The organism is Vibrio sp. MACH09 (assembly GCF_033238805.1).
Lineage (GTDB): Bacteria > Pseudomonadota > Gammaproteobacteria > Enterobacterales > Vibrionaceae > Vibrio.
The window spans coordinates 690,845-806,187 of the sequence record NZ_BSFZ01000002.1; the positions used below are offsets into that span (position 1 = coordinate 690,845).

97 protein-coding genes (1 of these 97 cut by a window edge) are annotated in these 115,343 nt (G+C 42.0%); 44 read left to right on the forward strand and 53 right to left on the reverse strand.

Annotated features, from left to right (window positions below; all coding sequences use genetic code 11):
- The 4 genes in view from tssK to CHJ_RS18420 are tightly spaced (at most 14 nt apart) and all read left to right on the forward strand, a layout consistent with a single transcriptional unit that may run on beyond the window.
- A protein-coding gene (gene tssK, locus CHJ_RS18405) for a type VI secretion system baseplate subunit TssK (protein WP_171751217.1) crosses the window boundary here: on the forward strand, positions 1 to 507 show its final stretch. The gene continues 810 nt to the left of window position 1, outside the view; only the last 507 of its 1,317 coding nucleotides appear in the window; its start codon lies off the left edge, out of view; the stop codon is at positions 505 to 507.
- A gap of 7 nt (positions 508 to 514) precedes the next feature.
- On the forward strand, positions 515 to 1,675 hold the full coding sequence (gene icmH, locus CHJ_RS18410) for a type IVB secretion system protein IcmH/DotU (protein WP_171751216.1): 1,161 nt from the start codon (positions 515 to 517) through the stop codon (positions 1,673 to 1,675).
- 1 nt (position 1,676) lies between these two features.
- Entirely contained in the window at positions 1,677 to 5,138 is a 3,462-nt protein-coding gene (gene tssM / locus CHJ_RS18415; RefSeq protein ID WP_317918561.1) for a type VI secretion system membrane subunit TssM, read from the forward strand.
- A 14-nt stretch (positions 5,139 to 5,152) separates the two neighbouring features.
- Positions 5,153 to 5,737: a protein kinase domain-containing protein gene (locus CHJ_RS18420; RefSeq protein WP_317918562.1), complete on the forward strand. Its 585-nt coding sequence runs from the start codon at positions 5,153 to 5,155 to the stop codon at positions 5,735 to 5,737.
- Between the two features lie 95 nt (positions 5,738 to 5,832).
- Here CHJ_RS18420 and CHJ_RS18425 read toward each other — a convergent pair whose 3' ends face one another.
- The 3 genes from CHJ_RS18425 to CHJ_RS18435 form a co-directional block, all read right to left on the reverse strand.
- Complete coding sequence (locus CHJ_RS18425) at positions 5,833 to 7,602, reverse strand: methyl-accepting chemotaxis protein (RefSeq protein ID WP_317918563.1); 1,770 nt, start codon at positions 7,600 to 7,602, stop codon at positions 5,833 to 5,835.
- Positions 7,603 to 7,992: 390 nt separating this feature from the next.
- Positions 7,993 to 9,090 carry a YdcF family protein gene (locus CHJ_RS18430; RefSeq protein WP_317918564.1) on the reverse strand — a complete coding sequence of 366 codons (1,098 nt, stop codon included), beginning with the start codon at positions 9,088 to 9,090 and terminating at the stop codon, positions 7,993 to 7,995.
- A gap of 411 nt (positions 9,091 to 9,501) precedes the next feature.
- Entirely contained in the window at positions 9,502 to 9,906 is a 405-nt protein-coding gene (locus CHJ_RS18435; protein WP_171751205.1) for a copper resistance protein NlpE, read from the reverse strand.
- 182 nt (positions 9,907 to 10,088) lie between these two features.
- Here CHJ_RS18435 and CHJ_RS18440 point away from each other — a divergent pair, with 182 nt between their 5' ends.
- The 3 genes from CHJ_RS18440 (at position 10,089) to CHJ_RS18450 (ending at position 11,416) form a co-directional block, all read left to right on the forward strand.
- Positions 10,089 to 10,499: a hypothetical protein gene (locus CHJ_RS18440; protein ID WP_317918565.1), complete on the forward strand. Its 411-nt coding sequence runs from the start codon at positions 10,089 to 10,091 to the stop codon at positions 10,497 to 10,499.
- Between the two features lie 121 nt (positions 10,500 to 10,620).
- Entirely contained in the window at positions 10,621 to 10,752 is a 132-nt protein-coding gene (locus CHJ_RS18445; RefSeq protein ID WP_317918566.1) for a hypothetical protein, read from the forward strand.
- Complete coding sequence (locus CHJ_RS18450; RefSeq protein WP_317918567.1) at positions 10,730 to 11,416, forward strand: hypothetical protein; 687 nt, start codon at positions 10,730 to 10,732, stop codon at positions 11,414 to 11,416. Before CHJ_RS18445 ends, CHJ_RS18450 begins: the two co-directional genes overlap by 23 nt.
- A 157-nt stretch (positions 11,417 to 11,573) precedes the next feature.
- Here the strand turns inward: CHJ_RS18450 and CHJ_RS18455 are convergent, their stop codons facing one another.
- From CHJ_RS18455 to CHJ_RS18485, 7 genes are all read right to left on the reverse strand, one after another.
- Complete coding sequence (locus CHJ_RS18455; protein WP_317919211.1) at positions 11,574 to 12,878, reverse strand: 6-phospho-beta-glucosidase; 1,305 nt, start codon at positions 12,876 to 12,878, stop codon at positions 11,574 to 11,576.
- The gene (locus CHJ_RS18460) at positions 12,871 to 13,224 is read right to left on the reverse strand and encodes a PTS lactose/cellobiose transporter subunit IIA (protein ID WP_317918568.1); all 354 of its coding nucleotides are present in this window, start codon (positions 13,222 to 13,224) and stop codon (positions 12,871 to 12,873) included. Before CHJ_RS18460 ends, CHJ_RS18455 begins: the two co-directional genes overlap by 8 nt.
- A gap of 67 nt (positions 13,225 to 13,291) precedes the next feature.
- Positions 13,292 to 14,611, reverse strand: a complete 1,320-nt coding sequence (locus CHJ_RS18465) for a PTS sugar transporter subunit IIC (RefSeq protein WP_317918569.1) — start codon at positions 14,609 to 14,611, stop codon at positions 13,292 to 13,294.
- Between the two features lie 18 nt (positions 14,612 to 14,629).
- On the reverse strand, positions 14,630 to 14,941 hold the full coding sequence (locus CHJ_RS18470) for a PTS sugar transporter subunit IIB (protein WP_317918570.1): 312 nt from the start codon (positions 14,939 to 14,941) through the stop codon (positions 14,630 to 14,632).
- 198 nt (positions 14,942 to 15,139) lie between these two features.
- The gene (locus CHJ_RS18475) at positions 15,140 to 15,850 is read right to left on the reverse strand and encodes a GntR family transcriptional regulator (RefSeq protein WP_317918571.1); all 711 of its coding nucleotides are present in this window, start codon (positions 15,848 to 15,850) and stop codon (positions 15,140 to 15,142) included.
- A 298-nt stretch (positions 15,851 to 16,148) separates the two neighbouring features.
- Entirely contained in the window at positions 16,149 to 17,393 is a 1,245-nt protein-coding gene (locus tag CHJ_RS18480) for an MDR family MFS transporter (protein WP_171751203.1), read from the reverse strand.
- Positions 17,394 to 17,862: 469 nt separating this feature from the next.
- A complete protein-coding gene (locus CHJ_RS18485) occupies positions 17,863 to 18,687 on the reverse strand; it encodes a DUF2797 domain-containing protein (RefSeq protein WP_171751202.1) in 825 nt (274 codons plus the stop codon).
- Positions 18,688 to 19,166: 479 nt separating this feature from the next.
- On the opposite strand from CHJ_RS18485, the gene CHJ_RS18490 reads away from it, so the two are divergent.
- The gene (locus tag CHJ_RS18490; protein ID WP_317918572.1) at positions 19,167 to 19,334 is read left to right on the forward strand and encodes a hypothetical protein; all 168 of its coding nucleotides are present in this window, start codon (positions 19,167 to 19,169) and stop codon (positions 19,332 to 19,334) included.
- 134 nt (positions 19,335 to 19,468) lie between these two features.
- Here the strand turns inward: CHJ_RS18490 and CHJ_RS18495 are convergent, their stop codons facing one another.
- Both CHJ_RS18495 and CHJ_RS18500 read right to left on the reverse strand, forming a co-directional pair.
- Positions 19,469 to 19,681, reverse strand: a complete 213-nt coding sequence (locus CHJ_RS18495; RefSeq protein WP_411861589.1) for a type II toxin-antitoxin system RelE family toxin — start codon at positions 19,679 to 19,681, stop codon at positions 19,469 to 19,471.
- Positions 19,682 to 19,744: 63 nt separating this feature from the next.
- Entirely contained in the window at positions 19,745 to 19,984 is a 240-nt protein-coding gene (locus CHJ_RS18500) for a type II toxin-antitoxin system RelB/DinJ family antitoxin (protein WP_171751199.1), read from the reverse strand.
- 767 nt (positions 19,985 to 20,751) lie between these two features.
- On the opposite strand from CHJ_RS18500, the gene betB reads away from it, so the two are divergent.
- The 4 genes from betB to CHJ_RS18520 all read left to right on the forward strand — a co-directional run bounded on the left by betB (position 20,752) and on the right by CHJ_RS18520 (position 25,725).
- Positions 20,752 to 22,218 (forward strand): betaine-aldehyde dehydrogenase, encoded by a 1,467-nt coding sequence (betB, locus tag CHJ_RS18505; RefSeq protein ID WP_317918573.1) that lies wholly within the window; start codon positions 20,752 to 20,754, stop codon positions 22,216 to 22,218.
- Positions 22,219 to 22,227: 9 nt separating this feature from the next.
- Positions 22,228 to 23,916, forward strand: a complete 1,689-nt coding sequence (gene betA, locus CHJ_RS18510) for a choline dehydrogenase (RefSeq protein ID WP_317918574.1) — start codon at positions 22,228 to 22,230, stop codon at positions 23,914 to 23,916.
- A gap of 221 nt (positions 23,917 to 24,137) precedes the next feature.
- Positions 24,138 to 25,355, forward strand: a complete 1,218-nt coding sequence (locus CHJ_RS18515; RefSeq protein ID WP_171751196.1) for a BCCT family transporter — start codon at positions 24,138 to 24,140, stop codon at positions 25,353 to 25,355.
- Positions 25,356 to 25,476: 121 nt separating this feature from the next.
- A complete protein-coding gene (locus CHJ_RS18520) occupies positions 25,477 to 25,725 on the forward strand; it encodes a cysteine-rich CWC family protein (protein ID WP_317918576.1) in 249 nt (82 codons plus the stop codon).
- Between the two features lie 64 nt (positions 25,726 to 25,789).
- Here the strand turns inward: CHJ_RS18520 and CHJ_RS18525 are convergent, their stop codons facing one another.
- Positions 25,790 to 26,788: a Gfo/Idh/MocA family protein gene (locus tag CHJ_RS18525; protein ID WP_317918578.1), complete on the reverse strand. Its 999-nt coding sequence runs from the start codon at positions 26,786 to 26,788 to the stop codon at positions 25,790 to 25,792.
- 41 nt (positions 26,789 to 26,829) lie between these two features.
- Positions 26,830 to 27,120 (reverse strand): putative quinol monooxygenase, encoded by a 291-nt coding sequence (locus tag CHJ_RS18530; RefSeq protein WP_317918579.1) that lies wholly within the window; start codon positions 27,118 to 27,120, stop codon positions 26,830 to 26,832.
- A gap of 205 nt (positions 27,121 to 27,325) precedes the next feature.
- Between CHJ_RS18530 and CHJ_RS18535 the strand changes: the two genes are divergently transcribed.
- Positions 27,326 to 28,192: a LysR family transcriptional regulator gene (locus CHJ_RS18535; protein WP_317918581.1), complete on the forward strand. Its 867-nt coding sequence runs from the start codon at positions 27,326 to 27,328 to the stop codon at positions 28,190 to 28,192.
- 75 nt (positions 28,193 to 28,267) lie between these two features.
- A complete protein-coding gene (locus CHJ_RS18540) occupies positions 28,268 to 28,867 on the forward strand; it encodes an HAD family hydrolase (protein WP_171751191.1) in 600 nt (199 codons plus the stop codon).
- Here CHJ_RS18540 and CHJ_RS18545 read toward each other — a convergent pair.
- From CHJ_RS18545 to CHJ_RS18560, 4 genes are all read right to left on the reverse strand, one after another.
- A complete protein-coding gene (locus CHJ_RS18545; protein ID WP_171751190.1) occupies positions 28,850 to 29,476 on the reverse strand; it encodes a LysE family translocator in 627 nt (208 codons plus the stop codon). The two genes, CHJ_RS18540 and CHJ_RS18545, sit on opposite strands and share 18 nt — an antisense overlap.
- Before the next feature lie 95 nt (positions 29,477 to 29,571).
- Positions 29,572 to 30,870, reverse strand: a complete 1,299-nt coding sequence (locus tag CHJ_RS18550; protein ID WP_317918582.1) for a sensor histidine kinase — start codon at positions 30,868 to 30,870, stop codon at positions 29,572 to 29,574.
- Positions 30,871 to 30,875: 5 nt separating this feature from the next.
- The gene (locus CHJ_RS18555) at positions 30,876 to 31,544 is read right to left on the reverse strand and encodes a response regulator transcription factor (RefSeq protein WP_171751188.1); all 669 of its coding nucleotides are present in this window, start codon (positions 31,542 to 31,544) and stop codon (positions 30,876 to 30,878) included.
- Positions 31,545 to 31,620: 76 nt separating this feature from the next.
- Entirely contained in the window at positions 31,621 to 32,517 is an 897-nt protein-coding gene (locus tag CHJ_RS18560) for an ABC transporter six-transmembrane domain-containing protein (protein ID WP_317918583.1), read from the reverse strand.
- 237 nt (positions 32,518 to 32,754) lie between these two features.
- On the opposite strand from CHJ_RS18560, the gene CHJ_RS18565 reads away from it, so the two are divergent.
- Both CHJ_RS18565 and CHJ_RS18570 read left to right on the forward strand, forming a co-directional pair.
- The gene (locus CHJ_RS18565; protein WP_317918584.1) at positions 32,755 to 34,011 is read left to right on the forward strand and encodes an anaerobic sulfatase maturase; all 1,257 of its coding nucleotides are present in this window, start codon (positions 32,755 to 32,757) and stop codon (positions 34,009 to 34,011) included.
- Positions 34,012 to 34,048: 37 nt separating this feature from the next.
- Positions 34,049 to 35,527, forward strand: a complete 1,479-nt coding sequence (locus tag CHJ_RS18570) for a sulfatase (RefSeq protein ID WP_317918585.1) — start codon at positions 34,049 to 34,051, stop codon at positions 35,525 to 35,527.
- 44 nt (positions 35,528 to 35,571) lie between these two features.
- Here CHJ_RS18570 and CHJ_RS18575 read toward each other — a convergent pair whose 3' ends face one another.
- The 6 genes from CHJ_RS18575 to CHJ_RS18600 form a co-directional block, all read right to left on the reverse strand.
- Positions 35,572 to 36,243: a Crp/Fnr family transcriptional regulator gene (locus tag CHJ_RS18575; protein ID WP_317918586.1), complete on the reverse strand. Its 672-nt coding sequence runs from the start codon at positions 36,241 to 36,243 to the stop codon at positions 35,572 to 35,574.
- 3 nt (positions 36,244 to 36,246) lie between these two features.
- Positions 36,247 to 36,990 (reverse strand): GntR family transcriptional regulator, encoded by a 744-nt coding sequence (locus CHJ_RS18580; RefSeq protein WP_171751267.1) that lies wholly within the window; start codon positions 36,988 to 36,990, stop codon positions 36,247 to 36,249.
- 173 nt (positions 36,991 to 37,163) lie between these two features.
- Positions 37,164 to 38,399: an OFA family MFS transporter gene (locus CHJ_RS18585; protein WP_317918587.1), complete on the reverse strand. Its 1,236-nt coding sequence runs from the start codon at positions 38,397 to 38,399 to the stop codon at positions 37,164 to 37,166.
- Between the two features lie 83 nt (positions 38,400 to 38,482).
- Positions 38,483 to 39,436 carry a PfkB family carbohydrate kinase gene (locus tag CHJ_RS18590; RefSeq protein ID WP_317918588.1) on the reverse strand — a complete coding sequence of 318 codons (954 nt, stop codon included), beginning with the start codon at positions 39,434 to 39,436 and terminating at the stop codon, positions 38,483 to 38,485.
- The gene (locus CHJ_RS18595; protein WP_317918589.1) at positions 39,429 to 40,448 is read right to left on the reverse strand and encodes an ADP-ribosylglycohydrolase family protein; all 1,020 of its coding nucleotides are present in this window, start codon (positions 40,446 to 40,448) and stop codon (positions 39,429 to 39,431) included. Before CHJ_RS18595 ends, CHJ_RS18590 begins: the two co-directional genes overlap by 8 nt.
- A gap of 78 nt (positions 40,449 to 40,526) precedes the next feature.
- The gene (locus CHJ_RS18600) at positions 40,527 to 41,810 is read right to left on the reverse strand and encodes a nucleoside permease (protein WP_171751180.1); all 1,284 of its coding nucleotides are present in this window, start codon (positions 41,808 to 41,810) and stop codon (positions 40,527 to 40,529) included.
- 470 nt (positions 41,811 to 42,280) lie between these two features.
- Here CHJ_RS18600 and CHJ_RS18605 point away from each other — a divergent pair, with 470 nt between their 5' ends.
- On the forward strand, positions 42,281 to 42,439 hold the full coding sequence (locus CHJ_RS18605) for a hypothetical protein (protein WP_171751179.1): 159 nt from the start codon (positions 42,281 to 42,283) through the stop codon (positions 42,437 to 42,439).
- 316 nt (positions 42,440 to 42,755) lie between these two features.
- Here the strand turns inward: CHJ_RS18605 and CHJ_RS18610 are convergent, their stop codons facing one another.
- Together CHJ_RS18610 and CHJ_RS18615 are read right to left on the reverse strand one after the other, a co-directional pair.
- Positions 42,756 to 44,447: an NAD-dependent malic enzyme gene (locus tag CHJ_RS18610; RefSeq protein WP_171751178.1), complete on the reverse strand. Its 1,692-nt coding sequence runs from the start codon at positions 44,445 to 44,447 to the stop codon at positions 42,756 to 42,758.
- Positions 44,448 to 44,618: 171 nt separating this feature from the next.
- Entirely contained in the window at positions 44,619 to 45,983 is a 1,365-nt protein-coding gene (locus CHJ_RS18615; RefSeq protein ID WP_317918590.1) for an MATE family efflux transporter, read from the reverse strand.
- A 199-nt stretch (positions 45,984 to 46,182) separates the two neighbouring features.
- On the opposite strand from CHJ_RS18615, the gene CHJ_RS18620 reads away from it, so the two are divergent.
- Positions 46,183 to 47,139 carry a LysR family transcriptional regulator gene (locus tag CHJ_RS18620; RefSeq protein WP_317918591.1) on the forward strand — a complete coding sequence of 319 codons (957 nt, stop codon included), beginning with the start codon at positions 46,183 to 46,185 and terminating at the stop codon, positions 47,137 to 47,139.
- 42 nt (positions 47,140 to 47,181) lie between these two features.
- On the opposite strand, the gene CHJ_RS18625 is transcribed toward CHJ_RS18620, so the two are convergent.
- Positions 47,182 to 48,027, reverse strand: a complete 846-nt coding sequence (locus CHJ_RS18625; protein WP_317918592.1) for a histidinol-phosphatase — start codon at positions 48,025 to 48,027, stop codon at positions 47,182 to 47,184.
- Positions 48,028 to 48,238: 211 nt separating this feature from the next.
- Between CHJ_RS18625 and CHJ_RS18630 the strand changes: the two genes are divergently transcribed.
- Positions 48,239 to 49,687 carry a protein adenylyltransferase SelO gene (locus CHJ_RS18630; protein ID WP_317918593.1) on the forward strand — a complete coding sequence of 483 codons (1,449 nt, stop codon included), beginning with the start codon at positions 48,239 to 48,241 and terminating at the stop codon, positions 49,685 to 49,687.
- A 255-nt stretch (positions 49,688 to 49,942) separates the two neighbouring features.
- The gene (gene trpB, locus CHJ_RS18635) at positions 49,943 to 51,166 is read left to right on the forward strand and encodes a tryptophan synthase subunit beta (protein ID WP_171751173.1); all 1,224 of its coding nucleotides are present in this window, start codon (positions 49,943 to 49,945) and stop codon (positions 51,164 to 51,166) included.
- A 68-nt stretch (positions 51,167 to 51,234) separates the two neighbouring features.
- On the opposite strand, the gene CHJ_RS18640 is transcribed toward trpB, so the two are convergent.
- Positions 51,235 to 52,578, reverse strand: coding sequence for an ATP-binding protein (locus tag CHJ_RS18640; RefSeq protein WP_317918594.1), 1,344 nt, complete (start codon positions 52,576 to 52,578; stop codon positions 51,235 to 51,237).
- Positions 52,571 to 53,263: a response regulator transcription factor gene (locus tag CHJ_RS18645; RefSeq protein WP_171751171.1), complete on the reverse strand. Its 693-nt coding sequence runs from the start codon at positions 53,261 to 53,263 to the stop codon at positions 52,571 to 52,573. The genes CHJ_RS18640 and CHJ_RS18645 overlap by 8 nt, the downstream gene beginning before the upstream one ends.
- A gap of 168 nt (positions 53,264 to 53,431) precedes the next feature.
- On the opposite strand from CHJ_RS18645, the gene CHJ_RS18650 reads away from it, so the two are divergent.
- The 3 genes from CHJ_RS18650 to CHJ_RS18660 all read left to right on the forward strand — a co-directional run bounded on the left by CHJ_RS18650 (position 53,432) and on the right by CHJ_RS18660 (position 56,422).
- On the forward strand, positions 53,432 to 54,649 hold the full coding sequence (locus tag CHJ_RS18650; protein WP_317918595.1) for a hypothetical protein: 1,218 nt from the start codon (positions 53,432 to 53,434) through the stop codon (positions 54,647 to 54,649).
- 72 nt (positions 54,650 to 54,721) lie between these two features.
- Positions 54,722 to 55,399, forward strand: coding sequence for a response regulator transcription factor (locus CHJ_RS18655; protein WP_171751169.1), 678 nt, complete (start codon positions 54,722 to 54,724; stop codon positions 55,397 to 55,399).
- A 147-nt stretch (positions 55,400 to 55,546) separates the two neighbouring features.
- Positions 55,547 to 56,422 carry a LysR substrate-binding domain-containing protein gene (locus CHJ_RS18660; protein WP_171751168.1) on the forward strand — a complete coding sequence of 292 codons (876 nt, stop codon included), beginning with the start codon at positions 55,547 to 55,549 and terminating at the stop codon, positions 56,420 to 56,422.
- 100 nt (positions 56,423 to 56,522) lie between these two features.
- Here CHJ_RS18660 and CHJ_RS18665 read toward each other — a convergent pair whose 3' ends face one another.
- The 4 genes from CHJ_RS18665 to CHJ_RS18680 form a co-directional block, all read right to left on the reverse strand.
- On the reverse strand, positions 56,523 to 57,644 hold the full coding sequence (locus tag CHJ_RS18665) for an ABC transporter ATP-binding protein (protein WP_171751167.1): 1,122 nt from the start codon (positions 57,642 to 57,644) through the stop codon (positions 56,523 to 56,525).
- Positions 57,645 to 57,740: 96 nt separating this feature from the next.
- Positions 57,741 to 58,220 (reverse strand): glycosidase, encoded by a 480-nt coding sequence (locus CHJ_RS18670; protein ID WP_171751166.1) that lies wholly within the window; start codon positions 58,218 to 58,220, stop codon positions 57,741 to 57,743.
- Between the two features lie 22 nt (positions 58,221 to 58,242).
- Positions 58,243 to 59,184 (reverse strand): UDP-3-O-(3-hydroxymyristoyl)glucosamine N-acyltransferase, encoded by a 942-nt coding sequence (lpxD, locus tag CHJ_RS18675; RefSeq protein WP_171751165.1) that lies wholly within the window; start codon positions 59,182 to 59,184, stop codon positions 58,243 to 58,245.
- Between the two features lie 24 nt (positions 59,185 to 59,208).
- Positions 59,209 to 60,240 (reverse strand): porin, encoded by a 1,032-nt coding sequence (locus CHJ_RS18680; protein WP_317918596.1) that lies wholly within the window; start codon positions 60,238 to 60,240, stop codon positions 59,209 to 59,211.
- A 429-nt stretch (positions 60,241 to 60,669) separates the two neighbouring features.
- On the opposite strand from CHJ_RS18680, the gene CHJ_RS18685 reads away from it, so the two are divergent.
- The 6 genes from CHJ_RS18685 (at position 60,670) to CHJ_RS18710 (ending at position 67,576) form a co-directional block, all read left to right on the forward strand.
- Positions 60,670 to 61,896 (forward strand): maltose ABC transporter substrate-binding protein, encoded by a 1,227-nt coding sequence (locus CHJ_RS18685; protein WP_317918597.1) that lies wholly within the window; start codon positions 60,670 to 60,672, stop codon positions 61,894 to 61,896.
- Positions 61,897 to 61,905: 9 nt separating this feature from the next.
- The gene (locus tag CHJ_RS18690; protein WP_317918598.1) at positions 61,906 to 63,186 is read left to right on the forward strand and encodes a sugar ABC transporter permease; all 1,281 of its coding nucleotides are present in this window, start codon (positions 61,906 to 61,908) and stop codon (positions 63,184 to 63,186) included.
- A 1-nt stretch (position 63,187) separates the two neighbouring features.
- A complete protein-coding gene (locus CHJ_RS18695) occupies positions 63,188 to 64,021 on the forward strand; it encodes a sugar ABC transporter permease (RefSeq protein ID WP_171751161.1) in 834 nt (277 codons plus the stop codon).
- A 16-nt stretch (positions 64,022 to 64,037) separates the two neighbouring features.
- Entirely contained in the window at positions 64,038 to 65,816 is a 1,779-nt protein-coding gene (locus CHJ_RS18700) for a glycoside hydrolase family 13 protein (protein WP_171751160.1), read from the forward strand.
- A gap of 4 nt (positions 65,817 to 65,820) precedes the next feature.
- A complete protein-coding gene (locus CHJ_RS18705; protein ID WP_317918599.1) occupies positions 65,821 to 66,708 on the forward strand; it encodes an ROK family protein in 888 nt (295 codons plus the stop codon).
- Positions 66,709 to 66,778: 70 nt separating this feature from the next.
- On the forward strand, positions 66,779 to 67,576 hold the full coding sequence (locus CHJ_RS18710) for a TrmB family transcriptional regulator (protein ID WP_171751266.1): 798 nt from the start codon (positions 66,779 to 66,781) through the stop codon (positions 67,574 to 67,576).
- A 153-nt stretch (positions 67,577 to 67,729) separates the two neighbouring features.
- On the opposite strand, the gene CHJ_RS18715 is transcribed toward CHJ_RS18710, so the two are convergent.
- The 3 genes from CHJ_RS18715 to CHJ_RS18725 form a co-directional block, all read right to left on the reverse strand.
- A complete protein-coding gene (locus tag CHJ_RS18715; protein WP_317918600.1) occupies positions 67,730 to 70,174 on the reverse strand; it encodes a molybdopterin guanine dinucleotide-containing S/N-oxide reductase in 2,445 nt (814 codons plus the stop codon).
- A gap of 31 nt (positions 70,175 to 70,205) precedes the next feature.
- Entirely contained in the window at positions 70,206 to 71,294 is a 1,089-nt protein-coding gene (locus CHJ_RS18720) for a NapC/NirT family cytochrome c (RefSeq protein WP_171751157.1), read from the reverse strand.
- A gap of 165 nt (positions 71,295 to 71,459) precedes the next feature.
- Positions 71,460 to 72,584: a hypothetical protein gene (locus tag CHJ_RS18725; protein WP_317918601.1), complete on the reverse strand. Its 1,125-nt coding sequence runs from the start codon at positions 72,582 to 72,584 to the stop codon at positions 71,460 to 71,462.
- A gap of 216 nt (positions 72,585 to 72,800) precedes the next feature.
- On the opposite strand from CHJ_RS18725, the gene CHJ_RS18730 reads away from it, so the two are divergent.
- Together CHJ_RS18730 and CHJ_RS18735 are read left to right on the forward strand one after the other, a co-directional pair.
- A complete protein-coding gene (locus CHJ_RS18730; protein WP_171751155.1) occupies positions 72,801 to 73,352 on the forward strand; it encodes a helix-turn-helix domain-containing protein in 552 nt (183 codons plus the stop codon).
- 179 nt (positions 73,353 to 73,531) lie between these two features.
- Entirely contained in the window at positions 73,532 to 74,158 is a 627-nt protein-coding gene (locus tag CHJ_RS18735) for a PolC-type DNA polymerase III (protein WP_411861590.1), read from the forward strand.
- A 35-nt stretch (positions 74,159 to 74,193) separates the two neighbouring features.
- Here CHJ_RS18735 and CHJ_RS18740 read toward each other — a convergent pair whose 3' ends face one another.
- Complete coding sequence (locus tag CHJ_RS18740; RefSeq protein WP_171751153.1) at positions 74,194 to 74,568, reverse strand: nuclear transport factor 2 family protein; 375 nt, start codon at positions 74,566 to 74,568, stop codon at positions 74,194 to 74,196.
- Between the two features lie 107 nt (positions 74,569 to 74,675).
- On the opposite strand from CHJ_RS18740, the gene CHJ_RS18745 reads away from it, so the two are divergent.
- Positions 74,676 to 75,551: a LysR family transcriptional regulator gene (locus tag CHJ_RS18745; protein ID WP_317918603.1), complete on the forward strand. Its 876-nt coding sequence runs from the start codon at positions 74,676 to 74,678 to the stop codon at positions 75,549 to 75,551.
- A 54-nt stretch (positions 75,552 to 75,605) separates the two neighbouring features.
- Here the strand turns inward: CHJ_RS18745 and CHJ_RS18750 are convergent, their stop codons facing one another.
- Together CHJ_RS18750 and CHJ_RS18755 are read right to left on the reverse strand one after the other, a co-directional pair.
- A complete protein-coding gene (locus CHJ_RS18750) occupies positions 75,606 to 76,559 on the reverse strand; it encodes a LysR family transcriptional regulator (protein WP_317919212.1) in 954 nt (317 codons plus the stop codon).
- Between the two features lie 214 nt (positions 76,560 to 76,773).
- The gene (locus tag CHJ_RS18755) at positions 76,774 to 77,208 is read right to left on the reverse strand and encodes an HPP family protein (RefSeq protein ID WP_317918604.1); all 435 of its coding nucleotides are present in this window, start codon (positions 77,206 to 77,208) and stop codon (positions 76,774 to 76,776) included.
- 95 nt (positions 77,209 to 77,303) lie between these two features.
- On the opposite strand from CHJ_RS18755, the gene CHJ_RS18760 reads away from it, so the two are divergent.
- On the forward strand, positions 77,304 to 77,858 hold the full coding sequence (locus CHJ_RS18760; RefSeq protein ID WP_317918605.1) for a TetR/AcrR family transcriptional regulator: 555 nt from the start codon (positions 77,304 to 77,306) through the stop codon (positions 77,856 to 77,858).
- Positions 77,859 to 77,902: 44 nt separating this feature from the next.
- Here the strand turns inward: CHJ_RS18760 and CHJ_RS18765 are convergent, their stop codons facing one another.
- Positions 77,903 to 79,315, reverse strand: coding sequence for a PLP-dependent aminotransferase family protein (locus CHJ_RS18765; RefSeq protein ID WP_317918606.1), 1,413 nt, complete (start codon positions 79,313 to 79,315; stop codon positions 77,903 to 77,905).
- Positions 79,316 to 79,900: 585 nt separating this feature from the next.
- Here CHJ_RS18765 and deoC point away from each other — a divergent pair.
- Together deoC and CHJ_RS18775 are read left to right on the forward strand one after the other, a co-directional pair.
- Positions 79,901 to 80,677, forward strand: coding sequence for a deoxyribose-phosphate aldolase (gene deoC / locus CHJ_RS18770; RefSeq protein ID WP_317918607.1), 777 nt, complete (start codon positions 79,901 to 79,903; stop codon positions 80,675 to 80,677).
- Between the two features lie 478 nt (positions 80,678 to 81,155).
- Complete coding sequence (locus tag CHJ_RS18775) at positions 81,156 to 84,311, forward strand: HD domain-containing phosphohydrolase (RefSeq protein ID WP_317918608.1); 3,156 nt, start codon at positions 81,156 to 81,158, stop codon at positions 84,309 to 84,311.
- Positions 84,312 to 84,415: 104 nt separating this feature from the next.
- Here CHJ_RS18775 and glgX read toward each other — a convergent pair whose 3' ends face one another.
- Positions 84,416 to 86,377 (reverse strand): glycogen debranching protein GlgX, encoded by a 1,962-nt coding sequence (glgX, locus tag CHJ_RS18780; protein WP_317918609.1) that lies wholly within the window; start codon positions 86,375 to 86,377, stop codon positions 84,416 to 84,418.
- Positions 86,378 to 86,812: 435 nt separating this feature from the next.
- On the opposite strand from glgX, the gene CHJ_RS18785 reads away from it, so the two are divergent.
- The 6 genes from CHJ_RS18785 (at position 86,813) to CHJ_RS18810 (ending at position 94,062) form a co-directional block, all read left to right on the forward strand.
- Positions 86,813 to 88,165 (forward strand): carbohydrate porin, encoded by a 1,353-nt coding sequence (locus CHJ_RS18785; RefSeq protein ID WP_171751147.1) that lies wholly within the window; start codon positions 86,813 to 86,815, stop codon positions 88,163 to 88,165.
- A gap of 90 nt (positions 88,166 to 88,255) precedes the next feature.
- Positions 88,256 to 89,107 carry a MalM family protein gene (locus CHJ_RS18790; protein ID WP_317918610.1) on the forward strand — a complete coding sequence of 284 codons (852 nt, stop codon included), beginning with the start codon at positions 88,256 to 88,258 and terminating at the stop codon, positions 89,105 to 89,107.
- 54 nt (positions 89,108 to 89,161) lie between these two features.
- Positions 89,162 to 90,805 carry a glycoside hydrolase family 13 protein gene (locus tag CHJ_RS18795; protein WP_317918611.1) on the forward strand — a complete coding sequence of 548 codons (1,644 nt, stop codon included), beginning with the start codon at positions 89,162 to 89,164 and terminating at the stop codon, positions 90,803 to 90,805.
- 364 nt (positions 90,806 to 91,169) lie between these two features.
- A complete protein-coding gene (locus CHJ_RS18800; RefSeq protein WP_216613285.1) occupies positions 91,170 to 92,291 on the forward strand; it encodes a tetratricopeptide repeat protein in 1,122 nt (373 codons plus the stop codon).
- 203 nt (positions 92,292 to 92,494) lie between these two features.
- Positions 92,495 to 93,016 carry a TetR/AcrR family transcriptional regulator gene (locus tag CHJ_RS18805; RefSeq protein WP_317918612.1) on the forward strand — a complete coding sequence of 174 codons (522 nt, stop codon included), beginning with the start codon at positions 92,495 to 92,497 and terminating at the stop codon, positions 93,014 to 93,016.
- Positions 93,013 to 94,062: an alcohol dehydrogenase family protein gene (locus CHJ_RS18810; RefSeq protein ID WP_317918613.1), complete on the forward strand. Its 1,050-nt coding sequence runs from the start codon at positions 93,013 to 93,015 to the stop codon at positions 94,060 to 94,062. Before CHJ_RS18805 ends, CHJ_RS18810 begins: the two co-directional genes overlap by 4 nt.
- Positions 94,063 to 94,131: 69 nt before the next feature.
- On the opposite strand, the gene CHJ_RS18815 is transcribed toward CHJ_RS18810, so the two are convergent.
- The 12 genes from CHJ_RS18815 to malT all read right to left on the reverse strand — a co-directional run bounded on the left by CHJ_RS18815 (position 94,132) and on the right by malT (position 107,522).
- Positions 94,132 to 95,463, reverse strand: a complete 1,332-nt coding sequence (locus CHJ_RS18815) for an IS4 family transposase (protein ID WP_317918271.1) — start codon at positions 95,461 to 95,463, stop codon at positions 94,132 to 94,134.
- Between the two features lie 134 nt (positions 95,464 to 95,597).
- Positions 95,598 to 96,812, reverse strand: a complete 1,215-nt coding sequence (sstT, locus tag CHJ_RS18820) for a serine/threonine transporter SstT (protein ID WP_171751142.1) — start codon at positions 96,810 to 96,812, stop codon at positions 95,598 to 95,600.
- A gap of 242 nt (positions 96,813 to 97,054) precedes the next feature.
- On the reverse strand, positions 97,055 to 98,101 hold the full coding sequence (rsgA, locus tag CHJ_RS18825; RefSeq protein WP_317918614.1) for a ribosome small subunit-dependent GTPase A: 1,047 nt from the start codon (positions 98,099 to 98,101) through the stop codon (positions 97,055 to 97,057).
- Positions 98,102 to 98,453: 352 nt separating this feature from the next.
- The gene (locus CHJ_RS18830; RefSeq protein WP_317918615.1) at positions 98,454 to 99,344 is read right to left on the reverse strand and encodes a dihydrodipicolinate synthase; all 891 of its coding nucleotides are present in this window, start codon (positions 99,342 to 99,344) and stop codon (positions 98,454 to 98,456) included.
- On the reverse strand, positions 99,344 to 99,685 hold the full coding sequence (locus tag CHJ_RS18835) for a PTS lactose/cellobiose transporter subunit IIA (RefSeq protein WP_317918616.1): 342 nt from the start codon (positions 99,683 to 99,685) through the stop codon (positions 99,344 to 99,346). Before CHJ_RS18835 ends, CHJ_RS18830 begins: the two co-directional genes overlap by 1 nt.
- 8 nt (positions 99,686 to 99,693) lie before the next feature.
- Positions 99,694 to 101,025, reverse strand: coding sequence for a PTS sugar transporter subunit IIC (locus CHJ_RS18840; RefSeq protein ID WP_317918617.1), 1,332 nt, complete (start codon positions 101,023 to 101,025; stop codon positions 99,694 to 99,696).
- Positions 101,022 to 101,351 (reverse strand): PTS sugar transporter subunit IIB, encoded by a 330-nt coding sequence (locus tag CHJ_RS18845; RefSeq protein WP_317918618.1) that lies wholly within the window; start codon positions 101,349 to 101,351, stop codon positions 101,022 to 101,024. The genes CHJ_RS18840 and CHJ_RS18845 overlap by 4 nt, the downstream gene beginning before the upstream one ends.
- Before the next feature lie 392 nt (positions 101,352 to 101,743).
- Complete coding sequence (locus tag CHJ_RS18850) at positions 101,744 to 102,190, reverse strand: copper chaperone PCu(A)C (RefSeq protein WP_317918619.1); 447 nt, start codon at positions 102,188 to 102,190, stop codon at positions 101,744 to 101,746.
- 82 nt (positions 102,191 to 102,272) lie between these two features.
- Positions 102,273 to 102,881 (reverse strand): SCO family protein, encoded by a 609-nt coding sequence (locus tag CHJ_RS18855; protein ID WP_171751139.1) that lies wholly within the window; start codon positions 102,879 to 102,881, stop codon positions 102,273 to 102,275.
- On the reverse strand, positions 102,878 to 103,303 hold the full coding sequence (locus tag CHJ_RS18860; RefSeq protein ID WP_317918620.1) for a hypothetical protein: 426 nt from the start codon (positions 103,301 to 103,303) through the stop codon (positions 102,878 to 102,880). The genes CHJ_RS18855 and CHJ_RS18860 overlap by 4 nt, the downstream gene beginning before the upstream one ends.
- Positions 103,304 to 103,490: 187 nt before the next feature.
- Positions 103,491 to 104,414, reverse strand: coding sequence for a DUF368 domain-containing protein (locus tag CHJ_RS18865; protein ID WP_317918621.1), 924 nt, complete (start codon positions 104,412 to 104,414; stop codon positions 103,491 to 103,493).
- A gap of 399 nt (positions 104,415 to 104,813) precedes the next feature.
- On the reverse strand, positions 104,814 to 107,522 hold the full coding sequence (gene malT, locus CHJ_RS18870) for an HTH-type transcriptional regulator MalT (RefSeq protein WP_317918622.1): 2,709 nt from the start codon (positions 107,520 to 107,522) through the stop codon (positions 104,814 to 104,816).
- Between the two features lie 551 nt (positions 107,523 to 108,073).
- On the opposite strand from malT, the gene CHJ_RS18875 reads away from it, so the two are divergent.
- The 3 genes from CHJ_RS18875 to glgB all read left to right on the forward strand — a co-directional run bounded on the left by CHJ_RS18875 (position 108,074) and on the right by glgB (position 115,296).
- Positions 108,074 to 110,527, forward strand: coding sequence for a glycogen/starch/alpha-glucan phosphorylase (locus tag CHJ_RS18875; RefSeq protein WP_171751135.1), 2,454 nt, complete (start codon positions 108,074 to 108,076; stop codon positions 110,525 to 110,527).
- Positions 110,528 to 110,712: 185 nt separating this feature from the next.
- The gene (gene malQ / locus CHJ_RS18880; protein WP_171751134.1) at positions 110,713 to 112,890 is read left to right on the forward strand and encodes a 4-alpha-glucanotransferase; all 2,178 of its coding nucleotides are present in this window, start codon (positions 110,713 to 110,715) and stop codon (positions 112,888 to 112,890) included.
- Between the two features lie 225 nt (positions 112,891 to 113,115).
- A complete protein-coding gene (gene glgB / locus CHJ_RS18885; RefSeq protein ID WP_317918623.1) occupies positions 113,116 to 115,296 on the forward strand; it encodes a 1,4-alpha-glucan branching protein GlgB in 2,181 nt (726 codons plus the stop codon).
- The last annotated feature ends 47 nt before the right edge of the window (positions 115,297 to 115,343 follow it).

Here is a 115,343-nt window from a genome sequence, read left to right on the forward strand (position 1 = left end):
GGAAAAATGCCCAAAGAAGTGCTGGCATGGAACCCTAACGAGCTGTACAAAATTTTCTCTCATGTCTTTTCTGAAATGATGCTGCAATTACGAGAAGTGCAGTTAGATAACGTCACCAATCTAAAATGGGACACCAATCTATTTGCCACAAGACGACTGCTTAGAACGCTGATTAAAGAGCGTAGCCTATTTAACAATGGCCGCTTTGTGCTGGTGGTGACCTCGTCGTTAGGTTCGGCAAAACTGGGAGAGCAGTTCCCATTTGCCGCTAAGCTTGCAGGTAATAGCGCAATTGCTGAACTTGTACGTAATGCGCTGTCTGGTGTGCCGTTATTGCCACTGCCATATGCGCCTTCCGAGCTAAAATCCCGTCATGATGCTGCCTATTTTGAGCTTGATACTCAATCTGAGCTTTGGAAAGCATTAGTTAAGAAAGATGAACCCATTGCCCTCCATATTGATGACCGTATTGGGGATGTGCAAGTTGAGTTCTACGTAATTAGGTAGGTAGTAGGTGAGCGGATTATTTAACGAAGAACCCACCGTTGTTGTCAGGCGAGATCGCCAGCAAGCTCAACCCTCTGCGAGTAAACCCGCAGAGAAGGTGTATCTGGACTTAAATGGTGCAGACAAATTGCTGGAGAACTTGGAGCTTCATGACAGCCCATTGCTAAATGCAGCGTCTGAGTTATTAAGTGTTTTGGTGACCATTGCTAGACAAGGTTCCCCTAAAAATATAGAGCGTTTTCGACAACAGATCTTAGATGGAATCAGTACTTTTCGTCGCCGTGGTTTATATCTGGACTACCATCCAAGTGTTATAGATAAGAGCTGTTTTGTGCTGTGTGCCGCTTTTGATGAAGCGGTGTTGTACACCAAGTGGGGACAAGAAGGGCGTTGGGAAAATTATTCGTTGCTGAGTAAGGTTTTTTCTCAGCGAAACGGAGGGGAAGCCTTTTTCGTCTTATTGGATAAAGCGCGGGAACAACCCAGTAAATTGGTGGATTTTTTAGAGCTGCAATATGTGCTTATGATGATCGGTTTTAAAGGCCGATATCGCCATGCTGATGAAAATGAACTCAATGAAATTAAAGCGGAAACATACAGTGCTATCCGTCATTTCCGCAATGAAAAGCCGCTGCTGTTGCCTACCACACCAGAGTTACATGAATCCAAATCACCAAGCCGGCCGTTAAGTTTAACCAAGCTATTTTTGTTGATGGGCTTCATCTTATCGAGTGCTTATGCCGCTTCAGAGTATTGGTATTTTAATCGTAGCGAACCATTTGTTGCTCAGTTAACCATGCTCAACGAAGTGAATATGGATCTCACCAATAGTAATCGAGATCTTGTCTATGTCAGTACCGACGATGATCTGGGATTACAGTCGTCAGATGCGTCATCATCGGACGCCTCACAAACCGAAGCGACAACAACAAATACAGTATTAAAAGAGTGGGAACTGCTATTAGCGTCGTTTGTTAAGTTGGCAGATGCACAATCTCTGGCCACCACACTTAAGCGGTCTGGCTATGATGCATTTGTTAAATCGACAGATGAAAGGGTAGATGTACTGTTAATGGCGGGCAATGATTTGTCTGAGGCGAAAAAGCTAAAGAACGAGATAAATGTTCGCTTTAGTTTAAGTGCCACTCTAAGAAGGGCGCAGAAATAAAATGATTAAAAAAATAGTGGTGTTATTGCTGACCTCTGTTCTGTTTATTGCAGGCTTAATGCCTTGGTGGTTCAACTACTTTGTTGATGAGCAAACTTGGCTAAACTATCTATGTATTGTGGTAGGAAGCCTAATACTGTTACTTGGACTGTTTTGGCTATTTAAACCAAAGAAAAAAGACCGAGAAGCAGAGGCTGCACATGAACAACAGATACTGTTAAAAAAAGATAGCCAATACATCAGTGATATTTTTGCTATGTCGGTAAAGAAAGTTCGTGGTAGCGGCAGTAGCAAGTTACAAACCCTTTATGACTTGCCATGGTACTTGTTGATTGGCGGAGAAGGTGACGCGAAAAGCTCTGTTCTTCAGCAGAATAACCTTGAGAAGGTATTAAGCCATCAGCTTCAGCCGGAAGAAGAAGAGCAATACCTTACTTTTTGGAGTAATGATCGTGCCGTGGTTATCGAAGTCGGTCATCGTCTGTTTGATAACGAAGGTATTGATGAAGCGCTATGGGAAGTTCTTAGCCAACAGCTAATGAAGCATCGTCCAAGACAGGCGGTGAATGGCATTATTTCAGTGATAGGTTGTGACCGAATACTAAAAGGTGACAGCAAAGATCAGCAGCGCTTGAGCTCAATTTTGCAAGAAGCCATTTTGACTCTAAGTGATAAAACTGGCATTCGTATCCCTGTTTATACTCTGTTCTCTAAAGCCGATACCATCGCGGATTTTGTCGACTTTTTTGAGTCTTTTCCTGCTAGCACGCTGGATAATCCGTTTGGCATGACCTTTGAAGATACACCCGCTAAACAGTTTGACTCATACCGTTTTGATGAGCAGTTAAAAGCGTTAATTTCATCGCTGGGGGATCAACAATTTGAGTTGCTGAAGAATATCAGTAGCGATAAGTCCAGCGCGGTTGTGGCGTTCCCTTACCAGCTACGCATCTTTATGGAGCGAGTGAAAAAGCTGCTCAAAGAGATTGGCCGAGAAAACCGAGTGAGAGAGTCTGTCTGGATTCGAGGCGCGTACTTTCTTTCATCAGGACAAAAGGGAGCCAGTTTTGATCTTCTTACTCAAGCGATAGCGGATCAGTCTGAATTTGTAAGTGCCGGCGTCAAAGGCCAAACGAGTCATCGCCGGAGTTTCTTTGTTTCTGGGTTGTTTAGTAAGGTGATCTTGCCAGAAAGTCGTCTGGTTGGGGTAAATAAAACCCGACAGAACAGCTATTACCTGTTAAGAGCGGTCGTGTTGTTGACCATGGTATCAGTGCTGGTTGTGGTTGGGCTGGGATTAAAAGATAACTGGAATGCTGATGAAGCATGGCGTGCGAGAACAACTACTCAGCTGAGTGTTTATAGTTCTAATATAGAACGACTCAACTCAGAGAGCAGCTCGCTCACTGACGTTATTGCCGTGTTGTATGAGCTGCGAGAAGTGGTTGCCGAAGGTGTTAGTCACAAGCCGTGGTATGAAAAAGTAAGCATTAAACAAGAGGAGACTGCTCAGCTTGTTAACTTGGCTTACGAGAATCAGCTTAATTTGATTCTGTTACCTAAAATTGAAGAACTTATCAGCAATGAGTTGTATGTTTACATCAGCTTGGGCAATCCAAGCCGTATTTTTGAGATATTGCGTTTTTACCAAATGCTGTTTAATGAACAGCGACTGGACATAGCCGATATGCAAGAGTACTTGCTGGAGAACCTTAAAGACCAAGGTGATGTGTCAGAGGACGATATCAATAAGCTCTCTTACTTGATTCAAGATCTGTTTTCTAGCCAGTATGATAAAACCTTAACTCCAAACAAAGAGCTGATAGCGGTCGCGGTGAATAACCTAGAAGGGCTCTCTCCAGAACGACTTATTTATTCTCGTATTAAGAGTTTGCCTAAGTACAACGCACAGGTTGATATCCGTCGACAACTGGGTGAAAAGTTTGGGCAGATTTTTGTTTTCTCAGACGCCTATCACGGCTTTTTGATGCCAGAGATCTATACCAAGCAAGGCTTTAGTAATTTGGATCTTTCTGCTAAATCCGCCATTCTTAGGTTGCAGCTAAAAGAGTTTAAAATGCTGCAAGGGGATTTTTCTGCTGTTTCCATCACTGAGCTTACCGAGCTAAGCAAACAGATTCAGCGGCTTTACTTTGCTGATTATATTTACCGATGGAAGGACTTAATAAAGAACATCCATGTTAAGTCATTTGGCTCTACTCAAGAGTTTGCGTTGGCATTAAAACTTGCCCGTGAGCCTGCTTCTAGCCCGTTCTTGGACGTTCTTGAAGCCATTGTTGTCAACACTACTCTTGCGGTAGAAGAGCAGCCAGACACCAAACAACAGAAGCAAATTGCTGCCCAACTGGGTATTAAGCAGGTCGCTAAAGTTGCTAAGAAAGCGGATAAAATAAACCGTTTAGCCGGTGATAAGATATTGCGGTTACAACCATCGTTTGTGGTAAATGAAGCATTTAAGAGCTACTCGAGTTACATCAGTGTCGATGGCAATGCGTCAGGAACCGCGCCATTGGACTCACTTTTGGCGCAATTTGATCAGCTCAATGGCTATTTTGATGCTGCGTTAACCAGCGCAAACCCAAGTAAAGCGATTTATGACTATGCGGCGGCTCATGCTCAAGGTAGCCAAGACGCCATTGTCATGTTTGCCAGAGAGTCGAGCAGTGCACCAGGGTATGTTGGCAAATGGGTACAATCCATCGCTAAGCAGTCGTGGGGACATGTGATTGATTCGTCGATGGACTATGTCAATGTTGAGTGGCAAAACAAGGTGTATGAGTTTTACTCTCAAGCCATTTTTGGCCGCTTCCCATTTGTGCCGACAAGTCGCAGTGAAATTGCCCTAAGTGATTTTAGTTCATTCTTTAAAGCGCAAGGGCAGTTAGAGAGTTTTGTTGAGCAAGTACTGAGCCCATTTGTTGAGTGGGATAATGGCCGGCTGGTCGCGAAGAGCGTGAATGGTAGAAGCTTACCCATTAGCCGTGACGGTCTGGCTCAAATCTCTTTTAGTAAACAGATTCAAAATCTGTTCTTTAATGCCGCGGGACAAGAGCTGTCGGTCAAATTTAGAATTAAGCCTAGCTCAATGAGCACTGACGTAACTGAGTTTAGAATGGTAGAAGTGGAATCCATTTTTGACTATCGACATGGGCCAAGAGTGTGGCGTGAGATTAACTGGCCATCGAACAGCGATGAGTCAGAACTTACCAGCAGTTTTTACCGTGCTGAAGATCGAGTGGCAACACAAACTTACAACGGAAAGTGGGGCTTTATACGAGTTATCTTTGACAGCAAGATATCGGCAACGAGTGATAGGCAGGTAAATAAAGTGCTGTATGAGATAGATGGCAAACATATCGTGGTAGATATGACCGTGGGAGACAGCAGCGTTAAGTTTAATAAGTTGTTTTTCTCTGGTTATAAATTGCCCCGTAAGCTGTAGTTTTTGTTGTTTTAATGAATAGCCGATATGAAGCACAGCGAGCTGTGCTAATTAAAACCAGAGAGGATGTTAGCGCATTTAACTTTGAGTGGCAGGCATTACAAGCGTGTGCCTGTCCGGCTGTTCAACCCTTACTGAGCAAAAACAGTGAGGAACGAACGTTAACGTTGCACTACTATGCCGACGCTAAAGATATGCTGAGTTTTTCTTATCAGCATATTGACCGTTTTCTTGAACTTGTTCCACAGTTGATCCGCGTAATCCATCACTGCCATCAACAGGGGTGGGTGCATGGTGATATCAAACCATCCAATGTTTTGTACCTAGAAAAGAGCCAACGTATCGTGTTGATAGACTTCGCTGCCGCACTGCCCCTTGATTGCGATAGGAATGCGTTATCACAGTGGGAAATGACCCCTACCTTTGCGACTTCCACCAGCCGTAATGGGGTTGGTAGAGTGTCTGCCGGTGATGATTGGAATGCGGTTGATGTCTGGCTGAGGCAGTTAATGCAGCATACATTGACGGTAAGACAACATGGAAAAATTAGCCGCATACTGCAATGGTTAAAGACACGTTTGGAGACACATTCCGACTAGCAGTAACAAAAATCCACTGTCTTCGATCTTTGTTACTGCATGGCAATTTTCTTGCGTTATGGCAAGCATCAACATAGTGAGCTGCGTGGAGCGGTTTACCCTTTATTGGTTTGAAACTCGGCGACGGCCGCATCCATCTCCTGAGCTTGGCTTGAAACCATATCGACCTCGACCAAACACTGCTCCGCAGAGTGCATGTTATTGTCTGAGATACTGTTTAACTCGGTAATGGATTCACCGACATGATTCATCACAATGCCTTGCTCCTCAATGGCAGAGGCAATTCTCTCTGAGTTGGATTGAATATTGTCCATATCTCCAATAATCTGACTTAAACTCTCATCCAGTGTTTGTGAAGCAGAAAGGGTTTGTTGTCCTTGTTCATTACATTGATCTATGTTGGTTACCACCGTTGACATCTGATTTTGAATAGATGAAACCACGTTTGTGATCTCTTCAGTCGACTGGTGGGTGCGGCTTGCTAAGGCTCTTACTTCATCGGCCACCACGGCAAACCCTCGACCTTGTTCACCTGCTCGTGCGGCCTCTATTGCCGCGTTTAACGCGAGTAAATTAGTCTGCTCAGCAATCTCTTGTATGATGTTTACAGCCCCACCAATTTTATCGACGTTCTCGTTTAACGAAGAGATGGAATGCTGACTTTTACCCAATATGTTAGAGAGTTCATCGACGTTTTGTACCGTCGACTGCACAACTTGGCGCCCATGCTTTGCATTGACAGAAGCTTGCTGAACCCCTTCTACCGCGACCGCGGTACTTTCTGAAATTTCATTGATGGTGGCAACCATCTCTTGTACTGATGTGGCCATTGTCGAGGTGTGTTCCACTTGAACATTAAACTGTTCGATCACATCTTGAAGTTCATTATGCATATTACTGGTGTTATGAAACAGCTGAGCTGATTTGCCCTGCGTGCTGGAGATAAGTGTTTCTAACTTATCTAGCAGTCGATCAAAATACATGCCGATCGACGCCAACTCATCATTTCCAGTCAGCTGAGTTCTCATACTTACATTATTGGTTCTGGCGATATTTTGAATGACCGACAGCAGTTTCGCGACTTGTGAATTTATTGAACGGGATATTTGATAAACTAAAGCGATAATTAAAATAATAACGCCTGCGGTTATTGCCTGCTCAATAACCAAAAGTTGCGACTCTTCAGATTTAATTTCACCATCTAATGCTGCTGAGAAAGTTTTAAACTGTTCTTCTACGGTGTGGGAGAGTTTTCGAGTGTCACCTAATGCTCCCTCGTTATATTTAAGCCCAATCGCAACCTTTTGAGCAACCAGTGTTTCTGCCGCAGTGAGCAGTGGCGTTGACCCCGATGTGGTCAGTAACGAACGGTCAAAGATGCCTTGATGAATCTGTTTGTCAAAAGCAAAGACTGAAAGTAGCTGATCGCCCGTCAGACGAGATTGATACGCTTCTAGAGCAGAGTTGTACGCTCCCAGTAAGCTTTGATCGTCTTTCAGTCCGTGCTCTTGAAATGTAAGTACCAGAGCTTGAAAGCCTTTCTGGTAGCGTAAAGCGTCAGCTTTTAATTGGTCACTGGAAAGAAGCTTAGCGCTAGTCAAAATGCCAGAGAGCTCTTCCTCTAACGATAAAAAAATCTCCATATTATTATTAAACTTATCTAAGTACTTCATATCCTTACGAAGCAAGAAATCTTTTTCGTTGCGTCTTAAGTTTAATAAGCGGATCTCTAATTGTGCGACTAAATTGGTTGCTGTATTAAGTTGCTCGGTATTTTTGGAAAACTGGGAAGTGGTGACGACTAACGTGATGACTCCCAACGTGGCAATAAAGCCTAACATATATAATTTTTGCTTAATGCTCATTCCGTATACCTTTAGCATCTGATTATTGACATTAACATTAACCATATGAACGAAATTGCAATTAATCAAATGGAAGCTGTAGGTATTATTAAAATAGTCAGTAGTGACTTAAATAGTTAATCATAAATTAATAAATAATTAATAAATATGTCATAAAAACATCATGTTTCATATATTTGCTATTTTTGCGTGTAAATTATGCTTGGAATACCGGCTTTGTTTTTAAGGTTAATTCTGGTTTCTACTCGCAGGTGATAACAGAAATAATAACGGTATTTATTGAGGAGATGCTTTTTCAGCGAATTACATGCTCGATCTGAACACGATATAAGTGACAAGCATCTTGAGATTACTTGAGTATAAAGCCCTTTCAGAAAGGGCTTCAATAGTTTAACGTGACTCTAGTGGATATGAACGATAACTCCACATACCGTACGTGCGCAATGCATCACGGTAGATACCAAGCAGTTCACTGCTGCTGGCCTTAATAAGTGTTTTTAGCGGTTTATCAGGGTAGCTAACAGTGTCAAAGGTGATCTCTTTTGGACCTGTTTGCCAACTGGCGATTTCAAATAGTGTTTGGCCGCGACGAACGTGGCTTGCCGAACTGATGATCGTTGCGTGTTTTATATTATGGCGAGCTAAAATATAGCTGCTAAATAGTGCGTTGCCTACCGTGCTGGTGGCGTAATTTTCGTCAATGATACGCTCTTTTTTGACGCCATTTTTTATCAGCCAGTCAGCCATTAACTTGCCTTCGGTTTTATGGTTTTTTGGTACGCCGCCTGTTAGCACGATAAGCGCATCAGGGTTGGCATTGGCCATTTTTAATGTTGTCTGCAAGCGCTCTTCTAAGATTGGGTGCATGGAGCCATCAGGGTTTAATGCGTAACCTAAAGTGACAATAGCGCCTTTGCTGTCTAATTTACCTTTATCTGCATTTTCTTTCAGGGGCGTGACTAGAATGCGTTCAACGGTTTGGAAGATGCGTTTGATATCGGCTGCTTTGCCCGCATCTAGTTTAGTTAACGCTGCCATGTGTTTGTTTGACTCGGTTTGATGGCCTTTAAATCGTTGCCATACAGCAAGGTAGGCATGTAAATCCACATCGTCAGGAGCTACATTCAAAGCTTGCTTAAACAGATCGATGGCTCCATCTACATTTTTGTTATAGATCTGAGCATTAGCCGCGGAAATCAATAAATCGGTGCGATAAGGCTCTAGCTGATAGGCTTCGAGAAGTCGATTGGTCACGATTTCCATATTGCTTGGCATTTTTGCAGTAAAGCCCGCGTGAGAAATACGTGTAGGGGACTTGAATGCCTTTAGGGCATCATTTAACAACTGATCGACTACTTGGCGTTTGGTTACTACTTGCGAATAGTCGGTGGAAGACTGGATTGCAGAGTCATTGGCAGCAAAAGTAATGGGTGCTGAAGTTAGCGCGATAATACTACTAAGAGTTAGAGCGATAATATTTTTTCTCATGGAGTTAACCTTCTTTTTTATACTACATAATTTTCAGTGTAAATTTTCCATTCGAAATAAATTGAGTAGAGATTCACAGTTGTATTTATTTATGAGTAGGTCAGGTTAAAATAAGAATATTCCTACAAATTGATGTCTATTATTGCTGCATTTAATGGTCATTTCTTTGCGGTTTTAATAAGAAAATTCGCATTGATTAAAATGATTTTAGATTGTTTTTTATGAGCTAATAATAATTGATTTTATTGTGTTTGTTGATGCGGAGTTGTTGGTATGTTGAATTACTTAATTAGAGTGTTATTTTATACTTATTAGCTAATTGCTAATAACGATAACTAATAGATGAAGGGAATAAAACCATCTCAAAAGTTTTAGAGATGGCAGTCTTCTTTTTTTGTCATTCTACTCATACTACTCTTTACGTAATAGGTAGCTATTACCATCTTGGTTTACGGATTTTTGACCATTTTGATCCAGCAAGATTAGTTGGTTTTCACCCACTTGATAATGCATTTCACCAACGGTAATACGGTTGCCATTTTTTCCCCAAACAACCGCGCCTTGTTCCATGCTCATAATGCCCATTTTCCCAATATAACTGCGCCCTAGCATGTAACTTCCGTCTGTATTTAGCTCTAGTAAAATATTCGTACCATCACAATCGTCACACGGAACCATTCCTTTATACATACCGGGCCAGTCAAGAGAAGTTCGCGAGTTATCTGCGGTGGAACTCGCATCAGTAGAGTCGCTGTTCGCTTGACATCCAACCAACGCCGAACAGCCAATCAACAGTGCGACCAAAAAGTGGTTCATATAAAAGTCTCTATAGGTAATGGAGGTTTTGAGATGCCTCCTAGTTGTATTGTCCATATGCCGATGTGGCATTTGTTTAGTTAGTATATGACACCACGGTTGTTTATCTACTGCTGTTTTGAAATTAAAAGCTGGCGTTTCTGTTCTGATATAATACTTCTCTTTTTTCTGGTTAATTTTCTATGCAGCTTTATAGGCAAGCGCAAAAGCAGATCATCAAAAGGCGGATCATCAATTTTGTTGTCTCGCTGGTGGTCATTTCAGAGCTGGCTGCTGTGGGGTATCGGCTTTTTGAGCTGGGTAAGGTATATCAACAAGCTGGCAATATCTGTGAGAAGAGTGCCAGTCAAATAATAGAAGGACAGCGATCTGGCCTTTTACCTATTACTCATGGTAATTGGTTTGACGCCTATGACGCTTGTATGTCGGAGAACCTGTCAGATTTCACCTCTTATGTCATCGATCTTTCAAAATGGAAGCTGGATGAGATTCACCCCAAGGTTGTGGTTTTGCTTAAGAGAAGCTTGATGGTCGACCGAAAGTTTTACTTAAGGAAGAAAGAGGACTATATCGAGATTGAAGAGATACAGTAGGTTAGACCAAGAGTGTAATCTATTACTCGTCCATACATTTTCTTACAGTAACATGTGTTGCGTGAATGTATAATTGAAACTCGCATTGACAGTTCTCTCATAGATAAATATGTGATTAGGCATGAAACGTCGTGACTCCAATGCTTGTCTGTTTGCTTTCTTTTTATCTTTGCCAGAAATTCCAGCAGAAGATTTTAAAGATACATACGCTTTTTTAGGTTCGGTTATTAATGTTACTCAAATTAAACAGTAAACAACTCTATTTGGTTATTGGTGTGCTTTTCTTGCTACAGGTTACTCATGTTCATTCTGTAGAGCTTGCATTGGGTATTCAGATGCAAAACGATTCTGTTGTGATTAAGGATGCTTACTCAGGAGAGAACAGTATCGCGGAGTTTGATGGAGGGGACAGCATTTATCCTCTGATTTCGCTGATCACTGAACCAAACTATTTATTTAATGACAGTTCATGGGGATATCAATTTAAGTTTTCGGGTACCTATTTTGATATAGAGAAGCAAAAAGTCCCGGGTATCAACAAAGAGAAAGATATTGGTACGTCGATTTATGGCTATACCTTATCGGCTGTTCCGGTGGGTTTTTATCATTTCAACAAAAACAGTAAGAATGAGTGGAACTACAAAACGGGTATTGGGCTTGGAACTGGCTACATGAGGTTGAAAGGTAATTACAAAGTTACAGATTCATCACACCCAGACTTTAATATGGTTAAGAAACTGAGTACAGAGAGCATGACTTTAGTACTGGCTCTGTATTTGGAAGCGAACTTAGATAAGCATACGATTATTTTACAGAATATTAGCCCTCTAGTTTACAGTGGTTATTTTGAGTATCAGCAAAGTAGCATTACCTTATCTTATTCGTATGCTTTTGATTTATCTGCGCTGACGCTTTAAGGCAACTTAACTCATTTCTCATGTAGTAGAATTTACTGTTGGATCAAGTAAATACCTAAAAATTAAATCAATATTAACCACTCGAAATAAATGATATAAAACTTAGTTCCCCCGTGATTAGGAGGAACTATAATTAGATTAAAGTATGACCTGTGTCTTACAAAACTGGTTTACTAAATTGAGGCAAATATTTGGTATTTACCTCTAGCATTTCATCTAAGATCTGCTTTGTGACCGTACCTTTTCTTACTAAAGGATTTATAGTCAGTGCTTGTAGTGCCGTGGCGTAGTCACCAGTAACACCAGCCTGTACAGTAAGTTCTTCAAAAGCTTTCTGAAGTTGTAAAGTTCCTCTAATTGCAGGATTAGATATAGGTTCTATATTTAAAGGTTTTGCACCACAAGAAGTGATGATTGAAGTAGCTTCAATTGCACAGTCATTTGGTAACTCTGATATTGTTCCATCGTTTCGTACATTGACGTGCATTAAAGTACGCTTGTCATTGTAGATGGCGCTAATCAGCTCACAAGCAGCATCGGAGTAATATGTACCACCACGATCTTCTAATTGCTTTGGCTTAACATCTAGTTCAGGATTCTCGTACAATTTAAACAACTCTTTTTCAATTGCTTGAACCTCTTCACCACGAGTTACATAGCCTTCACTCTTTACTTCTTTTAGTTCGGCATCGTCTTGTTTGTAATAGTATTGATGATAGCCACAAGGCAAAGCCCCCAATTGCATTAATTGCTCAGGTAACCACTCTACTTGGCCCAGATTTTTAGGTAACTCAAAATCTTCGCCTTGGCACATTCTTTCAAGCAGCTCATTGATACGATCTTTGCCATTATCCCAAACATGAAAAGCATGGATGAAATGATTTAAACCAGCAAATTGAACTTGTACACTTTCTCCTAGAACCTCCTGAATACCGTATTGAGTAATTACTGGAACATTGCATAGGCCTACAACTTTTACCTTAGTGTGTTTTAGTACTGTTTCAGTAACAATGCCTGATGGATTGGTAAAATTAATCAACCAAGCATCAGGGCAGATAGCTTCAATATCTCGACATAAATCTAGGGTTACAGGAATGGTTCGCATGGCTTTAGCAAAGCCACCAATACCATTAGTTTCTTGTCCGATCATTCCATATCGGTTTCCAAGGCGTTCATCTTCAATACGAGCAGGTATCATACCTACTCGCATTTGAGAGCAAATAAAAGACGCGTTTTCTAATGATTTTTTTCGATCAAAAGTTATATTCAATTCAATATCCAAGCCTGATTTTTCAATCATTCTCTTAGCTAAAGCGCCGACAGTCTGAACTTTATATTTACCTTCTTCTATATCAAATAAATCAATATGTGTAATAGGTAGTTCATCATAACGGTTAATGAATCCTTCAATTATTTCAGGAGTGTAGCTTGAACCCCCTCCTATTATCGTTATTTTAAGCATCATTTTTCGCCTTGTTTATTCTGTAAAGTTCAATTATTTCATTTGCAATATCACGGCATAGCATACCCGTCATAATATGATCTTGAATATGAGTTAGAATTAGAGTCATTGTTATCTTTCCCTCTCCCTCATCTAATCCAATCAAATATGTCTGGTCGCTATGAACTTTATTTAGCATTTTGTCTGCTTCATCTAGAAGTATTAATGAATCGTTAATGTTTCCAGATCGTGCTAGTTTCATGGCTTCCATTGTTGCTGATCTTGCACTACCAGCAGAGCACAATAACCCCATCAAATACTCTTCGCTTAATACTGGGTCATCGTTATTTGTGTTTATATCTGACATCTTATTACCTTTGAAAGTAAGGAATATATTTAAAATGATTAGATATATTCCTTGTAAGTTATATTATTTAGGCTATGGACTCTTGTAGCTTATTAGGATTATCGTTGTTAGCTTTACTTTTTTCCTCATCAAGAAGTTGTTTCTCATACATTTTGAAGAATGGATAATAAATAACGCCTGCAACTATTAAGTTAATAAACACGACAATAGCGGCTTGAACTGACCAGTTTGTAGCCCACATAGCTCCTATAGGTGCAGGTGCTGTCCATGGTGGAATAGCTACGATTCGGTGCAGTATTTCAAACTTGAATGAGAACCAAGTTATTGCGCCACAGATTTGAGGTGCTAATACCCAAGGTATGAAGAAGGTGGGATTCATTACTATTGGTGTGCCAAATGAAACTGGTTCATTAATATTGAATATCCCAGGAATTAAAGACATTTTTCCAATGGCTTTTAGGTGCTGAGCCTTAGAGCGTATAAAGAGGAGTACAAGTGCCATTGTCGCTCCAGAACCACCGAATTGAATGAAAAAGTCAATTAGTGGCTGGGCGAAAATGGTAGGTAGTTCCGTTCCAGGAACACCGTTTTCAAGAGCTTTCTGGTTTACAGTAAGATTTGACAATACAAATGGAGCAATAATGCCACCCGTAATAGCAGCACCGTGAACGCCTGCCCACCACAGAATTTGCGCAATTAGCGTAACAAGTAAAACTGCACCTAATGAATCAGACGCCGATACCAGTGGTTTAAATATTTCCATTATAGCTTCTGGTATAATTAACCCTGTTTCACTATATATGTATAGATTTAAAGGATAGATAGTTAGTATGACTACTAGAACAGGAATTAATAAGTCAAAGGACTGTCGAATCTTTTCGGGTACTTGTGGCGGTAGTTTTAAGCCAATATTTTTCTTATGCAGAAAGTTCATCATTTCCGGAATATAGATACCGATAAGCATTGCGGTAAAGATGCCTTTCCCACCCATATTTGCTGTCGATATTCCACCGTCTCCCATAGGAGCAGCTACTAATAAGAAAGTAGAGAGGGACAACAGTCCGGCTAAATGAGGGTTTAGAGTTTTATAGTTTCTCGCTAGGCTGTACCCTAGACCTGATACTATCCACAGTGTCATGATTCCCATTGTGTAATGGAATGGGGCCATAATTTGCTCTTTATAATTGTTAGCAAAAACTGACCATAGATTTGTGGAATCTTTATCAAAAGGCGGGTATGCAATTACAAGCAAAAAAGAGCCAACAATAATAAATGGAATTGCTCCAATAAATGCATCTCGAATGGCCATTACATGTCGCTGAGCACCAACTTTTCCTGCTAATGGAGCGAGTGTATTTTCGAGAAAATTAAATATCGTATTCTTCATTCTCAATATCTCCTATATTTAGTTATTAGTTAGTTCTAACGCTTGGCTTAGTATTTCTTCGCCATTTAAAGTGCCATAGAGCATCATGTCTATTTTTGCGCATTTCTTACCCTCTTCTTTACATCTTGTATTGAAGTCATTAAATTTGTAGCTTACTTGTGGTGCAACAAGGCAAATATCATATGAGTTTATTACATCCTCAAACTCTGATATTGAATAAGCCTTAATTTCGACATTTATGTTTCTTTCACTTGCAGATTTCAGCATTTTATCTACAACCATAGATGTAGACATTCCTGCCGCACAACACAGAAATATTTTAGTAGTCATATTTTTCTCTTTATATAAGGTTGGTGGTGGTTATTTAAATTTTACTCAAACTTCTCCTTCATAATAATATTTGTACTTAATTTGGCTGTTAGAAATCCCTATAACATTTAGTTATAGTAATATTAATATTTTTAGGCTGTCTAGTTAGATGACAAACGGCTAATGTTTATCATCTAATTCAATAATATGTGAGTGATTTTATTTGTTGTTGTAAGCGTAAAATTCAAAACTGTAATCATTTAATTTGAAATAATTAACACTGTATTCAAATATTGTTCCGTCATCAAATTCACCGATAGATATAACCTTCAATAAAGGATAATGCTCATCTACAGACAGCAATTCCCCCAGCCTTTTGCCTGCAACTTCTGGAAGAACTATTTGTTTGCTTCTAGATATTTTTAATCCTTTAGCTTTAATATACTCATATTTCGATTCTCTCATGACATCAACAGTTAGATCCGAGAAAAGAGATAAAGGCATATATGTTCTTTCAACCATTTCTGGCTCGCCATTAATGAACCTTATACGTTCTATATGATAGGTCATCTCATTTTCTTCCAGATTAAGCTTGGAGCTTACAACTATGTCTGGTTCCAAAATTTCAAATGATATTACTTTTGTTGTTAGTTCTTTCCCTTGAGATTTTACTTCTTTATAAAATCCAAGTAGTTCCGAAGCTCCATGAATAGCTGATTTGTTTTTCTTTACAAATGTACCCGTACCTTTTATTCGATAAAGAAAGTCCTGCTCAACCATCAATGCTAGAGATTTTCTAAGTGTCATTCTGCTAACATCATAAATCTCACATAAGGTATTTTCTGAAGGCAGCATATCTCCTTCGGCATAATCCCCTGATTTTATTTTCTCAACTAGGTTATCAACTATTTGTAAATAGACTGGCTTCATAGATCAGTATTCCTCATTTTTAGCAAGTATACATGATGTATACATGTTGTCTATGGGTAAAATTGCGGAATGTATACAACATGTATAGTTTTTTTGCAGGAGAGAGAAGATTTTTACTATTAAAATTAAAATATAGTTAATAAAATTAAAGGGTTACTCTCGATAGAGACCTTGTTCACATTTTTGTAAATACGCCTATATGTGCTTTATATGTACTTGAGGCTAAATACCCCGTAGTTATTTGTAGCTAGATTAAAGCACCTCATTTGTCTAGAAGGTGCTTGATTGTTTCCGGGGATTACGCCTGTGATACCGGCTCTCTTTCTACGGTATCTTCACTGTTTTCTGCAAGCTGATACAACCACGCCATAACTACACAGAATATGATGCAAATACCGAACAGCCAATTGGCGTTGAGGTTTTCAATCACAACGCCACCAAGCAGAGGAGCGACGGCGAACCCCAGAGAGTAAAGCGCCGCAGCACCAAAGTAAGATCCTCTAAGGTGAGCGGGAGCCATTCTGTCTATTTGTACATTTAGGGTAGGGAAGGCGATCACCTCGCCCATACTCAGTACAAAACAGGCAATTCCCCAGCCTATAGGCCAATCTACGGGCGTCAGCATAAATCCAAACTGTGCTAACCCCATTAAGGCCATACCAATGCGAGTTCGGGTAAATAACGGCACTTTTTCTAGCCACTTCAACATAGGGAACTGGAAGATAATAATGGTTAAGGTATTAATCAATACCAACCCTGCGATTATGGAAGCCGCTTCGTCGCTTGTTGCTCTTACAATAACTTGAGGTATGGATGACTCTAACTGCGCATAAACAAACATCATTAAGAAGTTAGCAATCAGCAACAACATAAAGATTCGATCTTTTCTAATGACATTAAGAGTGGATCTAAAATTAGGCAGTTGTGATGGGTCCGGCTTTGTGAAACGGCTACCCCTTTCGATACCAAATAGCAACCAAAACCCATAAAACACATAGGTAGCGCCTGTGATATAAAAAAGGCTTTGAGGTGAGCTCAATGCTAATGTCACCCCAAGTAGCGGCCCTATTGCGCCACCTAAATTAATTAAGAAATAACGGATATTTAACGCTAACTCTCTGTCTGCCAAATTATCGAGATTGTCGCCGATCACCGCTTTTGATGGCGCTTCGATCATAGGTCGCATTAACCCACTCATAATTATCAGAACATAGAAGTGCCAAACCTGTTGTGCCATAGCAATGCCGGTGTAGGCGATGGCTGCAATGACTGCGCCAGCGATCATGACCCACTTTCGACCAAACCTATCTGAAAGATAGCCAGAGTATAGGCCAACAATAGATCCAATTAGAGCGGATGAAGCAAGCATAGCGCCCACATCTATCGCAGAGACACCGTAATCTTGGTACAAGAAGACAATAAGAAAAGGCCACGCCATAAAATAGCTGGTACGAGCAAGTAATACACCACCAAGGACAGTCCAGACAGAAAAGTTAAACCGTTGAATTCGCTGCCATTGAAATAAGCTGTTTGTCTCTTCCATGTGAACCTCTCCTTACTGACTGTAATTATGAGTCTGAAATCACAGGGGATGTGATGCAGCTCATGTTTTGTTGGTTTTTTAGGCAGTATACGAAACTGATTTAGAAAAGATAGCCCCTTTATTCCTTGCAATAACAAGCAGATCACTTTTAAGTGCTTAAATAGAGTAATTGCCTAATTTAATTGCAGTTTTAGTTTCTTCTTTTCACGTTACTACGCCGTAAAAGTTAGCTTATTATCTTGAGTTTTTGAGAAAAATATTATGTTAATCTCGTTTTTACTCTCTAATGCCGTGAAAGGTATAAAATGTCTGAGCTGGCATGAAAAACGGCTTACTCAGATCGCTTTATGAAGGGGAGATGATGCGAATAGAACCGCTAATCACATCATTATTTGATTTGATTAATATGAGACTTGCCTGTCACCTTATGACTTACATCGGGTCATTGATTCGAACTCTATAACTCCAGTTAATCGCTCACTTTAATCTCGTAAGAAGTAAATTTGCGAATGTTAATCACACCAGTATCAAGAATTAAATATTGTCCTTTAATGCCCTGCAAAATACCCGTCACTTCAGGGTTTTTATCGAAATTATGTGAACTAATTTTGGTTGGATGAGCAGTCACTGGATAATGTATCTCGGTTGTTGGCTCGGTCAATACTTGTATCGCATCTGCTCCAAATTGCTCTTTAATTTCCTCTATCTTTTTGGAAACCAAAGGAAGAAGCTCAGCAAATTTTTCTGATAAATCCATGGCATCACCGTCTTGCTTTAATAAGGTACGCCAGTTGGTTTTATCTGAGATGTGTTTTGCTAGTTCAATCTCAATCAATCCAGAGATATAACGAGTTTTTACTTTGAAAATAGGTAAACCTTGGGTGGCACCCTGATCAATCCATCTTGTCGGAATTTGGTTATGACGAGTGATACCGACCTTTAAGCTAGAGGTATTAGACAGATACACATAATGGTCAATCATGCAGTTCTCTTGACCCCACTGCGGCTCACGACATGTTCCTTGGTCGTAATGGCACATTTCAGGTTTCATAATGCACATATCGCAACTCGCCAATTTCCTCATGCAGACGAAACAGTGACCTTGAGAGTAGCTCTTTTTGGTTTTTTTACCGCATGAACTGCAGAAGATATTACCTGTGTGCGTAAGTGTAATCGATTGACCTATATATGGATTAAGATCAATCTCTGAGTCTCCAACAGGTAGACGATAAAATACCGCTTCTCCTAAATTGGCACGCATTTTACTCAAGGTTCCTTTTGCTAAAATGGACATGTTCTACCTATTATTTTTGTCATTATAAATATTCATTGATTGGATTGTAGCAAAGAAGTGTCGCTGATAGAGTTATCCAACCATATTATTCTACTGTTTTGGCTCAGAAGAATATACGACTCACAGCCTTCATCGCATTCCATAATTAACACATTAACACATTGACACTTCAAGCAAATAAATCATATGCTTACCCCGCACTGGCAAAATCCAGTGTCGGGATTCGAACCTCGTAATCTTAACTCACGGCATATAATCGCCAGCTAAATGCTGGTTTTGTTATATGTTGCTTTGGCTCATCTGTACATAGTGAAATTGCTTAATATATCGGCAATAAACTGAATTATGGTGAGCTGGGCAGGGCAACCTTCGGGTTGGCCGTCTCGTGAGTACGGTAGTTCGAACCCTGTTCAGTTCACCACCCAAAGATTCGAACCTTTGCGTGATGATTATGATAAAAATTACTCACGGAGGTCTCCATGACCCAGTCAACGAAATCCCAATCAGAACCTAATTTTTACCTGCAAGTCGAAGACTTTATCTTAAATGCCAGCACCAACAGTAACTTGGATAACACCACAGAAAACGAAATCCGCTTGTTTTTGTTGACGTTATTGAACCACTACAAGCAGCAAGATCTAGAGTAGGTTTGCATGGATAAAGCACCGAAGGGTGATTTTTGGTGCTTTATGGGATTGTGATTTTATATAAGTGGTTGTGACGAACTTTTTGTGTGGGACTTGTTTCTGACAGTATTCAAAGGCAATAAATAGAATGAATGTTACTTTATTCTAGTCACTGCTTTTTTATAAGCGCTACCCTTATCTCGCTTACCAATGGCAACAACTAGAACAGTGATCATTTCATCATTTACCTGATAAATCATTCGATAACCAGAACTACGAAGCTTTATCTTGTAACAGTGGGGGAGTTCTCTCAGTTGGTTAGCGGCTATCTTGGGGAGAATCAGTATCTCTTTAAGCTTTTTTTGAATTGTTGACGAATAGTATTATCAAGTTTTTTAAACTCTTTTAATGCTCTTGCATCAAATTCAAGCTCATAGGTCATCCAACGTTACCTTGACTCTTTGAGGGGATATTAATCGCTGCTTCGCCGTTTCAAGCAGTTCCATATCTTCCTCATTGACTAAAATGGTTTGAAAAGGAAGTCTGTTATTTTGAGCTACATATTCTAAAGTTTGACGCAACACTTCGCTGGGTGTCACTCCTAGCTCTTCAAGAGCGGCATAAGACTTCGCTTTTAGCTTATCATCGATACGAATATTAATTGTTGCCATAACTAACCTACATATAAATCCACATTTTGTAATTACAATAGTCATTACAAGGCAAGTGGTCAATTTTTATTTTTCCTCTGTACCCGTTGGTTTAAAAAGCAAGCCAATACTGATGACGATAGCCTTCAGCGCTCATTCTGTTTATTGGTGATTGATTGAGTAAAAAAATAGTCTGTTTTGGGGAAGAATCATCAGTAAAAATCAATCATTACGAGGAACATCAGAGTTATTTGTAACAAGCCGAATTACTTTTCCTAAATACCCTATGCCGTAGTCACTTTGTGGCGGCATCACCTATTCGTTGTTGACCAAAAAAACCTTTGGTTTCAGGCTGCAATAACCTAGCAGTACGTTTACTAATTTACTCAAATTTCTTACCGATTTCGTAAAAAATAATTACTGTTCGAACTGTTTTTTACGCAACAAAATCAAAACAAACCGCTAAAAAATGCAACATTGCGCTATTTATTTGATTAAAAGCAAGGTATTATCCTCGGCATTATAAATGTGCCTAATGAAAAATAAGAATTCATTTTTGATATATTTAGTGTTCGAATGATTCGAAAAAGAATCAATTTAGGCGTTCATTTACTCAAGGAATGTAAGATAAAGGATTTGTCTATGTCGCGTCAGTGGTTTGTTACTACCTAATCGGTAGTGGTTTCTATGCCTCCATATTGTCTCGCTCTATCTCATCCTATTTCATTACTGCTGGCCGATTTTCCAGCGATTATCAACACTGTGATCGCGCAGTCTGGGAGAAACCAATGTCATCGTTAACCGTTTATCAAAATTATATCCACGGAAAGTTCATCGCTAACAAAAGCGGAGAAACGTTCGAGGTAGTGAACCCTGCTACAGGGAAGGTAAGTTACGCTGTTGAAGTTGCTGATGAGCACATTCAACAAGCTGTAATTGAGAGTGCCCGAAGTGGTTTTCTTACTTGGTCAGCTATGACGGCTACAGAGCGTAGCCGTATTTTACTTAAAGCTGTTGCACTGTTGCGCGAGCATAATGATGAGCTTGCTCAAGTAGAAGTATTAGATACCGGAAAGCCGTGGCAAGAAGCCTCGGTTGTCGACGTAGTAACCGGTGCGGATTCCATAGAATTTTTTGCCGGTTTGGTGCCGGGCCTAGAGGGTAACCAACAAAGTATTGGTGACGACTTTTATTACACGCGAAGAGAGCCACTCGGTATTTGTGCTGGTATAGGCGCATGGAATTACCCATTACAAATTGCGTGTTGGAAAGCAGCACCGGCATTAGCGTGCGGTAACGCAATGATCTTTAAACCATCAGAAGAGACTCCACTTGGCGCATTACGCTTGGCAGAAATCTTCTCTCTAGCAGGTGTTCCTGATGGGGTATTCAATGTTGTGCAAGGTGATGGTCGCGTTGGCCAGTGGTTAACCCATCACGAAGAGATTGCCAAAGTATCGTTTACCGGAGAAGTATCAACCGGTAAAAAAGTGATGGCTTCTGCTGCCAGCACGCTTAAAGAAGTCACCATGGAGCTTGGTGGTAAATCCCCACTTATCATTTTCAACGACGCCGACGTAGAAAACGCGGTGTCAGCCGCCATGCTTGGAAACTTCTACACTCAAGGCGAAATCTGCACCAATGGTACGCGTGTATTTGTGCAAAAAGAGATTTATCCACGATTTATTGAACGACTGGTTCAACGTACCGAGCAAAATATTGTGTGTGGTGACCCAATGGATGCAGAAACTAACTTCGGCGCCTTGATTTCCCATGATCATCAGCAAAAAGTGCTGAGTTGTATAGAAAAGGGTAAAGCAGAGGGAGCAACTCTATTGACGGGTGGTCACGCACTAAAGCCTGACAATGCCCCAGACGGATTCTTTGTGGCGCCTACCATTTTTACCGATTGCAACGATGAGATGACGTTAACGCAAGAAGAGATCTTCGGGCCTGTAATGTCTGTTTTAACGTTCGAACAAGAAGAGGAAGTGGTTCGTCGTGCCAATAACACCACCTTAGGTTTGGCTGCGGGAGTGTTTACTCAAGATATTACTCGTGCTCACCGAGTTATTCACCAGTTACAAGCCGGTATCTGCTGGATAAACGCCTATGGCGCGTCACCGGCAGAGATGCCAGTAGGTGGCTATAAAATGTCTGGCATTGGCCGAGAAAATGGCCGAGAGACTCTGAATGCCTATACCCAAGTTAAAGCGGTATATGTTGGTATGCAATCTCTAGAAAGCCCATTTTAAGGAGTCACTATGACTGAAGTCCAATACGATTATATTGTTGTCGGCGCGGGTAGTGCAGGGTGTGTGCTGGCGAACCGTCTCTCTGCGGAGAAGAACAACAAAGTGCTGCTGCTGGAAACCGGCGGCAGTGACAAAAGCATTTTCATACAGATGCCAACCGCTCTTTCTATTCCGATGAACACCAGTAAATACGCATGGCAGTTTGAAACGGAAGCAGAACCCTTTTTAGACCAACGCCGCATGCACTGCCCAAGAGGTAAAGTGCTAGGTGGTTCGTCATCCATCAATGGCATGGTGTACGTTCGTGGGCATGCTCGTGATTTTGATGAGTGGCAGCAAGAAGGAGCTCAAAATTGGGATTATGCACATTGCTTACCTTATTTTAAAAAAGCGGAACAGTGGGCGTTTGGCGCGTCAGACTATCGTGGCGATAGTGGCCCATTAGCGGTAAACAACGGCAATAATATGAAGAACCCATTGTATAAGGCATTTGTAGAGGCGGGCAGCGACGCCGGTTATCTACAAACGGACGACTACAATGCCGCTCAACAAGAGGGCTTCGGCCCGATGCACATGACGGTAAAAAATGGTGTGCGTTGGTCGACAGCAAATGCCTATTTAAAACCCGCGAGGCAGCGTGAAAACTTAACGGTTATCACGCACGCTCTAGTGCACAAAGTACTGTTTGAAGGTAAGAAAGCCGTCGGCGTTCGCTATGAGCGCAAGGGAAAAATGGTGGATCTATTGTGTGGCAAAGAAGTGATTTTGTCCGCTGGGTCGATCGGCTCCCCTCATATATTGCAGCTTTCAGGTATTGGTAACGCAGCTACTTTGGCTGATGCCGGAATTGACTTGGTGCATGAACTGCCAGGTGTGGGTGAAAATTTACAAGATCACCTAGAGTTCTACTTCCAATTTAAGTGTTTAAAGCCTATCTCGCTAAATGGCAAGTTAGACCCGCTCAACAAGCTATGGATCGGTACTCGCTGGATTTTGGATAAGTCGGGTTTAGGGGCAACGAACCATTTTGAATCGTGCGGTTTTATTCGTTCAAAGGCAAATTTGGAGTGGCCGGATCTTCAGTATCATTTCTTGCCCGCGGCTATGCGTTATGACGGAAAAGAAGCATTTTCAGGCCACGGTTTTCAAGTTCATATTGGACACAATAAACCGAAGAGCCGTGGCTCTGTAAAAGTGGTATCTAACGATGCCCGCGTGGCGCCTCAAATTCAGTTTAACTACTTACAGCATCAAGACGATATCGAAGGGTTTAGAGCTTGTGTGCGGCTTACTCGTGAGATCATCAATCAACCCGCTTTAGATGAGTATCGTGGTGAAGAGATTCAGCCGGGGTTAGCGGTACAAACGGACGAAGAGATTGATCAGTTTGTGCGCAGTTCTGTAGAGAGCGCTTATCACCCTTCTTGTTCATGCAGAATGGGTGAAGATGAGATGGCAGTAGTGAACTCTGAAACCAAGGTTCATGGCGTTGAAGGGTTAAGAGTCGTCGACTCGTCAATATTCCCAACCATTCCTAATGGCAACTTAAACGCGCCAACCATTATGGTTGCAGAGCGCGCAGCAGACTTAATTTTAGGAAACGACATGCTGGCAGCAAGTGATGCTGAAGTGATTGTGGCAGATGACTGGCGCGAGAATCAGCGAGAGCAAGCACCAAAAAGAATGATGAGTTACTAATCGAATTTTTGTTAACCCATTAAGGTGAGGGGCCTACCTACGCGATACTCGCAAACGGCCCATTACATTGCTATGTCCAATTTATCAGGCTTTACCTATCGTCAGCACGATAGTTAAAACCTGATGGCAGGAGCCAGTTGTAACAATTGCGGCTTAGCAAATAAAACATAACGTAAGGAATGAATTATGTTTTCTTGTTATATCAACATGGAGGTTAAGTAATGACCACTTGGTTATCCATCGGCATATTGTTTGTATTTGCCGCCATTGCATTTGTTATCTATCGTTGGGGTAATATTAAGTGTATTGGTGTGACACCAGTACGTAACTTTACCTTTATTGCTATTCTGTTCACATCTGGTCTGGATGTGGGTTTGATTATGTTTCCATTGACCGAGTTTGCTGGTTACGCTGACGTGGCAACCAGTCCGGAATATGCGTTCAGTAATCCACTGGCTATTGAGTTTGGTTTTTGGGCATTCTTTATCTGGGCATTCTACTTTTTGACCTGTTTCTACTTTTGCGTAATAGAGCCTAGAGTTAAGTTTTTCGATATACCGCTAATCAAGTTTATTAATAACCTCATAATCATCGGAACCTGTGCGTTTACGGCTTATTTGCTACTGGTTAACCTACCATGGTATATGCCTGCCCTCGGCGATGGCGAAACCATTATTGGCAGTTTCTATCTAGTGGTCTTTGCTGTTATTGCGGCGTCGGTTTACTCAAGTACCAGTATTCGCTATGTACGAATTTTGAGCCTAGGAAGTAGCTGGCTGTTCCTTGGTTTGATCGTAATGATGTGGGCTGGAGCATTCTTGTCTGACGGCTCTGGCGTTGGCGAGTTCTTTACTACCTTTGGCTTGCTAGGGGACTACTTTGCTAACCTGCATAACTTTGTTCTACCGATCAATGACTACCATGAGTTTTATCTTTACTGGTGGTTTGCGTGGAGCATTATGATAGGCCAGTTCACGGCCCGTTTTGTTGGTGGCATGAAAACCTATCAAGTATTAGCTTCAATGATGATTTTCCCATCTGTGCCTATCGGTATCTGGTTTACGGTACTGTATTACTACAGCGCTAATGACATTCCGGTGGCGGGTATTAGCAATATGGCGATGGTGTTTGTTGGCGTAACGTTTGTAATCAACTCATTAGATTCATTGGTTCGTCTGTATACTGACAACCTAAATTTAACGGTGCAACGTTTTGGTAAAACCAAGTACATCATAGGTAATGTGGTATTACTGAGCGGATTAACCTTGCTGTTTAAGTTGGATTTCTTACAAATTCAATGGGTCGGCGCGTTAGCGATTGGACTAATCTTAGGCTGCTTCGGTTATATTCTGGTTAGCCACTATCGTAAAGTGGTTGAGATTAAAACTTCACCAGCAGAGAACAAAATCGACTTTGGCAAAATTGAGCTGGCAAACTAGCTAACTCTAATCGATTAAAACGACAAAGCAGAATATCGTTATACGGTATTCTGCTTTCTTTTTGTCTTATGCTAAGCTGCTATTCGTTGTTGGCCAAAAGAGTATCTAATAGGAATGGATTTTGAATAAAAAGCCGATATCAATCGAGCCGCATGTCTGCCCTTTATGTGGCGGCGATAACGCCTGCGGAAATCTGTCTCAAGGTGGGGATAGTGCCGCTTGCTGGTGCACGGATCCCACTATTGAATTTCCTCAACAGATTTTGCAGACACTGCCAAAAGAGGCGCAAGGAAAAGCCTGTATCTGCAAAAACTGTATTCGATCTTTTATTGCTATGAACGCGTCAAAAGAATCAGAATCATTGAGCTAATAACGCATAGATAGGCTATTGAGCGTACTATTCGTCTGCTTACCTTTTACCTACTTATTATTACCTAGTTACCTGTAAAACTCGCTGAATGTTCTAAGGTTGTTAGCAATTTCATTATCTGGTAAGAGTCGTCGATATTGGCCGCCGGTTGAGCAAGAGATAATGCCCCTTGTTGAATGGCAGAGACAATGTTCTTCACCTGATAGTAGAAAGCGTCACCCTCGGCATTTATTGTTATCTGTTCGCCCGTTTTCTCATACTCGGTTATTGTCATGGTGTTGGTTGTTGTCGGTAGCCATGGATTACTGTTGATGGTTAAACTTCCTTTGCTACCAAGTAGGGTGAACTCAGGATGAAGGCCATAATCTTCTGCGCTATGAACTCGTACCACCAGATCGTCGGAATAACGTATCAACCCTGAAATTTCACAGATATTTCCATCCGCTCCTCGTCGACCATAAGCAGACACATCATATTGCTGCTGTTGTTGTGGGTTAAGCTGAGACTGTAACACTCTATAAATTAGAGAGACTGGATAACAGGCTAAATTGTATAAAGTGCCTTTGCTGTCAGGGTTTACAAATTGCGAGATCGCTGCGCTATAACTGGCATTGATTGAGCGTAATTTACCAATTTTACCTTCGGCAACGGCGTGCTGAATAGCTGCACTAAAAGGGTGATTTAAGTACATCAAACCCTCTGCAAAGAAGACCTTGTGTTTTTTTACGGCGTTCAGCGCTAATTCGGTTTTCTCCATATCAACAGAGAGCGATTTTTCGCACAGTATCGCTTTGCCTGCTTCTGCGGCCTTTACAATAAAAGGATGATGCAGGTGGTTGGGTAAGGCGATATAGACAATATCTACATGTTCATCTTGGATAAGCGCATCATAGTCGGTAAAGGTGCTGCTTATGGCGTGTTGTTTGGCGAACGCCGCTAACGTATCTTGATTGCGGCCAGCAACAGCATAAATTTCACTCTCTTCATTGGCGTTTATCGCCTCGGCCATCACTGCCGAAATAAAGCTGGTTCCTAGAATTCCCCAGCGTAACGGTTCTTTCATTGTTGTTACCCTATTTAAGTTAAATTGCAGTGGATCTTTAGCTAAACCATTTTTGAGTCGAATGCTTGGACTAGCTCTGTGATTTCTGAGGCAATAAAATCTTGAGTGTGTTGAGCGCTAAAGTGTGCTTCAAATGCAGCTTGGTCTCGATATTTTTCCCACAGAACAAATTGACGAGGGTTCTCTTTACCCTGATGCGGATCCGCCATTAGGCAACCGGGTTCTGAACGCATTGCGGAACAGAACTGAATAATGGCCTCTTTACCCGTTGCAATATCAATATTGTCGCGGATTTTTAGCTCTGCAGTGATAACTATAGTAGGGTCTGACAAGTGTGTGTCCTCAATAAGGGGTCGTGTTCATAACAAAGTAGTGTCTATTTTATCTAATCGTTAAAATTGATAAACTTGGTTAAAATTGATTCTTTGTAAACTTATAGTTGTTAATGTACCGGTTTTAATGGCTGTGACTGTACCGTTGAGAGAAGCATTGCTAATGCTTTTTGTGAATCATGAATCTGGCTATCAATGAGGGGATATGGATAAGTTACGCAGTATGGCGATCTTTGTACACGTGGTAAACCATGGTAGTTTTCGTAGTGCATCGGGTCATTTTGATATCTCTGCCACCATGGTTGGTAAACACATTCAGTATCTTGAATCTAGCTTGGGTTCTCGGTTGTTAAATCGCACCACTCGACGCCAGTCGTTGACGGAATCTGGTCGTATTTATTATCACGAATGCCAAAGAATTTTGGATGATATTAATAATGCAGAAAATCAGATTCAGACGTTAGAAAACAGACCTCAAGGCACGGTGAGAGTTAACTCTCCGGTGACATACGGTAACCAAATATTGGCACCCATTGTGGTTGAATTTTTATCTCAATATCCGAGCATTAACGTCGATCTTATACTGGAAAATCGACTCATTGACCCTCTTCATGAGCAGTATGATGTGATTGTTCGTATTGGGGAATTGGCTGACTCGTCAATGATCGCCAGACAAGTTGGTGTGTATGAGATGATCTATGCTGCTTCCCCCGATTATTTACAGCAACATTCTGTTATTGAAACGGTATCGGATCTTCGACATCACACCTGTCTCGGTTTTAATTATGATGATGCTGTTACGACGTCAAACCCCTTGCAGTTCAATCATTCAAGGACGCGTTTAAAATCAAATAACGGGCAAGTATTAACTCATGCCGCAGTACAGGGAATTGGGGTGATACTCCAGCCTAAAATATTGATAGCGCAGCAGTTGGCAGATGGTACGTTGCAGCCTGTTTTGCCGCAGAGTTTACCGGAACCTTCACCAATAAATTTATTGTATAAAGACAAGCAGTTATCATTAAAAAACCGTACGTTTGTTGACTTTGTTTTGGCTTCACTGCGCAAATAATAAAACCAACGGTGTTTGTTAAAAATAGAATGTGATAATAAATGGTTCTTATACTCAAGTAACAGGGACGGTTAAATGCTTATTTTTGATTTTGATGGTGTGTTAGCAGATACGTTGGAGATCTATGCCAAAGTGTGTCGTGATGTAGCAAAAAATCTGGGCCATAAACAACCATTGCCAGCCAATCCATTTGCTGATCTTGACCCTGTTACCTTTGAAGAGATGGGTAAAAAGCTGGGGCTTAATGAAGAACAGTTTGCGATAGAAGTAGCAAGAGCGGTGAAAGGGCAAACCTTAATGCCACGCCTTTTTGACGATATTCCTGAAGTGATTGCAACCCTATCCCAAAAAATGCCATTAGCGGTACTGTCCGCAGGGAATAGCACGATTGTTAAGGCAATACTTACTCATCACCAAATAGCACATTATTTTAGTTTTATTCTTGGTGGTGACAGTGATGGAAGTAAAACGGATAAGCTTAAGGCATTGAAACAGCAGTATGGCGAAGAGCTCGTAATGATAGGGGATAGCGCGAGCGATATTGATGCCGCTAATCAAGCAGGGCTGAGTTCAATTGCGGTAACTTGGGGGTGGCAAACTGAGTCGCTGCTTGCCACAAGAAACCCGACCTATGTTGTTCATACACCAAAGCAGTTGTTAGCGGCTTACTGCTAAGTAGGTTCCCGCTAGGATCATGATACTGCCAGCACCACGGTTAAGTCGTTTATGAGCTAGTGGTGTTTTTAACAAGCGAGCCATTCTGGCCGCACCAAATGCGATAAGCATCAGTCCTGCCATTAATCCAATGAACGCCAGTACAGAGACGAGCATGATGTCATTGGCTTCTAGTAGAGTTAAGTCGATAAATGTCGGCAAAAAGGCGATATAGAAAAGGATCACTTTTGGGTTTGAGGCCGAGATAAGAAAACCTTGAATAAAGCTCGCTAAGTGGGAGTCATTGGTACCGTGACTTTCAGACTGTATGGCGTCTTTCGCTTGCGGCAATGTTTTGATCATTTTGTAACCGAGATATATCAAGTAAGCAGCACCGATATAGCGGATAGCAACAAAAACTTCGGTCCAGTTTTCCGCTATCGTGGCCAAACCGAAGCAGGCAAGAATCAAATAAACAAGATCACTGATGGCCATGCCCATCGCTAAAAAGGTGCACTTTTTGGCGCCGTATACTAAGGCTCTTGCCAGTATGGCAAATACGCCCGGACCGGGGGTTACGCTAAAGATAAAGATAGCGATAAAAAAAGTGATGGCTCCTTCAAAAGACATTTTTACACCTGATTCCATTCCTGAGATTCATTGAGACACAATATCGATTAAAAAATCGACGTCAACATATTTTATCCCTGTACGCAAAGAGCCATCTAATCTGTTGGTCGCTGTCTGTTGAACCGGATAGAAGCAATAAAGTGTTCATTATCTTGTTGATGGGTTAATTGCCAGCCTTGTTTGATGCAAATTTTTTCCACCAGAAACAGCCCAATGCCAAAACTCATGGTATTGATGTTTGAGCCCGATTGAACAGAACTGGGTGGCTCGAATGGATTGGTCACCTCAATCTGTGAACAACTCAGATTAATATTGACGTTGCCCTGCTCCGTATGTTGGATGGAGTTTCTAATCAGGTTAACCAACACAATTTTTATCAGTTCAGGCACTTCTCGTGGTAACTGAACGGGAGTGGGTTCATTGATTGATAGTGTAATATCTTTATCCAAAATAAGGTGTTGATGCTGGTGAATTACCTCTTCTACAACCGCTTTAAGCGCGACAGTATCGGTGGCTAACCCTTGTGTGTTTTCCCTAGATAACCACAATAGGGCGGTGACCATATCTTGCATATTTGCCACTGAACGAGAAATACGATTAATGGCGCGTGTGGCGCTTTTAGGGCTATCTGCCGCAACGCGGTTAAGCATTTCGACACTTGCTGAGATAATGGTTAACGGTGTGCGCATTTCGTGGCTGGCGGCACGAAGGAAAAACTCTTCACGCTCTACCGCTTCTCGCTGTTTTTTGACGCTGATAGAGAGCTGGTTTGCTAAACGATTAAGTTCTGAATAGCGTAAATTGCTTGGAGGAGGGATATCATTTTCTGATAACTGTTTTGCCCAATCTGATAGCTGAAACACAGGCTTGGTGATACGGTGAATTAAGATCCTAACCATTAAAAAGACAATCAGAACCAGTGCGCCAGCCGCCATACCTATTATTTTGTTTTGATCATACTCTGGTGGATTGTCATAAAAAATCTGCTCTAGTTGTTTGCCACTGTATTGGGAAACAAAATAGAGAGTAATGTCACTAGCCACGAGAGTGTATTTGAAACCATAAAGGTAAAGAACATCCTGATCAGTAGTGAGGTAATTTTCATAAATCTCATTATGCACCATAGCCGGCCAGTCGAAACTGCTTAGGTATTGAGCTGGGATATCATCGATAGTTAAGTAGGTTTGTAATGTTTCACCCTTGGGAAGCTGCGGCAGTGATCCGGTGGCTTGGTACTGTTTCTCGATGGAGGCTATCTCGTACCTGAATCCATAAGCTTCGGTCTCTTTTATACCGATCTCGTAGCTTTGGCTCATCAATAAGCTGTAGACCGCGGTTAACCCAAATGCCAGTCCAAATAGAAAGATATAAATATCACGTTTTATACTTAGCATTTTCATCACTCTTTTAGTGCAATACCGACACCGTGGATGGTGTGAATGAGTGGCGTTTCAAAAGGTTTATCAATGGCTTGTCGAAGTTTAAATAGATGGACTTTTAAGCTGTCGCTATTGGGCAGTTCTTCTCCCCATACGCTGGTAACCAACTCTTGTTTAGAGACAACATTAGGAGAGTGCTGCATTAAGCAGACCAGCATTTTCCAGCATGCTGGTGGTAAGGTAACGGTTTGATTATTCCGAACGGCGGTGTGTTTATCCAAATCGACACAAAGATCACCAACCGTAAGCTTTTGCACCGTACCTAATGAACGTCGAACAAGTGCCTGTAACCGTACTTGCAGTTCTTCCATTGCGAATGGTTTAACTAAGTAATCATCAGTGCCGACAGAAAAACCTTTCACCTTATCATCTAGAGTATCGCGAGCCGTGAGCATTAAGATGGGGGTACTAATGCCTTTCTCTCGCAATGTTTGACATACCGTTAATCCATCCATTTTCGGCATGTTAATATCGAGAAGAATGACAGAATAACTGTTTTCACTGGCGAGATTGAGTCCAGCTACACCGTTATAGGCAAAGTCGAACTCGAACCCGTCTAACTCCATAAAATCACTGATGGCTTCGGCCAAATCTCGGTCATCTTCGATGATCAATGCTTCTATTGTCATTTTGTTGTCCTACTCTACTGGGTACCTATTTATCAGTATTTTAGTATAGCCGTCAGTAAAATAGGATCCCTTGTGGCTACAAGTTTGAACTGGCTGCAACATCGATGGATTTTTCTACGGGCTTAGGCTGACTATTGAGCCGTTCACTAATTTCCCAAAGACGGCTCATATTCTGTAGGGCAACAGGCAGAGCAAGTCCAGCTTCAGAGAACCCCCATGAATAACTGATGATGGTAAAAATAACCCCCGGCTTAGGGTCAGCAATAGAGGCACTTTCTAATAAGTTATAGCCCATAAAAAGAGCGATAAGGACAAAGATAACACCGTAAACGATCGCTTCTGTATCAGAGATTTTAATCTCCCATAATTTGAGTTTATTAAGATGGCGAATTAGCTGGTAGTTGGTTTTTCTATTGAGGATATTGACTTGTTTTTCCGCTTGATTGTTCCAATTGGCGTTGAGCTTATAGAAGATGCCGTGAGCAAAACTGTAGCAAATCATCATGCCAATGATCAGTGCCAATGAAGCTATGCCTAGCTCAACTTTAAAACTGATCAGAATGACAAAACCCACCACCAGCTGAATGATTGCGGTAAACAGTTCGGGAAGTTCGTTCTCAAGAAAATCCACCAGTTCTCGCGACAGTTCGATTCTAGCGTTCTGTACGGAGATCGATAAAGAGTGGAATCTCTTTTCGACTTCGCTTCCGAGATCCACTCGAATCTTGCCAAAGGCGCGAGTGTCGTACATGCGTCTACCCGCGGAGATCACAATCAATAACAGCATGATGAAGGCGAAGTAGCCAATGGTTTCGGTATTACCTTCAATAAGTTGATCAATCGCGATGCCTATTACCAAGGGGATAGAGGCAATTAAGATGTTCTCAATAACAATCATTGCCCAAGTGATGATGATCTTGCTTCGATTAGCTTTGATAATAGGTAGAAGGCCAAACTTGCGGTATCGCGCCATTTTATTCTCAGTAGTTTATTGACAATGTTATGGCTTAGTTTAGTGAGAGAGTGGTTAATTTAGAGTTAACACGGCTCGTGACCAAATAGGGCTAACTACTCCACATTAAGTTGTGATGTATCACTCAGTAAAATGATTTCTCGACAAAAGATAAACTCTTTTGGACATTTGTCCTATTCGGTCTCTCTTCTCCTTTATAGGATTTGCCTATCTTTTTAATTGACATGGCAACAACCTATGACCTCATCAACTAATACGCCCAATGCTTGTCATGTTATGGCAAAACCGAGTAGTTCTAAGTGCAATATTGACTGCAGCTACTGTTTTTATCTGGAAAAACAGTCCCTTTATCCTCAGGAGGGTGACAGCTGGAAAATGGATTTGTTTACTCTGGAGTGTTACGTAAAGCAACAGATAGAAGCTCAAGCAGGTAATGACGTTATATTTGCTTGGCAAGGAGGAGAGCCTACTTTAATGGGGCTGGATTTCTATCGCGCTGCAATCTCATTTCAACTGCGTTACAACAAAAACAAAAAAATCATCAATACGTTTCAAACCAACGGGTTACTTATCAACGAGGAGTGGTGTCTTTTTTTCAAAGAGCACCAGTTTTTAATTGGTATATCGATTGATGGGCCTGCTGAACTACATAATCGCTATCGAAAAACACGCTCAGGAAAGAGCACCCATCATAAGGTTGTCGATGCGATTACATTACTGAAGAAGCATCATGTGCAATTTAATACGCTTACCGTTGTCAGTGAGGCCAATGCTAAGCAACCGCTCGACGTCTATCACTACTTAAAAGAACTTGGCAGTGAGCATATGCAGTTCATTCCATTGATTGAGAGAGAGGCTCAACAGCAGAGTAGTGATGGATTAGCACTCTTGCATCCTGACAGAATGGATGAGATGCGTATATGTGACTGGAGCGTAGAACCAGAGCAATATGGCCTGTTTATGTCTGCTATTTTTCGAGAATGGGTGCGAGAAGATGTAGGCAAAGTATATATACAACTTTTTGAAAACACTTTTGCATTAACCTGCAAGCAAGCTGCTCAAATCTGCGTATTTGCACCAACGTGCGGAAGCGCATTCGCATTAGAGAGTAATGGGGATATTTACGCTTGTGATCATTATGTTTACCCAGAGTTTAAGCTAGGAAATATTCATAAAATATCAATCAAAGAGATAAACCAAGGTAAAGAAAATCGTCATTTTGCTTTGAATAAACAGACATCCCTTTCTCAAGATTGCCTTAACTGTGAGTTTCTCTCTTTATGTAATGGCGGTTGCCCTAAACATCGTTTCGCGCTTTCGTCTCGCGGTATACCTGAACAAAACTACCTTTGTCATGGCTATAAAACGTTCTTCTCTTATAGCAAACCTTATATGAATTTAATGAAAGAACTGCATGAGGCTGGTTATGCACCTGCTGCAATTATGCAGATCATTAAACAAAAAGAGTCGCAAATAGCGCTAAACGTTATTTGACGACGTATTTTCTAATAAGCTTAATTTGGAGAAACCAATGAAAAAATTTTCGCATAATGCGGTGGCCAAGGCGTGTGCGTTAGCTGCGATAACATGCAGCCAGCCAATACTGGCGGCGACAGCTGAAAAGCCTAATATCATTGTGATTATGGCGGATGATCTAGGGCAGTGGGCAAACAGTTTTCACAATCAAGGCATTATAGAAACCCCTAATCTAGAATATTTAGCTGAAACGGGGGTTAGATTTGAAAATGCGATGACTCCTGCACCTGTTAGCTCTGCGGCAAGGGCTTCTTTTCATACGGGTAAAATGCCATCTCAGCATGGTGTGTATGATTTTCTGGCAGAAAACCCAGAATTTGATGCAAATTGGCTAGAGGGTGAAAAACTATTGTCAGAGAGGATGAAATCTCAAGGTTACCGTACAGCACTGCTAGGAAAATGGCACGCGACTACTGACAGTAAGGAACCTATTCGTGGATTTGATCGTTGGCTTAGCTATGACGCACTGAAAGCTGGATGGAAAAATCAATATTTGCACTCTGGTACGGTCTTGTTTTCTGATGAAGGTGAGAACCTTGAATATACGGGTGTTCAAGCGCAGTTCTTGACCGATGAAACAATCAAGTTTGTTGATGAAAAAAGTGATAAGCCATTTTTCATTAGCCTAAATTATGTAGAACCTCACTTTCCTTTTGAAGGCTTGCCTGAACGCCTAGTGGAGAAGTATCGAGATGTTGCACATAAGGTTGTGGCGTTTGGTGGCAATTCCGTTTTGGACAACAGCAGTAAATTTACTTTAGTACCGAAAGATCATGAAGAAAAGCTGGCGCAATATCTTGCCGCGGTAACGCTATTGGATGACCAGTTAGGCCGACTGCTTGATAGTTTAGAAGGGAGAGGCATTCTGGATAATACCGTTGTTGCCTTTGTGTCAGATCACGGCTTACTAATGGGACAATACGGTCTATATGGAAAGGTAAATGCGAGTTTTCCGTATAATTATTATGAAGAAACCGTTCGAATACCGTTTGTTATTAAAGGACCCAAAGCGCTTGTTCGTTCGAAACAGGTTCGAGGTGAGTTCGTCGATCTGATGGATTTGCATGCCACTATCTTAGATATAGCCGCAGGGGACAAACAGTATGATAGCAGTTATGGTCCTGGTAAAACGTTGTTACCAATGCTGAGAGGAGAACGAGTTCGGGATTGGCGTCAATACCAAATCGCTGAACGTGGTAATTCTCGTATGATTACCGATGGAAAGTGGAAGCTGGTTCGCTATTACGACAAAAAGCAGCAACCTCAAGATGATTGGTATGATTTAAGCCATCCACTGGGTGAAGGAAGCGTGTCTATTCCACCACGTAAAGCGGTTCAAGAGAAAATGATTAATGCGCTAGATGAGTTCTTTGCAGTTTATTCTACCGATGAGTATTCAGGTTTGAACATGTGGAATATGAGTTACCCTAACTTTACAACTGAAAAGTTACTAAAAGCAGAGCGTTGGAATTGATAATCAAATTGATCTGATAGTTAATGGTAGCAACTCCGCTACCATTACTTTTCCAACTCAATGTCTCTCTCAGCTAGCAACAGAGAGACATCTAAAATATCAATGTGCTGCCTAGATACTTTTATTGCACCAATCTCGCTGAGATGCTTCAGAATTCGGTTATAGACTCTTAAGCTGGTTCCTAACCTTTCGCATTCTAAACTTTTGTTAATTATGAACTTCTCTTCTGGACACTGTTGTGAGAAAAGGATCAAGTCATCAATAATGCAGTATGAAATGGTATGAAGAATATTGCGTGTCATTCGTTCAACAGATAAATACCATTTAGAAGTGAGGTGCTTGAATGTATATGCGGCTAATTTAGGGGTATTGCAAACCAGATTTGAAAATGCTTTTCCATTTATTATATAAGCATCACAATCCGATTCTGCGCTAACGGTGTAAAAGCACGATTTGTCAGAAAACAGTTCCATCAACCCAAGAAAACCATTGTGAGTAAATGTGCCGAGCTGGTAACGTCTTCCCTGAACTGCGCTACGTGATAGAGAAATCTGACCTTGAGTAATAAAAAAGATGTTTTCAACCGATTGGCCTTGATTCAAAATCAAATCGCCTTTTTGTATTCGGTGATGTCTGAACGCTAAAATTTGTTGATTCTGTTTAATGAAATCGAGAATTTTTTCCGTATGGTAAATATCTTCTTTAGTTATCAGCATAAATCAATCTTCACTTATAAATACGTACATATCTCCACGGCAGCGGTTAATACTGTATTCAATGGGTGAGCCGCTTTTGTCGAAGGCGGTTTGTTCAATTAACAGCACTGGAATGGTCTCTTCTATTTGCAGCTTTTCCAAAAACTCTTCAGTCGGCATCTTGGCGGATACCCGACTTTGCGTTTTGCTTGGAACAATATCTTGGCTGCGGAAATAGTCGTACAACGACAGCTGAATTTCTTCAGGATCATGAATAAGATGCGAGGGGACATATGACTCTTCAATGGATACCGCTTGTTCATCAATATAACGAACGCGCTTGAGTAGAAAAACATCATCATTGGTGGATATTTTTAGCTGTTTGGCGATCTCTTCAGAGCAGGGAATAATATTTTTCTTTATCCATAATGTGTCAGGCTTTTTGCCTTTTAAAACCACTTGCTGAGAAAAACCAGTGGCCTCTTTACTTGAGTACTCTAGCGTTTCGCTGATCATGGTGCCTAGACCACGGGAACGAACAATGACCCCTTCTTTTTCCAATATATCCAGTGCTTTGCGCACGGTAATTCTGGATACCCCAAGACGCTCGCTAAATTCACGTTCTGTAGGAATAAAGTCACCACCTTTCAGTATCTGTTGTTCCGTTGCTAACTTGACTGAGTCAGCGACTTTAAGATACAGAGGGGACTTGTCTTTTTTTTGTAGACGAGCCTGAATAAGATCGATTAGAGATTGATAGGGTTTCATATTAATTAAAGTGTCACCAGTCATACGCAAGATGTTGGCCCAAACGACGATCTATCTAAAAATAGTTTCCGTTGTTTGGGCTGATTAAGTATACATTATCTGGTTGATTAGAATTAATAATAAAATCAGTTTTGCGCGAATTAACCGCTTACATAGTTAATCTTAGCCGCTGATTAAGCCGACGTTTGCGGAGACAGCGGTGAAGCATCGGCTTCTATGGGTTTTACTCTGCATGTCAGCGCAGCGGCAATGCTCACCAAAACCGCACAGATGATATAGGCATAAAGGTAACTTCCAAACATATCCATGGATATGGCCGCCAGCATAGGGCCAATAAATCCGCCAACCCCCCATGAAGTGTAAAGGACGCCATAGTTTGCTCCGTAGTGTTTTAAGCCGTATAGATCCGCCATAATGGAAGGAAACACCGCTAACAGAGTGCCATAACCTATTCCCGCAAGTGCTGCGCCAATCAATAGTGTGTTGCTGGTGACAAACTGGCTAAACAGCGCCATGTTGAACGCCTGAATCACCAAAGCAATAGCTAATGTGGGTAATGGGCCAATTTTATCGCTTAGCAAGCCTGATGCGAGTCGCCCAGACGAGTTAAATATGGATAGAGTGATGACAAGATAAGCGCCATCGAGAATATTGGCTTGAGTAGCTGCGATGGAGGTGATATTAGCGATGACCATTAACCCAGCTGATGCGCCAAACGCATACATTAGCCAGAGAATATAGAACTGTTTGGTCTTTACCATTTCATGCCACTGATAGCTCTTTTGTTCTGTTTGAGGTGCCGCATTAACCTCGCGTTTAGCCACCGTTGCTTGATAATCTTTGGCTGGATTTTTAATGGTGATTGAAAGAGGTAATGCGACTAAAAGTAGCATGGCGGCCATAACTTGAAAGCTGCTGCTTAAACCGTAGTTGGCAATAAGATAACTTGTTAGTGGCGCAAGATAGATGGCGGCAATCCCGAATGCGGTGGCGAGTATGCCGTTTACTAACCCTTTTTGCGAAGCGTGGAACCACTTCATTGCCGTTGGATTCAAGCAAGCATAAGCGAAACCAATTCCCATTCCGGTTAATACGCCAAAACTGATGTTCATATTAAGTGGGGTAATGGATAGGCTCGCCAGTATCATCCCTAAGCCAGCGAGTAGTGAGCCTATCATGAGGACTTTTTGAGGGCCGATTTTATCTTGAATTTTGCCTGCCACTAATAACGACAATGACAGTACTACGATGGTAATGGTGTAGGGCATAGAGGCTTGTCCGTTGCTCCAGCCTATGTTGACTAGGGCATTTTTAAATACACTCCATGTGTATAGCACTCCAATGCAAAGGTTAACGCCACAACTGGCAATAAGAATTTGATGAGATCGGATATTGAAAAAATTAGTCATTATTGGTGATCGCGACAGATAAGGTCAGTGCTCTTCCGCGAAAGAGGAACAGCACTGAAGAGATGAATTTAGTATTGATGAGTTTAGTATTGATGAAGGTAGCGAGTGATCTCTGGAAGGTTTGGCGCACAATCGCCACCTACATGGCTCACAACATAAGAAGCGATGGCATTACCAAGCAAAATAGCATCGACCAGATCCCAGCCAGAAGCTAATCCAGCTAAAACACCTCCTGCATGACTGTCGCCTGCGCCAATGGTATCCACAACATCGGTTTTGAATGGTTCAACATTGCCGGTAGCGTCCTTGTCGGCAAAGAGTGCTCCGTCACTATCGATACGTAAAATTAGCGGACATGCATGCTGTTTATACCATTGCTTAACAAACTGCGATGGTTCCACCATGCCAAGCACTTCAGCCTCTTGCCGGTTTAGTGACACAATGGGTTTAAGCGCCATAATGCGAGCAAAGAGCTCGCTAGATATGTCGGCAATTCTAGGGCCAAAGTCGATAAACTTGTCGACCGTATCTGGTAACGATTCTAACCACGCGACTAGGGTGTCCCCGCAGGAAGAGGAGAGTTGGTATCCTGATAGATAGATGATGGCGTCTTTCTCTATGGGAAGTTGTGATAGCGTCTTTAGCGACCAGTCATTTTCCACGCCGCTGACTGATAAAAATGTTCGTTCACCATCGGGTTCAACGAGCGCCATACACCAGCCGTTATCACCACTATGATTATAGAGACTGCTGCTTAACTCTTTTTCCAGCATGGCGGTTTCTATTACGTCTGCCCATTTTCCTTTGCCAATGGGCAGTGCGTTAACGGAGTCTAAGCCGAGTTTTTTTAGTGCGATAGCGATATTCAATGCGCAACCGCCTACATGAACGCCTTTTTCGACCAGTTCAACATCGGTGCCGCGTTTTGGTAATTCGGCCACGTCAGCAACAATATCAACCACAGCCGCTCCAACAAGGCAGAGCTGTCTATTGTTGGTTAATGAGGGAATAAGCTGAATAAGCGCATTACTAGGCATAGGCTTGCTCCTTAAGTTGTCTCAGTTGAACAAATTTATCGCTATAACCTTCAAAGTCGAGTTGGTTCTCATCATCCAACTGTTTTTTAAGATTTTGGTCAATGGAATCAATGCCATTGAGAGCACCACATATTGCTGTCGCCATAGCACCAATGGTGTCAGTGTCTCCTCCTAAGTTAGCACATAAAACAGCGCAACGATTAGGGTTAGTTAAGGAGAGTTCGACCATGGCAATTGCCGCAGGGACAGACTCAATAGTGCTCACTCCAGCGCCTACAAGGTTGTAGATTTTCTCCATACGGGTTTCTAAACCAGTCGGTTCTTGAGCGATAGTAAGTGCTAACTCAATACGAGCGGCCATTGAGGCGCTAAATGTGGTGATGTTTCGGGTTTGTGCCGAGAGTGCAACGGCTGGTAACTGATCTTTAATTGTTTGCCAATCTTCCCCTTCAATGGCTTTGGATACAGCCCAAGCGATCACCACCGCACCAGCAATCGCCACGTCGGATTTATGTGTTGGACTGGATGCTAGGGCAACTTGTTCAACAAAGTTGTCGAGGCTATGGGTAGGAAGAAGGCAGCCCATTGGTGATACGCGCATGGCTGCACCGTTAGTGACGCCATTGTTTTCCAGTTCGTTAATCGGTGTACCTTGCTTGATGGCTTTCATGGCCGCTTTTGATGATGGGCCAAATATGTTTTTGTTAAAAGCATCAAAACCTTCTGCCCAAGTAAGGACATTTCGAGCGATGATATCTGGATTAATATCACCGTCACATTCGATGATGGCGTCGGCTAATGCTAAGGCCATAGAAGTGTCATCGGTAAATTGGCAAGCATCAAAGTAGCAGGCCGCGTTATTCTCTTCTGGGCCGGGTAAAAATCGGTCAATCCAACCGAAATGGGCTTTGACTCGGCTTCTTGGCCAAAGCTCAGAAGGCATTCCCATCGAATCACCTAACGCTTGACCATAAAAGGTACCTAGAATTCGTTGTTTTTTACTTATATTCATCTTACTACACCAAAAATCGGTTAAAAAATCCTGCTCAGTATTGACGTTAATACTGATACTGAGCAGGACCATCAAGGGTTATGCTTGAGCTTTCTCTGTATGCGTTTCAGAGTTTGAATCGGGAATCTCTATCTCAGCGATCTCTCCATCAGGCTCTCTAAAGAAGAACATGAAGATAACGAGGATGACGGCAATCATTAGCGCTCCAAAGCCCCACATTCCTGCCCAGTCGAAAGTCAGTCCATTTTGTGGTGTCTCATAGGCGAACATGCTTTCCATCAGAACACCACCTAAACGGTATCCTAATAAGCTACCGATACCTTGACAGCCAAGTGTGATAAGGCCTTGTGCAGCAGTACGCATGTGAGCGGGTGCTTTCTTATCCACATAAATATAGGCGGTAACAAAGTAGAAGTCGTAGCTAACCCCATGTAGCAGAATACCTGCAAACAGAAGTGAGTATAGGTACCACGTTTCGGCACTACCGTAGACAAAGAAACCGTATCGAATTGCTGCGGTAAACAGACCAAGTAATAATACCTTTTTAATACCAAATCGTTTAGTGAAGAAAGGCAGTGCGAGCATAAAGAAGATTTCGGAGAACTGACCTAACGTCATCCAGCCAGTTGCATTGCTCATGCCTACTTCTGTAAGGAAGCCGTTGGCAAAGATGTAGTAGAACGCCAGTGGCATACTAAACATAAATGAACAGACAAAAAATGCGAGGAAGTTGCGATCTTTCAATAATACCAATGCATCTAAACCAAGCATTACTTTTAAGCTAAGTTTACCTGTGCTCTTTGGCGGTGTATTCGGTAATAGCAGTGCAAACAGACCTAAAACAGCAGAACTTAACGCGGTAATAATTAGTGGGATATTGCTTGAGGAGATGTCGCCATACCCCAACCATCCAGGAAGAAAACCAATGGCAATTCCCGATGCAATCCAACCAATAGTGCCGAGTACACGTATACGTGGAAAGTCTCTTTCGACGTCTTCAACATTGGAAAACGCAATGCTGTTGGTGAGTGCGATAGTTGGCATATAAGTGAGCGCATATAGCAACAGTAAAGGGAAGAAGCTTGAAAATTCAGTCTGTTGACCTGCAAGGTACATAAGTGCTGCGCCAGCAAGCAACATTACAGAAAGAACCTTCTGCGCAGGAAAGAAACGGTCGGTAATTGAGCCAACGAGGATCGGAGATAAAATGGCCGCAATGGCGGTAGATGCATAGCACCATGCTATTTCCGTTGGCGTAAAGCCATTGGTATTGAGTATTTGCCAGAGAGGAACAAACCATGCTCCCCAGATAAACCATTCAATAAACATCATGAATGATAGTTTTGCATTTGTAGATTTCATTATTAATTTCCTTTGGTACTGTGGGGTACGGTCCAATAATATACTCTGATAATACCAAAGCAATACCAAGGTGGTCGGATTGTGATCAGGGATCGACTTTTAACATCATATAAAAAGTATATATGCAATAGGAGATTTCGTCGTAATTTATTTATTTTGTTGATATTAAAGAAGTATTTTGGGTTAAACGAGAAAAAATCTAACTGAGTCGCATTGGTCTTAATTGGTTCTATACTCAAGTGACCTCAATATGCTGGATTCAGAGCAGCATCTACACATTCAGTTCAAGAAAGATAATTGAAGGAATGGCATTCCCTTTCTAGATTATGAAATTATGATTGCTAATAAATTCAGGGATTATTCTTTCAATTTTAGGATGGTAATTTAGTTACATATAAAACTTGATCTAGTTCTCAAAATGAGTAGAATTCACGCTCTAAATTGAAATGTAATTACATAAGAGAGGAAGCATGAACTCAGCACTACTATCCTTGTTGAATACTGAAGAGACAAACGAAATAATCCCAACAGTATCTGCATCAGTACTTGGTGGAGTGGCGACAATTGCATTAATGCTTATGGAAGTTTCAGCAGTGGCTCTATTTGTTGGCGTAAACTTGATTGCCTAACTACTGTTTTTCAAGGATTTGAAATTAAACGATACTCTTGATTAGCAATAATAAGAGTATCGTTAAAAGTGACTTTACACCGCGATACTTCACAACGTTTTACCTCACAAAGCCGTACTTCATAAAATCATACCTCATAAAGCCGTACCTCATAAAGCCGTGCATCTTAAAACAACACGCCATAAAACAATACGTCATAAATCAACACGTCATAAAGTGCACTGTTTCAATTGTTTTTTTGAACTGAACCTGTTGATTCAAAACTGAACCTGTTGATTCAGTTCTGAATCCTGCACCTTGAGGTTATTCGGGTATATCAGAACGCTGAACGGCGATATTGACGGTACTCCGGTGCCCAGAAGTTCTCTTCAATTTTTTCTTTCAATCGCTCATCGGAAGATGTTGACGCTTTGCCTTGCTCCATCGCTTTTTTAGCCACGGCAAATGCGATTTTCTTCGATACTTGTTGAATCTCTTCAAGAGGTGGGAGCAGCGAACCGGTACCATTAATGGCTAATGGTGAGCATTCTGCTAATGCCCGACTTGATGCCATCAACATTTCGTCAGTCACTCGTTTAGCACGAGAAGCAAGTACACCTAATCCAATCCCCGGGAATATATAGCTGTTATTACACTGAGCGATTGGGTAAGTTTCGCCATTTAAAATTACAGGGTCAAATGGGCTGCCTGTGGCAACAAGTGCTTCACCATTCGTCCAGCGAAGAATGTCTTCTGGTAAGGCTTCAACACGGCTTGTTGGGTTAGACAGCGGGAATATGATTGGTCGCTGGCAGTGCTTATGCATTTCGGTAATGATCTGCTCGCTAAACAACCCTGGGGCTCCAGAGACGCCTATGAGTACAGTTGGGTGGCCGTTTTTCATCACTTCAAGCAGTGAGACATCACTGCCTTCTTTATCCCATGCATCAATGGTTGAACGCTTTTGTACCAGTTTCTTCTGGAAGTCGAGTAGGTTTGGCATATCGTCGGCAAGTAATCCCCAGCGATCCACCATAAATACTTGAGAGCGCGCTTGTGCATCGTCGATACCTTCCGACACCATCTGGGCGATGATCGCTTCTGCAATACCACACCCTGCAGAACCGGCACCTAGAAAGGCGATACGTTGGTCGCTCAACTTACTTTTGGCCGCTTTACATGCTGCCAATAATGACCCTACCGTAACGGCAGCAGTACCTTGTATATCATCGTTAAAGCAGCACACTTTATCTTTATACCTTTCCAAAAGAGGCATGGCATTTTTCTGTGCAAAATCTTCAAACTGAATCAGGGCACCTGACCAACGATTTTTCACCGCTTGGATAAACTCGTCTACAAATTCATCGTACTCTTGTTTGCTGATCCTTGGGTGTCGCCATCCCATATACATAGGGTCAGAGAGTCGTTGTGGGTTGTTTGTGCCAACATCCAATACGATAGGCAGAGTATAAGCGGGACTGATGCCCCCACATGCAGTATAGAGAGACAGTTTACCAATTGGAATGCCCATTCCTCCGATACCTTGATCACCTAGACCAAGAATACGTTCACCATCGGTGACAACAATAATCTTAATGTTATGACGCGAGGCATTATTTAGAATTTCGTCAATTTTGTGACGATTTGGATAGGAGATAATCAGCCCGCGAGCACGACGGTAGATACTAGAGAAGTTTTCACACGCAGCACCAACAGTTGGCGTATAAATGATGGGCATCATCTCGCTAATGTGATTTTGTACTAATCGATAGAACAGCGTTTCGTTGGTATCTTGAATATTACGTAGATAGATATGTTTATCCATATCGGATTCAAAATTTTCGTACTGGTGATAGGCACGGTCGACCTGCTCTTCAATACTTTCGATCGCTTCAGGTAATAAACCATCTAGATTAAATTGTGACCGTTCTTCTTGAGAAAATGCACCACCTTTATTTAATAGGGGAGATTCAAGTAGTACGGGACCGGCGTAAGGGATATATAAAGGGCGCTGACTTTTACTGTTCATTCTATACTCATTGCTGTGCGAAGACGCTTGGGGTTGGTGAGGAAAGCCGCAATAGTATAGTACAAATGTTAATGAAAAGTAATGATGCGACCGTGTCGATCATTACTTTATTTACATTTAAATCATTTAAAGTATTTGCACCATTTAAACCAAACCAAGGCGTGGTTTTAGTTAGCTCACGCTTTGTTGAAGTGTCGTGGAGGCAAACTTCTTATTAATCGCCTGTCTGAGTTGTAAAAGCAATAGAATTCCGGTGATTCCCAGCCCTACACCTATACCCGCCCAGATTCCGGCTAACTGGTAGCGATCCAATAACCACCACGCGGCAGGTAAGCCAAAGAGCCAATAACCAATTGCGGTGTTGATGGTGGGAGAGAGAACAATTTTCATTCCTCTCAGTAGGTTTATCGCCAGAAGTTGCCATGCATCTACGACAAAGCAGAGCGCGACAACCCACAACACGCTAGAAAGAATCTGACTCATGTTATTTTGATTTTGGCCGTTGTCTGCACTGTCTAGCTGGAACAGATCGGCGATGACATTTGGCCACAAAAGAAAGACTCCAGCGAGTAATAGGCTGACCAGAGTCACCAAGATAAAGCTTTGGATTGAAGTGTGTTTGATACCTTGTAAATCGTTCGCACCAAAGTCACGCCCCACCAAAATAGCCGCCGCTTGAGACAGACCAAAATTAAAGTTCCAAGTAAAACTTAAGCATTGCAACAGTATCTGATGAAGAGCCAGCGCACTGACACTAATAACGCCCGCCATTAATGTCCCACCATAGATGAGTCCATGTTCAAGCAGGGCTGCGATTGCTATGGGGAGCCCCATTGATAACAGTGGGATCAGCAGTTTAAATGAGTACTCTTCTTTCTGTTTCCATGGTGCGTAACTGCTATAGCTGGGGTGGGTAAATGTCCAATAGCTGTAACCAATAAGCACCAGAATAGTAGCAATGGCGGTTCCTGCCCCTAAGCCAGAAATACCCCAGTCAAGGGTAAAGGCCAAAAAGTAGCTAAGAGGAATATTGAGCAGCACAGTGATAATGGACATCACCATGACAGAACGAGTGTTTCCTAGCGCACTGGTTAAGCCTCGTAACACCAGCAACAGCAACATTGGCAACATCGCCCACTTTAAGGTGTCCAGATAACGAATAGCGATGTCGATAACATCGCTGGATTGCTGTGCTTTCTCTAATACATAGGGCGCATATTGAAAGCTGATGGTGAGCAAAACCGTCAAAATAACAGAGAGCAATACCGCTCCTTTTACCGCAAATCGTATCTGCTGCTCTCCATATTCAGGGCGGGATAAGCTCTGCCCATAAGCGATAGCAATTAAGTTGGCGCAGCAGCCTACTGTGCTGGAGGCGATGATAAAAACAAAGGAGTAGATGGAGGCGCCTAACCCACCTGCCGCAAGGTCGGTAATACTCAAGCGAGACATCATCCACACATCAGTAAGAACTAATGCCATGGCGATTAATTGAGAGATGATTAATGGGAATGCTAAATTGATGATTTTTTTCATTGCGACCTCTGTTAAATATCCAAGTAACCTCAAGGAACGTGCTCATCGAGAATCTATGGGCTTCTAATCAAAGCGCAGTTTTGAAAGCATAGTCATCTTAAGGTCACTTGGGTATAGAGGTTAAACATAAGGTTTAATTCACTGGTCTTCAATTGATTTTTGTGTGATTCTGGCATTACATAAACTCATGTGAAAAACGATGACTCCATTTAAAACGATTCCCAACTCCCATAATGGCTTTAAAGTCTTTGAATCGGTAGCCCGGTTATTGAGCTTTACTGATGCAGCACAAGAACTTCATGTGACGCAAAGCGCTGTTAGTCGGCAAGTTAAGCAACTTGAAACAGAGTTAGCCACCAAGCTCATTTTGCGTAAGCATCGCTCTATAGAGTTGACGGTTAAAGGGCAGGAGCTGTTCGCTCTGCTTAATAAAAATTACCACTCAATTGAGTTGCTATTGTCGTCTTGGAAAAAACCTGAAAAGAAAAAAATGGTGATTAAGGCGGCATTGAGTTACGCCATTAGAACGTTAATACCTAAGATGCAGTTGTTGAATGCTTGGTTGCCAGATTATGAGATTGTCATTATTCCTACTATGGAAGAGGAGATGGCGGTGAACAACGATGAGTATGATCTGCTAATTTTTAATTCTCGTGCTGGCCGAAAGTATAAAAATAATCCAGATGTGTTTTTGCTAAGAGAAGAGTACATGGCACCTGTGTACTCAGAGAGCCTAGCTGAAGGAGATCTAACCATAGATCAAATTATTACCATGCCTCGGCTGCATCCCACTCTTGATCACCATGACTGGAAAACTTGGATAGCAAAGATGGGTTGTCGTGACACATCGACGACCAACGACACCACATTCTATTCTCTCGATATGGCTTTAAGTGCTTGTACGTCAGGCCAAGGCGTTACCGTAACGGATATGCTGCTGATACTAAGAGAGCTACAACGTGGTTTTTTAATTTGTCCGCGAGCGATCCCTATTCATCACAGCGCATGGCAATATTTTTGTCATCAGAAAACGCACTCAGCAGAAGTGGACAAAATAGTTGCATGGTTGTGTCAGGACTCGAGGCAGGAGATTGCCCAATTGCTGGAATTAGCGCAACAGTATGGTTGGACGGGCGTAGTGGATAATCATCATTAACGGTGATGATTACCCCCTATCCGGCTTGTTTATGAACTGAGGTTATTGAGTAAGAGAGATATCTTGCCACTTTTTATCGAGCAGTACGCGCTGCGTTTGATAACCCGCTTGAAGCAAAAGGTCTCGGCAGTACTCTTGATGAACGCCTAGATGATGTGGTGCATGAGCATCTGCGTTTATTTGTACGGGAATGTGGCGCTGAAACGCTTCTTTTAGTAACCATAGTGGTGGATAGACATCATCTGTTGCTCCACGCAGCATGCCACCAAAATTAACTTCCATGATAACGCCGGATTTGGCGACTGAATCCAATGAAGAAATCGCCACATCGCGATACCAACTGGCGGATTCATCGAAGAAGTTGAGGCGGCGATTATGTTTTTTTACTAAGTCATAATGGCCCAAGATATCGAAGCCGCCAGAACGACACAGATCGGTGACTTTCTGGTAATAGTCTTTAACTAGCTTACGGCTATTATTTTGATAAACATCGTACAGTAAATAGTCCACATCATCGTCAAGCCCATCGACGCTTAACATGTCATTTTTCTCCGCTGAAAACAGCAGCGCATGAACTGAGCCAATAACATAATCGAGTCCTAACTCTCTCCATTTGCTATCCGCAGGCTGAATATAATCTTGTAGATAATCAATTTCTAGCCCCAAATACACCTCAATCTGTTGCTGATTTTTTAAGGCGTTGATGGTCTCGATATAGCGGGTTAAATCCTGTTGTTGCATCGAGTAGTCATTGGCAAATGGGAGTGGGGCATGAGAACTAAATCCAAGTGCTTGGTAACCTAACTGTTTGGCTTTTTCTAGCACTTCTTCAGCGCTGCCTTTACCATCACAAAAGTGACAGTGAGTGTGGTAATTGGTCAGTTTCATCTATGCTGCTCTCCTCATGCCTTGCTCAAATCGCTCTCAGATTAAATAAAATCTGTTCTCGAAAGATCAACAGACCCTAGGGTTTTCATCATATTCTTTTTCATTTTTCGATTCATTAGATATTTGTCAAACTTCGCTTTCTATGCTTGAGTAACACGAAGAGCCTCTATACTCAGAGCGCAACCACATAACGCTAAAGGGAGTTTAGCCATTGATCATCACAAATTCTTATCATGATTTAGGAGCACCGTTTTATCAGCAGATTCGGCCTGTAGCAGTAGATAGCCCTGAGCTGGTGTTATGGAATGATGAGCTTGCAGAACAGTTAGCGGTATCACAGCTGGTGATTGATAACGCCGCGAGTTACTTTTCTGGTAATCGACTGTTACAAGGTTCTATTCCATTGGCGCAAGCCTATGCAGGGCATCAATTTGGGGGCTTTAATCCTCAGCTTGGCGACGGGAGAGCGCACCTGCTTGGTGATATTCAGGCCAGAGACGGAGCCATAAAGGATTTGCAGTTAAAGGGATCGGGTGTGACGCGGTTTTCTCGCCGGGGAGATGGACGATGTGCACTCAAGCCTGCGGTTCGTGAGTTTATCATGAGCGAAGCCATGCACTCGCTGGGTATTGCCACGACACGTAGTTTATCTGTTGTGACGACGGGAGAAACGTTATATCGCGGTACTGCTGCACCGGGAGCGGTTGTCAGCCGCGTAGCCAGTAGCCATATCCGGGTTGGAACATTCCAGTATTTTGCTGCGAAAGGGGATATGGCGTCACTCGAACGCTTGCTGGGATACGCGATAAGTCGACACTATCCGGATATTGATACCATCACCGATTTATCCGTGGATGAGAAAGTATTGCGCTTTATTGAGTCTGTTATTGATCGTCAAATTAACACCGTGGTGAACTGGATGCGAGTCGGCTTTATTCACGGCGTAATGAACACCGACAACATGACGATATCAGGTGAGACCATAGATTATGGCCCTTGCGCCATGATGGGAATCTATCATCCTGAGACGGTTTACAGCTCGATAGATGAACAAGGGCGGTACTGTTATGGCAACCAACCGGCTATTTTGCAATGGAATATGGCCAGATTGGCAGAAACTCTTTTACCGTTGATGAAGGGAAGTTCAGAGCAGGCTGTTGCGAGAATCGAGCCCGTTATTCTAGGAATCACAGAGAAGTATCAAGATGCCTACTATGCCATGATGGCCAACAAGTTTGGTGTGAAAGAGTTAGAGACCACGGAGCGAGGGTTTATTGATGATATGTTGCAGCGGATGCAAGAAAATAAAATGGATTACAACCAAACATTTGCTCGTTTAACTACGATTGCTCAAGGTCAGAAAGATGAAGGGTTAGCACGTCAATTTGATGGATTATTTTCTCAATGGCAACAGCAAGGAGCACAATTAGGTCTTCAGTGCGCGACTACACTTATGCGCCAAAACAATCCGGTGGTTATTGCTCGAAACCATCACATGGAAGAGGTGCTTACAGCTTGTGAGGAGGATAACAATTATGAACCTGCCTTGCGTTTTTTAACCGTACTTCGTTCTCCTTATAATGCAGTCACTCAAACCTCTGACTATCAAGACCTACCGCGTGATGGAGATGTATGTTACCGAACGTACTGCGGTACTTAACATAGATAGACGATGTTGCTCTACTTATGTTTTGTTCAAACCGCTTTCAGGTTGCACAAAATCTGTACTCGAAAGATCAACAGACCCTATTTATGTGCAACAAGATCTCATTGACACTACCTTAAATAGAGCTTAAACTCGGCAAAATACTAGCGTACTAGTTCGCTAGATCGTTACAAATAGTGACAGCTCGATGGCTGTTTTGATTAAAAAGATAGTGATTGCTCTGTCAGTGAATAAATTAAGGTGCCCAGAATGAAAAACAGCTTTGAACATGCAATGCCTAACAGCGATGGTTATTTTGGTGAATATGGTGGTAGTTTTATTCCGCCAGAACTAGAGACCATTATGAAAGAGATTGGTCAGGCATACGATGAGTGCCGTCAAGACCCTGAGTTTTTGACTGAGCTTGCAAGGTTGTATAAACATTTTGTTGGTCGTCCTAGCCCTATTTTTCATGCACAAAATTTGTCGGAAAAATATGGTATTGATATTTATCTAAAGCGAGAAGATCTTAACCATACTGGTGCTCATAAAATTAACCACTGCTTAGGTGAAGCCCTATTAGGCAAGAAAATGGGCAAGAAGAAACTGATCGCGGAAACCGGTGCTGGTCAACATGGGGTTGCTTTGGCAACTGCGGCCGCTTTAGTCGGTTTAGAGTGCGATATTTATATGGGCGAAGTGGACATTGCTAAGGAGCATCCAAACGTCGTTCGTATGCGCATTTTAGGCGCTAACGTAATTCCTGTTTCTCACGGCAGAAAAACCTTAAAAGAAGCGGTAGATGCGGCATTTGAAGCCTACCTTAAAGATCCAATTACCCAGTTGTATGCTATCGGTTCTGTTGTTGGTCCTCATCCATTCCCAATGATGGTTCGTGATTTCCAATCTATTATTGGCAACGAAGCTCGCGTCCAGTTTCAGGAAATGACGGGTAAGCTACCGGATAACTTAATCGCTTGTGTTGGTGGTGGCTCTAATGCAATGGGACTGTTTAGTGCCTTCTTAGAGGATAAAGCGGTGGATATTCACGGTGTTGAGCCTGCGGGACACACACTGGAAGAAGAAGGCGAGCATGCGGCGACATTGACACTAGGTGAACCAGGTGTGATGCATGGCTTTAAGTCTTATATGTTAAAAGACAGCCAAGGAGAACCTCAAGAGGTGTACTCAGTGGCGAGTGGTTTGGATTACCCGTCAGTTGGACCGCAGCATAGCTACTTGAAAGACTTAGGCAGAGTTAATTACGGTACCGCGAATGATCAAGAAGCGATTGATGCCTTTTTTGAGCTGTCTCGATTAGAGGGGATTATCCCTGCGATAGAGTCTTCTCATGCCGTCGCTTATGCATTTAAGTTAGCCCAAAAAGGCTTAAAAGGTAACGTGCTCATCAACTTATCAGGTCGTGGGGATAAAGATATTGATTTTGTCGTAGAGAATTACGGCAAGCAATATGGGATAGAATCACTACTGTAAGTTGTTAGTTAAGATAGAAAACAGAACACCCTAGCCATGGCAATCGCTAGGGTGTTTTTTTATTGTCGTTACTGCTTAAAGATAAATTTGGCGCCACCTAAATCGGCTTTTCCGATGGATAATGTGCCATCTAATTTATGAGCCGCTGTTTTCGCTATCGCTAGACCAAGACCTAACCCGCCGGTTTTTTGGTTGCGGCTTTTATCTAGCCGAGAGAACGGAATAAAGAGTAATTGGTGCTGCTCTTCCGGAATACCTGCGCCGTCATCTTCAACAGCAATGTATAACTTTGGTTGGTTAGCGACGGTTATCTTAATATGGCTATCAGCATAACTGAGCGCATTTTTTATGAGGTTATCCATAAGTAGCCTAAGATGCATGCTGTAACATTGAAGCGTGCTCTCTGACTCTATCTCTAACGTAACGGTTTTACTGCTATTGGCGCTATAGATTGCCACGCGAGAAGAGATAAATTCCGACAGTAAAATATCTTCTTTTTGGCTATCCATTTCCTCACTTTTACTTGAGTTAAGCTTTGAGTAGGTGACGACTTGAGAGGTGAGTGAATCCAAGTCATCAATGTAGCTATCAATATTATTTAGCAACTCTACTTGCATGGGAGCGTCACAGCTTTTTCTTAGAATCCCGGTTGCTAGTTGTATACGGCTTAGTGGTGTGCGCATTTCATGAGGAACGGCTTGAGCAAATATTTGGCTCTCTTTCACCGTTTCAGAAATATCGTCGGCCATGTTATTAAAGTTGATGGCTAATTTTTTTATCGGTTGTGGAACGTTTTCCTCTGCTCTTACCGACAAGTCCCCTTTACCAAAAGCACTCTGAGAACGGTTAAGTGTCTCGATCTGTTTTTGTAATTTGACGGCGGGATAATACAAAACGCAGCCGATAACCACCACGATCACCAGCATGAGTAAAAACACTCCCGTGACTTCAGGATCTTCTGGCCAGAATGAATTGTATTCTTGGTAGTACTCAACAGGTACATAGGGTTGTACCAAGCGAACCCGGAGTTTTCCTGAGTTGTCGGGAAGTTGGTAAGAGGCGAGTAATGAGTCTTCGGGGTATTCCCAATACAGCTCGACCCCTTTAATGGTAGAAATATAGTTACAATCTACACAAAGTTGGCCATCTTCGGTCTCTGGAATCCACTCCAGTTCATAACCGTATCTATAGAGGATCTCCTCATTAAAGTACTCATCTGCAGAGTTATTCTGCCCATCAAGTTCAACGGTGAACTTATTATAGATATAGTTTGTATCTTGCAGAAAACGGGCGATCTCTTCTTTTTCTAAGTAGTAGCTCACCATTAATATCGTCACGAGCACCGCGCTAAATAGCGCGATAAGCATACTGAGATAAATGCGTAAAAAAGCGGGGGGGATCAATCTAGCCATTAACAAGCATATATCCTTTGTTACGTACGGTTAATATCACTTTATAGGGGGGTTGAGCATCATTTAGCTTTTTACGCAATCCGGAGATTCTCATGTCCACAGAGCGATCATTAAAATCGTAGTTGATGCCTCTGAGTGCTTGGCAACAATCTTCTCGACTTACTGCTTGTCCGGCATGTTGGGCAAGAATAGACAACATATCAAATTCAGCAGTAGCTAAGTTAAGAGCTTCTCCTTGATAGTAGGCTTGGCGGGTAGCCGTGTCTATGGTGACTTCACCGATGCTGATGCTACTGGTTTGAACAGGGGGATTTATTGTTGCTGTTCGTCTTAGCAACGCTTCAATGCGGGCAATCATAATGTGTGGGCGGATAGGTTTGGTTAGGTAATCATCGGCCCCTAGTTTCAGTAAGCTAACTTCGCTCAAGTCGTCATCGCGAGCCGTCATGACCAGTATGGGACCCTGATAAAAGGTTCGGGCGTGTTTGCAAACCTCAATACCGTCCATTTCAGGTAGCATGAGATCTAAAATCACTAAGTCTGGTGAGTGCAATTTGATTTGATCTAGCGCTTGTAATCCGTCAGCGGCGGTAATGGTATCGTAACCTTCCGCTTGAAGGTACATATCGGTAAGCCGAGAGATCTCGGCATCATCTTCTACAATCAAAATTTGTTTAGTATTCATTTGCACCTCGTCGGTTGACCATCAGTTTATCCTCCATCTGACGGTAATTAAAGTGAGCTTACATATGCTTACATGATAACGGTTTGTGCTTACATGGCCTTACCCACAAGAAAAATGGTTCTGACACAATAGTAGCGAACTTCAATATTGTCAGAAAAAGGTCGCTCGATGAAAACTTCAGTTCTTTTATTAGCCATAACCTCTGTCGCGGTTGTTGGATGCCAAGCTAGTAATGCTGGCTCGTCTACTGCTTCTTCAAAAAATAATCGTCAATCACTCTCTGCTGAAACTCGAGCATTAGGGATCACTGCGGTTCCAACGGCTTTGGCAACAAAGTATTCCGCGATTCTTGGCTTTGACCGCTATAGCAAAGTGACCACGCCTGATGGCGGTGCAATACATATTATTGTTCAAAACCAATTGTCTGATAACCAAATTGTTCGAGCACGTTCGGTATTGCAGCACTATCTTACTGATTTCCCCGGTTCTACCTATGGTGCTGATAAAAGTGCTGTAGCCAATAAGATGGTAGAGAATAACGCAACCTTATTGTTACTGAATGGCAGTGATGATGGCAGGAATCCCGCTAGGGACTTAGACGGTCAATCTTTATATCAAAATGAGATACAAGTAGAAGGGGGAACGTGGTATCAATCTCAAGACTTCTCTCATCGTGATGCGACATTCGAAGAGATTTTGCATCTAGTACATGATTACGGAATTGGTGTTGATCAAAATGCTCGTTTTATAGGAGCTTTACCCGCATATCAGGCCAACATTCGAAATGCTCAAGTTCATGCTCAAACCAATAAATTATGGGCCTTTAGTGCCGATTTTCAGGAATGGGTAACAGAGATTACGGCTGAGAATAGCTTATCGCAAGAGTATTTGGCATCTGTGATCGACTCTTATTATGGCCTATGGGGAAGTTGGAATGGCAGTACTAAATATGGCATGTGGGGGGGATATATTGCAAAAACTCGCGATGAAATAGCGGTGGAAGATCCGGTCGGAAATGCCGTTGTTAAAGAGTTCTTTCATCCTTACCTGACTTACAACGCCAGAATAGATAGCGGTTTTAGTGGTGACTTTTCTTTAAAATTTGATGCCGCTAAAGCATACAGCCATCACTCTCAGTATTTGAAGGATGTGACGTTAACCGGTTTAAATCCATCGAATGTGATAGTGAATCAAATGGATAATCAGATCACAGGTAACCAAGCCGAAAATCAGGTCATTTTCTCAGGAAACTCTTCTCAGTATCAGATAACTAAACAGCCTGACGGTAGCACGACAGTTAAGGATTTAGTGAACAGCCGTGATGGAGTTAATTATTTGAAAAATATTGAAAAAGCTCGTTTTACCGACACGGTAGTTTCACTGTAAGTGCGCAGTTTTATTCACGCTATTCATCTGTAACAGCAAGATTATCTGCGATGATTTGAAGAGGTCATGATTATGAAATGGAATGCTATTAATATTCTGCTGGTTAATGCTAACAGCGATCAGGCGATATCTACCGAACACTATTTGGCTCAAGCAGATATCGTTTGTGACTATGCTTGCCGAAGCACTTCTGTGGTTAATTTGCTTAAGTGCTCTTATTATGCCGCCATTGTGATTGATTTAGATTGCAAAAGTTTTGATGGTATTCGTTTGTGTCGCACCTTGAGAAGTGAGGGCATTGATGTTCCTGTTTTGATGACTTCTAACAATAAAGAGCTTACCAATAAAGAACGAGCCTTTGATGCCGGAACCGATGATTATCTCGTCAAACCTTTTGCAATGAAGGAGCTGGAACTTCGTATTAAAGCGCTATCTTCCCGACGCAGTGGTCAGCTGCGTAAACTTAAGGTGGATGACCTAGAACTATGTGTTGAAACTAAGCAGGTGGTGCGTGGTGGCAAGTCGGTAAAACTGACTCCGACCAACCTTAAATTGTTAGAGCTCTTAATGCGCAAGAGTCCGAAAGTGATCAGCCGCAACGAGATACTTGATGAGATTTGGCCGGAGGGGTCCCCTGATAGTGATAATCTTAAGGTGCAACTTTATCAGTTACGCACTCGTATTGATAAAGCCTTTGGCTCTCAGTTAATTCAGACTGTAACAGGATGTGGCGTCCGAATCGTTGCTTAGGGTCGGCTGATCTTTCGCGACTATTTTGCAGCTGAGAAAGACTAACAGACCCTCGTTTCGACGCCAATAAATGGTTGTTGAACAAGCATCTTGACGGTACTTGGGTATATAATCGGCATTATTACATTCCGGTTAGATAGAGCAGCAATGTTTATTTGGGAAGGCGTCAGTGAGTTTGTCGCAGTGGCAGAGTTAGAGAGTTTCACTGCGGCGTCAAAGAAATTGGATATATCCACGGCACAAGTGAGCCGACAGATCACTGCTCTGGAAAAAAGACTTTCCTGCAAGTTGTTTTACCGAACAACTCGAAGAGTGTCTGTTACAGATATAGGTCGGGTGTATTATCAACATTGCCGTCAGGTGTTGGATGGTTTGGACGAAGCGGAACGTGCCATCAGCGATTTACAGACAACACCTAAAGGGTCATTAAAAATGACCGCCCCCGGTACTTATGGAGAAGAAACTGTCGCTCCATTGGTTAATGAATTCTTGTCTCTTTATCCAGAACTGGATATTCAGCTAAACCTCTCCAATCAAAAGCAAGATTTGGTTGCCGAAGGCTATGATGTCGCGATTCGTCTTGGGCAGTTGGAAGATTCAAGTATGATGGCGCAGCGGTTAAGTTCTCGCACACAATATGTTTGTGCATCTCCTCTTTATATTAAAAAATATGGTGTTCCTCACTCATTATCAGAGCTAGATAAGCACAACTGCCTTATCGGTACGCTCAACTTTTGGCGTTTTCGCGAAAACAATAAAGAGAAACATATTAAGGTAAAAGGCAATTTGAGTTGCAACAGCGGCAGAGCTTTGTGTGATGCGGCGGTTAAGGGAATTGGTATCGTACAACTGCCGGATTATTATGTTAGTGAGTACATTGATAGTGGAGAGCTAGTAACGCTTTTAGAAGGTTATCGTGAAGAAGATGATCATATTTGGGCGTTATATCCACATAACCGTCATTTATCTTCCAAAGTACAAATGCTGGTGGATTTTCTTAAAGAGAAATTACAGCAACCGTAAGTAGAGGTGGTTGATAAGCGTTGCTCTGCAAGGTAAAAGGATCTCATAACGCGCACTTAATGTGCGCGCTTTGTTGATGAGAATTTGGTTTATTGAGAGATTACAGTGTTAGGTTCTCTTCTGTATCTGCATCAAAAATATGGCAAAACTCTGAGTTTAAGTTGAAGTTCAAATCGGAGCCTATGTCTGATGTCGTAATATGCTGACCACTCACTCTAGAGATGATCTCATTGTCTCCAATTTTGAAGTAAAGGTATTTTTCATTACCTAAGTTTTCAATCACCGTGAGTTTGCCTGTATATACATTTATCTCTTCGTTTGGCTGAGCTAAGCTAATATGCTCAGGGCGTATACCTAAAAATACCGACTTATCAATATGTTGCTGTAGTTTTTCTTGTTTGCATTCAGGCAGTAAAAGGTGTACCTGGCTGGCTAACTCGGCGTAAATATGGTCACCTTGTTTTCGTATAATGGCTTTTATTAAGTTCATCGATGGTGAACCAATAAATGTGGCTACAAATTTATTGGTTGGATAGTTATATAAATTTTCGGGGGTGTCGACTTGCATGATTTCCCCTTGATTGAGCACGCATATACGGTCACCTAGCGTTAAGGCCTCTGTCTGGTCATGGGTGACATATACCATGGTAGCAGGATTGCCCTCTTCTTTGAGCGACTGATGTAATTGAGCAATCTTAACTCGCATTGATACGCGAAGCTTAGCGTCAAGGTTCGATAAAGGTTCATCAAATAAGAACACGTCAGGTTTACGCACGATTGCTCGGCCAACGGCAACTCGTTGACGTTGACCTCCTGACATCTCTTTTGGTTTTCTATCTAATAGATCGGTTATCTCGAGTTTTTCGGCCGCTTCTTCTACCCGCTGCTTTATCTCTTCTTTTGGTCTCTTTTGCATCTTTAGTCCAAAAGCCATATTGTCATAAACGGTTTTATGCGGATATAAGGCGTAGTTCTGAAATACCATGGCAATGCCGCGATCTTTAGGGGCAAGTTCATTGACCCGTTTGCCATTTATGCATATTTCGCCACCCGAGATGGTTTCTAAACCGGCTATCATACGTAGAGTCGTGGATTTAGCGCAGCCTGACGGGCCGACAAAAACCATAAACTCACCCTCTTTAATATCAAGGTTGATGCCATGAACAGCTTTAAAGCCATTGTCGTACTGTTTTTCTAAATTGCGTAGGCTTACTGTAGCCATTCGACTCTCCACATATGAACACGATAACGAGTAGTGACGATTAACGTCGTTGTATCAAGGTTATTTTCTCTGAAAAGATCACTTACACCGAGAGGTCTATTTGCACACAGAGATTAATGCTGAGATGGGTTTTTTATCTTCAGCAAGTTTGATGCTCCAAAGGTATTTTCCGGCATGAGGAATGTTTACAACGGTATTTTTTGCAAAACCGCCTCGTTTTAATGCCTTTTCATACCCTACCTTCATCGATAATCCAGCTGCGGTATATTGAGGGTTCCACCCCATAGTGGCAAATTGTAAGCTGACATTACCTTGCTTCTCATCACTCACGATTTGATATATTCCGTCGCCTTTGTAACCCATTTTACGGTTTTCCATGTGGATCCATTGTCCGTCATCAAACGTACCAACAACGTATAATGAAGGTCTGACAGGTCCTCTTTCGTCCAGTGTCGGTAGGTCACAATTTGCCATTGGGCCTGTCGCGAGTTCCATATTTGCAGGGGAATCAGATGTACTTGCACAACCGAACATAACAAGTGACGCTAATGCAGAAAATAACAATTTAGATTTCATAATAATTTGCCTTTTAAATGGGTTATTTATTGTTTGTTAATCGGTTCAGCACCGCTAAATTTTTGTAGTAGGATCTGGCGTCTTTGGCTGGGTATCCAAATAGATCGCTATTTTCAGGAAATGAGTGACTCACACCAGATTTTGCTTTAATAACTGAGTTGCTGCCGATTGATAGGTTACCGGCAGTACCTGCCTGACCATGCACAATAACGTGATCCCCTAGTGTTGTATGACCAGCAAATCCAGTTTGAGAAACTAATAGACAGTGCTGGCCAATGATGCAGTCGTGACCTATTTGTACGAGGTTGTCTATTTTTGTGCCCTTGCCGATAACGGTGTTACCTAGCGTGCCTCTATCTATGGTGTTGTTAGAACCTATTTCAACATCATCTTCAATGACAACTCGGCCAACGCTTTCAATGCGCTGATACCCTTGCCCTTCGCCTGCCATATATTCAAAACTGTAGTTGCCTATTGAGTTATTGGAATCGATGGTAACGTTATTGCCAATGATGGTGCCTTCTTTGATAACGGTATTGGCATGGATTGCGACGTTATCGCCAATGGTGACACCATTCATGATTTTGACTCCGGGCATAAAGTAACACCCTTGCCCGATGGTACAGTGCTTGCCTATATAAACATCTGGGTTATCAGAACTATTTCCTTGATCAAATAACTGATACTTGTGAACCTTATAATGACGAAGCAGTTGGTTAATTTTGTCTGCTTTTAAGCTGTCGATAACAATTTTTGTTTTTACGTTACACTCTAATATTTCTGGCGGGCCAATAATAATATCTGCAAAAGCTTCAGAAATATGGCTAAGATCTTTCTTCGCAAAAACAATGGCTAATCCACCTTTCTCCTTGCTTTTTATCGGTCGAATGTGAGAGATGCTTTGCTGCTCATCCCCGACGATAGAACCTGAAATAATCTGTGCAATTTCCAAAGCTTTTATCATGATATTTTCTCGGCAAATAGTAATTTAAAAACGGTATAAAGCCTGAACAAATACAGTGTGCTGTTTTAGCTCACTCTCGTTTTTCGCTTCCCAGCCAGCCAGTTTACTCTTTTTCTCTGTTTCGTTGGCGTATTCGTATTCTGCTTTCATTAACCAGTTTTCACCAACGGCCTGCTCGTAGCCTACTGTTGCTTTACGAATATCTTTGAAATAGTCAACATTGGCGTTACCGCTGCTTTTAGCACTATGTTTTGTTTCATTTTCGCCAACGCGCACACGTACATAAGCTGTGCCAGCATCGTCAAAGCTATACTGTACGATAGGTTCGAAATACTTTTCAGTGAAGTCACTTTCTTCGCTTAGCGTACCTGTAGACGTTTTACCTTCGTTCTCTTTGATCTGATAGAAGAACTCAATACCCATCAACCAGTTGCCAAATCGAGTATAGGGTTTAAACAGAACGCTATAACCTTTTTCGTCTCGTTCACCCCAAGCACTCTTATCTTCACTATTAAATAAATACTCTAAGTTAGAATAGAAGCCCCAACTGTTGTCATTATCCCAGTAGGTGAGGTAAGGACGAATACTGTTTTCTGCTTTGGTTTTGTTTAATCCTTTTACGTTAGGAGAATAGACTTTACTCTTAGTGTATTCTAATTCGTAGATTAACCCTGTTCCCCAACCATTAGATAAATCGTAACCTTTGTTTAATGAAAATAGCTGCTTAATGCCATCTTCATTTTCATGATAACTTGGTTCTCTCTGTTCTCGATTTTCAAGTTTTAGGGCATATAAGGCAGTAAAGTTCCACGTTGGATTGTTGTAATAAAGACCTACAACCTCGTGAGTGGTGGTTTTCTCTTTTTTCTTATTGCCGTTAAAGCCGTTTGTTACTTTATCTTCGAGTTCAAAAGAGGTGCCGACATGACCACCAAATTCTAGCGCTTCATCGTAGACACTTTTCTCGATAGAGAATCCGCGATCATCTGCTGCGTGAGCAGTGAAGGGAATGGCAAGTGCATTCGCGACTAATACTGATATGAGTGTTTTTTTCACTGTAAATCCTTAGTTAGCAATTAAATAGAATGAAGTTATTGCTATGGCCAATTAGCTTTTGTAGTCGTCCATAGTGAACGCCTATTTGCATTGTTCTTTATTTCCCTGTTTTTTTCTTGTGCATGAAAGTCTAAATGTGATTTTGATCACTTTGTTGTGGTGATTTTATTGACCGAAATCACAATAAACTAGGCATATTGATAAAGATAAATATATTCTTCAGAAAAATAGATAAAAAGTTCTATCGTGCTAGAGCAGTTGTTATTGCTTGGGTTGGAGAGGTTTTAATGTGCGTCACAAATAATTACTTGATGTCCATCACAATAAATATAGCGCCGAAATTGATTATGTTGACTTATTCAAGCGAGATAATATTCTATTTAGTAGTTCTTGATGTACTACTAAAATCACAAGTGGGTTGGTGTGTAAATGAAAAACAAATTATTTAAAGTAACATTACTTTCGTCTTTGCTAATGTCATCGGTTATCGCGGCAGAAGAGATTAAACCTGAAGCGGGAGCAGAGCTATTAATATGGACTGACAAAACGACGCTCAATTATATGGAATATGCCGCGGACGAATTTAATAAAGACTACAACTACGCTATTGATTTTACATTTAGAGGGATCGCCCCTATAGATGCAGCTTCTCGCCTTATTCAAGACGGAGGTTCAGCGAGAGTGGCAGACGTTGCTGAAATTGAACATGACTTATTGGGTAAGTTGGTTGTTGCAGGGGGAGTAATGGAAAACCTTGTTTCTGCTGACAAAGTAGACAAGCTCTTTATGCAGAATGCGGCGACAGCGGCGAAAGCGGAGAACAGCAGTTACGGATTCCCTGTTAGCTTTGCTACCACTGTACTGTTTTACAATAAAGATCTGCTCACTTCTGCTCCTAACACTTTTGAAGAGATCGTTGAATTTGCTAAGGCATTCAATAATAAAAAAGAGAATAAGTACGCACTGCTGTGGGATATACAAAATTATTACGAGTCGCGAATGTTTTTGACGCAGTTTGGTGCATATGAGTTTGGTAATAACGGTACAGATGCGAATGATATTGGTATTGCATCCGTAGAAGCTCAAATGGGGCTTACTGTTATGAAGAAACTGCGTGTGGCGAACAACTCAAACCCTATGGACATGCGTAATCCACAGGTGAGACGAGGGTTATTCAGTGAAGGAAAAGTCGCCGCGATTATTGATGGTCCATGGGCAATTCAAGGGTATCAAGAGTCGGGAATCAATTTTGGCGTTGTACCTATGCCCACTTTAGGTGGTCAAAAGTTACGAACCTTTTCTACCGTTCGCCTGGCTGTCGTTTCGTCTTATACTGAGTACCCGAGAGCCGCACAGTTGTTTTCAGATTATCTCTCATCCAGCAAGATGCTTAAAAAACGTTATGAGATGACCAATGCGATTCCTCCTATGACTTCTGTTTTAGAAGAGATAACCAGTAATGTAAGTGAGGCCACTCAAGCCATCATCGCTCAAGGGTATTACTCTGATGCTATGCCATCCATTCCAGAGATGGGGTATATCTGGTCACCGATGGCCAGTGCTATTACGGACTTATGGGTAAATGATAAGCCTTCTAAAGTCGTGCTTGAACGTGCGTTGTCTATTATTGAAGAACAAATTGAGTTGCAGGAATAACTAGTGACTATGCAAGCGACTAATAGAACATTCGCAAAATTGCCCCTATCTATGCTGTTTATGGGGGCAACACAGATAAAGCGTGGTTATCAAGTAAAGGGACTGCTATTTTTTACTTTACAGATCCTAGCGCTATTAATGTTGCCCGACATTATCATTGCCATTCAAGGGTTGATTTCACTAGGAGATGTCGCACAGAGCCGCAAAGGTTTTGAGATTATTCAGGGTGACAACTCAGTATTTATGCTTGTTGAAGGTGTGATTGCGCTTATTGCTGTCGTGTTGATTACGTTGGTGTATCTGTTAAACGTTAATGATGCAAAATCTCTGGCTTATTGTCGTTTATCGATGACTGAACAGTTGGCGGACATTTATAATCGTAGATTTGCCTTTATTGTGCTCTCTCCGGCATTTATAGCTTGTATCGCGTTTATCATTTTGCCAATCGTGATTACCGTTTTAGTCTCATTTACCAACTATTCAGCGCCAAATCATATTCCTCCGAGAAACCTTGTGGACTGGGTTGGGTTTAAAAACTTTTTTGCCTTATTTGAGTTGCGTATCTGGTCCAATACTTTCTTTGGTGTTGCATGCTGGACAGTGCTGTGGGCGATATTTGCGACCATTTGTACCTGTGGATTTGGTTTTATTCTTGCGTTAGCCCTGTCTAACAAAAAGATTAAAGCCAAAAAAATGTGGCGATTTATTTTCATCTTGCCTTACGCCATTCCTGCATTCGTTACTTTGCTTATGTTTAGGCTGCTGTTAAACGGTGTTGGCCCGGTCAACAATGTTCTTAACTTATGGGGATTTGATTCAGTCGCGTTTCTTTCTGATCCTATTAACGCAAAGATCTCTGTGATCGCGATAAGTGTTTGGGTGGGGGCACCGTATTTCATGTTATTGATTTCTGGTGCGTTAACCAATATTCCATCAGACATCTATGAAGCGAGTGAAGTGGATGGTGCTAACAAGTTTCAGCAGTTCTGGGAAATTACTCTGCCTATGGTGATGCATCAAGTAGCGCCTTCTCTTGTGATGACATTTGCGCATAATTTCAATAATTTTGGTGCGATTTTCTTGTTAACGGGTGGGGGACCGATTAATCCAGAATATCGTTTCGCTGGTCATACCGATATTTTAATTACTTGGATATACAAATTGACGCTCGACTTCCAGCAATATCAAATTGCATCGGTAGTTTCTATTGTCATATTCCTGTTCTTGTCAGCGGTTGCGATCTGGCAGTTCCGTCGGATGAAATCGTTTAAAGATGATGTAGGTATGTAAGATGGAAAAGCTTATAGGAAAATTAGGAACAGCGGTTGTTTACCTGTTTCTTACACTCAATGCGTTGTTGGTGCTTGGCCCTGTTATTTGGACTGTACTGGCGTCATTTAAGCCTGGTAACAACTTGTTCAGTTCTTCATTTGGACAAATGGAGTTTACTTTAGACCATTACAAAGCCCTTTTTACGGATACCCCGTATTTGGAGTGGTATAAGAATACATTTGTATTAGCTACATCAAATATGTTGATTTCGTTAGTAGTGGTAACCATTACGGCATTTGTCTTTTCCCGCTATAGATTTAAAGGCAAGAAAAACACCATGATGACGATATTGGTGTTACAGATGTTTCCCGCATTTTTGTCAATGACGGCCATCTACATCCTTTTGTCTAAGTTGGGATTGATTGACACATATGTTGGATTGCTTGCGGTATATGTCACCGGATCATTGCCATTTATGACTTGGTTGGTTAAAGGTTATTTCGACGCCATTCCTACCTCATTGGATGAGGCTGCCAAAATAGATGGTGCGGGTCATATGACGATATTTTTGGAGATAATTCTGCCGCTTGCCAGACCGATATTAGTGTTTGTTGGGCTAGTCTCTTTTACGGCTCCGTGGATGGATTTTATTCTTCCCACCTTAATTCTTCGAAGCGAAGAGAAAATGACTCTCGCTATCGGCATTTTCAGTTGGATATCGTCTAATTCAGCAGAAAACTTCACCTTATTTGCAGCGGGCTCTTTGTTAGTCGCTGTTCCCATTACTTTATTGTTTGTGGCTACACAAAAACACATTACAACCGGCCTTGTCAGTGGCGCAGTAAAAGAATAATAACTAGGAAATAACCATGATTACGAAGAGTTCTCTAACACACTCGGCAAAGAGTGCGGACAGTTACGCCTATGATAAAGAGACACTACATATTCGATTGCGTAGTGCTAAAGGAGAAATTGAGCGTGTTGCCTTGTGGATCGGTGACCCTTATATCTGGTCTGAAGGAGGACTCGATGGGGGGAATCTTGGTGGCAGTGACGCCCATGGCTGGATTGGTGGCAATGAAGTTGCCATGGAGCTAGAAGGCACAACTGAACACCATGATCACTGGTTTGCGGAATTTAAACCACCTAAACGCCGAAGCCGCTATGGTTTCATTTTATATGGAAAAGATGGTGAGAAAATACTGTTTGGTGAGAGACGTTGCGTAGACTTATTGGATAAGAGCGTTGCAGAAGCAGAACTGTCGAATATTAGTAACTTTTACTGTTTTCCTTATATTAACCCCCGGGATGTACTGGAGACACCTAATTGGGTGCAAAAAACGGTTTGGTATCAGATCTTCCCTGAACGTTTTGCTAATGGTCGGCCAGACATTTCGCCGGATAATGTTCAGCCGTGGGGAAGTGTTCCTACTGCCGATAATTTTATGGGCGGGGATTTATGGGGGGTAATTGATAAACTGGATTATCTGCAAGATTTAGGGGTAAACGGACTCTATTTTTGTCCAATATTTACCGCTAATGCGAATCATAAATACGATACTGTCGATTATTTTAATGTTGATCCTCACTTTGGTGGAAATAAGGCGTTTCATGCGCTTATCAAAGCGGCGCATCAGCGTGGAATGAAGGTGATGCTGGATGCGGTGTTTAATCATATCGGTAATAAGTCGCCACTATGGCTAGACGTGGTGGAAAAGGGAGAGAAATCCAAGTATGCCGATTGGTTTTGGATCAAAGAGTTCCCTGTCTACCCTGATTTACCTAAGTCTGAGTGGGATCACTGGAACTTAAATTTTGAAACATTCGCCAATGTGAGTGAAATGCCAAAGCTCAACACTGAAAATGAACAGTGCCGACAATATTTATTGGATGTCGCTCGCCACTGGGTGACAGAATTTGACATTGATGGTTGGCGTTTGGATGTTGCTAATGAAGTTGATCATGAGTTTTGGCGTGACTTTCGTCGCGTCGTAAAAGGTATCAAACCAGACTGTTACATTCTTGGTGAAATCTGGCATGAGGGAATGCCATGGTTAAGAGGTGAGCAGTACGACTCGCTAATGAACTATCCACTTACCCAAGCTATGACTGATTACTTTGCACTAAACACCTGCAATAAAGAAGAGTTTATGGACTCGGTGAGCCGATGTTATATGGACTATCCACGAAACGTTAATGAAGCGATGTTTAATCTTCTTGATAGCCATGATACCACCAGAATTCTAAGTTTATGTGGTGACAATAAGAGCAGAGTAAAGCTGGCTTACTTGTTTATGTTTACTCAGGTTGGCTCCCCATGCATTTACTACGGTGGAGAGATAGGTTTGGATGGCAGAAGAGCAATGGGATCCGAAAACAATCGTAAATGTATGAACTGGGATACTGAGTCTCAAGACCTAGAATTGCGAGCGTTCATCCAATCCCTTATCGAACTTAGAAAACAACATGACTGCTTAAATCTACCTTATGTTAAATGGTTACCGATCGATAATTCTAGCTGCATTGCTTATCAACGAGGCCCATTGACGTTTGTTATAAACAATTCTGAACAGTCAACGCAAGTCACTATTGGGGAGCAAAAGGTTGAGCTTGCAGCTTATGGTTATCAAATAATGGGTCTTAGTTAGTTTCATGAACATCGGCATCTCAATCGATCATAACAAGCTGCACTGTTACGTCGGTAAAACGGTGCATAAAGAGCTGTATCGAACGAGTGGATTGCTTCCTGAAGGCTACTATTCTCAACTTCAAGCGATTGATAATCTGATTAATACCATTCAGAGGCGTTTTGGAAAAGCCAAGTTTCTTGGTGTGAGTGTGTCTGAGAATTGTCTTAACTACGATGCTGATGATCAACAGTTAATGGCTCGATGGCATGATGATATTGAACAGAGAACAAGGCTTCAATGTCACATGGTTAAGCACAGCCAATCTGCTGTTCTGGCAGAATCTATTCGGGTGAAACCCTACCAAAAAGACAAGGTTATGGGCGTGTTTCTCGATCATAGCTGTGGGGTAGAAGTGGTTGATAAATGTCGACAACAAGATATAGCAAAACAATGCGTTCAGCCGTGGGCGCACTCTTTGCTACCAGAATTTGATAGCTTTACTGATGGATTAACGCCTGTTTGCCGATGCGGAAATGAGATGTGTATTGAACAGTTTATTACCGTAGAAGGTATTGAGCGCCAGTATCATCAAGTGGTTCTTAAAGACAAATCATTATCTGAAATATATACAGAAATAGGCCAGTGCCATAGCCATGCGGTGAGGATATACCGTGCGTTTCTTGATCAGTTGGCACGTTCACTGTCAATGCTAGTCGATAGGTATCGGCCTGCTCATATGGTTCTATTTGGATCGGTGGCTAGCTATCACTCGCTCGCGAGCGATTTGAAGTTGGCGTTAGCTCGATATTGTGACTGTTCATTATTACCGCACATTGCTTTATCGCAGCTTGACGAGTTCGTTTACGCTCAAGGCGCCTCCATGCTGAAGATGCAAAAAATAAAACAATAATTTACAAACACTTCCCAAGGAGTGGTAACCTATATAAGAGTTTAATATGAAACAAATTAGAGGAATACTTGTGTCTGAACTTGTCGTGAAGTTAATGGATTTTGGATTCACTAAAACAGATGCCCTTGTGTATATTAACCTGCTAAAAAATGGTCGCTCTAGTGGTTACAAGATTGCTAAAGAAATTGCCCTCTCACGTTCTTCTGTCTACTCATCTATCGATAATTTGTATAAAAATGGCTACATTTTTATGTCTGATGGAGAGACTAAAGAGTACGAAGCAAAATCACCGGAACTGATTTTTAGCCAAATAGAAAAAAAGACGGTTGATAACATTCATATCCTCAAAAAAGAGCTGTCAAAAATGATGCTCCATGAGGAAAAAGAGTTTGTTTACAATGTCTCTGGCTTTGACAACCTTATTCAAAAAGCCAAAGAGATGATCAATCAAGCTGGCTTAGAGATCTACCTGAATACTGACTTTCATCTGTCCCTTTTGGACAAAGAGATATGTGAAGCGATAGAGCGTGGTGTCCGTGTTATTGGATTCTCATTTAATAAGGTGGCCTTGCCTCATCCACAAATGGAGTTATATTCTCGTTCAGATACTGAAGAGCAAGACTATCCGTCTCACCGCTTTATGCTGGTTGCTGATATGAAGCTGGCGTTAATGTTCTCAAACCGAGAAGAATCTATTGGTTTATTCTCCAATAATCGCTTAATTGTTAAAATGATTGCTGAGCATATCCACAGTGATATTTACCTCACCGAATATGAACGACTTGAACCAAATAAACGTTTTCGGGTAAATACCATACACGAACAGTCCAACGCTATGGTTCAGGACGATTTAAACAAGCTAGATTAATTCCGTTATTGTTTGAAAAGGTGGCGAAGGTAAACTCTGTTGATTAAGTTGGTAAGTTAAAACTAGAGTCAGTGGTTGTTTGTTGGTTCAAGCTAAACCGTCATAATAAAAGGGAGCTTTCGCTCCCTTTATACATTTTGCTCTGTTACTTTGTTAGGCATTTTTAGGTGGTGTAAATGCCATTAGTTCAGGCGCCGAGTTTTTGTATTTTTCTATACGAACTAATGATGAGTTTGCCGCACAGCCGTTAGATAGGCGAGATGCAGGAATATCACGAGTCAGTACGTTTGGTCCACCATTGCGACATAAACCATTCTTATCTTGATCTGGCCACGCTCCTTCGTGTACACAAACGGTACCAGGTTTAATGCCATCTGTTACTAACGCACCAACTAAAATTTCCCCACGGTCATTATACGCACGGACGAGATCGCCGTTTTTGATTCCGCGAGCTTTAGCATCTTCACTGTTTATCGTTATAGGTTCGCGGTTGGCTACTGCGTACTTATCGCGTAACTTAGCGTAGTTAAACTGACTGTGAAGACGGTGGGCTGAGTGAGAAGTGATCAGCGTAAGTTCTCCTTCTTTCGCGTTACCTGCCCATTCGCCGGGGACCATCCAAGTAGGATGTGCTGGGCAATCTTCAAGAGCAAAACTCTCTATGGTTTTAGAGTAGATCTCAATCTTACCGGACGGTGTCCCTAGAGGATTCATTACCGGATCGCTACGGAATTTCTCATGACGAACAAACTTAGCATTCTTCTTGTTAGGCTTCATCTCGATGAGTTCGTTTTTCTCCCAGAATTGCTGGAATTTCGGCATACGAACACGAGCACGTTTTGCTCCTTTAGCGGCTTCGTCATAGAAATATTTCAACCAATCCATCTCTTCTTTGCCTTCAGTAAAGATGGCTCGACCCTCTCCGGGCATCAGTAATTCAGACATACGCGCAAATACTTCAAAATCGCTTAAGGACTCAAATTGAGGGTCGATGACTTTCGGCATAGGAACTATGTGTTGTTTAGAGTAGTCACCGGTCATTGTCATATCATTACGTTCAAATGATGTTGTAATCGGTAATACAACGTCGGCGTGTTTGGCTGCCGCTGTCCAGTAGATTTCTGACACAACAGATAACTCAAGGCTTTGCCATGCTTTTATTAGTCGGTTTGTGTCTTGATGATGAGTGAAGTTACCCCCGCCAGTCCACCACACTAACTTAAGATTCGGGAAGGTAAGTTGATGACCGTTATGCATGTACTTCATGCCCGGATTTTCAATCGCTTCAATAATACGGGCCGCCGGTACAGCATTGACCGCCTCTTTGGATGCTGAGCGTGCACCGGATTTTCCTGCTTTTCCTACAGTGGCTCCCATGGCCGGTAGAACGCCGCCATCGCGAGTTGGGTTTCCTCCGTTAGAGTAATGGTAAGAGAGACCAAATCCACCACCTGGCAGGCCAATCTGTCCGAGCATAGCCGCTAGAGTAGCAAGCATCCAGTGGCGTTGTTCGCCATTTTGTTGGCGTTGCATAGACCAACCTGACATAAGCATGGTTCGATTTGAACTGAATATATCCGCCAAAACTTCCATCTGTTTGGCTGGTACACCACAGATCTCTTCTGCCCACTGAGGTGTTTTTGGAGTGCCGTCAGTTTTGCCTAAAAGATAGTCTTGGAACTTGTCATACCCTACGGTGTATTTGTCTAGGAACTCTTTATCATGCTTGTTTTTATTTACAAGAGAGTAGGCAATACCCATCATCATTGCAGTATCAGTGTATGGATGAGGTGCAATCCATTGTGCTGCATCGCCAAAAAAGTCGATTGTTTCAGAGCGCATTGGATCGATACAAATGAGTGTTTTACCTGACTTTTTAAGTTGATGAAAAAACTCAATCCCTGAGTTTTCTGTAGATGTCCATGCGATACGCAGAGTGTTCATTGGGTTCATTCCCCAAAGTACAACCACGTCAGAGTTTTCCATCACAACAGGGTGTGTCGTTTGCTGTTCATAAACTTCAATCGAGCCCATTACGTGCGGCATAATGATCTGAGATGCCCCTGTTGAATAGTCACCTAAGTGGCTTGTATAACCTCCAGCTAGGCTCATATAACGACGTAGCAGCTCACGTCCTTTATGAAGGACGCCAGACGAACGCCACCCATAGGAACCTGCGAATACAGATTCATCACCAAATTCCCCTCTAATGCGGATATGTTGATCGTGAATTAGCTTAAGTGCTTTGTCCCATGAGACGCGAACATATTCGTCTTGACCACGCGGTAATGCAGGGTTTTCTGGATTTTCTAAATAACTTTTACGTACCATTGGATACTTGATACGTGCTTTTGTATGCACCTGATCCGGCCCGGTCAACTGTAGGCTATTTGGTACCGTTTTTGGCAGAGCACCTTCAGTTGAGACTAATTGGCCGTCTTTGACTACCGCATATAATGGTCCCATACGAGATGCGGTTAAAACACCTTTACCTTTTGTTTCTGCATTTACGCTCATCGGTACGAGCGACGAAATAGCTACTGCACCGGCAGTGGCACCTGTACCTTTCAAAAAACTACGGCGGGTAAGATTGTCCATCGTATTGTTCCTTTTGTTTTAGTATTCAGAGTTAATGGCTCGACCCTGCGATATCTTTCGCATGGTTTTGGAAGTATTTTGTTAGAATTTCAAGATCCAGTTCAGAAATATCCGTGCGATCTCCCATGCCTTTGGCGACAGGACCCCAAGCATTGACTGTGAAATGAGACGCTGGAATTTTTGCATGGCATGCAGAGCAGTAGACGTTATCTAACTCTTCAGCATACGCCCAAATAGGATCAGAGGACTGCAGTACAGGAGCTTCTATTGTGGCGATCAGTTCGGCGGTGCGCCATTTATTACCGTAATCGTCTTCTTTGTAATTACCAACTTTTAGTTGGCCTTGTCCTGATTCGGTTAACGAGGCAATAATCGAGCGTTGTCCTTCTCCCATATAGAGTACTTTTTCCGCTCCTAGCATTTGGTAGCCTTGCAGTAAAACCTGTCGTTTACCGTCTTGCCCACCTATCACATCTAGAGATACTGCTGGGTTAATCGTTCCAAGCTCTCCCATTTCAGATGAACTGACGGTATATATATGTTTGGCGGAATCGGGTGTGGATTGTGCTTCAGCTAATAGATTCTCATACGCTTCTGAGTCCATTTCGGCTGTTGGAGGGAAGTGTGCGACCCCTTTATGACACTCTATGCACGTAAGGCCGTTCTCTTTACCGTAATCATGCATTTTGACTGCGTCTTCCGACTGCTCGTAGGTATCCATTGCGACAAAGTCGTGACATGAACGGCAAGTTGCGGAGTCATTGGCTTTCATTTGATCCCAGACCATTTGTGCCATGCCCATACGGTGCTCTTCATACTTATCTTCGCTATCAATTTTCCCAGTGACAAACTCATGATAAATGTCTTTAGATGCACGTATTTTTGTCCAAACGTAGTCAAGAGGTTCAGAGGGAATATGGCAGTCAGAACACTCTGCACGTATGCCTTTGGCATTGGAGAAGTGTATCGACCCTTGGTATTCTTCATACGGAATTTGCATGCTGTGGCAAGAAAGACAGAATTCAGTATCAGAAGTGGCATGCATTATGGCCTGCGTACCTCCGAGCGTAACCCAACCAATTGCTAACCCAATCAATAGAATTACTATTGTTTTTTTCATGTTTTTCACCGTATTAGTTAATTTTTGTTTCTAAATATCAGAAGTTGGAATTGTTCGTATTAATCCTTTATTACGTACAATAGACCTATATAATGAACGCATTGTACGTTATAAAGGACAAATTAATCAATATAGAGGATTAGATCTCTGTCAATGAAATGGCTTTTAAAGAGAGTGTGAGTGGCCGTTGTTATCTTTTGCTTTCACTATTAAGTAGCGAGATACAATGACTATGCAGACCAGTGCGCCTGCAGAGCCGCAGTAGGTCATAACGTAGTGCAACAATATTTGGTAGGGGATGAAGAGAGTAATAAAATAGACACCAATACCAGAAAAGATGCAGGTTAGCTTATAGCGAGTGCATTTTTCGTTAGGAATGTGCATTGATACACAAGTCCAAATAATAGGACACAGTGTGCTGTATATTGCGACCAATATGATAATGGCATAAAAATCACCAATAGCACCAAAGATATGGTTAGCTAACAACAGGTTAGGTATTTGAGCATGGCTAGCTTGTTCAATATTACCAATGTGGTTAAGGCCCATAATAATATTAATCATAGGCAAGCCTAATGCGACAACCGCGATGGTCATCTTAGTATAGTAAAAGCGGTATGAACGTAATTGTGATCCCATGCGTCCAACCATAGCGGACACAAGTAGCACACAGGCTCCGCCATAAGAGAGACCAGCACTAATGGCATTTGTACCAGCGCGAACCACAGAAACATCACCGTTAATGACAGCACGGTTTCCTTGGTTTATTAATGGATAGAACTCACTAGCAGAGATAACACCAATACATAGAGTGAGTACGATTAACAATGGGCCCAGTTTGCTTATGATTTTTATTAGATTGTTTAGTCCGGCAATGGCGGTTATTACCGATAGAACAACTGCGATGGCTGAGCCTATAAAGAGCGGAATTCCCCACTGTTGCAATAAAACACTGCCAAAGCCGGATACCATAAACACGTAAGCACATGCATTAAAGATCCAGGCAAAGAGTTCAAACAGCTTGCCAATTAACGAACCGGTATAAAACCGAGAGATACTTTTTAAGTCACAAAGGTGGCGAGTCCGGCCGGCGTATGCATAAGCTGAATAGGTTAGATACATCATAAAAAACGAGATAGCACCTACCAGCAATGAATCCCAGATAGAGCCCCAAACGGAGAAAAATTGCACGGTTTCTTGGCCAGTAGCAAAACCTGAACCAACTAAATAGGCGAATAGAGCACCAATTTGAGTCGACAATTTGCCTAAACTCATTGTTTGATTACCCATGCTTATTATTCCTAAGTTACCTATGCCAACTACTGAGCTTCAATTAGATTTGGAGCTTGATATAAGTACAGACGTTCACTATATTGTCCGTCTGTACGACATAGTGTTATTTATCGATCTATCAATGTCAATTCTGCTTATATGTTCTGAGACTATACGCAGACTGATGTGAACCAATGATATTGAATAATTTTATTTGAAAAAAGGTGATGAATTATGGACGACTTTTCTGTTTTAGGAGAAAAACTCAAAAGCACCCGTAGTAAAATGGGTTTAAGTCTCAATGAAGTTTCTGCTAGAACAGGTGTGAGTAAAACCATGCTTAGCCAGATAGAACGTTCTGAGTCTATGCCGACTATTGCGACCATTTGGAAAATAGCTAATGGTCTGAAGATCAAATTAGAAACGTTACTCGACAACTCTAGCAAACTTTATGACGTAAAGAGTATCGATGACACGATTGCGATTAAGAATGATGATGATCGTTTTATTATCCACAGTATATTTCCTTTTTCACCTACCAGTGGATACGAAGTGTTCTATGGTACTTTTAAGCCCGGGTGTAACTATTGCGATCCCACTAGCCATGAGAACAGTACAACAGAGCAAATATTTGTTTCTCAAGGGGAGTTAGAGATGGAGATTAAAAATAAGAGTTATCAATTGAAATCTGGTAGCTCTATTTCATTTGATTCGAAAGACCCGCATCGATATATAAATTCAAGTAGCAGCGATACCCATGTGATGATTATTGTTAATTATGAGTAGTAAGCTGCATTTATACCTATGTGAGTAAGTCAGTTTGTAAATGGCAGTGTTCACGCCACGTTTCAAGACAATTTACACTGGCAGAGCCAATAAACACTTTTCTCTTAAAAGTCGATCAAGGTAAACTCTGCCACTGTTCTATAGAACGATAATCATCCCTTAAACTATTGCTACTGGAAATTGCTGTGTCATTAGATTCTTCTGCTAACTCCGTTATTGTACTTGACTTCGAAACCACAGGTTTGTCGCCTAACCAAGGTGATCGTGCCATTGAAATCGGTGCGGTAAAATTAGAGCAAGGAGTTGTTACAGATCGCTTTCAGCGCCTAATGAATCCGGGCTTTAGAGTGAGTCGGTTCATAGAAGGGTATACTGGAATCAGTAATGAGATGCTTAGTGAAGCGCCGAGCTGTGCTGAAGTAATGGATGAATTTGCCGATTTTATCCAAGGTAGCAATTTGGTTGCTCACAACGCATCATTTGATAAGCGTTTTTTAGATGCCGAGCTTGGCCATATTCAGCGTCGTTATCATGGTGACTTTGCGTGTTCCTTATTGGTATCTCGACGTCTAACCCAGAATGCTCCTTCTCATAAATTAGCAGAGTTAGTCAGTTTTCACGGCATTGAGAATGATGGGGTGTTTCACAGAGCACTTGCGGATGCTGAAGTGACGGCAGCACTTTGGTTGGTGTTTGTTGATCTGTTGAAACAAGATTTCAATATTAATGATGCTTCTTTTTCGCTAATGAAGAAAATTGCTAAGACACCAAAGGGGTCGGTGCGCAACTTTCTTCATAGCCAGTGAAAGCACCTTGAGGTCACTTGAGTATAGCTAATAGATTAACGCTCACCCTGTACTTCAAAATCATCGCTAATAAGACGAGCACAACCGTCCTCTTCGATGACCCAATGCTCGCGGTGTACAACGCCAAACGCTTTGTTCATTGTCCAACTTGATGTGAGAATATATCCCCCTTCTGGATGTGGTTGCCACTCCACGTCTTCATACTCGACATCGGCAAACCCTTGGTCGATGATATTCTGCCAGAATGATTCTATCGCCTCTCTGCCCTTAAACTCGCCGAACGGACGTGCGTTCATAATAGAATCTTGGGTATATTGTGCGGCACAGCCTGCGGCATTTTGACTGTTGAATGCTTGTTGCCATAATGCAATGCCTTCTTTGCAGGCATCTAATACTGTATTTTCTGACATGATGTTCTCTACCTTAAATAAATGAATACCCGATAAGATTAGCGATATTATTGTTATTGAAAAACAGAGGTATTAGAATTGATTGTTTAATTATACTGGACAATCAATTGAATAGATTACGACAAATGTCGCTGTTTGCCCATATTGTAGATGCCGGGTCGATAACCTCGGCGGCAGAATCTTTGCAGCTATCCAAATCGGTAGTCAGCCAACATTTAAAGTCTCTTGAGTCTGAGTTGGGAATTGTGCTGCTTAAACGAACTACTCGACGACAGTCTCTTACGGTTGCTGGGGAGAGTTTTTATCAACGGTGCAAGGAGCTGAATAATGTTGCTGATAGTGCTTGGTTACAAGCACAAGAGACACTAGAAGTGGTTAAAGGTGAAGTAAGGATAACAGCGCCAAATGCATTAATGGAAACGTTGGTCGCTCCGGTCATTGGTGAGCTGTTACAACAGCATCCTTTGATTGAACCTGTTCTTATCAGTAGTGATCACCATTTAGATTTAGTGGCGGACAACATTGATTTAGCGATACGGGTGGGACACTCCAATGAGAGCAGCCTTAAGCAGAGACGAATTGGACAATTTCGAGATGTACTGTGTGCTCAGCCAAGAGTAATAGCCAGCGGCAACATAGAACAGGCTATGTATATTGCGAATGTTTGGCAGAGCCAACATATCACCCACCGCTTTGCGAGTCATACGTTAGATAGCTTTGTTTTTACTACCCGGGCAAGATGTGTTGCGAACTCGTTTTACACCTGCTTATCTCTGGTTCAGTCAGGAGCTGGTATAGGGTTGGTGCCTGATTTCTATTTAAATCAATTGGACGGCTCGCTATCAAATGTGTTTCCTCAGCATCAACTGCCGGTTAATCCTATTTACGCGCTGCATCCTTACAACAAGCATATCCCATTAACGGTGAAGATCGTTTTAGCTGCGATTGAACAAGCTTTGCTAGAAAAACAGGTCACGAGCTAGTTACACATTAATGGTACGCTCTAATAAGAATTGTTATGTCTGCCTATTTTGAGATTATTTGGCGATATATAGCTCGCTATAGTTGTCTATGTAACTCTCCCAAAATGCCGGTTGGCCAATATGCTGTTGAACCGCTTGGATAAACTCACTAACTAGTGGTGTTTGTTTACGATGAGGGTAAAGGGCGTAAATGCCAGTATCCATGGTAGAGAGCGTGTAATTGGTTAGCAGTGCATGCAATCCCAGTTCGGTAATTGGCCGATCAAGATTAAATAGATCAATTTGGCTATAACCTAACCCTGCCTTCACGGATTCCACTAATGATCTCACGTCACTTACTCGGTAGTTTCCGACCATTTTATGGTTATTGAACTGTGTACCATAAGGTTGTTCACTTATTCTCAGCAGATCTAAAGTTACGTCAGCGTTGCTATAAATCACTGCAGGTAGCGCAATAAGTTGTTCTGGCGTTGATGGGCATCCGTGCTGATCTAAAAACTCTTGAGAGGCAACAATGGCGAAGTTGGTTTTGGCAATTTTTTTAGCGATAAGATTGGAGTCAGAAAGCTTGCCTACACGAAAGGCGAGATCAAAGTGGTCGGCAATAATGTCGGACTTTTTATCATCCATTGAGAGTGTAATCTGTACGTTGGGATGTTTTTTTAAAAATTGCGTTACAACGGGTTGTAAATACTGTTGCCCAAAATAGACGGGCGAAGTAATGCGCAATGTTCCTTTTGGGGTTGAGTGATAAGAGTCGGCAATATTCTGGATTTGAGTTAAGGTTTCAGTCAAAGTATAGGTTTGCTGTAAGATTTCTTCCCCCGCCGATGTTAATGAAAAAGATCGTGTTGAACGATTGAGTAAACGGACTCCTAACGTGGCTTCTAGCTTTTTGATCTGTTTAGACAGGGTGGAGTTATCCATATCATGCAGTGTCGCGGCCTTGCTAAAGGAGCCTTGCTGGACAATGTCCATAAACAGAGTGAGTTGATTGGTTATCGACATCGCAAATCCTATAATTGTATCTGTCTGAACGTATATCTTGCCAGCTTGCTGTCCAGCAAACTCATAAGGTCGCTTACTTTTCAGCATATTATGTTTTTATCTTACTGTGGTTTTGACGTTATCACAGCAGGTGGATCTCACAAACCGCTATTTTAACTAGCGTATCAATAAAATGGCGAATGAGAGAGAGGGGTTAACTCACGCTCCCTTATCATCAACGAAGTTTCTGAAAGAGTTTACCCATAACGACAATAATAACCGTTCCTAGCAGTACAGGCGTCACTAAAAAAAAACAACTTTGACCACTTAACATGATTAATAATGGATTGGCGCCGGCAGGTGGATGTGTGGTTTTGGTGAGTAGCATGGAACTTACCGCAAGACCTGTTGCTATTGAGAGACTGATAGCATTGACAGGCAATAGAGTGACAAATACCACACCAATAAAGGCGGTAATTAGATGGCCTAAAATCACGTTTTTTGCTTGAGCTAAGGGACTGTCAGGTACGCCAAATACCAATACTGCAGTCGCTCCAAAGGGAGCCATAAGTAAAACAAATTCAGATTGAAAACTATCGGCATAAGCGAGAATAGCGATAGTTAATGTCGCTCCTAATCCAGAAAGCAGTGCGAAACGAAATGTGGCCATAATCAACTCCTACAAGTAGACCAACCTGTCTACCTTGATATGGTAGACAGATTGGTCTACTTGTGTCAAGATGCTTTTATCAATGGAGAACTGTTATGAATGAGAAAAGAGCATTACTGATTGAAACGGCTTTAGATCTTTTTTATCAAAAAGGGATTAACTCGGTTGGTATAAATGAAGTGTTGAAAACATCGGCTGTTGCTAAGAAAACACTCTATCATCACTTTTCAGGTAAAGAAGAGCTAGTGTTAGCCGCATTGCAGCGTAGAAACGATATTTTTTTGCAATGGTTAGATGAGCAGTTATCGACTGCAGAAAACGATAGAGAGTTGGTTGAGGTGCTGTTTCATGCATTATCACGTTGGCTTAACGATCAGGTCGCAGAGTTAGCGATTTTTCGTGGCTGCTTTTTCATCAATACCGTGGCCGAATATCCAGATGGTACCAGCACGATTGTTCAATACTGTGTGGAACATAAACAGAGAGTGCGCGCTATGATTGCTGCGCGTTTACAAAATGATAATCCAAATTTGTTGGATCTTATTTGTTTGCTAAAGGAGGGGGCCATTGTATCGGCACAGACCTGCCAAGATAAGCAGGCTGCGGAAAAAAGCCTTGCTGTTGTTATCCAGTCGGGTTACCTGGATTAAGCACCTCACTAGCGAATAGAGTAGGTGATTATATTGTGGAGAAGTTAAGTTAACATCGCTCTGATCAGCTCACCTAGCCGAGTTATGGCACGTTTTTCTTTCTCACTACAATCAAAAGACGCATTCATACGAAAACAGTGATTGAAGTGTTCTCCAAGTGAGAACATTTTTCCTGGCGCAATACTGATGTTTTCATTTATTGCTCGTTGATAAAGTTCAGCAGCGTCTAGATGTTTGGGCAGTTCTACCCACAAAAAATATCCGCCATCTAAGTAGTGAATATCTACTTCTTCAGGAAAACAGTTTTTGGCCTCATGCCATGTGGCGAACTTATTAGTTTCTAATTTTCTGCGTAATACCCGTAAATGATTCTCATAGTTGCGTGTCGACAAATATTCAGCAAACGCCAACTGAATTGGAGCGCTTACAGAAAGAGCACTCATTAATTGAAGTTTCTGAATGGCTAAAGACATATCTCCGGCAGCGACCCATCCAATACGATAGCCAGAAACCAATGACTTGGAAAATGAAGAGCAGTGTAAAACATGATTGTTAGTGCTAAACGCTTTCGCTGGAAGCGGCTTTTTATCCGTAAAATAGAGTTCAGCGTATACATCATCTTCAATAAGATAGACTTGGTATTTTTCCAGCAACTCAACCAGTCGACGTTTTTTATCGTCAGACATGGTACAGCCGGTCGGATTTTGTACATTAGTCATAAGCCAGCACGCTTTTACTGGGTGTGTTTGAAGTGCCTGTTCTAACGCTTCAAGATCAATCCCTTTTTGTGGATGAGTTCGTATTGATAGTGCTCTTAGGTTGAGTCGTTGTAGCGCTTGCAGTGAACCATAAAACGCGGGGGATTCAACAATAACCCAGTCTCCAGCTTGTGTAAGTGCTTGCAAACATAAGTTGAGTGCGTCTAGCGCTCCAGCGGTAATTATAATTTCGTCCGGGTGAATATTCATTCCTTGGGCTGCATAGCGTTGGGCAATGATATGACGTAATTTTTCGTTTCCTGGCGGAAAATTATACAGTGCGCTGGCGATAGGCATGGTTTTGACCGCCGTCATTAGTGCTTTATTTAATTGATTTCTTGGAAATAAACGAGCATCAGGATAGACCGAACCGAAACCTATGACATGGGGTTTTCGGCTCTCTTGCAGTACTTCAAAAATAAAGTCGTTAATATCGATATTTTCTGAAGAGTCGATAGCAATACTTGACTCCCTAGGTATGGATTTACTGACTTTTGGGGCGACAAAATAACCAGAACGCGCGTGAGATGTAATCCAACCTTGGCTCTCTAAAACTTGGTAAGCTTGCATAACGGTCATTAAGCTCATATCAGACAGCTTAGTCTGTTTTCTTAAAGAGGGGAGTTTGTCTCCTACTTGCCAAACTTCATTTTGAATCTGGTCACGTATTTGATCTACAAGCTGTTCGTATTTAGCCAAGAAATCGTCCTTTATGTAAGAAAAGCAATGGGTTAAATCTATTTTGTAACTGTTATAGAAAAACTGTCACTATCTGTATCTACATCAGTATGGGAAGAATAATTACACTAAAACTAGTAGAAACATGGTTTAAACTTAATGATTATATTTTGCTATGTGAAGTAATAAATCAAAGAAACAGAAGCTTACTAAGTAATGATTGGGTTAAGAAATAGCGGCTCACATCATAAGTGAGGATGTTTCATTTAACAAATCTAAAACCAAATAAACGCCCGCTGTCATCCAGATACCTATACTCTAATAAATAAGGTAAATGATGTTTGATAGTTCTTTAGCAAGAGAGTTTCTCTCTTGCTATTTTTTTATGTATATCAAAGAGTAATTTGCGCTCGGTTTCATCTGTTATAGTAATATTGCTCAATTCTGTATCTATTCTATTTTTTAGCCAGTTTTATACTATCCGTGCTCTCAAATGAAAGGGCATGGACTCGAATCACTATGATTTAATAGCGGTTCTGAGGATAACTTCCAAGGATTGGAGGAAGAAGTATATGTTTGATCTTCACACTAAGAACTGGATTTAAATTGAATGAATTACAAATTGCAGCTTTGCGAGCACTTAAGCTAATGGATCTCACCTCTTTAAACGATGATGATACCGATGAGAAAATAATCCAACTGTGTAAAAATGCTAAGACACCAGTAGGAAACACTGCCGCTATATGTGTGTATCCTCGCTTTGTTCCTATTGCTAAAAAGCAGTTGCGAGAGCAGGGAACGCCCCAAGTTCGTGTTGCTACCGTGACCAATTTTCCTCATGGTAATGACGATGTTGATATTGCTGTCGCTGAGACCAGAGCTGCCATAATGTATGGTGCCGATGACATTGATGTCACCTTTCCATATCGTTCCCTTATCGCTGGTCGAGAAGATATTGCTTACTCGATGATTGAAACGTGTAAGTTAGAATGCAGCGAAGCGGGGGTACTCTTAAAAGTGATCATAGAGTCTGGTGAACTTCCCGATCACTTAATCCAACGAGCCTCTGAGATCTCCATTGAAGCAGGTGCTGATATGATCAAAACATCAACGGGCAAAGTGCCAACTAACGCGACCTTGAATGCCGCAGAGATCATGTTAACCACCATCGCTAAGTTGGGGGCTAAAGACAAGGTCGGCTTCAAAGCGTCAGGTGGAGTTCAGACTGCGGAGGATGCTCAACAATATTTGGAAATTGCTGATCGTCTATTTGGTATGGAGTGGGTAACAAGTCGATTTTATCGTTTTGGTGCTTCGAGCCTGTTAGATAATTTGTTGAATACATTGGACAATAACAAGACAGTGACTTTAGGTGAGTATTAAGCAGTCACGATGTCAACGACACGGATAGTCAATCGATAGCTCTTGTTCGGCAGTAATGTGGAGTAGTGAGCTTTAATGGTATTTAGGCGCTAAGTGGCTATTGTTAGCGCCTTTGTTGTAGCTAGGGTCTGTTGATCTTTCGCGACTACTTTTGCAGAAGATAGTACCAACAAACGCTACCCGAAGGGGTCATCTGAAAACGTCTTGAGCTGTGTTTTGAGTTGTTTACATAGAATAACCATGCTGCTCTCCTCATGCTTTGCTCAAACCGCTTTCAGATTGAACAAAATCTGTTCTCGAAAGATCAACCGCCCCTATTCATTTGCTAAGTTAGCTTGCCAATATGTAAGCACAAAAATGTGAATATTCAGATATGTATTACACTGTACATAAAGCTTGTCATATCGCATTGGTGAATACTTCCTCTGTGATGATATTTATAACAAAAATATAAAAACGTCAGATATAGGGGCAGAAAATGCTAAGGCTTGCTAGCCGAATAGTGTCCATTCGAATTACCGTAGTGTTTGTTTTTTTGCTGGGTATTTTGATGACGACATCATTCGCGATTATTCTCCAGTACCATTTTTCCACTCAAATTGCGACGGATGCTGCGACCAATCATGCGGCAAATGTGGCTCGCAATACCAAAGAAAAAGTGGCCTCATTGAGCCGTAAAGCAACTTATGCGGTTGAGCTTCTTGCTAGAAATACCGCACTGGTTGATGGTGATCAGGTTGGTTCGATTGTCGATGAGCTATTTAGTAACTTGCTGGACAATAACAATGAGTTTTACGCGGTGTACATTGGTTTTGCCAATGGTGATTTTTATGAACTCATTAATCTTGAAGCTAGCCCCGTGATTCGAGAGCAGTTAGGGGCATCATTGACGGATCGATACGCAAAAGTATCAGTCAAAGACGTTGATGGTAAACGTATGATTCATACGCAGTTCTTAACCGAGAAATTTACCTTAAGTCATCAAATTGAATCTCGCTCAGAATATGATGCCACTTCTCGAACATGGTTTCGCATAGCGAATGACATTAAAGCGAGTCAAACAGAACCCTATCTGTTCCATCTTACTCAGGCTCCCGGCCAAACCTATTCAATGGTGATAGAAGAGAGCGATGCAGTTATCGGTATTGATATCGCGTTATCGACAATGTCCGGCTTCTTAACGCGACAGATCTCTAATACTCGTTTTCAAAGTGGTCAAGGGTTTCTGTATAAATCTGATGGCACACTTATCGCTTCAAATAGCGGGACCAAAGAAGAAGCAGAGTATCAGCTCTCTCCTCTAGTATTGAGCCAAGAGGAACGAGATTACATTGATAACTTGCATGTCATTCGTATTTCAAATGAGGTTGACTGGGCTCCTTTAGACTATTCAATATCGGGTGAGCCAAGAGGGTACGCGGTAGAGTTTACTAAGTTGCTGACCGATAGCTTGGGGCTCAACATCGAATACGTGAATGGTGTTTCTTGGTCTAAGCTTGTCGATCATTATCATGAAAAACACATAGAAATATTGGCTCCTGTTTACCGAACGGAATTTAACAAAGATTGGGGAATATTTTCAGAACCACTACTGGATATGCCAATGGCGTTAGCGGTTAAAGAAGGAGCAACTCGCTATCAGAGCCTTGGTGAACTAAGCGGGAAAACATTAGCAATACCTGCTGGTTGGTCGATTATTCCTGAGCTAAAGAGGGCTTATCCAACCATTAATATATTGCAAGTAAGCAATATTTTTGAAGCGCTAAAAGCGGTGTTATCTGGTGGCGCTGATGCGGCAATAGAAAGTGAAATTACGTTAAACTATAACTTGGATATATTCTATTTGGACGGTATCAAGGTTCTGTCCAATATCGATATTTCACCGGCACGTTTTGATAGCAATCTTCGTTATGTTTTCCAACCAGAGTACCAACCATTAGCCAAATTAATAAACAAAGCTATTGCCAATGTTAAGCCCAAAGATAGGCAGTATTTAAGCGATAAGTGGCTAAGTAATTCGTCAGAGCTAATTGAAACGGAATCAAATACTGTCCCATACAACGCATTAGTTCAGCATGTGGCTAAATCCGATGAACTAGGGCAGTTGGTTAGAGCGGATCTTGAAAGTGGCGACTCGTATTTTTATATAGCACCCGTGTTCAACGGCACTAATCAATACATTGGTATTGTGTTTAATGCTGAGGACATATTGAAGAACAGTCGTCGAGAAGTTCTTATCTCTATTGGTATTACCGCGCTGTTTATTTTACTGCTTTTACCGGCAAGTTGGCTGTTTGCTAACCCGATTGTATTACCTATCAGGCAGTTAGCGTTAGAGAATGAAAAAATAATGCATCGACAACATCAAGATGTGAAACATAACCGCTCTGCCATAAAAGAGATTGATGAGCTCTCGACCTCCTTGGTGAACATGTCAAAAGCCATTGCAACCCACCAAAAGCAGCAACAAGATTTAATGGATGCATTTGTACAGCTTATTGCTCAAGCCATTGATGATAAGTCACCGTATACCGGAGGGCACTGTCATCGTGTTCCTGAACTGGGTCTTATGCTGGCGAAATATGCCAGTCAAAGTGAGCAACCCTGTTTCCGTGATTTCTCTATTGAGGACGAGGATAAGCATCGAGAGTTTAGGATGGCCGCATGGTTACATGATTGTGGCAAGATCACCACACCGGAGCATGTGGTGGATAAAGGAAGTAAGTTAGAGACAAGCTACAACCGTATTCATGAAATTCGTACTCGTTTTGAAGTGTTGTGGCGAGATGCTGAGATTGACTATTTGAAAGCGGTACATAACCAACCGGAAATGGAAGGGCAGTGGTTAGAGATCCGAAATGCTAAGCAGCAGCAGCTTGTTGAAGATTTTCAGTTTGTGGCTCAACACAATATTGGCAGCGAGAGTATGGATGACTGCCATGCTGATCGATTGACACAGATTGCTCAACAGACATGGCAAAGGCATTTTGATGATCGTCTTGGTTTATCTCCTGTGGAAGAGAAACGATTAACCGGCTCAACCCAGAGTTTACCCGTTCAGGAACAGCTGATTTCTGACAAGAGTGAACACAGAATCAGATGGGAAAGGAAACCACATTATGATGAAGATCTGAAGATAAAGCTGAAGCCAACTGAATTGCAAAATAATCAAGGGGAGCTATACAACCTATTGATTAGAAGAGGAACATTGAACCATGAAGAGCGATTTAGAATCATGGAGCATACCGTAAGCACTATTAAGATTTTAGAACGGCTACCTTTCCCGAAAGAGTTGGAAAATGTTCCTCGCTACGCCTCTACCCATCATGAAAACTTAAAAGGGACCGGATACCCAAGAAATATACCAGGAGATGACTTATCGGTTGGAGAACGGATCTTAGTTTTAGCGGATATATTTGAAGCGTTGACGGCAGATGATCGTCCATACAAGAAGGCAAAAACCCTTAGCACAGCCATCGATATTTTATATTACAACGTGAAACAAGATAATATCGATAAGGACATATTTAAGCTGTTTCTAACCAGTGGTGTTTATTTAACTTATGCCAAAACTTACTTGGCGGATAAACAGATAGATGAGGTAGATGTTGAGAAATATCTGGCGGAGTTATAGCGATTTAATAGGAAAGCACCTCAAAAAGAGTGGCTACCCTTTTTGAGGTGTGAAGCAATAATTAGAGGGGTTGTAGTGGACCGTTCTAGATAAAATCCAAAGGTTTACGGCTCCGCTTTGCTATGCAATATAGCCAGAGACATAGGGGCAAGCAACATATCGTACTCTAACCTTTCATTGGTGATTCTTTCATTGTTGGTGTTACAAATGGTTATCCAATGCTGGTCATTATTCGATGGGAGTTTGAATCGAGCAGGTGCCGCCGATTGGTTGATCAGATAAATCAGTTCATTGCCTTGCTGCCCAATTCCTAAGTGCAGTGCAACGGCATTTAAGTTGTTCCAATCATCATGTTCCATATGTTGGCCGTCTGCTCGTCGCCAACCCACTCTATTTTGATTTCGCTGTTCACCACTAAACGCTCGCAAGAACGGCAGCATATATTTATGTCTGGCGGCTACAGTGTCACTAACCCACTGTTGGAATAACATTTTTCTTGAGGTTAACTGCCAGTTGAGCCAACTGATTTCATTGTCTTGACAGTAAGCATTGTTGTTGCCGTCTTGAGTATGAGAAAGGACATCGGCGGTCATAATATGGGGGATACCAAAGGAAAAGAGTAAGCTAGCAAAAAAGTTTCGTTTCTGCTTTTCTCTCACGGCTTTGATCACCATGTTATCGGTTTCGCCTTCTTCTCCGTAATTATCAGAACGGTTATCACCATGTCCATCGTGGTTATTTTCACCATTTGCATCATTATGTTTGTGTTTGTACGATACAAGATCTTGTAAGGTGAACCCGTCATGGTAAGTGATGTAATTGACGGTTAATTTTTGTGGCCAGCGACTTGCGCTGTAGAGATCGCGTGAGCCCATTATTCGGGTAGCGAATTCTTTTAAGAAGCCGTGATCTCCGCGCCAGAAGCTACGAGTGATATCACGAAATTTGTCATTGCACTCATTCCAACCGTCTGGGAATCCGCCGACCTGATAACCGTTGGGGCCAATATCCCATGGTTCTGCGATCAGTTTTATTTCTCTTAGGACAGGGTCTTGTGCAACGGCTTTAAAAAAGGCGGAGTGATAATTAAAGGCATCACCTTCTCGACCTAATGTAGCCGCAAGGTCGAAACGGAATCCGTCAATATGATACTCTTCAACCCAGTACCGTAAGGTATCCATGACTAAATTGAGAGACGGCTGATAGGTAAGATCCAGCGTGTTACCACAGCCAGTGTAGTTGGCGTAATGAACACCGTGCTTAATGTAGTATTTGCTGTCTAATGCTTTTAGGTTGAACCAAGCACCGCCTTCTCCCCCTTCCGCAGTATGGTTGTAAACGACATCTAAAATAACCTCAATACCGTTACGGTGCAGTTCACGAACGGCAGTTTTTAGTTCTGTAACAGCATCGTTTGCAGCATATCTAGGATCGGGTGTCATAAACAAGTAGGGGTTATAGCCCCAGTAGTTCACTTTGTCCTGCTTGAGTAAATGTTCTTCGTGCATGCAGGCGGCAACAGGAAGAAGTTGCAGTGTGTTGATATTTTGTTCTTTATAGAAAGAGAGCATATCGGGACAGGCGAGCCCTAGATAACGACCACGGTTGTTAGGCTTCACTTTTTGATTAAGCTGAGTCGCCCCTTTTACGTGGGTTTCAAACAAAATCGTGTCTTCACGAGCAATTCGCGGAGGCTCAACACCTTGCCAATCAAAGTGACTATCTACCACTAAGCATTTGCTCATTGTCCAGCTTTTTGAGGCGTTATATGGCGCTTGGTAATGTAGCGGTTTCTCTAATGCCTTAGCGTATGGGTCAGAGATCAACATAGCTTCGTCATCAATCTCTACAATATAGCCATACTTACATCCCGCTTTGATATCGCTGATATAGGTATGTCTAACACCAGCATACTCGTCCGTTAGCGGGTAAGTTTGATAGTCAGTTTCGGTCTCAAATATTGCTAGTGAGATGCTTTTATAATTGGGCGCAAATATAGAAAAGTTACACCCATTTTTATCTAAGGTCGCACCTAGAGGGTATGGTCTTGAGCGCAAATTTGTCATTTTAGTCTTTCTTAGCGATTTTATTAATCTTATGCACAATACGGTAAAGGGGATAGCCTTTTAAGGCAACCTCCTTTTGTAAAAGGATCTTAAAAATATAAAAAACATTTTGCTCATCATTTGTTACTGAAAATTTGATGCTGCTAACATTTTGTATAGCAGTACTCGCCGTAAAAAGTGCTTACTCCCCCCTAATATAGTGACCGGCGCCTCAATTTTATCGTCTCAGTCGCTTTCTACGCCTATCTACTCCCCCGAAGAATTAATGAGGGTGGAGGAAGTCAGCCTTGTTTTTACTGCTTACTATTTCATCCGTTGAAACAAATTAGGGAGTTACTCCCACACTGCTGTTTTATCGAGTCGAGTTTGTGACTGCCTCACAAGGACGTCTGGAAAAAGTAGCAAAAACATAATAAATCGTTCAGGAGTTAACGAATGAAAAAAGTAAGCGTGATCGCGATAGCAGTGGCCGGCGCTCTGTTGTCCGGAACCGCACTAGCTGAAGATAAAGTTCAGCAAGGGTGGCAAGTCAATGGATATGGAAAGTTGTTGTATAACTTTGGTGAGTCTTTAGCTAGAGAGTATACATGGGAACATAGACGAGATTATCGTGCTGCGGGTGCCGCTTTTTCTGCCAACCCAAATCAAGTTGAGTTCTCATTGACTCGTGGCGATAACTACGAAAATGGTTCATGGGCCAAATACGTACTTCAAGCTGAGTATGGTAACCATGAAGATGGCAATGGTCGTGGATTTTATCCGTCATCTTCTGGTAATGAAGGGCACTATCAGTCGGGTCAACTGGAGTTTAAACAAGCGTATATAGAACTTGGTGATCTGTCTTTCTTCAAAGAAGGCTTAAGCATCTGGGCTGGACAGAGAAAACTAAACCGTCAAGCCGGCATCATCACAAAAGAATTTTGGAAACAGTCCTCTGGTGTTGGTGGCGGTTTTGAAATCAACAACGTCGGTGTGGCGATCGTATCGGCGGATCCGGGTGCTGGTAGCTGTAATGTATCTGGGGATAACAAGAACGATAAGCAGTGTAAGCTAACCTCCGATGGAGAGAGCACCACTCTAAACTCTTTGAATATGTGGTTATACTCGGTTGAAGGTTTATCTGGTCGTTTTGACTTCGATTTTAAGCTTGCTAACCGCGCAAACGCTAAGACATATCGTAACACCAGTGCCGACAATGCTAATGCAGCAAAAGATGGTTTCGGCGGTAGTATCACCTATAGCCGTGACTTCTATGGTTTTGATGGTTGGTCGACGTCAGCTATTGCCTATGGAGAAGGTTTGTTAGCAAACCGTGGGGTTAACTTTGGACAGTTCTCTACTTATAACCAAAGTGATAGAGGTGTATTCGTCACCTCATATGGTGTAGCTAATGTTTCTGAAAATCTTCAGCTTGGTACAGAATTCGCTATGTGGGAGTTAGACAACAAAGACGGTGATAATGTTTGGGGCACTAAGAAAGTGAACCGTACCTTCTTTGGTGTTACGCCATCTTATAAGATGAATGATAACTTGCGTCTAGAAGCGGTTGTTTCCTATGCGATTGAAACATTAGGAAAAAAAGGCGATTGGGGTCGTGAGGATAAAGCCACATCATTCTATACCGCAACGTTAGCGCCTGTATTTACTGTTAATGCTGACTACTGGGGACGTCCACAAATTAAACCTTATGTGACTTATATGGCGTCAAGTGATGCAAATTATGAGTGGAATAAGAACACCAAAGGCAATGAAACACGCATTGGTATCGAAGCAGAAATATGGTTCTAACTGATAGTTAAATGTGAAAAATCGAGGCAGTCATTTGACTGCCTTAGTTGGTTCTAACCGCTCAATATTGGAAATGATAGAGGAATTAAAATGAAAAATGCATTGCTGGCTTTGTTGCTCGGTGGGTTGGTTTCGGGGTGTGCATCGGAGGCACATAGTGAAGCTTCGCGTTTACCTTCGTCATTATCTGACGGGGATATCTGTTGTACGGCAATGTCAGAGTTTTACTGGACACAACTTGATAGCACTGACAACATCGAATTTGAATTAAATGATGCATCTCCAATATGGCACTTCTCTCAAGGCAATAGTCGCTTTGCTGCGTTTGAGTTGGATCCTAAATCAAAAATGGTTGAAGTAACATTACGAAGCTATATGACTGAGAAACAAGTACTTGCACCACAAGTCATTGCCTTAGATGAGACTTTTAATGTTGTACAGACGTTCGGTCTGGATCAGTTCGATACTTTGTATGGCGATGCGTTAAGACAGAATCGATATCAAACGACGTTGCAGTTAGATGCGGAGAAGACACCTTATTTTGTGGTTTATACCGCCAATAGTGATGTTGGTCAGCAAGTGGTTATCCCTCATCCGGCAAAAGTTCGAGCGATTCGTAGTAGTGCGCCTCTGCCCATGGTGACCGATCTAAAATATGTCCACGCCTTTACCGGTAAGCTGGATATTGAGGTCACGACTCAATCATTAAGAAGTCATGCCAAATCTTCGCAAAAGCAAGCCAGTAAACCGGCGCCTATAGTAAAAAAACAGGCGGTAGTTACGGCCGCACAAATTGGTACGGTTGAGTATTATACTAATGCTATTAAGCAAGCGGTTGAGCAAAATGATATAGCGAAGGCGCTGGCGTTATTGGAAGAAGCCAAAGCATTGAATATTGAACAAGCACAACAAGTGTTTATTGATGCAGTTAATAAGAAGTAACCAAGCAAATAAGTAACTTAAATACTCAAGTGACTTGCCTAAATGGAGAGAGAGATGAAACAGCAGTGGTGGCACGATGCCGTCGTTTATCAGATATACCCGCGCAGCTTTTGTGACTCAAATAACGATGGTATTGGCGATATTGCCGGGATAATTAGCAAACTAGATTACCTAGAGACTCTCGGAATTAATGTTATCTGGCTCTCTCCTGTTTATCAGTCTCCGATGGATGATAACGGTTATGATATTTCTGATTATCAAGCCATTGCTGCCGAGTTTGGCACCATGCAGGAGATGAAAACCCTGATAAAGCTCGCGAAGTCTAAAGGTATACGCATTGTGATGGATCTGGTGGTTAACCATACCTCTGATGAACATCCTTGGTTTATCGAAGCGAAGAAGTCTAAAGATAATCCTTATCGTGATTACTACATTTGGCGAGACGAACCTAGTGAGGGCGGGTACCCCAATGATATCGATTCTATTTTTGGTGGCCCTGCTTGGCAGTGGGACAGCCAGACCGAGCAATACTATTTTCATCTCTTCTCTAAGCGTCAGCCGGATCTCAACTGGGAAAACCCACAAGTTCAGCAACAAGTTCATACTATGATGAATTGGTGGATAGAGCAGGGAATTGGTGGTTTTAGGCTAGATGTTATTGATCTTATTGGCAAACAAGTGGATAAGAAAATAACAGGTAATGGTGAACGTCTTCACCCACTATTGCAGCAGATGAATAAGGCCACATTTGGCGACAAAGATCTGCTAACCGTTGGAGAAACATGGGGAGCAAACCCAGACATTGCTAAGTTATACAGCCATCCTGATAGAAACGAACTTTCTATGATATTTCAGTTCGAGCACATCACCCTAACATGGGGGAATGGTGATAAATGGCAACCAATTGATCTCGATTTTACTGCGTTTAAGCGAGTGATGAATAAGTGGCAGATAGAGTTGGCGAATGATGGCTGGAACTCACTGTTTTGGGGAAATCACGATCTACCCAGAGCGGTATCCAAATATGGTGACGACGCCACCTATCGTGTGGAGTCAGCCAAAATGCTGGCGACGGCACTGCATTTTCTAAAAGGTACACCTTACATATATCAAGGTGAAGAAATTGCTATGACAAACGTTAAGTTCGACTCAATCGAGCAGTATAGAGATATTGAAACAACGAACTTCTATAAACTGCGGACGGAATCTGGCGTTCCTGCTCAACAGATGTTGGCAGCACTTCATGAAAATAGTCGTGACAATGCGCGAACTCCCATGCAATGGGATGATAGTGAGCATAGTGGTTTTACTTCGGGCCAACCATGGATCGATGTGAATCCAAATTATAAACAGATTAATGTTGCGGCCGCGCTACATGATCCTGATTCTGTCTATTACCATTATCAGCAGTTGATACGGTTAAGAAAATCGCATTCTGCCATTGTTTATGGTGACTTTACTCCTCTATTTGAAGAGCATGGCTCTATTTGGGCCTACCTAAGAAGTGATGATAAAGAGACGATTTTGGTGGTGTGTAATTTCCACAATTGTTCCGCTGAACTTAGGTTACCGGATAGTTTCTCGGTAACCGAACAGCCGATTTTAATTGCAAATTATCGTGATCGAGTGGCGTTAGATAAACAACTGCGCCTTAGGCCTTATGAGTCGTTTGCGGTACAGTTAAAAGGCAGTCAGTAAGGTACGGTTTAATTGCTTGTTTACTTGCTTGTTTACTTTTTTGGTAATTGGTAATTGATTACTATCCAAACAGGTTGAGATTTTTATCAGTGCGCACTCCAGAGTGCGCTTTGTTGTATTTATGGCTTTAGGTTTTGACTAATGGCAGTGTGAGAGGGTTCGATTTATAGAAAGTGAAATGATAAGGTTTGTGACATCGTATTGTAGTTATCTCAATTAAACACCAACTATCCATAGCGAATATCGCCAATCTCCTATACTGTTGGTGAAGGTTGTTATTTGTTGTAAATTGGATGCTCTATTGACCATAGAGAATTTCAACAAGAATGTAAGTGTGTTTTCACGCTGTTAGAACTAGAGATTTATGAATTTTATAACGATTGCCCTTGGGGCTACAGGTATTTCGCTACTGCTTATTTTTGGATGGATGGCGTCTTTGTCTGCAAAAAAGAAACGCTTAGCCGCCGAAAAAGAAGAGCGCGATCGTGCTTATAGAAGAGCAATTGAGAGACAACGAGAAGAAGAACGTAAAGAGCGGATTTTTAAAGCAGAAACCGGACATGTTCCTACTCAACTTTTTTTAGCTAAAGAGGCCGAAATACATAACCCAAGAGAAGCGCTTTATTGGTACGAACAGGCCGCTTTACAGGATAACGAAATTGGCATGTATGGTGTGGTACGTGTGTGTGCCAGAGCAAAAGAAGATGTTGTGCTAGGTGAAAAGTCTAAGTTTTGGAGTTTGGCTATTGAGGCTCATAATGGCAATAACCGAGCAAAGCTTGAGTTGGGTAAAGCCTTTATGGGCGGTCAAGGTACCGATCAAAATATCGATAAAGGGATTGAAACCATTGAAGAGGTAGCTAACGAGGGTAACACCGAAGCACAAATATTCATGGGAGATTGGTATATCGCAGAGTCGAATACCAATCCTAATCCGAAGTTATCTGCTGAGTGGCATTTTAAAGCGGCACAACAGAATAACTCTGAGGGTCAGCTAAAACTCGGCATTCATTATCGCGATGGTAAAGGGGTTGATAAGAATACAACTCGTGCGATTTATTGGTTTGAGGTTGCAGCAGAGCAAGGAAATTTAGAAGCGCAATATTTGGCTGGCGATGTATGGATCGGTCGCGGCTCTAAAGGAAACGCCATCGCCTATTTATGGTTATTTATCTCGGCATATTTTGGTTATGAACCCGCTAAATCAAGACGAGATGATGTCGGCAATATTCTTGGTGTGGATGCTGTCGTCGGTTTACAGGGCATGGCGAAGCCATTGCTGCGTAAGTTAGCAGACGGTGCGCTTGCCAAACATTCGATGATAAAAGCGTTAAATAAACTGTATAAACGTAACAGTTATTTTCCTGAAATTGATGGTAACGAGTTTATGGTATATGAAAAAACATCTGAGCAAGATGGTGAGGATAAAGAGGCCGCAGACAGTAACGACCTTGATTTTTCATATTCGCCAATAGATAAAAAATAACTTTGCACAAGGCTCCTAACAAGGAGCCTTTTTTCTCCCTTCATAGTAATTACTTGATTTCCAATACGTCCATTGAATTCATCTGCATTTTCCTCTGATGGCATAAACCTCGATAAAAGAAAGATCTAATAACAAGCTTTGACAAAGGTAGAGTGTTCGTTCTACCCTGTTAGTAGAATACTTATTCTACTATTGGATACATTATGCTTAAAGAGAAGCTTGCTGCTCGACTTGAAGACGCGTTCAGTGAATATGGCTTTGCTGAACCGAGCGTCGCGCAGTTAAAAACCGCCTGCGATGTTAGCTTACGTACTTTATATAAATATTACCCTTCCAAAGAAGCAATGATCGTTGCAGCTTTAGAGTACCGTCACCAACGCTACTTGGCTTTTTTAACGGAAGTGACTCCTCAGACTGGTATTGAATCTGTTTTATATATGTTTGAACGACTTGAGCTTTGGATGGAGCGATATGCGCCTCATGGTTGTATGTCGTTGAATGCGATCGCTGCCTTTCCTGATAATCAGGTGATCAATCTTGCCGTCAAGCAGCACAAAGAGGCGGTGCGTCAATTGTTTGCTAAGCAGAGTGGGACAGAAAGGTGTTCTACCGAGCTGTTTCTGCTGCATGAAGGGGTGTCGAACGCATGGCCAGTCATTGGCAAAGAGGCGTTAACTTCCGCTCAGAACATTATTGTTGAACTATTATCAGAGAAATCACTATGACAACCACGACTCAAACTATGCAAGGTGTGCAGCTTATTGGCCATGGTGGCTTTGAAATGTTGCAATACAAAACAGATATACCAGTCCCGACTCCTAAAAATAATGAAGTATTGATTCGTGTATCTGCGGCCGCTGTCAATAATACCGATATCAATACCAGAATAGCGTGGTACTCAAAGAATCAGGGTAGCGATGCTGACGCGGGTTGGTCTGGAACCGCTATTGAGCTGCCGAGAATTCAGGGAGCAGATGTGTGCGGGACTATTGTTGCGGTGGGCAATAATGTAGATAAAGGGAGAATAGGTGAGCGGGTATTGGTGGAGCCATGTTTAACCGAACTTAATGGTCAACCTTTGGACTACCCTTGTTACTTTGGATCGGAATGTGATGGTGGTTTTGCCCAATATACCGTTGTTTCATCCAAACATGCCTATTTTGTAAATAGCCCTCTCACAGATGTTGAGTTGGCGTCATTTCCCTGCTCTTATACGACAGCCGAAAATATGTTGCAGCGCGCTAATGTGACTGCCCAGGATAGGGTTCTTATCTCCGGTGCATCTGGTGGTGTGGGCTCGGCAGCGATTCAGCTCGCGAAAGCCCGTGGTGCTTATGTCATTGCCATTACCAGTCCGAGTAAAAATGAGCAACTAAGGGAACTTGGCGCTGACCAAGTTATTGACAGAGAAGCTGAAATAACTGAACAGCTTGCAGAGAACAGCGTTACCGTAGTGATCGACTTGGTTGCTGGAGACAAATGGCCACAATTTTTGACCGTACTCCGCCCTAGCGGTCGATATGCCGTTGCCGGAGCCATTGGAGGGGCATTAGTCGAGTTGGATGTTAGAACTCTTTACTTAAAGGATTTAAGTTTCTTTGGCTGTACCGTTCTCGATGAACAGGTATTTGGTAATGTCATCCGCCATATTGAAAACGGAAGTATTGTGCCTCTCATTGCGGATACCTACCCGCTTAAATCCATACAGTCAGCTCAAGAGGCTTTTCTGAGAAAACAGCATATTGGCAAGATAGTGTTAACAGTTGAGTAGCGATTGCTTACCTTTCACGGCAAGTTATTTACCGGCAATAAAAAAGGGCTCTAATGAGCCTAATGCCAGTCAGTTAAGCTGATTGGCATTTTTCTTATTAACTGGATACTTCCTCGGTTTCGACTTTACCCGCCTTGGGTAAGACCTATCTTCTCGCCTGGGGGGAAGCTTAAAATAACCCATCTGTTCTAATAATAGTTCATAGTGTTTAGGGATATTTCCCGGGCTCGTTAGGGGAAGTGTGGCAAAAAACTGAGTAATAGCCATCGAGCAACTGGTAAAGCTGAGTTGATTTGGCCATACACTATCAAGCTTTTTCGCTGCTGCGGTCATTCCTAGACGTATCAAGTTGTAACAAAGCAGTACCCCCCATAGTTCCTGCTCTATCATGTCTGGTCTCTTACTTCTCAGCGTATATTCACTGTTTAACAGTGACTGCTTCATTTCCCGATAACCTAGCTCAATCTCCCAGCGATAACGGTAAAGTTCAACTATCTCATCTCCGGGAAAGCGCATTTCATCTATCATAGAAGTGAGTATTCGATATTCTTTTCCGTTAATGATTTTACTTACAAGGCGTGCATCAACATACTCCGGTAACTCATTGAACTTTTTACGAGATTGCGGAGTTGTTTTAAGGCGAACACGGCAGTCATTCTTCCCTGCTCGATGCACGATTTCATAATTTAAATCTTTTCGTGCCGGAATGAGCCAGTGCCGTTCCACTCCGCTTTGATGCCAGCGATTGAGTAGTCCTAATGAGTAGTAACCTTTATCAAATATGGTTAATGAATGCTCTGGCGTAGCTTCAATAAGTTGCTCTGCCAGTACCATTTCATTGGTACGATAACCTGAGAACGCACTGTTGATAAGCTGATGACTGGTGAGTTCCATATGACAGACCATACGGATTTGAGGATAAGTATTCTCGCGATGTTGATTACTTTGAGTTTCGAACACCTTATGATTTTCTGCTGTATCAGCAGTTCGCCATACAACACCGTCAACAGCGAGAAGATTGAGCCCAGCCCACGTTTCGAATGAGTTCGTCTCGTATCCATGCTGAGAAACAGCTTTAAAAACTTCTTTTACAGCGTCAGAGCCTAAGCGCTGTCTTGCCTGAACTAAAGCGCTAGGAGCGACAAGTGGTTTTTTATCTGGCAACATAATATCCATCTGAGTAGCAATATCCCAGACCGATTTCTGTCGGTACAGAGCCATTCCAATAATTGACCACAGAACTGTTTCCAGTGGTAAGCGTCGCTTTCTAATAGTAGCTACTCCAGCCTTCTCAAAACCTTGTTGAATAAGCTCTGGAGATAATAACTCAGCATATTTTTCAAATGTACTGAAGGTATTACAAGACTTAAAAGCTGTTGCTAGTTCGCTCTCAAAACGCATAAAAAAATCCGATATCAATTAACCGATATCGGATTCTTACACACTGACAGGATCGTTCAATTGATCTTGTAATTAATGCCTTAACTGATCGGCATTACTCTAATGAGCCCCTTTTTTATTGCTGTGCAACGTTATTAGCTGCTTTGCTCTGACTTACATACCGCAGCAGTAAATACTACGTCTGTTGAGCTGTTTAGCGCTGTTTCTGCTGAATCTTGGATAACACCAATAATAAAGCCAACACCAACGACTTGCATCGCGACATCGTTAGAGATACCGAATAGGCTACACGCTAGTGGGATAAGCAGTAAAGAACCACCTGCCACACCAGATGCACCACAAGCTGATACTGCTGCAACGATACTTAGTAGTAGTGCTGTCGGTAGGTCAACATCAATACCCATAGTGTGTACAGCTGCCAGTGTAAGTACAGTAATTGTGATTGCTGCACCTGCCATGTTGATCGTCGCACCTAGAGGAATAGATACAGAGTAAGTATCTTCGTCTAGTTTCAGTTTCTCACATAGGGTCATGTTTACTGGAATATTCGCCGCACTTGAACGTGTAAAGAATGCAGTAACACCACTTTCACGTAGACATTGAAGAACCAATGGATATGGGTTTTGCTTAGTTTTCACATAAACAATGATTGGGTTAACAACCAAGGCAATAATTAGCATGGCACTTAGCAGTACTGCTAGAAGCTGTGCATAGCCTGCTAACGCAGCAAAACCCGTTGTTGCAAATGTTGATGCAACTAGGCCAAAAATACCAAATGGTGCTAAACGAATGATAAAGCGAACAATTTGAGATACACCGTGGCTAAGATCTTCAAATACAGCTTTGGTTGTTGCAGATGCGTGATGAAGTGCAAGACCAAGACCGATAGCCCAAACCAAAATACCGATGTAATTCGCTTCTTTTAGCGCATTAATTGGGTTATCCACTAGTTTGAATAGAAGTGTATGTAAAACTTCACCAATACCTTGTGGAGGCGTTGTACCTTCTGCGCCCGCTACCAGAGTTAGAGTCGTTGGGAAAGCAAAGCTAAGAAGTACCGCGGTAAGTGCAGCAGTAAATGTACCGATTAAATACAGAGTAATAATAGGACGCATATGAGTGTGCTGTCCTTTCTTTTGGTTAGCGATAGAGGCTGCAACTAGAATGAATACTAAAATTGGAGCAACAGCTTTTAACGCACCAACAAATAGACTACCGATTAAGCCAGCGTCTTTTGCAGTTTCGGGTGAAATCGTCGCGAGTACTACACCGAGTACAATACCGACCAATATTTGTAAAACAAGGTTGCCATTGGCAAATCTTGCTATAAGAGTGTTGTTGTTTTGCATGGGATTACTACCTAATAATATAATTTTATTTTTTTGTTTTCAGCTGCGTTGTTTGATGTAACAAACAGTCTGAGATGCATATATTAAGCAAAGTAGCGAATGTGTCTATAGATAAGTCTATTTTTAATCAATAAATAGAAGCCTGTAGCGAAAACTAGAGATAAATATTGTTTTTTTGTTACAGGATGGTAATAAATCTGTTGTGCAGGGGCATTCATATGCCCCTGCAAACGTTTACGATGTTAATGATGTCCTTTTTTTCTGAACTGGTTTTCGTTCTGTATCGAACGGTACATTTTTCCTAGCTGTTTACTACTGGCTCTCTGCTCTGCAATCGTGGCGCTGTTTCTTTTCTGCTCACGAAGAAGCTTTAAATAGTTATTTAAGCGTCGAGCATCAAGAGTGCCTTTTTCTAGTGCTAATTGAACGGCACAACCCGGTTCTGTTTGATGTTGGCAATCAGAAAATCGGCACTGTTCAATGATCGCTTCAATATCGGAGAAGGTTTCACTGACGCCAGATTCACAATCGGTTAACTGTAACTCTCGCATTCCTGGTGTATCTAGCAGTAAACCACCGTCTGGCATAATGTGAAGAGTTCTTGAGGTCGTGGTATGTCGGCCTTTACTGTCATCTTCTCTTATACCGCCTGTTAATTGCGTTTCTGTTCTCATCAGGGTATTGACGAGTGTGGACTTTCCAACTCCGGATGAGCCCATAAAGGCCACGGTTTTTCCTTGTTTACACCAATCGGTCAGCGGCTGAATGCTGTCACAATCAAGTGCGTTAACACTTTCAATGATTAGCATTGGGTCAAGAGATTGTACTTCTGCTTTTAGCTCGTCGCTGTGTGAACAGAGATCTGCTTTAGTTAATACAATAACAGGCTGTACTTGTGCTTCATTAGCAATAGCAAGATAGCGCTCGATTCGGCTTAAATTAAAGTCGTCGTTCAATGAACAGACGATAAAGACCGTATCGATATTGGCAGCAATAAGTTGCTGATAAGCTTTGCTACCGGATGCTTTTCTCTGAAACAGTGAGCTTCTTTCTAGCAGTCGCTGAAAGGTGTTGTCTTCATTTAGAATCAACCAATCGCCAACGGTCATTGGTGGAAAGTCGTGATGATGCTCTAATGTGACTGTTCCCGACTCCGTTAATAGCTGATAACCGGAACGGTGGTGAGCAGATACACGAGCAATAATGCTTGATTGATAGTCTTCTAATGTAAGTTGTTGTTGAAAGTATGCTTGCCAACCTAGTTGTGACAAAGATAAATGGTTTTTCATTTTTTAAACCCGAGCGAAAATCGCTGAAATTTTACGATTCAGGGGCTAATTTGTTGCGGCATATTAGAACCCCGGTAATAGATGGATCACCGGGTAACAGGAAAGATTATACGAGCAGTGTGGTTTCTACGCTCTTACCGTTACCGGGTGGGTCATTAATACAATCATCTTATCCTCCAATAATAATTCTTAAGTACATTTCTCTGTGTCGCAGTGTATCACCAATGCCAAAAAAATCACAAGAAAGATGATAATGCAGACCGTTTCAATGGTTTTCATGTCATTGGTTAAATCATCATGTAAGGGAAAATTGACGTGCTTCGGAGGATATTATTTTTTTAGAGGGTATTTATTAACGACGATTTGCCATTCGCTTAAATTGATGTCGACGACCCCGAATGGTTATACCCATTCGAATAATATTTTCCGGTGGCGCCAACCCTCCGTATCCTCCATCGCCAATATGGACAATATCCGCACCAGCTGCTTTCGAAGCCATTGAGACCTGCTCAATGAACTGTTCACTCGCACCTTCCTGAGATGTACCGATAGCGAGAAGACCCAGCATATTGTTAGCATGCACTACTTCCATCATGGTGTGCGCCATATCTGGTGTAACACCAGGAGTGGTGTATGGCGCGGGAAACATAACTACATCTGCTCCAGCTTCAGCAAAGTTTTTAACAATGTCGAGGTTGTAATCATTACCTAGGCCACCACCGTGCATTTTTCCTGCAATGATCAGAATTTCTTCTGAAATCTGACGAACCAATTTGATGGCGTCTAAAATGGTCTCTTGGGATACAAGCATGCCGGGATTGCCTGTTAGCATGATGTAGTTGAACCCAAGATTCATGGCTTGTTCTACGGTTTCTCGTGTGACTGAACGACCCGGTTGGATATCAGCGAAATCGGAGGGAACAGGTTCGAGATTACAGCCAATTAAACGGCCGCTAAGAGTTTTTAATTCTGCAACAGTAAAATGGTCTTTTACATTGTGATTTAATGCTCCATTTACACTGGCTTTTGGGTTAAAAACATCGAGGCAGTTTAAGGTAATAAAGTCAGCACCTAAGCTAGCGGCAATTTCAGCACCTGATACCAAATCAAATGGAGGCTCTGCAGAAACGACGTTTTCAACCATCATGGCGCGTCCTTCAGAAGCTCTAATGCAATTTACCAACTCATTTCTGGTCATGGTTTCAATATCAGCTTTGGTTAAGTCAAAAATACGTTTGTTCATTACGACTCCTCCCTGATTTGTTTGTGTAGTTCTATGATTTCAACGGCAAGATCGCGGCATAACATGGTCGTCATTATGTGGTCTTGTATATGGGTCAGAATTAGCGTCATTTGAACTTTCCCTTCACCTTCATCAAAGCCAATTAAGCTAGTTTGAGTTTTATGAACATTAGAGAGGCTCATATCTCCTTGGGCTAATAGCTGTTGGCTTTCAGTAAGCCGGCCTTTACGTGCTTCAAGCATGGCTTGCATAAAGAAAGCTTTTCCCTGTCCAACTTCGCAAAGTAATGTCATGAGAAACTCTTCCGTAATATCACTCTGCTTTGTAATAAAATGTTCCATATTTGATCCTATATATTTGGCTGAGGAGTTGGCTGGGCATTGGGAGCATTTTTGTTACGGTGCTCTTCTTCAAGAAGTTGTTTTTCGTGAGCCTTAAAGAAGGGGTAGAATATAGCCATACTTACCACTACACAGAGCATAACTACTAAGGCCGCTAATGATGAATTGGTTGCTATTACTGCGCCGATTGGAGCTGGCATTGTCCATGGTGGAAGCGCGACAACTTTGGAGATTAATTCAGTTTTAAATGCTAGCCAGACAATACAGGTATTAACCATCGGTGATAGCATCCAGGGTATAAAGTAATTTACGTTCATAACAATCGGTGTGCCAAAAATAACCGGTTCATTGATATTGAATGTTCCTGGAATAATGGACATACGCCCGATCGTTTTTAGATGGGTTGCTTTGGATCGCATCATTAGAACGACAAATCCCCATGTGCCTCCTGCACCACCAACAAAAATGAAAAAGTCGAGTACTGGATTAACGAAAATCTTGGGCAGTTCTTCTCCTGCGGCTAATGCATCCTGATTCATTCCTAGATTCACCATTAAAATAGGGTACAGAATACCAACAACCACAACCTGTGAACCGTGGATACCTGCAAACCACAAAAGTTGAATCATGATGACGGCAAGTAAACAGGCAAAAAATGAATCGGACGCGGCAACGATGGGTTTGAACAACTCCATTACAGCAGTAGGAATATTTAGTTCGTTATAGCCGAGTGTGACGTTCAAAGAGACAACAATAATAGTAAGCAGAATAATTGGAATGAGCAGATCAAAAGACGCAGAAATTTTAGGCGGTACGGCTTCAGGTAGCTTCAATCTAACGTTGTGCTTCACCAAAAAACGTTGAAATTCAGGGACGAACAGGCCACATATAATAGCGGTGAAGGCTCCAGAACCTCCCATATGTGCAATTGGCATAATGCCGCCATGATCGGGAATGAATTGCACAGGAGCTACCGCTAATAAAAATGTAAACATCGATAGCATTCCGGAATTAAGAGGCCTTATTTTGTAATGCTCAGCAAGGTTAAAACCGATTCCGAAAGCGGCATAAAGTGCAAAGATACCCATGCTTACTTGAAATGCTGCGAGGATGTTACTTTGACCGATTGCATTTACAATATATTGCCAGCCTTCAAGGAAAGCATTGCTGGTACCTGGAGGGAAGGCGAACACAAGTAATAATGAGCCCACAATTAAGAATGGCATGGTCGTTACGAAGCCATCTTTAACTGCATTTACGTGTGGCTGAGTGGACACTTTATAGGCCACTGGAGTTATGGCTTTTTCTACCGAGTCTGTAATCTTGTTCATGATACTCATAGATTCGACCCTTTTGTTTCAAGTGATTGGTAAAGTTCGACTGCTTGCTCAAGAATGACATCTCCTTTCATCATTCCGTAATCAAGCATATCTATAAGTCCACATGCTTTACCTTCTTCAGTGGCTCGTTGTTTGAACTGTTTAAATTGGTATTTCACTTGGGGAGCGATAAGACATACATCATTCTGCTGTAGACGTTTTTCAAATTCGCTAACCGAGTAAGCATTAATTTCGCAAGAGAGTTCTTTTTGTTGTGCTGCTACCCTCATTTTATTTACTAACATGCTGGTAGACATTCCAGCAGAGCAACATAAAAAAATTTTCATTGTGACTTCCTGTTCCAGATTAAAACTTCTGATTGATCATATTTCTTCAAAATATTGAAGAATACATTTGTTGTCACAAAATTGGATTTAATGGTTAAGAGGAGAGCAACGACTAATAAGATTTTCTATCTTAATATTATGAAAAATAACAATTATTTCATTTATTCTTGAACTGGATAAATATTCAAAATCTTGAAGTATGCCGAATGGTTGAACAATGCATTTATAAAGTTGTTACAAAAGATGAATATAGAATCATGTTAGTTAAATACCTCAATTATGAGTGTAATAAATCCATGACAATATGAATTTCCTATTAGAAAGCCGAGTATTTTATACTCGGCTTTCTGTTTTAAGTATTAGAGATGCTATTTCTGGTGTGTTAAATAGCATTAATGCTTCATTTTCATGCCAGCCATTACTTTCTTGATTGGGGCAGTAAAGGTTTGTTGGTCACCGTTAGCAAAGTTGATAGTTACCTCAATACTTTTACCTTCGATAAAATCTTGTTGCAAGTCGAACAACATAATGTGAAGTCCGCCGGGCTTAAGCTCAACAGTACCGCTGGCTGGGATGCTAATTTGATCAACCTGTCGCATTTTCATCACGTCGCCTTCTTTAACGTGAGTATGCAGCTCCACTTTACCTGATGCAGGGGAAGAAGCTGAGACGATAGAGCGAGGGGTTTCTTCTTTGTTCATTAGAGTCACGAACACGGCGCTGGTTGGTGCGTTTGGTGGGGTAGCCCGCGCATAAGCGTTGTGGATCATTACATCGCTATTTGCAGAAGCAAAAGTACTGGTTAGGGCTAATGTGGCTAAAAGTAGTATACGTTTCATATCTCTTCCTTTTGATTGATGGCTTAACGCCACTCTTTAATTTATCTGTATTTGGTTGTTTTATAATGGGGTTATGTGTCACTTAGTTAGCAAGAACAGAATTTATTGCTTGCACTATTGGCTCAGGATCGAGTGTGTGCGGCACTTTAGTAATTAAGCTTCCGTCTGGCTGTAAGAAGTAGAAGTAAGAACTATGATCAACAACGTAGTCGATGGCGGACTCTTTTAGCTCTGTTTTTCTAAAAATAACACCGTAGCGATCAGCAACAGGTTGTGTTGTTGTTAATGGCGCTGATAAGCCAGATATCGTTGGGTGAAAATACTGAGCATATTGGTGAGCCGCGACAGGATCATCTCTTTCAGGATCGATAGAGATAAATAACGGGCGAAGTTTAGCTAGTTGCTTATCGTCAAACTCTCTTAGTGCTGCAGACAACATGGCCAATGATGTTGGGCAAACATCAGGGCAGCGTGTATAGCCGAAATAGACGATTCTAATTCGATCATCTGTTGGTTCAAAAATCCGTACCGGCCTATTATCTTTACCAATAAAAATGGGATCATTGGCTATCTGTTGTGAAGCGGCAATTTGTTGTGCTTTCTCTTCATCTGCCTGTGAATCCATATAGACATTGATGCCGTAACCAAGCCCAAATGCGACAATAAGGGCGATTAACCAGTTCTTTGTCATCTTTCCATCCTAATTGCTGGGTGTACTGTTGTTGTTCCATCGGTTAAGCGGCCTAACCATGTCATACTATCTTGCGTACAAACAGGCAGCATTATAGCGGCTGAATATGTGCCATTGGGTTGCTTGTTTAGTAAAAACTTACTAATGCCCATATCCATTTCTAACCCTTCAACTTCAAGTAACAAGGTATCTTTACTGGCATTAGGCCAATCTACGGTTAGCTGGCTTTCTACCAAAGGTTTCGCGGTATCATGTTCAAGTGTCATGGTTACATGCTGCTGTTTACATGCTGTGGTTGATAAAAAGCAGTAGTCTTTTACATTAATCGCGCTGTCTGAAGTGGAGCTAGATTTCAGCATATCTTGTACAAAAAAACCGAGTAAAACGGCGCAGCAGAGCGCGAGTATTTTTAATAGTTTCATAGTGAGCAAGAGGTTATCAATAAGTTAACAGATTAACATGATTAAGAAGTGAGGATGTGATTTGGATCTACGACTGTAAAATTTTACAATTAAAAAATAGTAATAAGAGCGAGACTTATTTAAGAGCGGTTACTGCACTATTGTGTGACGGCTCTATTCGTAACAAGAGCCATCACAGGATATGTTCTTAGTGACTATTACCTTTGTCGGCAAATTTCTCCAATAACAACACAATGCCAACACCAATGATCATCAACCCAATGGCGAGTAAAAGCTGACTTGGTTGAGAGGTTATGGACTCAAACTCAAAGGGTGAGAGGTTTTGTTGTATTAAAGGTACTTGTTCACCGCTAGAGTTTGTACGCCAACTGATGGTCTCTTTCCAAGGCCATATTTTGGGTAATGTGCCAATCATTAGTCCTGTCAGAAACATCAATGTTGAGTCTCTATGACGTTTTAGTAACCACGAAAGTAAGTGAGAGAAAGTAAGCAGCCCAGTAACGCAGCCAGTAACAAACAGTAACAATACCTCTATTTGTAGCGACTTTGCTGCGGCAAGTATCGGTGTGTACATTCCAAGCAGTAATAGAATAAAGCTGCCAGATATGCCGGGTAGAATCATGGCACAGATAGCGACTGCCCCAGCGACAACAATGTTGATACTGGTAGGGTCCATCTGCAGAGGTTTAAGCACCGTGATGGAGTAGGCGAATGCAATCCCTACTATAACGAAGACGCCCCTAACTAAATCTTTTCTATCAACTTGCTTAATGATATGCCAAACAGAGACAACAATTAACCCGAAGAAAAATGACCATAATGGAATAGGGTAAGTAACCAACAGCCAAGAAATCAGCTTCGCTAAGGTTAAAATACTGGTGATGATGCCGCCAAATAAGCAGATCAAAAAGCGTCCATTTATATGGTCAAAAGCGTGTTTTACACCCTCATTTTTAATAATACCGATTAATGAAGGGTTTACTCTGCGAATGCTCTCTAACAAGGTATCGTAAATACCAGTAATAAACGCAATGGTTCCGCCTGATACACCAGGGACAACATCTGCCGCACCCATTGCCATACCTTTGAAAAAAGTGACCAAATATTTCATCTGTTTCTATTCAACTAACTAGGATGATCGAATTATACAAAATCTGAGTTTAATATATATAGCTGCCGTGAGTTATTCGTTATTGTAGGGTTTAGGTTATTCATTCTATTTTTGTGCAAGTAATGTCATAGCAAATTGCACTTGATTTGCATTTTGCAATTGCATTATGCGATAAGGTGAGCGAAATATTCATATGTTGGATAATTAAATGCCGTAAAACGGCGTTTATTCTAAGTTTTGAAAGTTGGCATGTAATATGCTTTAATACTACTGACCCTTCTTAAAGCCGAGGGTCACCTAGCCAACTGACGTTGTTAGTGAACGAAAATTGTTCACACTATCTATAAGCCAATTGCAAGCATTGCGATTGGCTCTTTTTTTATCTGTATCTTAACTAAATCAATACCCCATTAAGCTAAGCAAATTCTCGGCAGTTTCAATGGCTTCTTTACGATTGGCAATGTTGAGTTTTTGATACAGGTTACGGATGTGAGTTTTGATGGTGGTAGCAGCAACATCCAGCTCTTGCGCAATCTGTTCGTTACTAAACCCGGAATAAATTAAGCCCAGTACCTGCCACTCTCTTTGCGTCAGTGGACTGGTTCTTACCAACTCTGGAATGTTAGGGTGATTGATAAGCTTGTCGACAAAATCTTCGTCAAAGTGAACAGAACGGCTGCGCTGTTTGCTAGAAATATCCTTAATTAGTTGCTGAGCTCGATGCTTTTCAAGATCACCTAACGAGGCATGACTACTGAGCTTTTGCAGCAGCTCGTCAATGGTATTACCATCAATTAAGAAATTACCCACCATGCCAGTTTGGTTAGTTAAGCTAAGGGCATGTTTAAGCTTTTCTACCGCTTTTTCTTCATTATTTTGTCGAACATAAAGAATGGCTTCAACAATTAGGTTGCGGTTGATATCCGTCACCAAATTCGCCTGTTCGGCGTGTTGTTGCAAGGCATCTAAATGTTCTTGGGCTTCTTCAAATTGACCGACAAAAATTTGAGCTCGGGCGATATTTCGCCACTGAAGTTGGTAAAAGTGGTTTTTGGCATCTGTTGGGCGGTCAGCACTCTCGAGCCATTGCTTAACCGATGTCGTATCCCCTTTCGCTTGCCAGTACAACAACAATGAAAGCGAGGCATTGGCCTTCCAATCTAAATGGTAGCTAGATTGTTGCAATAGATGTTCAATCTGTTCTATAAACCGTGTTGCTTTATCTATTTCACCTCTGCTAATGGCGATTCTCGCGAGCAGTGAATAACAGTGAAGATGCTTGCTTGGATCATGGTTGCCCAATACCTGCATCCCTTTATAGGCACACTCTTCGGCTTCATCTAGTCGATTCCAGCACCACAGCACTTGAGAGCGTAATCGAAGCAGGAACTCATGCAGCGGTAATTGCTGCAGTTTTTGCTCTTCAATCAATTTAAATGCGTTGTCTTGCAGCTCATAAGCCGCTTGTACAAACCCTTGAGCAATTAAGATCTCACTCTGTTGTAGCAGTGCCCAAAGAGCTTGATGATAAAGCTGATATTGGCGAGCGAGCTTCTCTGTTTGTTGCATAAGAGAAAGGGCGCGATCTAATTCGCCATTAACGTGATTCACTTCACCTACAATTGATGTCGCGACAATTCGGCTGCGATAGATGGTGGTATCGAGCTGACTTAGCGCTAGCTCAGCCAGTTCTAACGCCTTTTCAGGATCATTTCTGTTGATGGCTACTTGTGCTCTAAGAGCATTAATCTGACCTTTATCGCTGGTGGTGAGCTCGATATTTCGCTGGGCCATCTGTCGCTCAGATTCAACCAACATACCTTCAACTCGGTCATAACTGTGCTGACTTTGAGCCAGCCACGCCCTTAGTAATGGCAGTTTCATTTCGGAATAGAGCTGATCATCGCTTAATTGAGTGATGGCATCTTCCATAATGGCTAGCTCACCGAGATTAAACATACGCCAACCGTGCTCAATTAAAATTTGCGCCACCAGTTCGCCGTCATGGGATTTTTGAGCATGGGAAAGTGCCTGATGCGGAATGCCAATGTTTAACCATGCTTGCGCAGCGCTGCGGTGAAGAGACTTCTCTTCTTGAGGGATGCGTGACTGCCTTTCGTGAGTGAGAAACTCACCAAATAAGTGATGGAATCGATACCAGTTTTGCTCACCTTCAAGACGGTAGATAAACAGGCCAAAGCGATTAAGAGACTCAATCATACCTAAGGCGTCTTCTCTTTCCGTGAGCTCGCTGACGAGCTTATCGTTAAAGGTTTCCAGTACCGAACACTGCATTAAGAAATGTCGAGTTTCGGAATCGAGAAGATCAAACACCTCTTCAACCAAATAATCCCATAAATGAGCGTGATTAAACTGAGATACTGACTGGACAGATTGAGCTAAAGTGCGTTTTTGATGTTGAGCTTGCAAGGCAATAAGTTGTAACGCTGACGGCCAACCTTCTACATAGTTGCGTAAGCTATCTGCGGTGGTGTCATCAATGCCTTCAGAAACCCGTTGATTGAAAAAACGGGTAGTCTCTTCGGTATCAAACGCCAATAAATCATTGCCTATTTCAATCATTAAGTCGCGTACTCGTAAGTTCGCGGTGCCTAGTGGTGGGTTAGCGCGGCTGGTTACGACTAACGTAATGTTGTCTGGCATATGCTTGAGGAAAAAACGCATCGCCTCATGAATTTCTTCATTCTGAATCAGATGGTAGTCATCAAGCACCACATAACTTTCATTAAAAAACTCTGATAGCTCAGAGAATACTTCTGCAAATAACGTCTGTAACGAGGAAAACTGCCGGCGCTCAGCCAGTGTTTGTGAGTTCGGACATTGATCACCCGTGGCGCGATTGATGGCCTGAATAAAATAGTTAACAAATCGAAACGTATCATTGTCACTGTCATCAAGGCTATACCAGCCGACGCTATTTTTGTCAGAGAGCCATTGTGCCGCCATGGTGGTTTTACCATAGCCCGCCGGAGAGCGGAAAAGGATCAGCTTATAACACGGTGCTTGCTGTAATAAGTCTAAAACGCGAGGTCTAACGATGGCGTTATGTAACCGGCCGGGCCGAGTGAGTTTTGAGGGTATCCACATAGTTATCGCACTATTTGATTTAGGTTATTCATAAACTGTTTTTATCCTACGATAAGGTGATATCAACATAAAACGGCTTATCTGCGATATGTATGATCTGCCGCATAATTATGAGGTTCTACGCCCCGATATTGTGATTAATGTCTCATAAGTATAGTTTGCTAGATGGAAAAACGGCGGCTACCCGTACATATTAGTAATTATGAAACGGGATTCTATTACCATCATTAGTGGTGAAGCTAGCCATGGCTTAACGGGATAAATTCAGGCATTAGTGTGATGAAACTACTATTTTCAATCAATGTTTCTGACTGAGTAATTTATAGCCAATGAGTAATGGAGGAGGTAATCGAAAGTTATACGTGACCTGAGTCGCTATATTTTTAACGCTAGCAGCAGTTAGTGTGACTTAGATCGCTAAGTGTGTAGAAGAGTAGGGTCTACGCCCTAGCTACTCCTCCTCTCCACTCTTTAAGTTAGGAGGATGTTCTGTTGATTATCAAGATGCAGGATATGCCATAGATAAATTGAAACAATTATGAGATGTCACTATGAAACCGACGCAACAAAAAAAGTTTGATAAAGCGCAGTTCCAAGCCGATGTAAAAATGCATTTAACCGCAACTTACGCAACGAAGGTTGAAAATGCACAGCCACGTGACTGGTATTTAGCAATGGGTCGCGCTCTAGCGGAGATGACAACCTTTGATTTGCTAGAAACAGAAAATGATAAAGCGATTCAAAATGCGAAAAGTGTTAACTACCTTTCATTAGAGTTCTTGATTGGCCGCCTTACGGGTAACAACTTGATCAGCATGGGGCTTTATTCGCAAATAGACGCCGCCATGAAAGAGCTGGGACAGAGTCTAACTGACCTGTTAGAAGAAGAACGTGACCCATCACTGGGCAATGGTGGTCTTGGTCGTTTGGCTGCTTGCTTTATGGACTCATGTGCTGCTCAAGAGTTTCCAACGGTTGGTTATGGTCTTCACTACGAGTATGGTCTGTTCAAACAGTCATTTGATCAGTGTCATCAACAGGAAGCGCCTGATGCATGGCGTGGTGTTGAAGGTTACCCTTGGGAAGTTGCACGGCCAAATATTGCTCAAGAAATCGGTTTTTATGGTCACGTAGAAGTGATTAATGAAAATGGAAAAGAGAAGCGTCGTTGGGTTCCGGGTATGCAAGTAAAAGCGATGCCGTGGGATCTTCCTATTGTGGGTTACGAAAGCAATACCGTTTACCCATTGCGTTTATGGGAATGTCAGGCCATTGCACCTTTTTCTTTAGAAAGCTTTAACAATGGTGACTACTTTGAAGCGCAGCACTCATTGATTGATGCGGGTAACATTACCAAAGTACTTTATCCAAATGATAACCACGAGAAGGGTAAAACTCTTCGCTTAATGCAACAATACTTCCATAGTGCGGCATCTATTGCTGATATCTTGCGTCGCCACCTTAAAGCTGGTCACAAGTTAGAAGACTTAGCGAAATATGAAACCATCCAGCTAAATGATACACACCCAACTATCGCTATTCCGGAATTAATGCGTATTTTGGTGGATGAGTATGAGTGGGCTTGGGATGATGCATGGGCACTGTGTTCTAAAACATTTGCCTATACTAACCATACCTTGTTGCCGGAAGCATTAGAAACATGGAGCGAGTCGTTAATTCAGCGCTTGCTGCCTCGTCATATGGAAATCATTTATCATATCAACCATTTGTTTATGCAAGAAGTGCGTGCTAAATGGCCGGGTGATGTTGAGAAGCAACGCAAATTATCAATTATTCAAGAAGGCTTCCACCGTATGGTACGTATGGCCAACCTTTGTGTTGTTGGTTCTTATGCGGTAAATGGTGTAGCGGCACTTCACTCTGAGTTGGTTAAACGTGACTTATTCCCAGAGTTCCACGAACTTTACCCAAATCGACTGCAAAACGTGACCAACGGGGTAACACCTCGCCGTTGGTTGAAGTTCTGTAATCCTAAGTTGTCAGCTCTTATTAGCGAGAAGATTGGAGATAAATGGCCAGCCGACTTGGATATGCTAACAAAGATAGCCGAATTTGCGGACGATAAAGCCTTCCAAGATGACTATATGGCGGTTAAAAAAGCCAATAAAGAGCGTCTAGCCGATTGGGTACAAGAGAACATGGGTATTGAATTAAATACCGATGCGATTTTTGATGTGCAGATCAAACGTCTTCACGAATATAAACGTCAACATTTGAACCTGTTGCACATATTGTCTCTGTATCATCGTCTATTAAATGATCCTTCGTTTGATATGGCGCCACGTGTGGTGTTCTTCGCCGCGAAAGCCGCACCGGGCTATCATCTAGCCAAAGAGATCATTTATGCCACCAACAAAGTGGCAGAGAAAATCAACAGTGACAACCGTGTGAACCACAAACTGAAAGTGGTCTTTATTCCTGATTATCGTGTCAGCATGGCGGAAATCATTATTCCGGCTGCAGATGTGTCTGAGCAAATCTCTACCGCAGGTAAAGAAGCTTCGGGTACAGGTAACATGAAAATGGCGCTTAATGGTGCACTAACCATTGGTACTATGGATGGCGCAAACGTAGAGATACGTGAAGAAGTGGGTGATGAAAACATCTATATCTTCGGTCTAGAAGTTGATGGTGTTGAGGCGTTGCGTGCTCGAGGTTACAACCCATTTGATTACTACAACGCTGACCACCTGCTAAAAGCGTCAATGGATCTTCTGTTAGGTGATGAATTTACACCAGGAGAGCCGGGTAAACTGCGCGCAGTTTATGACAGCCTGTTGGACGGTGGTGATCCGTATTTGTGTCTTGCTGACTTTGCCTCTTACGTAAAAGCGCACGAAGCGATGGATCAACAGTACCGTGAGCCGCAAGGTTGGGCTCGTAAGGCGATTCTAAATACGGCGCTGGTAGGTAAGTTTAGCTCTGACCGTTCAATACGTGATTACGTAAATAACATCTGGAAATTACAAGCCGTAAAACGCTAGTTATTTGCCTGTTTGAGCTGGGAGCGCTGTTTTCGTAAGCATAATTTAGCGAGTGCAGTTTCCCGGCTCTACTGGATCCAATAGTGGTTTTACCAAAGAGCATTATTGGATCCGGTAAGTTACCTAAGATTTTGACAAGAATGCCCTACTAAAAGGAAGGCGTATAAACGCCTTCGGAGAGAAAAATGAAACAACAGTCAGTTCTAATGCAAGTCGCTGATATGGCTAAGATATCAAAAAACTATATTAGTGCGTGGGGAGATGAAGCAAGTGTCGAAGAGGAAACCATTCGTCGTTTACTTGCTTCTCTTGGCTACGATACCTCAAGTGAAGAAAATCTGCTTAAATCGGCAGAAAAGAAACATAAAAAAGAGGTTTTGGATCCCGTTCAAGTTGTACGCGATAGTGAGCAACCCATAGAGATTAAATTGAATCTAGGTGTTAGTGCTCGCGAGAGTGAATTTAGCTGGCGTTTAGAAACTGAGCAGGGTAAGACCCTTGAAGGATATCTTCAATCGCAAATTGTACGTGATGAGCGTGCAGAAGGCGGCCCTTTAGTGTTTCAACTGCCCAACGTGGAGTGGGGATATCATCAACTTATTATCACCCGCAAGCGTCGCAAGACCCCGTATGAAATGACCCTGATAGTGACGCCAAATGCGTGTTACAAGCAGCAGAAACTATCCCAGCAGAAAAAACTGTGGGGGCCAAGTGTTCAACTTTATACTCTTAGAACTCAGCATAACTGGGGTATTGGTGACTTTGGTGACCTTAAACAATTGGTCGCAGAAATAGCATCACGAGGAGGGGATTTTGTTGGTTTAAACCCAATTCATTCATTATTCCCAGCCAACCCTGAAGGGGCGAGTCCATATAGCCCGTCGTCTCGCCGTTGGTTAAATATTCTCTATATTGATGTCAGTTCTGTTCCTGAGTTTGTGTTAAGTGTTGATGCTCAGCGTAAAGTGGGCAGCAACGAGTTCCAGCAGCGTCTGCATAAAGTTCGAGATACCCATTGGGTTAACTACTCTGAAGTGTCTGAACTTAAAATGAGTGTGTTACCTCTGTTATTTGACGAATTTAAGAGTCGTCATCTGGATGAATCTACCGACAGAGCAAAAGCATTTTTGAGCTTTGTTGAGCAAGGTGGCGAGAGCCTATTACATCAAGCTGCATTCGATGCTCTGCATGGTACGCTGTTTGAAAAAGATCAAAGCATTTGGGGTTGGCCTGTATTCCCTGAGAAGTACCAGCACTTCCAAAATCCAGCCGTTCAAACTTTCATTAAAGAGAATGAAGATAAAGTGCAATTGCACCTTTATTTGCAATGGATTGCCGACAGTCAGATTAATGAAGCGCAGACATTGGCTGAAGAGAAAGGCATGGCAGTAGGGCTTTACCGTGACCTGGCGGTCGGGGTGGCTAACTCAGGATCTGAGACCTGGGCAGACGATGGTAACTTGGTGATGGACGCCAGTATTGGCGCGCCACCGGATATTCTTGGTCCTCTAGGACAAAATTGGGGGCTTCCTCCTCTTAATCCACAAGTTCTTCAAGCCACAGGCTATGACGCTTATATTAAGTTGCTAAGAGCAAACATGAAGCATTGTGGCGCACTGCGTATTGACCATGTTCTTGGCCTACTTCGTTTGTGGTGGATACCGAAAGGTGAAGGTGCAACAAACGGTGCTTATATCTACTATCCCGTTGAAGATATGCTGGCAATATTGGCTTTAGAATCTCATCGCTATCAGTGCAGTGTGATTGGTGAAGACCTTGGAACAGTGCCAGATGAAATTGTTGATATTCTCGCGGATGCAGGGGTTCACTCTTATAAAGTCTTCTTCTTTGAAACAGCAGAAGATGGCGGCTATTACTCGCCGAATCATTATACAGAACAGTCCATGTCGGCACTTTGTACCCACGACATGCCAACGTTACGTGGATTTTGGCACTGTGATGATCTCAAAACAGGTCAGGAGCTAGGGTTATATCCCGACGAGGAGCAGTTACAAATACTGTTTGATGACCGTTTAAAATGTAAGCAAGAGATCCTTAATAGTGTTGAATGGCATGGCTTCTTACCTGATGGTGTTGGTCGTGACGCGACATTAGTGCCAATGGATAAGCACTTAAGTGAAGCGTTACAACTTCATTTAGCCGCTGGCTCTTCGGCCTTGTTGAGTATTCAGCTGGAAGATTGGTTAGAGATGGATAAACCGGTAAACATTCCGGGAACGGTTGATGAATATCCAAACTGGCGTCGTAAGTTATCATTAAATCTTGAGGATATTTTTGCTCGAGAAGAGGTAAATTACATTGCTAAACGCTTAACAGAAGTTCGCGCTGGGTCTGGAAAATAATGCAACGAATACAAACAGTTAATTACGCAGTCTTGCAAGATAGTCACTGCTTGTATTCGCCTGATAGTGAACTTGTTAACTAATTGATATTTTTGAGAATACCCGCTTTATGCGGGTATTTTTTATTATTTATTAACAGCGACTAATTAACAGGTTACTATGAGAAAAGTTGGTTTTTGTTTCATACTTTTGTTTTTAATTTTATAGATGTTTTGGAGATGCCAGTTGAAAAAGAATACTGTGACAAAAAAGGAAGACATTTTTGGTGTATTAGAAAATGCGGCATGCGCTGATCCTTTCTCTTTACTGGGTCCTTATCATAGAGAAAAGCAGCTTTCACTAAGGGTATGGATGCCGGGAGCAAGTAAAGTTGAATTACTTATTGCTGATGAGCCGAGAGTCGCCTTGGAGAAAGAGTCAGAGAACAGTTTTGTTCTAGAACATGATAGAGATTTGACATTTACCCATTATAAGTTGGCGGTGAACTGGGATGGAACAGAGCAGATAGTGGATGACCCATACCAATATCATGCTTTGTATAAAGAGTTTGAAGAGCTCCATACTCCTGTGCAAATGTACCATCACATGGGAGCACAGTTTGTCTCTATTGAGAGAGAAGGTGAGCAGATTTCTGGTACTCGCTTTTTGGTTTATGCCCCTCATGCCACCGCAGTGAGTTTAATCGGCAGTTTCAACTACTGGGACGGCCGCCGCAACCCAATGCAACGTTTAGATTACGGTATTTGGGGGATCTTTATTCCTGAACTGGAAGAAGGCGCTCAATACAAATATGAAATCAAAGGGCCTAATGGAGAGAGCTTACCGCATAAAGCCGATCCATGGGGTTTCTATGCCGAGCAGCACCCATCATTCTCCTCCGTAACATACGATCACAACCGGTATGACTGGCAAGACCAACAGTGGCAAAGTCGTCCGGTTAGCACTAAAACCAAACAAGCACTCTCTTTCTATGAACTACATGTTGGTTCGTGGAAACGAGATAAAGATGGCAACTTTATTGGATATCGCGATCTGGCCGATGAACTGGTGCCTTATTTAGTTGACCTAGGCTACAGCCATGTTGAACTAATGCCGATCTCAGAGTACCCATTCTATGGTTCTTGGGGTTACCAACCTGTCGGGCTATTTGCACCAACCAGCCGCTTTGGTTCTCCAGATGACTTTAAGTACTTTATTGATAAATGTCACCAAGCTGGAATTGGTGTCGTTCTGGATTGGGTTCCTGCGCATTTCCCATCGGATGACCATGGTTTGGCGAATTTTGATGGTACTCCTTTGTACCACGATCCAGATCCAAGGCGTGGATGGCACCAAGACTGGAACTCCTTTATTTATGATGTAGGACGTGAACATGTTAGACGTTTCCTCGTTGCTAATGCGTTGTATTGGTTCGAGCAGTTCCATATCGATGGTATTCGAGTTGATGCGGTAGCATCAATGCTATACCTAGATTATTCACGTAGCCATGATCAGTGGATTCCAAATAGCGACGGCGGCAACGAGAACTACGATGCCATTGCTATGTTTAAATGGGTCAATGAAGAAGTGTATAAGCACTTTCCAAATGCCATGACGATTGCTGAAGAGTCGACGGCATTCCCGGGCGTTTCTGCGCCAACATATATGGGTGGATTAGGCTTTGGATTTAAGTGGAACATGGGTTGGATGCACGATAGCTTGTCTTATGTGCAAGAAGATCCCGTGCATCGTAAGTATCATCACAACACCATCACCTTCCCACTAATTTACGCCCATAGTGAGAACTATGTGTTGTCTCTGTCCCACGATGAAGTGGTGTACGGAAAACGCTCTATTCATGACAAAATGCCGGGTGATGAATGGCAGCAAACCGCCAATTTGAGGGCTTATCTTGGTTACATGTATGGTCAGCCGGGTAAAAAGCTAAACTTTATGGGCACCGAGTTTGGCCAAACTGCGGAGTGGAACCATGATGATCAGTTGCAATGGTTCCTGTTGGCCTACGAACGTCACCAAGGTATTCACGCGCTCACTCGCGATTTGAATATGTTGTATCGCAATGAAGTGGCGCTTCATGAACTTGATTGTGATCTAAGAGGATTTGAATGGCGTCTGCAAGATGCACAAGATGCCAGCATATTGGCGCATGAACGCATCAGTGAACATGGTGAAAGAGTGCTAGTGGTGACTAACTTTACGCCTGTTCCTCATGAGTCATTCCGTATAGGTGTGCCCAATAAAGGAAAATATGACTTGCTGTTAAACAGTGATGATAGCCGTTATCACGGCAGTGATTTTGCGGTGATTAAATCACTAAATAGTGAAGAGATAGAGAGTGAAGGATTAGCACAGTCACTTAACTTACGGTTACCACCATTAGCGACCGTGTTCTATAAGCTTTCATAAACGGTACTTCTAAATAGTATTCATAAATAGATAACAACAAGGGTCAG

Coding starts and splice junctions, on each gene's coding strand:
- CHJ_RS18725 (WP_317918601.1), bottom strand. CDS start 72,584: ATGGGTAATCAAACAATGAGTTTAGGCAAATTGTCGACTCAAATTGGT.
- rsgA (WP_317918614.1), bottom strand. CDS start 98,101: ATGAAAAACCATTTATCTTTGTCACAACTAGGTTGGCAAGCATACTTT.
- CHJ_RS18730 (WP_171751155.1), top strand. CDS start 72,801: ATGGACGACTTTTCTGTTTTAGGAGAAAAACTCAAAAGCACCCGTAGT.
- CHJ_RS18555 (WP_171751188.1), bottom strand. CDS start 31,544: ATGACAATAGAAGCATTGATCATCGAAGATGACCGAGATTTGGCCGAA.
- CHJ_RS18860 (WP_317918620.1), bottom strand. CDS start 103,303: ATGAAACTATTAAAAATACTCGCGCTCTGCTGCGCCGTTTTACTCGGT.
- CHJ_RS18445 (WP_317918566.1), top strand. CDS start 10,621: ATGAAACGTCGTGACTCCAATGCTTGTCTGTTTGCTTTCTTTTTATCT.
- betB (WP_317918573.1), top strand. CDS start 20,752: ATGTCATCGTTAACCGTTTATCAAAATTATATCCACGGAAAGTTCATC.
- CHJ_RS18845 (WP_317918618.1), bottom strand. CDS start 101,351: ATGAAAATTTTTTTATGTTGCTCTGCTGGAATGTCTACCAGCATGTTA.
- lpxD (WP_171751165.1), bottom strand. CDS start 59,184: ATGATAAAAGCTTTGGAAATTGCACAGATTATTTCAGGTTCTATCGTC.
- CHJ_RS18670 (WP_171751166.1), bottom strand. CDS start 58,220: ATGAAATCTAAATTGTTATTTTCTGCATTAGCGTCACTTGTTATGTTC.
- CHJ_RS18575 (WP_317918586.1), bottom strand. CDS start 36,243: ATGCTGATAACTAAAGAAGATATTTACCATACGGAAAAAATTCTCGAT.
- CHJ_RS18830 (WP_317918615.1), bottom strand. CDS start 99,344: ATGAACAAACGTATTTTTGACTTAACCAAAGCTGATATTGAAACCATG.
- CHJ_RS18590 (WP_317918588.1), bottom strand. CDS start 39,436: ATGCCTAGTAATGCGCTTATTCAGCTTATTCCCTCATTAACCAACAAT.
- CHJ_RS18660 (WP_171751168.1), top strand. CDS start 55,547: ATGTTTATTTGGGAAGGCGTCAGTGAGTTTGTCGCAGTGGCAGAGTTA.
- CHJ_RS18805 (WP_317918612.1), top strand. CDS start 92,495: ATGCTTAAAGAGAAGCTTGCTGCTCGACTTGAAGACGCGTTCAGTGAA.
- CHJ_RS18615 (WP_317918590.1), bottom strand. CDS start 45,983: ATGAAAAAAATCATCAATTTAGCATTCCCATTAATCATCTCTCAATTA.
- CHJ_RS18875 (WP_171751135.1), top strand. CDS start 108,074: ATGAAACCGACGCAACAAAAAAAGTTTGATAAAGCGCAGTTCCAAGCC.
- malQ (WP_171751134.1), top strand. CDS start 110,713: ATGAAACAACAGTCAGTTCTAATGCAAGTCGCTGATATGGCTAAGATA.
- CHJ_RS18595 (WP_317918589.1), bottom strand. CDS start 40,448: ATGAATATAAGTAAAAAACAACGAATTCTAGGTACCTTTTATGGTCAA.
- sstT (WP_171751142.1), bottom strand. CDS start 96,812: ATGCAAAACAACAACACTCTTATAGCAAGATTTGCCAATGGCAACCTT.
- CHJ_RS18470 (WP_317918570.1), bottom strand. CDS start 14,941: ATGACTACTAAAATATTTCTGTGTTGTGCGGCAGGAATGTCTACATCT.
- CHJ_RS18835 (WP_317918616.1), bottom strand. CDS start 99,685: ATGGAACATTTTATTACAAAGCAGAGTGATATTACGGAAGAGTTTCTC.
- CHJ_RS18585 (WP_317918587.1), bottom strand. CDS start 38,399: ATGACTAATTTTTTCAATATCCGATCTCATCAAATTCTTATTGCCAGT.
- CHJ_RS18800 (WP_216613285.1), top strand. CDS start 91,170: ATGAATTTTATAACGATTGCCCTTGGGGCTACAGGTATTTCGCTACTG.
- CHJ_RS18700 (WP_171751160.1), top strand. CDS start 64,038: ATGATTACGAAGAGTTCTCTAACACACTCGGCAAAGAGTGCGGACAGT.
- CHJ_RS18515 (WP_171751196.1), top strand. CDS start 24,138: ATGACCACTTGGTTATCCATCGGCATATTGTTTGTATTTGCCGCCATT.
- CHJ_RS18455 (WP_317919211.1), bottom strand. CDS start 12,878: ATGCTTAAAATAACGATAATAGGAGGGGGTTCAAGCTACACTCCTGAA.
- betA (WP_317918574.1), top strand. CDS start 22,228: ATGACTGAAGTCCAATACGATTATATTGTTGTCGGCGCGGGTAGTGCA.
- CHJ_RS18420 (WP_317918562.1), top strand. CDS start 5,153: ATGAATAGCCGATATGAAGCACAGCGAGCTGTGCTAATTAAAACCAGA.
- CHJ_RS18795 (WP_317918611.1), top strand. CDS start 89,162: ATGAAACAGCAGTGGTGGCACGATGCCGTCGTTTATCAGATATACCCG.
- CHJ_RS18785 (WP_171751147.1), top strand. CDS start 86,813: ATGAAAAAAGTAAGCGTGATCGCGATAGCAGTGGCCGGCGCTCTGTTG.
- CHJ_RS18545 (WP_171751190.1), bottom strand. CDS start 29,476: ATGTCTTTTGAAGGAGCCATCACTTTTTTTATCGCTATCTTTATCTTT.
- CHJ_RS18695 (WP_171751161.1), top strand. CDS start 63,188: ATGGAAAAGCTTATAGGAAAATTAGGAACAGCGGTTGTTTACCTGTTT.
- CHJ_RS18605 (WP_171751179.1), top strand. CDS start 42,281: ATGAACTCAGCACTACTATCCTTGTTGAATACTGAAGAGACAAACGAA.
- CHJ_RS18865 (WP_317918621.1), bottom strand. CDS start 104,414: ATGAAATATTTGGTCACTTTTTTCAAAGGTATGGCAATGGGTGCGGCA.
- CHJ_RS18540 (WP_171751191.1), top strand. CDS start 28,268: ATGCTTATTTTTGATTTTGATGGTGTGTTAGCAGATACGTTGGAGATC.
- CHJ_RS18535 (WP_317918581.1), top strand. CDS start 27,326: ATGGATAAGTTACGCAGTATGGCGATCTTTGTACACGTGGTAAACCAT.
- CHJ_RS18475 (WP_317918571.1), bottom strand. CDS start 15,850: ATGAAGCCAGTCTATTTACAAATAGTTGATAACCTAGTTGAGAAAATA.
- CHJ_RS18740 (WP_171751153.1), bottom strand. CDS start 74,568: ATGTCAGAAAATACAGTATTAGATGCCTGCAAAGAAGGCATTGCATTA.
- CHJ_RS18550 (WP_317918582.1), bottom strand. CDS start 30,870: ATGCTAAGTATAAAACGTGATATTTATATCTTTCTATTTGGACTGGCA.
- CHJ_RS18560 (WP_317918583.1), bottom strand. CDS start 32,517: ATGGCGCGATACCGCAAGTTTGGCCTTCTACCTATTATCAAAGCTAAT.
- CHJ_RS18490 (WP_317918572.1), top strand. CDS start 19,167: ATGACCCAGTCAACGAAATCCCAATCAGAACCTAATTTTTACCTGCAA.
- CHJ_RS18645 (WP_171751171.1), bottom strand. CDS start 53,263: ATGAATACTAAACAAATTTTGATTGTAGAAGATGATGCCGAGATCTCT.
- malT (WP_317918622.1), bottom strand. CDS start 107,522: ATGTGGATACCCTCAAAACTCACTCGGCCCGGCCGGTTACATAACGCC.
- CHJ_RS18855 (WP_171751139.1), bottom strand. CDS start 102,881: ATGACAAAGAACTGGTTAATCGCCCTTATTGTCGCATTTGGGCTTGGT.
- CHJ_RS18580 (WP_171751267.1), bottom strand. CDS start 36,990: ATGAAACCCTATCAATCTCTAATCGATCTTATTCAGGCTCGTCTACAA.
- CHJ_RS18840 (WP_317918617.1), bottom strand. CDS start 101,025: ATGAGTATCATGAACAAGATTACAGACTCGGTAGAAAAAGCCATAACT.
- CHJ_RS18690 (WP_317918598.1), top strand. CDS start 61,906: ATGCAAGCGACTAATAGAACATTCGCAAAATTGCCCCTATCTATGCTG.
- CHJ_RS18655 (WP_171751169.1), top strand. CDS start 54,722: ATGAAATGGAATGCTATTAATATTCTGCTGGTTAATGCTAACAGCGAT.
- CHJ_RS18685 (WP_317918597.1), top strand. CDS start 60,670: ATGAAAAACAAATTATTTAAAGTAACATTACTTTCGTCTTTGCTAATG.
- CHJ_RS18485 (WP_171751202.1), bottom strand. CDS start 18,687: ATGTCCATTTTAGCAAAAGGAACCTTGAGTAAAATGCGTGCCAATTTA.
- CHJ_RS18460 (WP_317918568.1), bottom strand. CDS start 13,224: ATGTCAGATATAAACACAAATAACGATGACCCAGTATTAAGCGAAGAG.
- CHJ_RS18650 (WP_317918595.1), top strand. CDS start 53,432: ATGAAAACTTCAGTTCTTTTATTAGCCATAACCTCTGTCGCGGTTGTT.
- CHJ_RS18720 (WP_171751157.1), bottom strand. CDS start 71,294: ATGAAAAAAACAATAGTAATTCTATTGATTGGGTTAGCAATTGGTTGG.
- CHJ_RS18450 (WP_317918567.1), top strand. CDS start 10,730: ATGTTACTCAAATTAAACAGTAAACAACTCTATTTGGTTATTGGTGTG.
- CHJ_RS18755 (WP_317918604.1), bottom strand. CDS start 77,208: ATGGCCACATTTCGTTTCGCACTGCTTTCTGGATTAGGAGCGACATTA.
- CHJ_RS18430 (WP_317918564.1), bottom strand. CDS start 9,090: ATGAGAAAAAATATTATCGCTCTAACTCTTAGTAGTATTATCGCGCTA.
- glgX (WP_317918609.1), bottom strand. CDS start 86,377: ATGACAAATTTGCGCTCAAGACCATACCCTCTAGGTGCGACCTTAGAT.
- CHJ_RS18620 (WP_317918591.1), top strand. CDS start 46,183: ATGACTCCATTTAAAACGATTCCCAACTCCCATAATGGCTTTAAAGTC.
- CHJ_RS18425 (WP_317918563.1), bottom strand. CDS start 7,602: ATGAGCATTAAGCAAAAATTATATATGTTAGGCTTTATTGCCACGTTG.
- CHJ_RS18640 (WP_317918594.1), bottom strand. CDS start 52,578: ATGGCTAGATTGATCCCCCCCGCTTTTTTACGCATTTATCTCAGTATG.
- CHJ_RS18610 (WP_171751178.1), bottom strand. CDS start 44,447: ATGAACAGTAAAAGTCAGCGCCCTTTATATATCCCTTACGCCGGTCCC.
- CHJ_RS18435 (WP_171751205.1), bottom strand. CDS start 9,906: ATGAACCACTTTTTGGTCGCACTGTTGATTGGCTGTTCGGCGTTGGTT.
- CHJ_RS18775 (WP_317918608.1), top strand. CDS start 81,156: ATGCTAAGGCTTGCTAGCCGAATAGTGTCCATTCGAATTACCGTAGTG.
- CHJ_RS18850 (WP_317918619.1), bottom strand. CDS start 102,190: ATGAAACGTATACTACTTTTAGCCACATTAGCCCTAACCAGTACTTTT.
- CHJ_RS18600 (WP_171751180.1), bottom strand. CDS start 41,810: ATGAAATCTACAAATGCAAAACTATCATTCATGATGTTTATTGAATGG.
- CHJ_RS18760 (WP_317918605.1), top strand. CDS start 77,304: ATGAATGAGAAAAGAGCATTACTGATTGAAACGGCTTTAGATCTTTTT.
- CHJ_RS18570 (WP_317918585.1), top strand. CDS start 34,049: ATGAAAAAATTTTCGCATAATGCGGTGGCCAAGGCGTGTGCGTTAGCT.
- CHJ_RS18465 (WP_317918569.1), bottom strand. CDS start 14,611: ATGAAGAATACGATATTTAATTTTCTCGAAAATACACTCGCTCCATTA.
- CHJ_RS18790 (WP_317918610.1), top strand. CDS start 88,256: ATGAAAAATGCATTGCTGGCTTTGTTGCTCGGTGGGTTGGTTTCGGGG.
- CHJ_RS18750 (WP_317919212.1), bottom strand. CDS start 76,559: ATGTCGATAACCAATCAACTCACTCTGTTTATGGACATTGTCCAGCAA.
- tssM (WP_317918561.1), top strand. CDS start 1,677: ATGATTAAAAAAATAGTGGTGTTATTGCTGACCTCTGTTCTGTTTATT.
- CHJ_RS18525 (WP_317918578.1), bottom strand. CDS start 26,788: ATGAAAGAACCGTTACGCTGGGGAATTCTAGGAACCAGCTTTATTTCG.
- CHJ_RS18500 (WP_171751199.1), bottom strand. CDS start 19,984: ATGGCAACAATTAATATTCGTATCGATGATAAGCTAAAAGCGAAGTCT.
- CHJ_RS18815 (WP_317918271.1), bottom strand. CDS start 95,463: ATGCGTTTTGAGAGCGAACTAGCAACAGCTTTTAAGTCTTGTAATACC.
- CHJ_RS18665 (WP_171751167.1), bottom strand. CDS start 57,644: ATGGCTACAGTAAGCCTACGCAATTTAGAAAAACAGTACGACAATGGC.
- CHJ_RS18625 (WP_317918592.1), bottom strand. CDS start 48,027: ATGAAACTGACCAATTACCACACTCACTGTCACTTTTGTGATGGTAAA.
- CHJ_RS18440 (WP_317918565.1), top strand. CDS start 10,089: ATGCAGCTTTATAGGCAAGCGCAAAAGCAGATCATCAAAAGGCGGATC.
- CHJ_RS18810 (WP_317918613.1), top strand. CDS start 93,013: ATGACAACCACGACTCAAACTATGCAAGGTGTGCAGCTTATTGGCCAT.
- CHJ_RS18480 (WP_171751203.1), bottom strand. CDS start 17,393: ATGGAAGAGACAAACAGCTTATTTCAATGGCAGCGAATTCAACGGTTT.
- CHJ_RS18565 (WP_317918584.1), top strand. CDS start 32,755: ATGACCTCATCAACTAATACGCCCAATGCTTGTCATGTTATGGCAAAA.
- CHJ_RS18715 (WP_317918600.1), bottom strand. CDS start 70,174: ATGGACAATCTTACCCGCCGTAGTTTTTTGAAAGGTACAGGTGCCACT.
- trpB (WP_171751173.1), top strand. CDS start 49,943: ATGAAAAACAGCTTTGAACATGCAATGCCTAACAGCGATGGTTATTTT.
- CHJ_RS18705 (WP_317918599.1), top strand. CDS start 65,821: ATGAACATCGGCATCTCAATCGATCATAACAAGCTGCACTGTTACGTC.